The 115343-nt window shown below is 67.5% G+C and carries 107 protein-coding genes (1 of these 107 running past the window's edge); 73 read left to right on the forward strand and 34 right to left on the reverse strand.

What is annotated here, in order from left to right; translation table 11 throughout:
- Window positions 1-447 precede the first annotated feature (447 nt).
- The gene (locus tag P3L18_RS19860; protein ID WP_079928844.1) at window positions 448-1362 is read right to left on the reverse strand and encodes a hypothetical protein; all 915 of its coding nucleotides are present in this window, start codon (window positions 1360-1362) and stop codon (window positions 448-450) included.
- A gap of 171 nt (window positions 1363-1533) precedes the next feature.
- Here P3L18_RS19860 and P3L18_RS19865 point away from each other — a divergent pair, with 171 nt between their 5' ends.
- From P3L18_RS19865 to P3L18_RS19890, 6 genes are all read left to right on the forward strand, one after another.
- Entirely contained in the window at window positions 1534-3138 is a 1605-nt protein-coding gene (locus P3L18_RS19865) for an AMP-binding protein (protein WP_026920326.1), read from the forward strand.
- A gap of 33 nt (window positions 3139-3171) precedes the next feature.
- Complete coding sequence (locus tag P3L18_RS19870; RefSeq protein ID WP_014359001.1) at window positions 3172-3825, forward strand: DUF1361 domain-containing protein; 654 nt, start codon at window positions 3172-3174, stop codon at window positions 3823-3825.
- 32 nt (window positions 3826-3857) lie between these two features.
- Window positions 3858-4604 carry a phosphoglyceromutase gene (locus tag P3L18_RS19875; protein ID WP_079928846.1) on the forward strand — a complete coding sequence of 249 codons (747 nt, stop codon included), beginning with the start codon at window positions 3858-3860 and terminating at the stop codon, window positions 4602-4604.
- Window positions 4605-4671: 67 nt separating this feature from the next.
- Complete coding sequence (locus tag P3L18_RS19880) at window positions 4672-4992, forward strand: GNAT family N-acetyltransferase (RefSeq protein WP_014359003.1); 321 nt, start codon at window positions 4672-4674, stop codon at window positions 4990-4992.
- 187 nt (window positions 4993-5179) lie between these two features.
- On the forward strand, window positions 5180-6574 hold the full coding sequence (locus tag P3L18_RS19885) for an ATP-binding protein (RefSeq protein ID WP_020172283.1): 1395 nt from the start codon (window positions 5180-5182) through the stop codon (window positions 6572-6574).
- Between the two features lie 76 nt (window positions 6575-6650).
- The gene (locus P3L18_RS19890; protein WP_006372735.1) at window positions 6651-7337 is read left to right on the forward strand and encodes a response regulator transcription factor; all 687 of its coding nucleotides are present in this window, start codon (window positions 6651-6653) and stop codon (window positions 7335-7337) included.
- Here P3L18_RS19890 and P3L18_RS19895 read toward each other — a convergent pair whose 3' ends face one another.
- The gene (locus P3L18_RS19895) at window positions 7338-8210 is read right to left on the reverse strand and encodes a hypothetical protein (RefSeq protein WP_276115005.1); all 873 of its coding nucleotides are present in this window, start codon (window positions 8208-8210) and stop codon (window positions 7338-7340) included. It abuts the gene before it with no gap.
- 87 nt (window positions 8211-8297) lie between these two features.
- Between P3L18_RS19895 and P3L18_RS19900 the strand changes: the two genes are divergently transcribed.
- From P3L18_RS19900 to P3L18_RS19955, 12 genes are all read left to right on the forward strand, one after another.
- A complete protein-coding gene (locus P3L18_RS19900) occupies window positions 8298-9275 on the forward strand; it encodes a Ppx/GppA phosphatase family protein (protein WP_014359006.1) in 978 nt (325 codons plus the stop codon).
- A 77-nt stretch (window positions 9276-9352) separates the two neighbouring features.
- Window positions 9353-11242 carry a DoxX family protein gene (locus tag P3L18_RS19905; protein ID WP_276115006.1) on the forward strand — a complete coding sequence of 630 codons (1890 nt, stop codon included), beginning with the start codon at window positions 9353-9355 and terminating at the stop codon, window positions 11240-11242.
- Window positions 11239-12150 (forward strand): sugar phosphate isomerase/epimerase, encoded by a 912-nt coding sequence (locus P3L18_RS19910; RefSeq protein ID WP_014359008.1) that lies wholly within the window; start codon window positions 11239-11241, stop codon window positions 12148-12150. Before P3L18_RS19905 ends, P3L18_RS19910 begins: the two co-directional genes overlap by 4 nt.
- A gap of 1 nt (window position 12151) precedes the next feature.
- Window positions 12152-13042, forward strand: coding sequence for a thioesterase family protein (locus P3L18_RS19915; RefSeq protein WP_014359009.1), 891 nt, complete (start codon window positions 12152-12154; stop codon window positions 13040-13042).
- 59 nt (window positions 13043-13101) lie between these two features.
- On the forward strand, window positions 13102-13941 hold the full coding sequence (proC, locus tag P3L18_RS19920) for a pyrroline-5-carboxylate reductase (RefSeq protein WP_014359010.1): 840 nt from the start codon (window positions 13102-13104) through the stop codon (window positions 13939-13941).
- Window positions 13942-14152: 211 nt separating this feature from the next.
- Complete coding sequence (locus P3L18_RS19925; RefSeq protein ID WP_006372728.1) at window positions 14153-14386, forward strand: helix-turn-helix domain-containing protein; 234 nt, start codon at window positions 14153-14155, stop codon at window positions 14384-14386.
- Window positions 14387-14613: 227 nt separating this feature from the next.
- The gene (locus tag P3L18_RS19930; protein ID WP_003402602.1) at window positions 14614-14715 is read left to right on the forward strand and encodes an AURKAIP1/COX24 domain-containing protein; all 102 of its coding nucleotides are present in this window, start codon (window positions 14614-14616) and stop codon (window positions 14713-14715) included.
- 182 nt (window positions 14716-14897) lie between these two features.
- On the forward strand, window positions 14898-15950 hold the full coding sequence (locus tag P3L18_RS19935; protein ID WP_006372726.1) for an NAD-dependent epimerase/dehydratase family protein: 1053 nt from the start codon (window positions 14898-14900) through the stop codon (window positions 15948-15950).
- Between the two features lie 247 nt (window positions 15951-16197).
- Window positions 16198-17352, forward strand: a complete 1155-nt coding sequence (locus P3L18_RS19940) for a lysophospholipid acyltransferase family protein (RefSeq protein WP_276115007.1) — start codon at window positions 16198-16200, stop codon at window positions 17350-17352.
- Window positions 17353-17407: 55 nt separating this feature from the next.
- The gene (locus P3L18_RS19945) at window positions 17408-17899 is read left to right on the forward strand and encodes a DUF6325 family protein (protein ID WP_276115008.1); all 492 of its coding nucleotides are present in this window, start codon (window positions 17408-17410) and stop codon (window positions 17897-17899) included.
- Between the two features lies 1 nt (window position 17900).
- Entirely contained in the window at window positions 17901-18167 is a 267-nt protein-coding gene (locus P3L18_RS19950; protein ID WP_043456272.1) for a hypothetical protein, read from the forward strand.
- A complete protein-coding gene (locus P3L18_RS19955) occupies window positions 18167-19330 on the forward strand; it encodes a zinc-binding dehydrogenase (RefSeq protein WP_006372722.1) in 1164 nt (387 codons plus the stop codon). The genes P3L18_RS19950 and P3L18_RS19955 overlap by 1 nt, the downstream gene beginning before the upstream one ends.
- Before the next feature lie 52 nt (window positions 19331-19382).
- Here the strand turns inward: P3L18_RS19955 and P3L18_RS19960 are convergent, their stop codons facing one another.
- Window positions 19383-20534: an HAD-IB family hydrolase gene (locus P3L18_RS19960; protein ID WP_014359014.1), complete on the reverse strand. Its 1152-nt coding sequence runs from the start codon at window positions 20532-20534 to the stop codon at window positions 19383-19385.
- Between the two features lie 166 nt (window positions 20535-20700).
- Here P3L18_RS19960 and P3L18_RS19965 point away from each other — a divergent pair, with 166 nt between their 5' ends.
- From P3L18_RS19965 to hemB, 6 genes are all read left to right on the forward strand, one after another.
- A complete protein-coding gene (locus P3L18_RS19965; RefSeq protein ID WP_006372720.1) occupies window positions 20701-20952 on the forward strand; it encodes a glutaredoxin family protein in 252 nt (83 codons plus the stop codon).
- Window positions 20953-21079: 127 nt separating this feature from the next.
- The gene (locus tag P3L18_RS19970) at window positions 21080-21778 is read left to right on the forward strand and encodes a redox-sensing transcriptional repressor Rex (protein ID WP_276115009.1); all 699 of its coding nucleotides are present in this window, start codon (window positions 21080-21082) and stop codon (window positions 21776-21778) included.
- Window positions 21779-21800: 22 nt separating this feature from the next.
- On the forward strand, window positions 21801-23183 hold the full coding sequence (locus P3L18_RS19975; protein WP_014359015.1) for a glutamyl-tRNA reductase: 1383 nt from the start codon (window positions 21801-21803) through the stop codon (window positions 23181-23183).
- Window positions 23180-24127: a hydroxymethylbilane synthase gene (gene hemC, locus P3L18_RS19980; RefSeq protein ID WP_006372717.1), complete on the forward strand. Its 948-nt coding sequence runs from the start codon at window positions 23180-23182 to the stop codon at window positions 24125-24127. The genes P3L18_RS19975 and hemC overlap by 4 nt, the downstream gene beginning before the upstream one ends.
- 54 nt (window positions 24128-24181) lie before the next feature.
- Window positions 24182-25936, forward strand: a complete 1755-nt coding sequence (locus tag P3L18_RS19985; protein WP_276115010.1) for a bifunctional uroporphyrinogen-III C-methyltransferase/uroporphyrinogen-III synthase — start codon at window positions 24182-24184, stop codon at window positions 25934-25936.
- 10 nt (window positions 25937-25946) lie between these two features.
- On the forward strand, window positions 25947-26924 hold the full coding sequence (gene hemB, locus P3L18_RS19990) for a porphobilinogen synthase (protein ID WP_014359017.1): 978 nt from the start codon (window positions 25947-25949) through the stop codon (window positions 26922-26924).
- Between the two features lie 58 nt (window positions 26925-26982).
- On the opposite strand, the gene P3L18_RS19995 is transcribed toward hemB, so the two are convergent.
- From P3L18_RS19995 to P3L18_RS20015, 5 genes are read right to left on the reverse strand one after another with little or no spacing between them, the layout of a single operon-like run.
- Window positions 26983-27741 (reverse strand): aldolase/citrate lyase family protein, encoded by a 759-nt coding sequence (locus P3L18_RS19995; protein ID WP_006372714.1) that lies wholly within the window; start codon window positions 27739-27741, stop codon window positions 26983-26985.
- Window positions 27738-28529 carry an SDR family NAD(P)-dependent oxidoreductase gene (locus tag P3L18_RS20000; RefSeq protein ID WP_276115011.1) on the reverse strand — a complete coding sequence of 264 codons (792 nt, stop codon included), beginning with the start codon at window positions 28527-28529 and terminating at the stop codon, window positions 27738-27740. Before P3L18_RS20000 ends, P3L18_RS19995 begins: the two co-directional genes overlap by 4 nt.
- Window positions 28526-29845: a histidinol dehydrogenase gene (gene hisD / locus P3L18_RS20005; RefSeq protein ID WP_276115012.1), complete on the reverse strand. Its 1320-nt coding sequence runs from the start codon at window positions 29843-29845 to the stop codon at window positions 28526-28528. Before hisD (P3L18_RS20005) ends, P3L18_RS20000 begins: the two co-directional genes overlap by 4 nt.
- Complete coding sequence (locus tag P3L18_RS20010; RefSeq protein ID WP_276115013.1) at window positions 29845-30549, reverse strand: alpha/beta fold hydrolase; 705 nt, start codon at window positions 30547-30549, stop codon at window positions 29845-29847. The genes hisD (P3L18_RS20005) and P3L18_RS20010 overlap by 1 nt, the downstream gene beginning before the upstream one ends.
- Window positions 30546-31679, reverse strand: a complete 1134-nt coding sequence (locus P3L18_RS20015; protein WP_276115014.1) for a hypothetical protein — start codon at window positions 31677-31679, stop codon at window positions 30546-30548. Before P3L18_RS20015 ends, P3L18_RS20010 begins: the two co-directional genes overlap by 4 nt.
- 314 nt (window positions 31680-31993) lie before the next feature.
- Here P3L18_RS20015 and P3L18_RS20020 point away from each other — a divergent pair, with 314 nt between their 5' ends.
- The 11 genes from P3L18_RS20020 (at window position 31994) to P3L18_RS20070 (ending at window position 42313) form a co-directional block, all read left to right on the forward strand.
- Entirely contained in the window at window positions 31994-33001 is a 1008-nt protein-coding gene (locus P3L18_RS20020) for a LacI family DNA-binding transcriptional regulator (protein WP_276115015.1), read from the forward strand.
- A gap of 279 nt (window positions 33002-33280) precedes the next feature.
- Entirely contained in the window at window positions 33281-34090 is an 810-nt protein-coding gene (locus P3L18_RS20025; RefSeq protein ID WP_276115016.1) for an ATP-binding cassette domain-containing protein, read from the forward strand.
- Window positions 34090-35175 (forward strand): ABC transporter permease, encoded by a 1086-nt coding sequence (locus P3L18_RS20030; RefSeq protein ID WP_276115017.1) that lies wholly within the window; start codon window positions 34090-34092, stop codon window positions 35173-35175. Before P3L18_RS20025 ends, P3L18_RS20030 begins: the two co-directional genes overlap by 1 nt.
- A gap of 10 nt (window positions 35176-35185) precedes the next feature.
- Window positions 35186-36187: an ABC transporter substrate-binding protein gene (locus P3L18_RS20035; RefSeq protein ID WP_276115018.1), complete on the forward strand. Its 1002-nt coding sequence runs from the start codon at window positions 35186-35188 to the stop codon at window positions 36185-36187.
- A gap of 48 nt (window positions 36188-36235) precedes the next feature.
- Window positions 36236-37567, forward strand: coding sequence for a histidinol dehydrogenase (hisD, locus tag P3L18_RS20040; protein ID WP_006372705.1), 1332 nt, complete (start codon window positions 36236-36238; stop codon window positions 37565-37567).
- A 98-nt stretch (window positions 37568-37665) separates the two neighbouring features.
- Window positions 37666-38778: an ester cyclase gene (locus P3L18_RS20045; RefSeq protein WP_240524110.1), complete on the forward strand. Its 1113-nt coding sequence runs from the start codon at window positions 37666-37668 to the stop codon at window positions 38776-38778.
- 14 nt (window positions 38779-38792) lie between these two features.
- The gene (locus P3L18_RS20050) at window positions 38793-39575 is read left to right on the forward strand and encodes a nitrilase-related carbon-nitrogen hydrolase (protein WP_276115019.1); all 783 of its coding nucleotides are present in this window, start codon (window positions 38793-38795) and stop codon (window positions 39573-39575) included.
- Between the two features lie 72 nt (window positions 39576-39647).
- Window positions 39648-40565, forward strand: coding sequence for a hypothetical protein (locus tag P3L18_RS20055; protein ID WP_276115020.1), 918 nt, complete (start codon window positions 39648-39650; stop codon window positions 40563-40565).
- Window positions 40552-41028: a hypothetical protein gene (locus P3L18_RS20060; RefSeq protein WP_043456275.1), complete on the forward strand. Its 477-nt coding sequence runs from the start codon at window positions 40552-40554 to the stop codon at window positions 41026-41028. Before P3L18_RS20055 ends, P3L18_RS20060 begins: the two co-directional genes overlap by 14 nt.
- Window positions 41025-41705, forward strand: coding sequence for a hypothetical protein (locus tag P3L18_RS20065; protein ID WP_276115021.1), 681 nt, complete (start codon window positions 41025-41027; stop codon window positions 41703-41705). Before P3L18_RS20060 ends, P3L18_RS20065 begins: the two co-directional genes overlap by 4 nt.
- A gap of 83 nt (window positions 41706-41788) precedes the next feature.
- Window positions 41789-42313, forward strand: a complete 525-nt coding sequence (locus tag P3L18_RS20070) for a DUF6328 family protein (protein WP_276115022.1) — start codon at window positions 41789-41791, stop codon at window positions 42311-42313.
- A gap of 12 nt (window positions 42314-42325) precedes the next feature.
- On the opposite strand, the gene P3L18_RS20075 is transcribed toward P3L18_RS20070, so the two are convergent.
- The 3 genes from P3L18_RS20075 to P3L18_RS20085 all read right to left on the reverse strand — a co-directional run bounded on the left by P3L18_RS20075 (window position 42326) and on the right by P3L18_RS20085 (window position 46948).
- Complete coding sequence (locus P3L18_RS20075) at window positions 42326-44380, reverse strand: acyl-CoA dehydrogenase (RefSeq protein WP_079928878.1); 2055 nt, start codon at window positions 44378-44380, stop codon at window positions 42326-42328.
- A gap of 53 nt (window positions 44381-44433) precedes the next feature.
- Complete coding sequence (locus tag P3L18_RS20080; RefSeq protein ID WP_276115023.1) at window positions 44434-45906, reverse strand: hypothetical protein; 1473 nt, start codon at window positions 45904-45906, stop codon at window positions 44434-44436.
- Between the two features lie 193 nt (window positions 45907-46099).
- Window positions 46100-46948 carry a LuxR C-terminal-related transcriptional regulator gene (locus tag P3L18_RS20085; RefSeq protein ID WP_276115024.1) on the reverse strand — a complete coding sequence of 283 codons (849 nt, stop codon included), beginning with the start codon at window positions 46946-46948 and terminating at the stop codon, window positions 46100-46102.
- 189 nt (window positions 46949-47137) lie between these two features.
- On the opposite strand from P3L18_RS20085, the gene P3L18_RS20090 reads away from it, so the two are divergent.
- A complete protein-coding gene (locus tag P3L18_RS20090) occupies window positions 47138-48838 on the forward strand; it encodes an AMP-binding protein (protein WP_276115025.1) in 1701 nt (566 codons plus the stop codon).
- Here the strand turns inward: P3L18_RS20090 and P3L18_RS20095 are convergent.
- Both P3L18_RS20095 and P3L18_RS20100 read right to left on the reverse strand, forming a co-directional pair.
- On the reverse strand, window positions 48801-49436 hold the full coding sequence (locus P3L18_RS20095; RefSeq protein WP_253193872.1) for a hypothetical protein: 636 nt from the start codon (window positions 49434-49436) through the stop codon (window positions 48801-48803). The genes P3L18_RS20090 and P3L18_RS20095 overlap by 38 nt on opposite strands.
- Window positions 49437-49510: 74 nt before the next feature.
- Complete coding sequence (locus P3L18_RS20100) at window positions 49511-50059, reverse strand: hypothetical protein (RefSeq protein ID WP_276115026.1); 549 nt, start codon at window positions 50057-50059, stop codon at window positions 49511-49513.
- 80 nt (window positions 50060-50139) lie between these two features.
- On the opposite strand from P3L18_RS20100, the gene P3L18_RS20105 reads away from it, so the two are divergent.
- Window positions 50140-50868, forward strand: a complete 729-nt coding sequence (locus P3L18_RS20105; protein ID WP_276115027.1) for a TetR/AcrR family transcriptional regulator — start codon at window positions 50140-50142, stop codon at window positions 50866-50868.
- Between the two features lie 185 nt (window positions 50869-51053).
- Window positions 51054-52217, forward strand: coding sequence for an acyl-CoA dehydrogenase (locus tag P3L18_RS20110; protein WP_079928884.1), 1164 nt, complete (start codon window positions 51054-51056; stop codon window positions 52215-52217).
- A gap of 219 nt (window positions 52218-52436) precedes the next feature.
- On the opposite strand, the gene P3L18_RS20115 is transcribed toward P3L18_RS20110, so the two are convergent.
- The 4 genes from P3L18_RS20115 to gabT all read right to left on the reverse strand — a co-directional run bounded on the left by P3L18_RS20115 (window position 52437) and on the right by gabT (window position 58038).
- Entirely contained in the window at window positions 52437-53015 is a 579-nt protein-coding gene (locus P3L18_RS20115; RefSeq protein ID WP_276115028.1) for a YdcF family protein, read from the reverse strand.
- Between the two features lie 72 nt (window positions 53016-53087).
- Window positions 53088-54557, reverse strand: coding sequence for an NAD-dependent succinate-semialdehyde dehydrogenase (locus P3L18_RS20120; protein WP_035728838.1), 1470 nt, complete (start codon window positions 54555-54557; stop codon window positions 53088-53090).
- Between the two features lie 49 nt (window positions 54558-54606).
- Window positions 54607-56565 (reverse strand): primary-amine oxidase, encoded by a 1959-nt coding sequence (locus tag P3L18_RS20125; protein ID WP_006372687.1) that lies wholly within the window; start codon window positions 56563-56565, stop codon window positions 54607-54609.
- Window positions 56566-56634: 69 nt separating this feature from the next.
- Window positions 56635-58038, reverse strand: coding sequence for a 4-aminobutyrate--2-oxoglutarate transaminase (gene gabT / locus P3L18_RS20130; protein ID WP_276115029.1), 1404 nt, complete (start codon window positions 58036-58038; stop codon window positions 56635-56637).
- A gap of 183 nt (window positions 58039-58221) precedes the next feature.
- Between gabT and P3L18_RS20135 the strand changes: the two genes are divergently transcribed.
- The 8 genes from P3L18_RS20135 to ccsB all read left to right on the forward strand — a co-directional run bounded on the left by P3L18_RS20135 (window position 58222) and on the right by ccsB (window position 67046).
- Window positions 58222-59748, forward strand: a complete 1527-nt coding sequence (locus P3L18_RS20135) for a PucR family transcriptional regulator (protein ID WP_276115030.1) — start codon at window positions 58222-58224, stop codon at window positions 59746-59748.
- Window positions 59745-60641 (forward strand): SGNH/GDSL hydrolase family protein, encoded by an 897-nt coding sequence (locus P3L18_RS20140; protein WP_276115031.1) that lies wholly within the window; start codon window positions 59745-59747, stop codon window positions 60639-60641. Before P3L18_RS20135 ends, P3L18_RS20140 begins: the two co-directional genes overlap by 4 nt.
- A gap of 69 nt (window positions 60642-60710) precedes the next feature.
- A complete protein-coding gene (hemL, locus tag P3L18_RS20145) occupies window positions 60711-62048 on the forward strand; it encodes a glutamate-1-semialdehyde 2,1-aminomutase (protein ID WP_020172252.1) in 1338 nt (445 codons plus the stop codon).
- Window positions 62048-62674 carry a histidine phosphatase family protein gene (locus P3L18_RS20150; protein WP_006372682.1) on the forward strand — a complete coding sequence of 209 codons (627 nt, stop codon included), beginning with the start codon at window positions 62048-62050 and terminating at the stop codon, window positions 62672-62674. The genes hemL and P3L18_RS20150 overlap by 1 nt, the downstream gene beginning before the upstream one ends.
- 127 nt (window positions 62675-62801) lie before the next feature.
- Window positions 62802-63479 (forward strand): TlpA disulfide reductase family protein, encoded by a 678-nt coding sequence (locus P3L18_RS20155; protein ID WP_079928890.1) that lies wholly within the window; start codon window positions 62802-62804, stop codon window positions 63477-63479.
- Window positions 63476-64264 (forward strand): cytochrome c biogenesis CcdA family protein, encoded by a 789-nt coding sequence (locus P3L18_RS20160; RefSeq protein ID WP_020172251.1) that lies wholly within the window; start codon window positions 63476-63478, stop codon window positions 64262-64264. Before P3L18_RS20155 ends, P3L18_RS20160 begins: the two co-directional genes overlap by 4 nt.
- Window positions 64261-65970 carry a cytochrome c biogenesis protein ResB gene (locus tag P3L18_RS20165; RefSeq protein ID WP_276115032.1) on the forward strand — a complete coding sequence of 570 codons (1710 nt, stop codon included), beginning with the start codon at window positions 64261-64263 and terminating at the stop codon, window positions 65968-65970. Before P3L18_RS20160 ends, P3L18_RS20165 begins: the two co-directional genes overlap by 4 nt.
- Before the next feature lie 56 nt (window positions 65971-66026).
- On the forward strand, window positions 66027-67046 hold the full coding sequence (ccsB, locus tag P3L18_RS20170) for a c-type cytochrome biogenesis protein CcsB (protein WP_014359042.1): 1020 nt from the start codon (window positions 66027-66029) through the stop codon (window positions 67044-67046).
- A gap of 88 nt (window positions 67047-67134) precedes the next feature.
- Here the strand turns inward: ccsB and P3L18_RS20175 are convergent, their stop codons facing one another.
- Window positions 67135-67347, reverse strand: a complete 213-nt coding sequence (locus P3L18_RS20175; RefSeq protein WP_276115033.1) for a hypothetical protein — start codon at window positions 67345-67347, stop codon at window positions 67135-67137.
- 189 nt (window positions 67348-67536) lie between these two features.
- The gene (locus P3L18_RS20180) at window positions 67537-67758 is read right to left on the reverse strand and encodes a BldC family transcriptional regulator (protein ID WP_079928894.1); all 222 of its coding nucleotides are present in this window, start codon (window positions 67756-67758) and stop codon (window positions 67537-67539) included.
- Between the two features lie 391 nt (window positions 67759-68149).
- On the opposite strand from P3L18_RS20180, the gene P3L18_RS20185 reads away from it, so the two are divergent.
- From P3L18_RS20185 to P3L18_RS20230, 10 genes are all read left to right on the forward strand, one after another.
- Window positions 68150-68422 carry a DUF4229 domain-containing protein gene (locus P3L18_RS20185; RefSeq protein ID WP_210738916.1) on the forward strand — a complete coding sequence of 91 codons (273 nt, stop codon included), beginning with the start codon at window positions 68150-68152 and terminating at the stop codon, window positions 68420-68422.
- A gap of 19 nt (window positions 68423-68441) precedes the next feature.
- Window positions 68442-69572 carry a PLP-dependent cysteine synthase family protein gene (locus P3L18_RS20190; protein WP_014359044.1) on the forward strand — a complete coding sequence of 377 codons (1131 nt, stop codon included), beginning with the start codon at window positions 68442-68444 and terminating at the stop codon, window positions 69570-69572.
- A 66-nt stretch (window positions 69573-69638) separates the two neighbouring features.
- Complete coding sequence (locus tag P3L18_RS20195; RefSeq protein ID WP_208794487.1) at window positions 69639-70343, forward strand: ABC transporter ATP-binding protein; 705 nt, start codon at window positions 69639-69641, stop codon at window positions 70341-70343.
- The gene (locus P3L18_RS20200) at window positions 70340-72904 is read left to right on the forward strand and encodes an FtsX-like permease family protein (RefSeq protein WP_276115034.1); all 2565 of its coding nucleotides are present in this window, start codon (window positions 70340-70342) and stop codon (window positions 72902-72904) included. The genes P3L18_RS20195 and P3L18_RS20200 overlap by 4 nt, the downstream gene beginning before the upstream one ends.
- A gap of 151 nt (window positions 72905-73055) precedes the next feature.
- Complete coding sequence (locus P3L18_RS20205) at window positions 73056-73298, forward strand: helix-turn-helix domain-containing protein (RefSeq protein ID WP_006372671.1); 243 nt, start codon at window positions 73056-73058, stop codon at window positions 73296-73298.
- 31 nt (window positions 73299-73329) lie between these two features.
- On the forward strand, window positions 73330-74256 hold the full coding sequence (locus P3L18_RS20210) for a Clp protease N-terminal domain-containing protein (RefSeq protein ID WP_276115035.1): 927 nt from the start codon (window positions 73330-73332) through the stop codon (window positions 74254-74256).
- Window positions 74257-74442: 186 nt separating this feature from the next.
- Window positions 74443-76230 (forward strand): siderophore-interacting protein, encoded by a 1788-nt coding sequence (locus P3L18_RS20215; protein ID WP_276115036.1) that lies wholly within the window; start codon window positions 74443-74445, stop codon window positions 76228-76230.
- Between the two features lie 116 nt (window positions 76231-76346).
- Complete coding sequence (locus tag P3L18_RS20220; protein WP_208794495.1) at window positions 76347-76979, forward strand: helix-turn-helix domain-containing protein; 633 nt, start codon at window positions 76347-76349, stop codon at window positions 76977-76979.
- Window positions 76980-77155: 176 nt separating this feature from the next.
- The gene (locus P3L18_RS20225) at window positions 77156-78538 is read left to right on the forward strand and encodes an MFS transporter (RefSeq protein ID WP_276115037.1); all 1383 of its coding nucleotides are present in this window, start codon (window positions 77156-77158) and stop codon (window positions 78536-78538) included.
- 22 nt (window positions 78539-78560) lie between these two features.
- On the forward strand, window positions 78561-79445 hold the full coding sequence (locus P3L18_RS20230) for a 1,4-dihydroxy-2-naphthoate polyprenyltransferase (protein ID WP_079931838.1): 885 nt from the start codon (window positions 78561-78563) through the stop codon (window positions 79443-79445).
- A gap of 57 nt (window positions 79446-79502) precedes the next feature.
- Here the strand turns inward: P3L18_RS20230 and P3L18_RS20235 are convergent, their stop codons facing one another.
- The 5 genes from P3L18_RS20235 to P3L18_RS20255 all read right to left on the reverse strand — a co-directional run bounded on the left by P3L18_RS20235 (window position 79503) and on the right by P3L18_RS20255 (window position 84453).
- Entirely contained in the window at window positions 79503-80150 is a 648-nt protein-coding gene (locus tag P3L18_RS20235) for an excalibur calcium-binding domain-containing protein (RefSeq protein WP_276115038.1), read from the reverse strand.
- A 103-nt stretch (window positions 80151-80253) separates the two neighbouring features.
- On the reverse strand, window positions 80254-81006 hold the full coding sequence (locus P3L18_RS20240) for a potassium channel family protein (RefSeq protein ID WP_079931834.1): 753 nt from the start codon (window positions 81004-81006) through the stop codon (window positions 80254-80256).
- Between the two features lie 104 nt (window positions 81007-81110).
- Window positions 81111-82139, reverse strand: coding sequence for a cellulase family glycosylhydrolase (locus tag P3L18_RS20245; RefSeq protein WP_276115039.1), 1029 nt, complete (start codon window positions 82137-82139; stop codon window positions 81111-81113).
- 118 nt (window positions 82140-82257) lie between these two features.
- Entirely contained in the window at window positions 82258-83106 is an 849-nt protein-coding gene (locus P3L18_RS20250; RefSeq protein ID WP_079931836.1) for an SGNH/GDSL hydrolase family protein, read from the reverse strand.
- A 129-nt stretch (window positions 83107-83235) separates the two neighbouring features.
- Entirely contained in the window at window positions 83236-84453 is a 1218-nt protein-coding gene (locus P3L18_RS20255; RefSeq protein WP_276115040.1) for a lipase family protein, read from the reverse strand.
- Window positions 84454-84515: 62 nt separating this feature from the next.
- Here P3L18_RS20255 and P3L18_RS20260 point away from each other — a divergent pair, with 62 nt between their 5' ends.
- From P3L18_RS20260 to P3L18_RS20270, 3 genes are read left to right on the forward strand one after another with little or no spacing between them, the layout of a single operon-like run.
- Window positions 84516-86168: a cellulose synthase catalytic subunit gene (locus P3L18_RS20260; RefSeq protein ID WP_276115041.1), complete on the forward strand. Its 1653-nt coding sequence runs from the start codon at window positions 84516-84518 to the stop codon at window positions 86166-86168.
- The gene (locus tag P3L18_RS20265; RefSeq protein ID WP_276115042.1) at window positions 86165-86476 is read left to right on the forward strand and encodes a hypothetical protein; all 312 of its coding nucleotides are present in this window, start codon (window positions 86165-86167) and stop codon (window positions 86474-86476) included. The genes P3L18_RS20260 and P3L18_RS20265 overlap by 4 nt, the downstream gene beginning before the upstream one ends.
- The gene (locus tag P3L18_RS20270) at window positions 86473-88545 is read left to right on the forward strand and encodes an acyltransferase family protein (protein WP_276115043.1); all 2073 of its coding nucleotides are present in this window, start codon (window positions 86473-86475) and stop codon (window positions 88543-88545) included. Before P3L18_RS20265 ends, P3L18_RS20270 begins: the two co-directional genes overlap by 4 nt.
- A gap of 26 nt (window positions 88546-88571) precedes the next feature.
- Here P3L18_RS20270 and P3L18_RS20275 read toward each other — a convergent pair whose 3' ends face one another.
- The gene (locus tag P3L18_RS20275; protein ID WP_276115044.1) at window positions 88572-89561 is read right to left on the reverse strand and encodes a glycosyl hydrolase; all 990 of its coding nucleotides are present in this window, start codon (window positions 89559-89561) and stop codon (window positions 88572-88574) included.
- 128 nt (window positions 89562-89689) lie between these two features.
- On the opposite strand from P3L18_RS20275, the gene P3L18_RS20280 reads away from it, so the two are divergent.
- Complete coding sequence (locus P3L18_RS20280; RefSeq protein WP_276115045.1) at window positions 89690-90766, forward strand: hypothetical protein; 1077 nt, start codon at window positions 89690-89692, stop codon at window positions 90764-90766.
- On the opposite strand, the gene P3L18_RS20285 is transcribed toward P3L18_RS20280, so the two are convergent.
- Window positions 90749-91033, reverse strand: coding sequence for a hypothetical protein (locus P3L18_RS20285; RefSeq protein WP_026920320.1), 285 nt, complete (start codon window positions 91031-91033; stop codon window positions 90749-90751). The genes P3L18_RS20280 and P3L18_RS20285 overlap by 18 nt on opposite strands.
- Before the next feature lie 772 nt (window positions 91034-91805).
- Here P3L18_RS20285 and P3L18_RS20290 point away from each other — a divergent pair.
- On the forward strand, window positions 91806-92633 hold the full coding sequence (locus tag P3L18_RS20290; RefSeq protein WP_276115046.1) for a hypothetical protein: 828 nt from the start codon (window positions 91806-91808) through the stop codon (window positions 92631-92633).
- A 297-nt stretch (window positions 92634-92930) separates the two neighbouring features.
- On the opposite strand, the gene P3L18_RS20295 is transcribed toward P3L18_RS20290, so the two are convergent.
- The gene (locus tag P3L18_RS20295) at window positions 92931-94484 is read right to left on the reverse strand and encodes a sugar transferase (RefSeq protein ID WP_276115047.1); all 1554 of its coding nucleotides are present in this window, start codon (window positions 94482-94484) and stop codon (window positions 92931-92933) included.
- 563 nt (window positions 94485-95047) lie between these two features.
- Between P3L18_RS20295 and P3L18_RS20300 the strand changes: the two genes are divergently transcribed.
- Both P3L18_RS20300 and P3L18_RS20305 read left to right on the forward strand, forming a co-directional pair.
- The gene (locus P3L18_RS20300) at window positions 95048-96064 is read left to right on the forward strand and encodes a hypothetical protein (RefSeq protein WP_276115048.1); all 1017 of its coding nucleotides are present in this window, start codon (window positions 95048-95050) and stop codon (window positions 96062-96064) included.
- Between the two features lies 1 nt (window position 96065).
- Window positions 96066-96479 (forward strand): hypothetical protein, encoded by a 414-nt coding sequence (locus tag P3L18_RS20305; protein ID WP_276115049.1) that lies wholly within the window; start codon window positions 96066-96068, stop codon window positions 96477-96479.
- 14 nt (window positions 96480-96493) lie between these two features.
- Here P3L18_RS20305 and P3L18_RS20310 read toward each other — a convergent pair whose 3' ends face one another.
- The 5 genes from P3L18_RS20310 to P3L18_RS20330 form a co-directional block, all read right to left on the reverse strand.
- Entirely contained in the window at window positions 96494-98167 is a 1674-nt protein-coding gene (locus P3L18_RS20310) for a cellulase family glycosylhydrolase (RefSeq protein WP_276115050.1), read from the reverse strand.
- Window positions 98168-98374: 207 nt separating this feature from the next.
- Window positions 98375-99379, reverse strand: coding sequence for an alpha/beta hydrolase-fold protein (locus P3L18_RS20315; protein ID WP_276115051.1), 1005 nt, complete (start codon window positions 99377-99379; stop codon window positions 98375-98377).
- Window positions 99379-99735 (reverse strand): hypothetical protein, encoded by a 357-nt coding sequence (locus P3L18_RS20320; protein ID WP_276115052.1) that lies wholly within the window; start codon window positions 99733-99735, stop codon window positions 99379-99381. Before P3L18_RS20320 ends, P3L18_RS20315 begins: the two co-directional genes overlap by 1 nt.
- Window positions 99736-99788: 53 nt before the next feature.
- Window positions 99789-100385 (reverse strand): YdcF family protein, encoded by a 597-nt coding sequence (locus P3L18_RS20325; protein WP_276115053.1) that lies wholly within the window; start codon window positions 100383-100385, stop codon window positions 99789-99791.
- A 6-nt stretch (window positions 100386-100391) separates the two neighbouring features.
- A complete protein-coding gene (locus tag P3L18_RS20330; protein WP_276115054.1) occupies window positions 100392-101798 on the reverse strand; it encodes an O-antigen ligase domain-containing protein in 1407 nt (468 codons plus the stop codon).
- 258 nt (window positions 101799-102056) lie between these two features.
- On the opposite strand from P3L18_RS20330, the gene P3L18_RS20335 reads away from it, so the two are divergent.
- From P3L18_RS20335 to P3L18_RS20365, 7 genes are read left to right on the forward strand one after another with little or no spacing between them, the layout of a single operon-like run.
- Complete coding sequence (locus tag P3L18_RS20335) at window positions 102057-103538, forward strand: polysaccharide biosynthesis tyrosine autokinase (RefSeq protein WP_276115055.1); 1482 nt, start codon at window positions 102057-102059, stop codon at window positions 103536-103538.
- A 53-nt stretch (window positions 103539-103591) separates the two neighbouring features.
- Entirely contained in the window at window positions 103592-104842 is a 1251-nt protein-coding gene (locus P3L18_RS20340) for an alpha/beta hydrolase (protein ID WP_079932074.1), read from the forward strand.
- Window positions 104839-105531: a polysaccharide biosynthesis protein gene (locus P3L18_RS20345; RefSeq protein ID WP_276115056.1), complete on the forward strand. Its 693-nt coding sequence runs from the start codon at window positions 104839-104841 to the stop codon at window positions 105529-105531. The genes P3L18_RS20340 and P3L18_RS20345 overlap by 4 nt, the downstream gene beginning before the upstream one ends.
- On the forward strand, window positions 105528-106817 hold the full coding sequence (locus P3L18_RS20350) for a lipase family protein (RefSeq protein WP_276115057.1): 1290 nt from the start codon (window positions 105528-105530) through the stop codon (window positions 106815-106817). The genes P3L18_RS20345 and P3L18_RS20350 overlap by 4 nt, the downstream gene beginning before the upstream one ends.
- Entirely contained in the window at window positions 106814-108097 is a 1284-nt protein-coding gene (locus tag P3L18_RS20355; RefSeq protein WP_276115058.1) for an acyltransferase, read from the forward strand. Before P3L18_RS20350 ends, P3L18_RS20355 begins: the two co-directional genes overlap by 4 nt.
- Window positions 108094-109335, forward strand: coding sequence for a lipase family protein (locus P3L18_RS20360; protein ID WP_276115059.1), 1242 nt, complete (start codon window positions 108094-108096; stop codon window positions 109333-109335). The genes P3L18_RS20355 and P3L18_RS20360 overlap by 4 nt, the downstream gene beginning before the upstream one ends.
- 4 nt (window positions 109336-109339) lie before the next feature.
- A complete protein-coding gene (locus P3L18_RS20365) occupies window positions 109340-110239 on the forward strand; it encodes a sialate O-acetylesterase (RefSeq protein ID WP_276115060.1) in 900 nt (299 codons plus the stop codon).
- On the opposite strand, the gene P3L18_RS20370 is transcribed toward P3L18_RS20365, so the two are convergent.
- Together P3L18_RS20370 and P3L18_RS20375 are read right to left on the reverse strand one after the other, a co-directional pair.
- Window positions 110206-111219 (reverse strand): GDP-mannose 4,6-dehydratase, encoded by a 1014-nt coding sequence (locus tag P3L18_RS20370; protein ID WP_276115061.1) that lies wholly within the window; start codon window positions 111217-111219, stop codon window positions 110206-110208. The genes P3L18_RS20365 and P3L18_RS20370 overlap by 34 nt on opposite strands.
- Window positions 111216-112211, reverse strand: coding sequence for a GDP-mannose 4,6-dehydratase (locus P3L18_RS20375; protein ID WP_020172220.1), 996 nt, complete (start codon window positions 112209-112211; stop codon window positions 111216-111218). Before P3L18_RS20375 ends, P3L18_RS20370 begins: the two co-directional genes overlap by 4 nt.
- Before the next feature lie 213 nt (window positions 112212-112424).
- On the opposite strand from P3L18_RS20375, the gene P3L18_RS20380 reads away from it, so the two are divergent.
- The 3 genes from P3L18_RS20380 to P3L18_RS20390 form a co-directional block, all read left to right on the forward strand.
- Entirely contained in the window at window positions 112425-113486 is a 1062-nt protein-coding gene (locus P3L18_RS20380) for a beta-galactosidase (RefSeq protein WP_276115062.1), read from the forward strand.
- A 292-nt stretch (window positions 113487-113778) separates the two neighbouring features.
- A complete protein-coding gene (locus tag P3L18_RS20385) occupies window positions 113779-114975 on the forward strand; it encodes a glycosyltransferase (RefSeq protein ID WP_006372634.1) in 1197 nt (398 codons plus the stop codon).
- Window positions 114972-115343, forward strand: the 5' portion of a protein-coding gene (locus P3L18_RS20390) for an acyltransferase (protein ID WP_006372633.1). The gene runs 258 nt beyond the window's last position; only the first 372 of its 630 coding nucleotides appear in the window; the start codon lies at window positions 114972-114974; its stop codon lies beyond the right edge, outside the window. The genes P3L18_RS20385 and P3L18_RS20390 overlap by 4 nt, the downstream gene beginning before the upstream one ends.

A 115343-nucleotide genomic window follows, 5' to 3' on the forward strand; every position in this document is an offset into this window, starting at 1 on the left:
CGCATCTGTTGTTTGAGAACTCCATAGTGATAATCCCATCCCGATGGTCGAGGTGTCGTGCCGTCCGAGGCCCGGAATCCGTTCGGCACAAGGGGTCTCGAGGCCCGGCGCCTGGGGCGCCGTGCACCTCGACCATCGGAGTGGGACGGGCGGGGTGGGACGGCGATCCGGGAGGGACCGGTCCTCCCCGCTGGTCGAGGTGCGAGCCGCGTGCGGCGAGCCTCGAGACCGACTGCACCAGTGCTGGATTCGACCCATGGTGGCCCGGATAATCATCGGTGCAACAGGTCTCGAGGCCCGGCGCCTGGGGCGCCGTGCACCTCGACCATCGGATGGGGAACCGCCGAACGTCATATATCGCTGGTCGAGGTGCGAGCCGCGTGCTCGTCGCTGGCGCTCCTCGGCACCTCGACCACCGGATGGGAGGGTCGCCGGGCGGGAGAAGCGTCAGAAGGTCAGTGGTGTGGTGGCGCTGGGGCCCTGGCGATATCGGGCGAGGTCGACCGACTGCCAACGTCCGTTGAACTCCGGTATCGGCAGCGGGAACCAATAGCTCGAGTCGAGCCACATCTGGCCGAGGAGGGGGACCGGGCCACCGGAGATGTCGTGCCACGTACCGATCGGAGCATCCCGGAACGTACCGACATTGTGTCCATCGACGAAGAAGTTGACATACTCCTTGTCCAGCTTGATCGAGTAATCATGCGGATTGGCAAGTAGTTTCGGGTCGAGGAGGACGATCTGCGGGAGCAGGGTTCCGGCCTTCTTGACCATCATGAAGAAGCCGCGCGGCATGTCCTGCGCGAACGCGTGGAACAACGGCGTGGTGAGAAGCTGGCTGGCCTGGCCCATGAATCCGGCCGAACCGTTCCACATGAACCACGCGACCTCGAGGCCCAGTGGATCGATGGAGCGATTCGAGATCCCCCAACCGGTGGTGCCGTTCCACGTCGGGATCTGTTGTGTGCCGGTCACTCTCATCGCCATCGTCTGGCCCGGCTCGAAGACGGGTTTGGCGAGGAGTTCGGCGTTGTTGTAAGGGAACAGGCCTTGCACCGTCGGTGGGACGGAGAACGTGGCGCCTTTCGGGCCGAACGACAAGCGGCTGTACCCGACGTCGGTGTTGCACCAGTCGCGAGGCGGATGGGCGAAGTTCTCGTCCATAGGACGAGATGGTTGTGGCGCTCCGGTGCCGATGTAGCCGGCGGCGGCGCGTGCGTTGAGCACCGCGCAGTTCGGCACGCCGTCATCCACGCCGGGGGTCTGGATGTTGGGGTCCGCCGATGCCATGCCGGCACCGGCGATGATCGCGGCTGCCGCCGCCACCGCGACCGTGTTACGGATGGCTGATTCACGGTGCATGACGCCTCGATTCACGGAGTGATTCAAATGTGGAAACAGACGTTATCAGAAATGTCTTTTCGAATCTGTTCCAGCTTCGGCGAAAGCGACATACCGGACCGAGGTCTGCGTCACAACGTGGCAATGACTGTTGATACGATTGCGGTGATCATCCTGCCCAACGGAGGTGCCATGAGCTTCGCCAGTCCCTTTCCTGATGTCGAGATCCCCGATGTCAGCCTCTACGAGTTCTTGTTCGGCTCGATCGCTGATGCCGATCTCGAGCGGGTGGCGCTTGTTGATCCGAAGTCGGGCGCGGAGACCACCTACGGGCAGTTGATCGGTCAGATCAATGCGGCGGCGGGGGCGCTCGCGGCGCGCGGTATCGCGGTCGGTGACGTCGTGGGGGTGTTGTCACCGAACATCCCGGCGTTCGCCACCGTCTTCCACGGCATCCTGCGCGCCGGCGGCACTGCGACGACGATCAATGCGTTGTTCACGGCGTCCGAGATCGCGAAGCAGCTTCGGGATTCGGGCGCCAAGATGCTGGTCACGATCTCGCCGATGGCCGAGCAGGCGCTCGCGGCGGCGACCGAGGTCGGTATCGCCGGGGAGAACGTGATCGTTCTTGACGGTGAGGGGCAGGACGTGACCGGCCACCCCAACGCTGCTGATCTGCTCGCGCCGAATCTGGCTGCCCCCGAGGTCACCTTCGATCCGGCGACCCACGTCGCGGCGTTGCCTTACAGTTCGGGCACCACCGGGAACCCGAAAGGTGTTGCGCTGAGCCATCGCAACCTGGTGGCCAATGTGGCGCAGATCAAACCGTTGCAGGGGATGACGCCCGATGATGTGGTGATCGCGGTGCTGCCGTTCTTCCATATTTATGGGATGACCGTGCTGCTGAATGCGGCGTTGTACAACCGTGGTCGCCTGGTCATCATGCCGCGCTTCGATCTCGTCGAATTCCTCGACAACATCCAGAAGTATCAGGTGACCAGCGCTTATATCGCGCCGCCGGTCGCCGTGGCGTTGGCCAAGCACCCGATCGTCGACAACTACGATCTGTCGTCGCTGAAGGTGATGATGTCGGGGGCGGCCCCGCTCGATGACGAGTTGGGCAAGGCGGTGGCCAAGCGTCTGGATCTGCATATGTTGCAGGGCTACGGCATGAGTGAGCTTTCGCCGGTCAGCCACCTCATCCCGATCGACACGACTGCGGCGCTGGGTGTCGAGGAGCCGCCGTTGTCGTCGACGGGGTGGGCGATCCCGAATACCGAGAACAAGATCGTCGACCCGGGGACCGGCACGGAGATCGAGCTCCCTGCCGAAGGGTTGTCCGAACCCGGTGAGCTGTGGGTCAAGGGCCCCAACGTGATGTTGGGGTATCTCAACAACGAGCAGGCCACCGCCGACACCATCGACGCCGAGGGTTATCTGCACACCGGAGACATGGCGCAGGTCGACCCGACCGGGTGTGTCTACATCGTCGATCGGCTCAAGGAACTGATCAAGTACAAGGGCTATCAGGTGCCGCCGGCGGAGTTGGAGGCGTTGTTGTTGACGCATCCGAAGATCGCCGACACCGCGGTGATCGGGGTCAATGATGCCGACGGTGAGGAGATCCCGAAGGCGTTCGTGGTCACCCAGCCCGATGCCGACCTCGACGAGAACGAGGTGATCGAGTTCGTCGCCGCCAAGGTCGCGCCACACAAGAAGGTCCGCGCCGTCGAGTTCATCGACGCCATCCCGAAGTCGGCGTCGGGCAAGATCCTACGAAAGGACTTGCGCAAGTAGGTGACCGGCGGGTCATCGGGCACAATCGCTGCGGTGATCCCCATCCGCCACCTCGTGCTCGCCGCGTCGCTGATCGCCACCACCGCCCTGACCGTCGGTCTCGGCGTCACCGACCCGGCCACGCCGCTCTACTATCCGACGCGGTTTCTGGTGTGGAATCTGTTTCTTGCCTGGATTCCGATGATCTTCGCGGTCGGATTCGCCGTCGTCCGGCGGCGCGTGTGGCTGATCCCGCTCGGTGTCGGGTGGCTGGCGTTCCTGCCCAACGCGCCCTACCTCGTCACCGACCTCGTGCACCTCCGCGAGGGCTATGACCTGTGGCGGCACATCCTGCAGTACGGCTTCGCGGCGTGGACCGGCATCATCCTCGGCGTGGTGTCGTTGCTGCTGGTGCACCGGCGCCTCGGCCGGGAATTCGGCCCGATCTTCGGCTGGCTGGCCGTCGTGTGCTCGGTCGGGCTGTGCGCGATCGGCGTCGTCATCGGCCGCTTCCAACGCTGGAACTCCTGGGATCTGCTGACCCGGCCCGGATACGTCGTCCGATCGACCCTGGGATGGGTGGGTTCTCCGTTCTCCCACGTCGAATCGACCGGTGTCGCAGTGGCCGTCGCGCTGTTCTTCGGGCTGGCGTACCTGACGATCTGGGCGATCGACGGCCTCGACGCGGTGCGGCCCAGCAAGCGCTGACCCCGCCCGACCGGTGTGACAAACTATCGACCATGAGCAACGGCACCCTGATCCTGATGCGGCACGGCGAGAGCGAGTGGAACGCGTCCAACCAGTTCACCGGCTGGGTCGACGTCGCGCTCACCGACAAGGGCGAGGCCGAGGCGAAGCGGGCCGGCGAGCTCCTCGTCGAACATGATCTGCTGCCCGATGTCCTCTACACCTCACTACTGCGCCGGGCGATTGCGACCGCGCAGATCGCGTTGGACACCGCCGATCGGCACTGGATCCCGGTGGTCCGCGACTGGCGTCTCAACGAACGTCACTACGGTGCGCTGCAGGGCCTGAACAAGGCCGACACCCTTGAGAAGTACGGCAAGGAGCAGTTCATGCTCTGGCGTCGCAGCTACGACACCCCGCCGCCGCCGATCGATCCCGACGCCGAGTACAGCCAGACCCACGATCCGCGGTACGCCGATCTCGCCGAGGTGCCGCTGACCGAATGCCTCAAGGACGTCGTCGAGCGGCTGATCCCGTATTTCACCGAGACCATTGCCGCCGACATCACCGCCGGCAAGACCGTTCTCATTGCGGCGCACGGTAATTCGCTGCGCGCACTGGTCAAGTACCTCGACGGGATCTCCGACGCCGACATCGCCGGTCTCAACATCCCGACGGGCAATCCGCTGCGTTACGACCTCGACGAGAACCTCAAGCCGCTCAATCCAGGGGGCACTTATCTGGACCCTGAGGCCGCCGCGGCGGGTGCGGCAGCGGTCGCTGCGCAGGGACAGAAATAGCCACGTGGTGTGATCTGTAACACAATCGTCATGGCGGCGCTCGTGTGACAGGCGCTACATTGGGTGCATGGCAGATCCGGGGCACCTGCGCATCGCTCATTCGGCTGCGCGCGAGCGATACGAAGCAATCCTGACCACCGACTCCGACGGTGACGAGATCACGGTGGGATATGTCGATTACGTCTCCGAGCCGTACCAGGTGGTGTTGACCCATACCGTCATCCCGGAGGCCTACTCCGGGCGCGGATATGCCGGCCAGCTCGTGCAAGCGGTTCTCGATGACATCCGCAATGCGGGAAAGCAGGTCGTGCCGGTCTGTTCCTATGTGCGGCACTTCATCGACCGCCATCCGGAATACGCCGATATGGCGGTACCGGTTCCGCAGTGAGAATGCGCCTATGCCACCCCGGCTCAGCGCTGGTGAGCCCTGGTGGTGCCCTGACGATCCCGGTCGGGACCCGTTCGTAGGCCATTTCGGTGCCTCAGGTCACGTTTCGGTGGAACACCGCGTGAACGGAAGTCGAATTGTGCCGTCGGGAATGTTCGCGAAGTTTCCGGGACCGTAAGCTGCCAGTGTGACCGCTGCATTCATTGCCGGGGCCATCGTGGCAGTTGTGCTCGCGTTGTTGCTCGGGTACGAGCTCGGTCGTGGTGACGTGCGCGATCGGTGGTTTCGCCGATCCTCCCGCGACGCCGCCTCGTCCCATCTCGCCGCATCCGTCCACTCCGATCCCGTGCACTCCGATTCCGACGTGATCCCCAGCGGCGCACCCGTCGTCGCCGACCGTCCCCGCGAGGTCCCGGATTCGGCGGCCCTGCGCGAATCCGATCTCCCCGTGGTCACCCCGGACGGTCAGATGACCAAGGCCGGGCTGCTCAGCCTCATCGTCCGCAATTCCGAGGTCGCCGTCGCCGTCGTCGACGAGTTCCGCGACGTGGTGCTCTACAACCATCGGGCCGTCGAGCTCGGGCTCGTCTCCGAGCATCTGCTCGCCGAACCGGTGTGGGAGCAATCGCTGACCGTCCTCGAGACGGGCGAGCAGGCGCGCTTCGACTTCGTCCCGCCGACCTCCACGCTGGGATTCCTCTCCACCGGGCGCGCCACCAAGCGCAACGCCGAATCGGTGCGCTGTTTGGCCCGGCTCGGCTATCACGGCGACGAGCGCTACGCGATGATCTACGGCACCGACGACACCGAGAACCTGCGGGTGGAGGCCACCCGCCGTGACTTCGTCGCCAACGTGTCCCACGAGCTCAAGACCCCGGTCGGCGCGATCGGTCTGCTGGCCGAGGCACTGATCGAGTCCGCCGACGACGCCGAATCCGTCGAACACTTCGGGCACCGCGTCGTCGCCGAGGCCACCCGGATGGGCAACATGGTGTCCGAACTGATTGCGCTGTCCCGACTCGAGGGCGGCGAGAAACCGCATTTCGCGGCCGTCGACGTCGACGAGCTCATCGACTCCGCCATCGACGGGGCCGCGGTGAGCGCCGAGGCCGCCAACATCGTCCTGCGCGCCGACGAGCCCATCCACACCTGGGTGCGCGGCGATCGGATGCTGCTGCTGACCGCGTTGAGCAACCTGATCGTCAACGCCATCGCCTACTCGCCGGAGAACACGACCGTCTCGGTGAGCCGGCGCGTCACGACCTCGGCCGGGGTGCCGATGGTGTCGATCGCGGTCACCGACCGCGGCATCGGCATCAACCCGTCCGATCAACAGCGCGTCTTCGAACGTTTCTTCCGCGTCGACAAGGCGCGGTCGCGTCTGACCGGCGGCACCGGTCTGGGCCTGGCGATCGTCAAACACGTTGCGGCCACCCACGACGGCACCATCAACCTGTGGAGTCAACCCGGCACCGGGTCGACGTTCACCCTCTCGATTCCCCAGGACCTCGACGCCGAGAACGCGCATGCGTCCGGGGAATCCGAGAAGGAGTCCCACCGAGCCGACCCCCAGATCGCGTGACCTCCTCGGAGGAGGACGACGAGAGTCACGTGACCACGCAACTACGAGAACGTCTGAGAAATAAGGAGCTTCACGAGTGACGCATGTACTGATCGTCGAGGACGAGGAGTCGTTGGCCGATCCGCTGGCCTTCCTCCTGCGCAAGGAGGGGTTCGAGGCGAGCGTCGTCAACGATGGTGCACAGGCCATCTCGGTGTTCGAGCGCATCAGCCCCGACATCGTCCTGCTCGACCTCATGCTCCCCGGGGTGTCGGGGACCGAGATCTGCAAATCGCTGCGCGCCCGGTCGAGCGTGCCGGTGATCATGGTGACCGCCCGCGACAGCGAGATCGACAAGGTCGTCGGACTCGAACTCGGTGCCGACGACTATGTCACCAAACCGTATTCGGCGCGTGAGCTCATCGCACGCATCCGGGCGGTCCTGCGTCGTGGGGGAGACGTCGGCGACGACGACCTGGCCTTGGCGGTCCTGGAATCCGGACCGGTCCGGATGGACGTCGAACGCCACACCGTCGCGGTCAACGGCGAGTCGATCACGTTGCCGCTCAAGGAGTTCGATCTCCTCGAATACCTACTCCGCAACTCCGGACGGGTACTCACCCGCGGGCAGTTGATCGACCGCGTGTGGGGTGCGGACTACGTCGGGGACACCAAGACCCTCGACGTCCACGTCAAGCGGCTGCGCTCGAAGATCGAACCCGATCCGGCCTCGCCGAAACACCTTGTGACGGTGCGTGGATTGGGCTACAAGTTCGAGCCGTGATCAGCCTGCGGCGTCGGTGTCGGCGTCGAGTAGCTCGTACTTGATGTCGGTGTCGCGGCGGCTGGTCGCGGCCCGGGTCGCCGGGTGGATTGCGATGAGCCCGAGTCCGTTTCGGCGTCGGCACGCATCGGCGAGCGCCTCGTAGGCGGGGCGGCCGATCAGCTCGACCAGTTCGGGCTCGTAGGACTGCCACACCTGGGTCGCCCCGACGTGCGCGTCGGGGGACCCCGAGCAGTACCACTTCAGGTCGTGACCGCCCTCGCCCCAGCCGCGGCGGTCGTACTCGGTGATGGTGGTCTTGAGGATCTGGGTGCCGTCGGGCCGCTCCACCCAGTCCTGCTCGCGACGTACCGGAAGTTGCCAGCACACATCGGGTTTCACGGTCAGCGGTTCGAGACCGCGCCGCAGCGCCATTGCGTGTAGCGCACAGCCGGGACCCCGCTCGAAGTCCGGACGGTTCAAGAAGATGCACGCGCCCTTGTGTTGGCGGGTCTTCAGGGCGGGCTCGTCGTCGAGTTCGTCCTCGACGAGATACCCACGCGGGCCGAGCGGATCCTTGCCCGACCCCTTCTTGTGGAACTGCCAGTCGTCGGCGGTCAGCATCGCCACACCCTTGGCCAGCCGTTTGCGGTCGTCCTTGTCCGACAGATACGCGCCGTGCGTGCAACATCCGTCGGTCTCGCGGCCGTCGACGATGCCCTGGCAGGCGGGCGTGCCGAACACGCACGTCCAGTGCGAACACAACCAGGTGAGGTCGGCGTTGATGACGTGTTCGGGATCGGCCGGATCGGCGAATTCGTACCATTCCCGGGGGAAATCGAGATCGACCTCGGGAGCGGGCGTCGTCCGCGGGGCTGCGCTGGGCTTGGGCACATCCCAACGGTAACCGTCACCGCCCGATCGCCGCACCACAGCGACCCGCCGCAGACAACCGAACCCGCGACGCACTACCGTGTATCCGTGCGTTTAGGAGTCCTCGACGTGGGCAGCAACACAGTTCATCTCCTGGTGGTCGATGCCCACCGCGGAGGACATCCGACCCCGATGAGTTCGACGAAGGCGGTGCTGCGGCTCGCCGAGCACATCGATGCCGACGGGCGTCTCACCGCCGGTGCCGCCGAACGGCTCGTCGACTCGATCGAGGAGTTCACCCTCATCGCCAAGAGTTCCGGCTGCGAGCAGATGATGGCGTTCGCGACCTCCGCGGTCCGCGACGCCACCAACTCCGACGGCGTCCTCGCGCGGGTCGCGGCCAAGACCGGCGTCCAGGTGGAGGTTCTGACCGGTCGCGACGAGGCCCGGCTGACGTCGTTGGCCGTGCGCCGCTGGTACGGCTGGAGCGCCGGACGCATCCTGGCGCTCGACATCGGCGGGGGCTCGCTGGAGATGTCGAACGGCGTCGACGAGGAACCCGACGTCGCGCTGTCGCTGCCACTGGGTGCCGGCCGCGTCACCCGCGACTGGTTACCCGACGATCCGCCGGACCGGCGCCGTGTCGGGGTCCTGCGTGATTGGCTCGACGCCGAGATGCGGCCGGCCGCGAAGGAACTCCTCGGACCGGGTAAGCCGGACATCGCGGTCGGCACGTCGAAGACCTTCCGCAGCCTGGCCCGCCTGACCGGCGCCGCCCCGTCGGGGGCCGGTCCCCGCGTCAAGCGGACCCTCACCGCCGGTGGACTGCGGCAGCTCATCGCCTTCATCTCGCGCATGACCCGAGACGACCGGGCCGAACTCGAGGGCGTCAGCGCCGATCGGGCCGGACAGCTCGTCGCCGGGGCACTTGTGGCCGAGGCGGCAATGCGCGGACTCGGGGTCGATACACTGGAAATCTGCCCGTGGGCGTTGCGGGAGGGGGTCATCCTTCGTCGCCTCGATGCGGAGCCGGCCGACACCTCGGATCCGGCTGCATCAGGCATCGGTGCACGCGACGTCCACTGACACGCGAACGACGCGAGTCGCCGTACCGCCACTCCCGGCGGCGCGGCGAGATTGGTGAGGACGGAGAGCGCACTTCGATGGCGAACACACCCGGCGGTAACGAGCCCGGCGGCCGCAACCCCGGTGGCAGCGACCCCGACGGGGCGACCGACTCCCGGCCCATCTCGGTGTCGGAGCTGCTCGCCCGCACGCAGGCCGCCGATGCGGCGGACGCGACAACCGGCTCGCGCCGGGACCGGGGACGTCGGCGCGCGGGGCGTGCCGGTGCCGTCTCGGTGTCCGAGCTGACCGGTGAGATCCCCCGGGTCGAGGGGCCTGCCGCTTCTGACACCCCCGGTACGACTCCCGACACCGCCGGCACCCCAGCTCCGACCACTGCTACCCCGAGCCCTGCTACCCCGGCCACCCCCGCCGCGGGTGCGCCCGCACCGAGCGCCCCCACGCCGGACGGCCCGGAGACAGCACCCTGGTCACCGTCACCGACGTCGGGCGCGTTCCCCCGGTCGCAGAATCCCCTCGCCGCACGGGGCCCGGCGACCGGGCCGGTCACCGAGCCCGGCCCGCGGGTCAGTCGTGGCGCGAGTTCGGGAGCGGCGAGTGGCATGCCGAGCTTTGCTCCGCCCCCGACCCGGGACTTCACTTCCGGTGACGTATCGCGTCGATTGCGGGACCAGCCGGCCGATCCCGCCTCGGCCGCCGCCGGTTCGGACGCCGGTGGCCCCGATCCGACCAGCCACGACCCGGCCACTGCGAACGCGGTCACCGGCATCATCCCGCTCGTCGACGATGCCGACGCGGCCGCCGATGCCGACGCAGCCGCCGACACCGAGGACGCAGCGCCCCGCAGCGGCCGGTTCGAGGAGGTCTTCGACGAGGACTTCGAGGCCTATCGATCGTTCGCCGACGTCGAGCACGCCGAGGAGGAGCCGAAGAAGAAGCGCCGCTGGTTCGGCCGCGGCAAGAAACAGGACACCGCAGCAGCAAGCGCTGCCGCAGCGGGTGCGGCTACCGCGGGTGCGGCCGCGGCAGGTATGGCAGCCGCCGCCGACACCGACGAGTCCGCCGGCACCGGGACTCGCGCAGGTATCACCCACCAGCCCGACGACGTCGCCGCCGACGCCGTCACCGGCATCATCCCGATCGTCGACGACAGCGAGGTCGGCGACGATGTGCACATTCTCGACGCCGACGACGTCGAGGGCGCCGACCTGGCCGCGCCCAGCGGGTCATTCGGCGCCGAGCACGGGCCGTTCGATCAGGCCGATCGTGAGCCCGCCCCGACCGTCGCCGCGAACGTCCTCGACCCGGCCGACGAGCCCGAACCGCACCGCGACGAGTCGCACCGCGATGAGGCGCACCGCGACGACTCCGCCGCCGGCACCGCAGGCACGGTGGCCGCAGCCGCCGGACTCGGTGGATTGGTCGCCGCGAGCCGCCAGGCCGGGCGCGAAACCGACTCCACCGACGAGCCTGCCGAGACCGTTGCCGCGAACGTCCTCGCCGATCATGCCGACGCCGACCATGGCAACGCCGACCATGCCGACGCCGACCATGGCAACGCCCACCCCACCGACGCCGACCCCGCCGAGCGTGGACCCGTCGCCGACGCGACCGCCGACCCGGAGACCCGAGATCGCGCCTCGAAGGCGCGCAAGGCGCGAAAAGCCAAGCCCGCCAAGGCTGATGGGCGTGAGTCGTGGGCCGATCGCAAGCCGGTGTTGGCGTGGCTCGCGGTGATCGCCGAGGTCATCGCCGGGCTGGCCATCGGCGTGGGTCTGTTCTGGGGCTTCACCGAGCTGTGGAAGTGGAATCCGTACTTCGCGTTGGTGCTCGCGGTGCTGGTGATCTTCGGCATCGTCACGTTCACCCATCTGGTGCGCCGGACGTCGGATCTGATCACCACCTTGCTCGCGCTCGCCGTCGGGCTGATCGTCACGATCGGCCCGCTCGTGCTGTTGTCGACGTGAGCGAGTCGCGCGAAGCCCTCGGTCCCTCGACGGTGGCCGGGGAGATCCCGATCGGACTCTCCACGGCATCGGTCTACCCGCAGAACACCGAGGCGGCCTTCGCCTACGCCGCCGACCTGGGCTTCGACGGGGTGGAGCTGATGGTGTGGGGTGATCCGGTCAGCCAGGACATCCGGCATGTCGAGCACCTCTCCGAGCGGTATCAGGTGCCCGTGCTGTCGATCCACGCGCCGTGCCTGCTCATCACCCAGCGGGTGTGGGGACGCGATCCGCTCAAGAAGCTCGCGCGCGCCGCGCACGCTGCCGAGGCGCTCGGTGCCGCCACCGTCGTCGTCCATCCGCCGTTCCGCTGGCAGCGCGCCTACGTCGAGGGCTTCGACGATCTGGTGGGGGAGTTGTCGGAATCGGACGTCTCGATCGCGGTCGAGAACATGTTCCCGATGCGCGCCGACCGCGTCTTCGGGGCCGGTGAACGCTCCGCGCGCCGGCTCACCCGCCGCGGCGGCACACCCGGCCCAGCGGTGTCGGCGTTCGGCAAGTCCATCGACCCCACCGACGACGGTTACGACCACTACACCCTGGACCTCTCGCACACCGCGACCGCGGGCACCGACGCCGTCGCCCTGTACGAGCGGATGGGCGCCCATCTGACGCACCTGCATCTCGCCGACGGATCCGGGGCGGCCACCGACGAGCACCTGATCCCCGGCGACGGGACCCAGCCGTGTGCACAGGTGTGTCACCGGATCGCCCGCAGTGATTTCTCCGGCGCGGTGATCCTCGAGGTCACCACCTCCTCGGCGCGGACCAAACCCGAACGGCAGGCGATGCTCGCGCGTTCGCTAGATTTTGCCCGGCAGCACCTCAAGCGTGAGACGAGCCGGACCCGGTGGCTGCCGGAAAGGTGACATGAGCCCGAAGCTGACCGAACTGCTGGACCTCGCCGTGACCGGCGGTCCGGCCGCGGCGCCGACGGCACCAGCGGAACAACCGTCGATCACCTACACCACCTCGATCGATCCGGCGTTCACCATCGGCCCCAAGGTGCACGGCGGCACCATGCAGATGATCATCGCGCGGGCGGCCTCACGCGCCTTCGACGATCTCGCTCCCGGCAGCCCGGACACCTCGCTGCACGCGGCCGACCTCGTGCCGGTCGCCATCGCCAGCGACTATCTCGCCGCGCCCGATCCGGCGCCGGTGCAGGTCACCGCGACCGTCCGCAAACGCGGGCGCACCGTGACCCTGCTGCACGTCGATCTCGCCCAGAACGGTCGGACCATGGTGTCGTCGTCGGTGACGCTGGCCCGCCCGGACAGCGGTCCCTCGCGGCATTCGTCGCCCCACGTGCTCGACGGCCTCGCCCCGACGCCGGCCGCCGACGCCCTCCGCATCGCGGACTCGCCGATGGCCGACGTCATCCATCTCGGGGCGGCCCTCGACACCGCTCTCGACACGCACAGTTTCCCGGCGGCACGCGGGCAGACCGGCGATCCGGTGGTGCGCGGCTGGTGCCGCCCCAAGGGCGCCGAACCCGACGCGGACTTCGCGGTTCTGGTGTGCGACATCTCGCCGCCGGTCGTGATGAACCTCGCGGTGTTCGGATGGGCGCCGACCGTGCAGCTGACCACCTACATCCGTCGCGAGCCGGCCCCGGGCTGGCTGCGATTCGCCGCGACGAGCCTGGAGGTGGGCCCCGGGATGTTCGAGGAGGACCACCTCGTGGTGGACTCGACGGGTGCGGTCGTGGCCCAGTCACGTCAGCTCGCGCTGATCCCGGCCGGGGTGAGTGCCCGGTAGTTCTGTCACAGCAGGCCCGACCCCAGCAGACCCGTGAACGAGAAAGGCACACCCCACCAGTGACCGAGCGCATCGCGATCGTCGGCGGCGGCAAGATCGGCGAGGCCCTGCTCGCCGGGCTGATCGCCGCCGGCAAACAGGCAAAGAACCTCGTCGTCGTCGAACGTGTCCCCGAGCGGGCCACCGAGATCGCCGACGAGTACGGGGTCCTCGTCACCGACGACGTCACCACCGCGGTCAGTTCGGCGCAGTTCGTCTTCCTGGCGGTGAAACCCGACGACGTCGAGGGTGTCCTGCGCAAACTCGCCGCCGCCGACGACGACGCCGAGTCCGAACGCGTGACGGTGACCCTCGCCGCGGGCATTCCGCTGGCCCGCTACGAGAAGATGTTGCAGGCGGGTTCGCCGGTCGTGCGCGTCATGCCCAACACCCCGATGCTGGTCAACGAGGCCATGTCGGCGGTCGCGGCCGGACGCCACGTCGACGACGAGCAACTGCGGGCGGTCGTCGCACTCCTCGAGTCGGTGGGCCGCGTCGCGGTGGTACCCGAGAAGCAGATGGATGCGGTCACCGCGATCTCCGGATCCGGGCCCGCCTACGTCTTCCTGATGGCCGAGGCGATGATCGATTCCGCGGTCTCGCTGGGCCTGACCCGTGCACAGGCCACCACCCTGGTCGTGCAGACCATCCGCGGCGCCGGCGTACTGCTCAGTGACTCCGGACTCTCCCCGGTCGATCTCCGTGCGGCGGTCACCTCGCCGGGCGGAACCACCGCCGCCGCCGTGCGCACCCTGGAGACGCAGGGGCTGCGTGGGGCGTTCTACGAGGCGACCGAAGCCGCCGCCGACGCCAGCGCACGCGCTGGACGTCGAGCTGACGTTGAGGGTTCACAGCCCTGACACGCCGACCCGTTGGCCCCACGATTAGTGGTTATTCCTCGAGAAACCCCAGTATGTTGTGGTTGGGCACGGCAAAACGGTAATTTCCTGGCCACTCACGTCGCTTTTTTCACATCAGCCACGCTAAGCTCCTTTAAGCACGTGCGTGTCTGGTGTCCGCCGGAGGGGAAGCCGGCGGCCGCGACGCGTGCTCCGGAGGTATGAGAATTTCATGGCACCTGCAGAGACTCCAGGAGACAGGTCGGCATCGGTCGGCAACGCGGCTTCCGGGTCGCAGTTCCTGACCGTCGCCGAGGTCGCATCACTGATGCGGGTCTCGAAGATGACCGTCTACCGCCTGGTCCACAACGGTGAGCTGCCTGCCGTGCGCGTGGGCCGGTCGTTCCGTGTGCACGCCAAGGCCGTGCACGACTACCTGGAGACGTCCTACTTCGACGCGGGCTAGGCCCTCGGGCGTGCGGCCCGCTCCCCGCCGCGATGGTCGGACTCCGGTGATTTCGGTTTGACGGGGTCCGGCCGGTAAGGTGGGACTTCGGCTACGCCGCACCGGCTCGCCCGTCCGCGTCGGATATCCGTCGGAGATTCATCCCGACGGCGGTCATGACGCACGGCGACCGTCCCGCAGCACTTGCGGGCTCGATGAACATTGCACGTGAAGTGAGGAAGCACCCCATGGGTTCAGTGATCAAGAAGCGCCGCAAGCGCATGTCGAAGAAGAAGCACCGCAAGCTGCTGCGTCGTACCCGGGTGCAGCGTCGCAAGCTCGGTAAGTGAGCTGACCGCCGGGCCCTCTCGAGGGCTTCGGCGCCGCAACATCCGGTGTGGCCCGGCCACGCCCCACAAGAACCCGCCGCCGCGCGGGTTCTTGTCGTTCCGCGACCGTGGCGTATGTCAAACCCCTGCCGGGTGACCTGCTCGCCCGGTGGGCCACTGTGCACTCGGGTTAGCCTGATGCCATGACCGACGCGACCGACTCGACGCCGCGGACCGTTCTGGTCACCGGAGCGTCGACCTTCCTCGGGGGCTATCTGGTGGCCCGGCTGGCCGCCAACCCCGACATCCGCCGGGTGATCGCCGTCGATTCGCGCGTGCCGCGCAAGGATCTGATGCGACGGATGGGCCGTGCGGAGTTCCTGCGGCTCGACATCCGCAGGCCGGCGATCGCCAAGGCCATCGCCAACTACGACGTCGACACCGTGGTCCATGCCGCGACGTCGATCATGGACACCGCGCCGCACTCCGCGGCGATCAAGGAGTTCAACGTCGTCGGCGCCATGCAGGTGTGCGCGGCGTGTCAGCGCAGCCCGTCGGTCAAGCGCGTGATCCTGCGGTCCACGGCGATGGTCTACGGCGCGAGTGCGAGCGATCCGTCGCACTTCTCCGAGGAGATCCCCGCCAAGCGCGAACCCACCCGCAGCTACGGCCGCGATCTGCTCGACGTCGAGGGGTACTTCCGCGGACTCGGGCGCAGGCGCCAGGACATCGAGGTCACCATCATGCGGCTGCAGGCGATGCTGGGACCGCGGATCAACACCCGGATCAGCTCGTACCTCTCGTTGCCGGTGGTGCCGACGGTGTTCGGGTTCCAGCCGCGGTTGCAGTTCCTGCACGAGGAGGATGCGCTCGCGGCGATGGAACACGCGACCTTGGCGAGCCGGCCGGGCACGTTCAACGTCGCCGGCGACGGCGTGGTCACCCTGACGCAGGCGGTGCGGCGCACCGGACACCTCGAACTGCCCGTCCCCGGGCGTCTACTCGCGCCGATCACCGGGGTGCTGCAGGATCTCCGGTCGGCCAAACTCCGTAGCTCACAAACCGAGTTCCTCACCTACGGGCGGGTGCTCGACACCACCCGGATGCGATCGGAACTGGGATTCGCACCGCGCTACACGACCCTGGAGACACTCGACGACTACATCGCGCGCAGCGGGGTCACCCCGGTCATCAGCGCCGACCGTTGGCGCGGACTCGAACGCAGCGTCGTGCGGACCGCCCTGCAGTTGCGCTGACGCTCGGGTCGGGTTCGCGGCGGACGTGATGAATGTGACGCCGAAAGTCCGGTGTGGCAAGCGATGTCCCGGTTCCGTGCGACCGCACCGCATACGGCATGCAACCCCTCTGCAACCCGAGTAGCATGGGTCCTCAGCAGTTCGTCCGGTGTCGAACACGCCGCCCGTGGCAGGGCTATCGTTGACGCGTAGACAGTGAAGACAATTTCCGATTGGCACATCGACATCAGGGTTGTGGGGTGAGAGCGTGGCGGGTGGTCCGGTACCTGATACGCGCACCGCGAAGGTCATCCAGCTCTACGCGAGTTCGGCGCCCTCGTCCGACCGACAGTCCGGCCTCGACGCAGGCAAGGGCCGTCATCCCAGCCAGCAACCGGGTCCGGTCCGTCCGACCGTGTCGCCCCGTCATGAGCCGCTGGGCCATCCCAACACCGACGGGTTCGGTCGGGAGCCCGCGTCGGTGACACCCATCAGTGACGAGATCACCGTCGACGACAGTCTCGGCGTCGAGCACGGGCGCGTGCGGCCCTCGCCGCTGTTCAGTCTCGGCGGTATCCGCAACGCCGTCGCCGATTCCCTCACCGCCACAGCGGGTTTCATCCGTGAGCGGATGACCGGGGATTACGAGGTCGACGATTTCGGTTTCGATCCGCACTTCACCGAGTCGGTGTGGTTCCCCGCGATCCGGCAGGTCTACGAGAAGTGGTTCCGGGTCGAGGTCACCGGGGTGGAGAACCTGCCCGTCGACGGCGGGGCGTTGCTCGTGGCCAACCACGCCGGGTCGATCCCGATCGACGCGATCATGACCTCGCTGGCCGTTCGCGACAATCATCCGACCGGCCGTTATCTGCGAATCCTGGCCGCCGACATGGCATTCGATTCGCCGGGCGTCAGTGAGGTGGCACGCCGGATCGGCGCCACCCTGGCATGCACCGCCGACGCCGACCGCCTGCTGCGCCAGGGCGAGCTCACCGCGGTGTGGCCGGAGGGGTACAAGGGCATCGGCAAGCTCTACAAGGATCGCTACAAGTTGCAGCGGTTCGGTCGTGGCGGTTTCGTCACCACCGCGCTGCGCAATGCCGCCCCGATCGTCCCGGTGTCCATCGTCGGCTCCGAGGAGATCTACCCGATGATCAGCGACCTCAAGCCGCTCGCACGGGTGCTCGGGTTGCCCTATGTGCCGATCACACCGACCTTTCCGTGGCTCGGCCCGCTGGGCCTGATCCCGCTTCCGTCCAAGTGGCACATCCATTTCGGTCGACCCATCGAGACCGACAGCTACGACGCCTCCTCCGCCGACGACCCGATGGTGGTCTTCGACCTCACCGACCACGTCCGCGAGGAGATCCAGCAGACTCTGTTCCGTATGCTCTCGCGGCGCGGCAGCGTCTACTTCGGCTGACGCGGTCCCTCGACGCCCACATCCGGGCGTATGTGGGCCGGTATAGATTGGGCGCATGTCCTTCGATGCGGAACTGGGTCCGCTCAACTACGTCGTCGTCACCTTCGAATCGCTTCCGCTTCCGGCCTCCGGATTCACCTCCCTCGCCGGTCTCGCCGACGCCGGGCGTATCCGAATCCTCGACGTGGAGTTCGTCCGGCGCGCCGCCGACGGTGCGGTCGCGGTGATCGATGCCGCCGAGGCCGGAATGCCCGACTTCACCGGTGCCACAACCGGACTCATCGATGCCGACGACGTCGCGACCGCGGCGCAGACCCTGCGACCGGGGGGTGTGGCCGTGGTCGTGGTCTACGAGGACCTGTCCATCGTCGAGCCGGTGCGCCGATGGGAGGCCGACGGCGGGATCGTCGTCGCCGAGGGTCCCATCGTCGTCGACGAACTCCTCGATGCACTCGACGCCACCGATGCACTCGACGCCACCGATGCACTCGAGCCCACCGAATCGCTCGAGCCCACCGAATCGCTCGACGCCACCGAAGGGAAATGACATGAGTTTGCTCAGGACCGCCGGCCGGGCGGCCGTCGCCAGTTCGGTGCACGGCCGCGTGCAGCGCCGCCAGCAGCAGCGTTGGGCTGCCCAGGGTGCCGCAGCCCCGGCCGCACCCCCGGCACCCGCACCGGCCGCGCCACCAGCGCCCGCGGCACCGGCCGGCGATGCGCGGTCGGAACTCATGGTGTCGCTGACCGCTCTGCGCAACGCCGGGGTCGTCACCGACGCCGAGTTCGCCGCGATCTCCGGAAGGATCTTCGCCTGATGCGCGCCGTCGTCTGTCACCAGGGGCAATTGAGTGTTCAGGATGTGAGTGCGCCCGAACCGGGCGTGGGAGAGGTGTTGCTGCGGGTCCGCCGGGCCGGCATCTGCGGGTCGGATCTCCACGCTCGGCTGCATGGCGACGAGACCGCCGATGTCGCCGCCGCCGTCGGTTACGACGCATTCATGCGGTCCGAGCAGTCGGTGATCATGGGTCACGAGTTCGTCGGCGAGGTCGTCGCCTACGGACCCAAATGCCGCAAGAAGTGGGAGCCGGGTACCGCCGTGGTCTCGTTGCCGATGGTGCGCCACGGCTCCGATCCGCATCTGACGGGCCTGTCCGAACACGCCCCCGGTGCGTACGCCGACTTCGTCATCGTGTCCGAGGACATGACGATGGAGGTCCCCGACAATGTCTCCCTCGACGAGGCGGCCCTGACCGAACCGATGGCCGTCGCCTATCACGCGGTGCGCCGCGGTGAGGTCGGTCGCCGCGACGTCGCGGTTGTGATCGGTTGCGGCCCCATCGGTTTGGCCGTTATCTTGATGCTCAAGGCCACCGGGGTGCGGACCGTCATCGCCAGCGACCTGTCGGCGGGCCGGCGTGATCTCGCGCGACAGGTCGGTGCCGACGTCGTCGTCGACCCGACCGTGGACTCGCCGTGGGACGCCGTCGTCGACAAGGGCCGGTACATGTCGCGGGCGTCGGATCTGTTCGGTGCCGCCTTCGACGGGATGCGCACCCTGCGCCGAATCCCGGTGGTGCCGTGGGCCTCGGTCTTTCATCTCGCCGACAAACTCGGGGCCACCCCGAAGGGGCCGGTCGTCTTCGAATGTGTCGGTGTGCCCGGCATGATCGAGCACGTGATGACCGGCGCGCCGCTGCGCTCGCGGATCGTGGTGGTCGGGGTCTGCATGGAATCCGACGCCATCCGCCCGGCGATGGGCATCAACAAGGAACTCGAGCTACGGTTCGTCTTCGGTTACGACCCGGCCGAGTTCCACGACACGTTGCAGATGATCGCCGGCGGCGACGTCGACGTCACCCCGCTCGTCACCGCGACCATCGGATTGGACGGTGTCGCAGCGGCTTTCGATGCCCTCGGCTCGGCCGAACACCATGCGAAGGTGCTCATCGACCCGGCCAGCGAGGTCGTCACACTCTGACCGCGGGATCGGTGGGCCGGTGATCGGTCGGTGGGCGCGGGGCCGGGCGAGATCAGCGCCGTCGCCACAGCCGGGTGGCCGCGGCCACCCCACCGCCCGCCGCGCCGAGAGCCAACGCCGTTCCGGCGCCGTACTTCGCGGCCTTGCGGGCGGTGCGGAAGTCGTACATCTCCCAGCCGCGGACCTTGGCGACGTCACGCAGATCGGCATCGGGATTGATGGCGACCGCGGTGCCGACCAGCGAGAGCATCGGGACATCGTTGTGTGAGTCGGAGTAGGCGGTGCACCGTTTGAGATTCAGGCCCTCGCGAATGGCCAACGCGCGCACCGCATGCGCCTTGCCGGGTCCGTGCAGGATGTCGCCGACGAGGCGTCCGGTGAACACCCCGTTGTGGCTCTCGGCGACGGTACCGAGCGCGCCGGTCAGTCCGAGTCGGGTGGCGATGGTCTGGGCGAGTTCGACGGGGGTGGCCGTCACCAGCCACACCTGTTGGCCGGCGTCGAGGTGGCGTTGTGCCAAAGCCTTTGTGCCGGGCCAGATCTTGTCGGCGATGTACTCGTCGTAGATTTCCTCGCCGAGTTCGACGAGTTCGGAGGTGGGGCGCCCGGCGATGAAGCTCAACGCCTTCTCGCGCCCCTCGGCGACGTCGTTGGCGTTCTCCTTGCCGGTGATCCGGAATTTCGCCTGGGTCCAGGCGAAATCGAGGATGTCGCTGTAGGAGAAGTACTTTCGGGCCGCCAGACCGCGTGCGAAATGCACGATGGAGGCGCCCTGTACCAGCGTGTTGTCCACGTCGAAGAATGCGGCCGCGGTGAGATCGCGGGGTGCCTCCGGGCTGCCGTCGGCCGGTGGGCGTGCGCGCAATGAGTCCACGGCGGCCTTCGCGCTGGCCTCGCCGGCGAGTGACTGCCGCAACTCCTGTGCGGTCTGCCGGAAGCGCCCGCCGGCCGCGCTGGCGCGTTCGGTGAGCCACGCGGTGACCCGATGGCTCTCGTCGTCGGCGTCGTGGTCGTCGGGGTCATCGCCGTGATCGTCGTCCTCGGAGTGCACGCCACCGTCGACGAGGTCGGCGTGGGCTTCCCAATCGTCGCCGGAGGGCTCCGCAGGATTCCCCCCGGTACCGGGTACCTCGGCTGGGTTCGTGTCACCGGCCGGGTTCGTGTCACCGGTTGAATTCGTGTCACCGTCAGAGGTCACACCCACAGTTCACACCTCCGCGACGGCCCGTACGGGCGGTTGGGGCTCGACGGGTACAGCCTAGCGGGGGGTCGAAGTGACCAGACGGCAGACTGGTCCTCATCGACCTCGTCGGGTCGACGAGATGAGGCCGGTCGCCCCTGCGCGGGGCCGGTGTCGAGAGGAGCCCATCATGACGGTCACCCTGCTCAGCCGCGACGGGTGTGCGGCGTGTGCGCGCGCCGCCGACGAACTGGCGCGGATCTGTGCGGAGGAGGGCGTCGATCTCGAGGTCGTCGACGTCGATGCCGCCGCGGCGGACGGCGATGTCGGGTTGCGTGCGGAGTTCGGCGATCGGCTGCCGGTGATCCTGCTCGACGGAGAGGAACACGGCTACTGGGAGGTCGACGAGGCCCGGCTGCGTGCCGATCTCGCCCGGCGCTGATCGTGGCCCGGGCGCGGAGATCGGCGGGGTCGTGCCCGGCCACGACGTGACCCGGGTATACGCTGATCGGCATCGACGCGGGCGACGACGGCCGCCCGCCCGGGTGTGTGGGAGTGGGTGTGCGGCAGTGAGCGTCAGTTCGGAGTCCGGCGACATTCCCGACCCCACCGTCGCCCGTCTCGCGAGTTATCTCTACGTCCTGCGGTCCTTTTCCCGGCGCGGCGTTCTCGTCGCCTCCAGTGGCCAGCTGGCCACCGCTGCGGGCGTGAATCCTGCGATCCTGCGCAAGGACCTGTCGTATGTCGGGGCCAATGGCGTGCGTGGCGTCGGATACGACGTCGGCAAGCTCACCGCCCGCATCTCCATCGCGCTGCACACCGACACCATCGCCACCGTGGTCCTCGCCGGCGCAGGCCGTCTCGGGCGCGCGCTGCTCGCCCACACCGGTGTCGGACGCGGCTTCGTCGTCGCCGCACTGTTCGACGACGACCCCGACACCATCGGACGGCGACTGACCCCCGACACGCCGGTGGTCTCCGCGCTCGACGACATCGAGACCGTGTGCGCCGATCCGTCGCTCGGATCGGTCGACATCGGCGTGGTCGCCACCGCCGATGAGCACGCACAACGCGTCGCCGACGCGTTCGCCGCGGTCGGCGTGCGGCAGCTTCTCAACGTGACGCCGGTCGGGCTCGTCGTCGACTCCGATGTCGTCGTCCGGCAGGTTGATCTAGCCTTGGAATTGCAGGTATTGGCCTTCACGGCGTCGCGCGGCCCGCTCGGTGCCCGCAACGCCGATCAGTTGCGCGCAGTGGCGGACCGGTAGGGGATATGAAAACGGTGACGGCGTGAGTGTCTTGTTGTTCGGTGTTTCGCATCGGAGCGCACCCGTTGAGGTGCTCGAGCGGATCGCGGTCTCCGACCACGACCGGCCCAAACTGGTCGACGAACTGCTCGGTTCGCTGGCCATCTCCGAGGCGATGCTCGTCTCCACCTGCAACCGCGTCGAGATCTACGCCGTCGTCGACGCCTTCCACCCCGCGCTCGAGGCCGTCGGCAAGGTCATCGGCGACCACTCGGGCATGAGCGTCAACGACCTCACCCGCCACGCCTACGTCCGCTATTCCGAGGCCGCGGTCGAGCACCTGTTCACCGTCGCGGCCGGCCTCGACTCGCTCGTCGTCGGCGAACAGCAGATCCTCGGTCAGATCCGTAACGCCTACCTCGACGCCGACGCCAACCGCAGCACCGGCCGCGTGCTGCACGAACTGGCCCAGCAGGCGCTGCGGGTGGGCAAGCGCGTGCACACCGAAACCGGTATCGACCGGGCCGGTGCGTCGGTGGTGTCGGTGGCCCTGCACCGTGCCCAGTCGTTGCTCAACAGCCCCATGACCTCGGCGGTCGTCGTCGGCGCCGGGGCGATGGGCGGACTCGCGACCGCGCAACTCGCCCGCGAGGGCGTCACCCACCTGACCGTGGTGAACCGCACCGTGGCCAATGCCGAGCACCTGGCCGGCAATGTCACCGCCAACCACGGCATCGAGGTGGACGGCGTCGGCTTCGACGATCTGCCCGCGGTGATGGCCGACGCCGATGTCGTCGTCGCCTGTACCGGTTCGGTCGGCTCGGTGATCGGGGTCGGTGACGTGCATTCGGCGCTCGCCGCGCGCGGAGCCGCCGCCGACAACCCGCTGGTCATCTGCGATCTGGGACTGCCGCGCAATGTCGATCCGGCCGCCGCGCGTCTGCCCGGCGTGCACGTCGTCGACATCGCCGGGCTCCGCGGGCACGCCGAGGCCAAGGCCGCCGAGGACGACACCCTCGCCGCCCGCTCGATCGTCGCGGGCGAACTCGCCGACTACCTCACTGCACAGCGTCAGGCCGAGGTCACCCCGACCGTTGCGGCGCTGCGGCAGCGGGCCGCCGACGTGGTGGAGGCCGAGATCCTGCGTCTGGAGACCAAACTCCCCGGGCTCGACGATCCGCAGCGCGACGAGGTCGCCAAGGCGGTGCGCCGGGTCGTCGACAAGCTGCTGCACGCGCCGACGGTGCGGGTCAAGCAACTCGCCTCGACGCCCGGTGGCGATCACTACGCCGAGGCGCTGCGTGAGCTGTTCGAGCTCAAACCGGGCTCGGCCGAGGCCGTCAGTGCTCCCGAGACCGGGCTGGGCCAGGCCGGGAGTGCACGTCACACCGGTCTCGATTCCACCCCCGATCAGGGAGAACGTTGAGCGATACGCAGAACCGGGCCGTCATCCGCGTCGGCACCCGGGGGTCGTTGCTGGCCCGCACCCAGACCCAGACCATCATCGACGCCCTCATCGCAGCCGGCCACCCGGCCGAATCGGTGATCATCAAGACCGCCGGCGACGCATCGGCGGCCCCGGTCGCCGAGATCGGCGTCGGCGTGTTCACCACCGCGCTGCGCAACGCCCTGCACGACGGGCGGATCGACGTCGCCGTGCACTCCTACAAGGATCTGCCCACCGCTCCCGATCCGGGGCTGGTCATCGCGGCCGTCCCGCCCCGCGAGGATCCGCGAGATGCCCTGGTCAGCAAGGGTGGACAGGTGCTCGGGGAGCTGCCGCCGGGATCCACGATCGGTACCTCGGCTCCGCGGCGGGCGGCACAGCTTAAAGCATTGGGTCTCGGTTTGGAAATCCGCCCCCTACGAGGCAACCTTGATTCTCGGTTGGGCAAAGTCGCCAGCGGCGAGCTCGATGCGGTCGTCGTCGCGCGTGCCGGACTCGTTCGAATCGGAAGGGCCGATGAGGTCACCGAGGCGTTCGACCCGGTGGTCCTGTTGCCGGCACCGGCGCAGGGGGCGCTGGCCGTCGAGTGTCGCTCCGACGATGCCCAACTGGTGAGAACTCTCGCCGAGTTGGACGACGAGTCCACCCGTGCGTCGGTCGACGCCGAACGCGCGGTGCTCGCGGCGCTGGAAGCCGGGTGCACCGCTCCGGTCGGGGCGATCGCCGAGGTGGTCGAGTCGCTCGATGACGACGGGCGCATCTTCGTCGAACTGTCGCTACGGGCGGCGGTGGCGGCCGAGGACGGATCCGATGTGATCCGCGCTTCGGTGGTGGGTCCGGTGGATCGTGCCGACCAACTGGGTAGGGATCTCGCGGCCGAACTGCTGGAACTGGGAGCGGGCGAGCTCGTCGACTCTTCCTAGTTCCGGTGAGGAACACACAGCTCTCAGCGGATGAGGGCAGGAGAGTGCGAACGCATGAGCCGTACGACCAAGAAGGCCAATCCGGGGCGGATCTTTTTCGTGGGATCGGGGCCCGGGGACCCAGACCTGCTGACCGTCCGGGCGCGGAGCGTCATCACCTCCGCGACCACTGCCTACGTCGACCCCGACGTACCGGCCACGGTGGTCGCCATGATCGGTGCCGCGCACCGCGAGGAGCCCGCCGACGACCGGCGTAAACCGGCGAAGCAGACCGCAGAGAAAGCGGGCGCAGAGAAGTCGGGCGCAGAGAAGTCGGGCGCCGAGAAGTCGGGGTCCGACGTGGCCGCCGACGGCGCTGCGACCGAGACCAAGCCCGCCGACTCCGAGTCGGCCGCCGACCAGCGCGTCGAGGCCGACCACGCCGATACCGATGCCGACCAGGTGGTTCGCCCGGCGCTCGGCGATCCCGGTGAGGTCGCCAAGACCCTCGTCGCGGCCGCCAAGGCCGGTGACGACGTGGTGCGCGTGGTCTCCGGGGACCCACTGACCACCGACTCGGTGCTCACCGAGGTCCATGCCGTGGCGCGCACCTCGGTCACCTTCGAGGTGCTGCCGGGCCTGCCCGCGGCTTCGGTGGTGCCCAGCTACGCCGGTATGCCGCTCGGCTCCAGTCACACCGTGGCCGACGTCCGCGCCGAGGGCGTCGACTGGGCGGCGCTGGCCGCGTCACCGGGACCGCTGGTGCTGCACGCGACGTCGGGGCACCTGGCCGAGACCGCCAGTGCACTGACCGAGCACGGGCTGGCCCCGCAGACACCGGTCGCGATCACCATCAACGGCACCACCTGCGCGCAGCGGACCATCGAGGCCACGCTGGCCACGCTCAACGAGCAGGGCAACGCGCTGACCGGTCCGTTGATCCTCACCGTGGGCAAGGTCGTCAGCCAGCGCGGCAAGCTCTCCTGGTGGGAGTCGCGCGCGCTCTACGGCTGGACGGTTCTGGTGCCGCGCACCAAGGATCAGGCCGCCGACATGAGTGAGCGCCTCGTCGGGCACGGCGCGATCCCGAAGGAAGTACCGACCATCGCGGTCGAGCCGCCGCGCAGTCCGGCTCAGATGGAAAGGGCCGTCAAGGGTTTGGTGGACGGACGCTACCAGTGGGTGGTGTTCACCTCCACCAACGCGGTGCGCGCGGTCTGGGAGAAGTTCGCCGAGTTCGGACTGGATGCGCGAGCGTTCTCCGGGGTCAAGATCGCCTGTGTCGGAGAGGCCACGGCCGAGCGGGTGCGGGCCTTCGGGATCAATCCCGAGCTCGTGCCGTCGGGGGAGCAGTCCTCACTCGGTCTGCTCGAGGACTTCCCGCCGTATGACGACGTGTTCGATCCGGTGGACCGAATCCTGTTGCCGCGGGCCGATATCGCCACCGAGACCCTCTCGGAGGGACTGCGTGAGCGTGGCTGGGAGATCGACGACGTCACCGCCTATCGCACGGTGCGTGCGGCCCCGCCGCCCGCCGAGACCCGCGAGATGATCAAGACCGGCGGTTTCGATGCGGTCTGCTTCACCTCGAGCTCGACGGTCCGCAATCTCGTCGGTATCGCCGGAAAGCCGCACGCGCGCACCATCGTTGCGTGTATCGGTCCCAAGACCGCGGAAACGGCAACGGAATTCGGGCTTCGCGTCGACGTGCAGCCGGAGAACGCGTCCATTCCGGACCTCGTGGATGCACTCGCCGAGCACGCCGCCCGACTGCGGGCCGAGGGGGCGTTGCCCCCGCCGCGCAAGAAGTCGCGGCGGTCGCGGTCCTAGGAGGGTGACGATGGCCCCGGTGATCCGTCCCCGCCGACTGCGCACCAGTGCCGCGATGCGTCGTCTCGTCGCCGAGACCACGCTCGCGCCAAGCGATCTCGTGCTGCCGATGTTCGTCGCCGACGGCATTGACGCCCCGCGTGAGATCACGTCCATGCCGGGCGTGGTCCAACACACCCTCGACTCGCTGCGCAAGGCGGCCGACGAGGCGGTGCGCGCCGGCGTCGGTGGGTTGATGCTGTTCGGGGTGCCCGCGGCCGGTGACAAGGATGCCGTGGGTTCGGGTGCCGACGACCCCGACGGTGTGCTCAACCGCGCGCTGTCGGAGCTGCGGTCGGATCTCGGTGATCGCACCGTGCTGATGGCCGACACGTGTCTCGACGAGTTCACCGACCACGGCCACTGCGGCGTCCTGGACGAGTCGGGTCGGGTCGACAACGACGCCACGCTCGAGCGGTACGTGTCGATGTCGTTGGCGCAGGCCCGATCCGGTGCTCATCTGCTCGGGCCGAGCGGGATGATGGACGGTCAGGTCGCGGCCATCCGTGAGGCGCTCGACGCGGAGGGCTTCACCGACACCGGCATTCTCGCCTACGCCGCCAAGTACGCGTCGGCGTTCTACGGGCCGTTCCGTGAGGCGGTGGGGTCGTCACTGCAGGGTGATCGGCGAACCTATCAGCAGGACGGTGCCAACCGGATCGAGGCGTTGCGCGAGGTGCGACTCGACCTCGACGAGGGCGCCGACATCGTCATGGTGAAGCCGGCGATGAGCTACCTCGACATCGTCCGCGACGTCGCCGAGATATCCGACGTTCCCGTTGCCGCCTACCAGATCTCGGGTGAGTATTCGATGATCACCGCCGCCGCCGAACGCGGCTGGATCGACCGCGATGCCGCGATTCTGGAGTCGCTCACCTCGATCCGACGTGCGGGCGCCAAGATCATCCTGACCTATTGGGCGGCGGAGGTTGCCGCGCGGTTGGGTTGAGCGCGCTCTCCGGTCCTGCCGTGAGTACGCCACGGCAGGACCTGCGGTTCACCCGTGGTTACCGGTCGCGTGGTGCGACGAGGTCGCCGAGTAGAGCCATCAGTGCGTGCGTCAGATTCACCACCACCATGCTTGCGCCTGCTTCCAGTGACGTCCGTACCTGCTCGGCACCGCCGACGATGTCCATGCGCAGACGACCTGCGTCGGCAACCGACCGATGGATCCGGTCGAGTTCAGCGGCGAGCGCCGGATCAGCGCTGGATTCGAGGCCCATCGAGATCGCGAGATCCGCGGGCCCGCAGAGCACACCGTCGATTCCTGCCACCGCCAGGATCTCCGGGGCGCTCGCGCAGCCCGCACGGGATTCGATCATCACGATCGTCAACGTCGTGTCGGCGTCGGCGTGCAGATGCTCGCCTGCGCTGACCGTGCCGAATCGCCCGGCCCGACCGTAGGTGGCGAATCCACGATCACCGACCGGTGGATACCGGGTGGCGGTGACCACCGCGCGCGCGTGCTCCGCCGTGTCGACGTGCGGCACCACCACTCCGGAAGCCCCCAGATCGAGGACGCGTTGGATGAGTGCGGTCTCGTGCTGACCCACCCGGACCAGCACATCGACCCCGTGCACCTGCGCCGCGGTGATGTGGGCTCGCAGCTGTACCTGGTCGGCGGGACCGTGTTCACAATCGATGAGGATGTAATCCATCCCGGCGACAGCAGCCATCTCGACGAGTTCCTCCGAAGGCATGCGGGTGAGCACACCGACGACCTGCTCACCTGCCTGCAGACGACTCTTGAGTGTCGGCCGGCTCATCGGGCCACCATCCCTGCCGACAAATCGATGTCGGCGCCACACAGCCCCGACATCGTGAGCATCGCAATCACCGAAGCGGCGACCTCGTCTTCGGTCACCATGCGCCCCAACGCGGCTCGCGAGACGAAGTTTGCCTGCGCCTCGGCGTAACTCATGCCGGTGCGCTCCGCTTCCCTCGAGAAGTTCCGGTGCATGCGCGGGCCGTCGACGGGACCCGGGGACAGTGAGTTGACGCGGACACCGTAGGGCCCCACCTCCGTGGCCAATGTGCTCGTCAGTCCGATGACCGCCATCTTCGACGCACAGTAGGGGGTGCGTCCGGTCAGGGGTCGCTTCCCCGACACGGATGCGAGATTGATGACGTCCCCATGAGCCCTGGCGATCATCCCCGGCAGGAATTCACGGCACACGAGGTAGGTGCCGCGCACATTCACCGCGAACACCTCATCCCAGTCGGCGACGGCGACGTCGACGAGATCGGCGACGGGTCCTGCGACGCCGGCGTTGTTGATCAGGATCGACACCTCGGTGTCGGCGAGCTCGGCACCGAGCCGGGTGACCTGCAGTGGATCGGAGACATCGCAGGTCGTGGTGCGCCGGATCAGCGGATGGCGCGTGGTGACCGCATCGAGTGCAGCCGGGTCCCGTCCGGTCACGACGACCTGCGCCCCGTAGGCGGCGAGGGCGCATGCGATGGCCGCTCCGAGGCCGCTCCCGCCGCCGGTGACCAATGCGGTCCGGCCGGCCACCGCGGTCTGCGCCGGCCGATTCTCGGAGGCGACCGTCATCGGGTCGCCGCGCTCAGGGCGTTCGACCAGGGCAGTTCCGCGCCGGTGTACTTGGCGGCGCGGACGTCGCCCGAACGAGCATGGCCCTCGAACAGCTCGACGCGCGCCGCGCGCCCGCAGACCTCACCGAGGTGCGCACTCGAGTCGGTGTTGCGCACCTCTGAGTACGTGACGGTCTTGAGGTACTTACCCACCCACAGGCCGCCGGTGTAGCGGGCAGCACCGCGCGTGGGCAGTACGTGATTCGTGCCGATGACTTTGTCGCCGTAAGAGACACACGTCCCCTCGCCGAGGAACAACCCGCCGTAGTTGCGCATGGTTGTCAGGGCCTCGCGCGGTTCGGCGGTGAGTACTTCGACGTGCTCGCTCGCGCGGGCGTCGGCAACGGTGTACGCCTCCGCGAGATCGTCGACGATGATGACCTCGCCGTGGTTGCGCCAGGCGGGTTCGGCGAAGTCCTTGGTGGGCATGTCGACCAGTAGCTTGTCGATGTGGTCGACGACCCGGGCACCGAGGTCTGCCGACGTGGTGACGAGTACCGCGGGCGAATCCGGCCCGTGCTCGGCCTGCGACAGCAGATCGACCGCCACGACAAAGGGGTCAGCGGTCTCGTCGGCGATGACGAGGATCTCGGTGGGACCGGCGAACAGGTCGATGCCGATCTCGCCGAACAGCTGGCGCTTTGCCTCGGCCACATAGGCATTGCCCGGTCCGGCGATCAGATCGACCCGCTCGATCGTCTCGGTTCCGGCGGCCAGGGCCCCGACCGCCTGAACTCCACCGAGAAGGTAGATCTCGTCCGCGCCCGCGAGGTGCATCGCTGCTACGGTCGCGGCTGGGATCTCACCACGGATCGGAGGGGTGCATGCGGCGACGCTGGGCACCCCGGCGACCTTGGCGGTGACGATGGTCATGTGCGCCGACGCAGTAAGCGGGTACCGACCGCCGGGAACGTAGGCGCCGACGCGGCCGATGGGGATATGTCGTTGCCCGAGAAACACTCCCGGCAGTGTCTCCATCTCGAACTCGGACATCGACTCGAGCTGCCGCTGGGCAAAGCCGCGGACCTGCGACTGCACGAAACGGATGTCCTCGATCACCTGATCGGGCACCGAGGCGACGATGCGGTCGATATCGGCGGGCGAGAGCAGAAAGTTCTCCGGCGTCCAGTGATCGAAGGTTGCCGACCATTCACGAACGGCGGCGTCGCCGCGATCACGGATGTCGTCGAGGATCGCGGTGACGCGGCTGCTCACCTCGGTGCGGTCCGCTCGCGGGTTGGGCTGGGCTGTCGGGGATTTCACTATGGTAGGCATCAGATCTCCTGTAGTTCTGGGGAATCGGTGAGGTGACTGCGGATGAGTTGTGCCAGTCGGTCGGGGCGGTCCCAGGTGCACAGATGTCCGGCATCGACGGACGCCAGCCGGGCGCCGGGGATGGCATCGGCGATCCGCTGGTGATACCGCGGAGGGCAGAGCACGTCGTGGGAGGCAGAGATCACCAGGGTGGGACGGTGCACCCTCGTCAGATGTGCGAGTGCGTCGGATCGAGTCGACTGGGCGGCCAGTTGCGCGCGGAACGTTGTCGGTCCGACCCGACGTGCCATCTCGACGAACCGCTCGACCTGTGCACGGCTCGGACGGGCGTCGGCGAACATGGTGGGCGCGATGTCCTCGCGCACGATTGTCTCGAAATCACCTGCGACGGTGCGAGCGGCGTGCGAGCGCCACGCGGACAGTTGGTGAGGTGTCGGTGCGGAGGCGTTGGTGGAGATGGCGCAGAATCCGGTGACTCGGTGTGGGGCTCGCCGGAGTATCTCGAATCCGACGATCGCACCGAGGCTCAGCCCAGCGAGGACGAAGGTATTCGGTGCGGTGTCGAGAACCTCGTCTGCCATGCCGGCGATCGTTGGGCGGGTCAGTGGTGGGAGGGAGTGCGCTCCGAGGGCCGGGGCGATGTCGATCCACGTCTCTTCGTCGCACAGCATGCCGGGGATGAGGATGACGGGGGGACCGGTCATGGGGAGGGCACCAGATCTGCCGGAGCCACATACCCATTGGGATCGATGGCCAGTCCCGCGTCCCCGGCGGCCTTGACGACCTCGTCGTCCCACTCGATGCGGACGCGGCCGTCGCCGCTGGTCACCATCAACAACATGCCGGTGTCCGCACCGACGCTGCGGATCTCCCGAAACGCATTGGGCGGCATCGAGAGCATGTCCCACTCGGCGAGACGAACCGATCGGGTGTCCGGTCCGCGATTGACGGTGACCTCCCATTCGCCGCTGTACACCATCAGGACCGTGCTCTGCGAGTGCCGATGCATCGAGATACCCTGCCCGCGAACAGCTCTGAGCCATGAAACCGAATGACCGTGAGGATGGACTATTCGCGGAAGCTGATCGCGGTCCTCGGTCATGCCGAATCCGATCACCGATCCCAGTTCGGCGCTGCCACCCGGCAGAGCCGAGTCCAGGAATGCCCGGTTCGACCAGGTGATGTTTTCGGGCGTGGCGATCCGAGCGGCCATCTGATCCACCGAATACTTTGGCAGGGAATCGATCTGGTGCGGGGTCAGCGGGGTGACGAGTTCACTGTCGTCGGGGAGCGGATCGCCTGCGACGGTGTCGACGAGGCGGCCGTCCGCGGTGAGATACAGGCCATGGCCCTTGGCCTCCTCGAGAACCGAGGGGCCCCAGATGATCCCACCGGTGCGGTCCATGCCGAGGACGGTGAACAGAATGCCGTCGTCGGGGCCGATGTTGGTGAAACCCCGGAAGATCCACGTGGGAATCGACGCGATCTGACCTTCGCGGAGGACGAGCTCGCCCTCCGAGCCATCAGCGCCCCATCTCAGGAGGTACTCCCCCCGGAAGCACAGGAAGACCTCGGCGGTGAAGTGCAGGTGCAGATTGTTGGTAACCCCCCGGGGCATGGCGGCCGCGCCGATCTGGAATCCGTGCGGCTCGGTCAGATTCACCACCTGGCCGGCATTCTGGCTCACGCCGCGCCCGATCATCGAGTAGTTGCGCTTCTGGTCGGAGCCGGGAGTGCGGCAGTCGATGAATGCCTGGTTGCAGGAGACGAAATCGGTGCGCAGGATCGTGCGCCGACGCAGCTCCTCGTCACTGACGACGAGTTCGGTGGACATGGTGTGGCTCCCATTCGATCGTGATCGGTTGTGCCCGGAGGTGGACGGAGGCGTCTTGTCGAGCCGGGGGTGAGATTACTCGGCAAGCGATGATTTATACGTATGCATTGTTGCGCTGAGATGGTGCCTGCGTCAACCCCCAAGCCCGGAATCGGTGCGGGGGCGGCTCAAAGAAACTGATGTGCACGAGTTTTGGCTTCGGTCGGAGAAGGGACGGGTCGTAGGCCTGTTGTCGCCGAAGGTGTGGGTAGGCTTGCACGGCATAAGCAATTCATTCGCGTGCACCGACGACAGAGATTGTTTCGAGGAGTGTCATGGCCATCACGAGTCGCGACGTGGCGAGGCTCGCCGGCGTGTCCCAGCCGACGGTGTCACGTGCCCTGCGCGGTGACCCGCGAGTGGCCGAGGCGACCAAGAAGCGGGTGGCCGAGGCGGTCGCGGCCCTGGGATATGTACCCAGTGAAGCGGGTCGGAGTTTGGTCACGCGGACCACGCGACGGATCGGCATCGTCGTCACGGATCTGACCAACCCGTTTTATCCGCAGCTCATCGGACCTCTTCACGACGAACTCGGCGCACTCGGTTATCGCGTCATGGCATTCACCGAGCGGTCCGACAGCTTGTCGGCGGTCGAGCACCTGGTGGATGGGTCGGTCGATGGGGTCGTGTTGCTGACGACGACGATCGGATCACCACTACCGGCCGAGTTGGCCCGACGGGGGGTGCCGTTCGTGTGTTTGAACCGCGAGTCGGGAACGGGTCTCGGCGATGCTGCGGTCGTCGACAATGCCGCAGGTGGCAGGTCTGCCGCGGAGCATCTCGTCACGCTCGGACATCGTCGTATCGCGGGGATCTTCGGGCCGGAGGACACGAGTACCGGTCGCGATCGCGAGCAGGGATTTCGGCTTGCGCTTGCCGATGCAGGCATCGGGATTCCCGCCGGACTCAGTAGTCACGGACCCTTCGATTTCGACACCGGCCATCGGGAGATGCTGCGTCTGCTGTCGATGGAATCGCGGCCCACAGCGGTCTTCTGCGGCAATGATGTGGTCGCCATCGGCGCTCTCAACGCCGCGATCGCGGCGGGGGTCGACGTGCCGGGCGAGATCAGCGTGATCGGCTTCGATGACATCCCGATGGCCTCGTGGGAGGTCTTCGGACTCACGACAATCGGTCATGATCTGGCCGAGATGGCGGCCTCGGCCGCTCGATTGCTCGTCGATCGGCTCACCGCCGACGGACAAGCCGGTCCGCCGCGACGGATTGTGTCGGTGCCAAGTCTCGTCGCGCGTCGGACCACCGGGCCTGCTACGCAGCGCTGAGAAGGCAATCTGACACATGCGTATGTGCCTGGCGCACCGCCTGTGAAGGCAAGCCTCTTTCGTTGAGAAGTACAGGTAGATCGCTATTGCTTCGATGTTCGGGGAATTCGTGATCAGCCCTTGCGTGCGTTCGATTCATACGTATACACTGTCTCGTTGAGGCGCTCGTCACACCGGCCGTCCGCACTGTGTCCACCGCGGTGCCCGCCGGTTCGCCCACAGTCATCCGGACGTCGGCCGCCGCCTCACGAGGCGCGGCACACTTCGAAAGGTGAGTCCATGATCTCCACACCGCCACCCGCCACACCCCCACCCTCCCCGAGTCCGATCACGAGAACCCCGCTGCTCGAGGCCAAGGCCCTCTGCAAGAGCTACGGCCATGTCGAGGTTCTTCGTGGCGTTGACTTCACGGTCTATCCCGGTGAGGTCACCGCGCTGATCGGCGACAACGGCGCCGGTAAGAGCACTCTGGTCAAGACGCTGTCGGGGGTCGTTGCACCCGACAGTGGCGAATTGTTGCTCAACGGTAGGCCGACCACCATCGACTCCCCTTTGCACGCACGGGAACTCGGGATCGAGACGGTTTATCAGGACCTTGCCCTGGCTCCTGAACTCAGTGCCGCGGACAACGCCTTCATCGGACGGGAACTCCTCAAGCCCGGTGTGCTCGGTCGGCTCGGTGTCCTCGACAAGGCCACGATGCGAACGCGTGCCAGGGATGCATTCCGTTCTCTCGGAACCGAACTCAAAGACCTCGACGCACCGATCGCCGCACTGTCGGGTGGGCAGCGTCAATCGGTCGCAATCTGCCGGTCGGCAATGTGGGCGCGGCACTTGGTCTTCATGGACGAACCCACGGCAGCACTGGGCGTTGTGCAGACCCGGAAAGTCTTGCAACTGATCCGACGGGTCGCCGACACCGGGATCGCGGTGGTGTTCATCAGTCACAACATGCCCGAAGTCCTCGAGGTCGCCGACCGCGTACAGGTTCTCCGGCTGGGGCGGCGTGTCGCCGACCTCACCGCGAACGAGTGCGACGTCGATGATCTCGTGGGGGCCATGACCGGCGCACTGGACGGAGTTGCGTGATGAGCATCCAGAACACTGCACCCGCCACGTCGAAGGCCACCACTCCCGCCGGAGTGGGTGAGGCCGTGGTCACCACCGACATCCCGGAGCTCAACGGGACGAACGGCCTTCGCGCACAACGGATTCTCCGGAAACTGAAGACCTCGACGCCCGCGTACATGTTTGGCGTGATGGTACTGCTGTTCATCGCCTTCAGCCTCCTCGCGCCCGATGCCTTCCCGACGTTCATCAACGTGCGCAACATCCTCACCGATGGCTCGACGCTGCTCGTCCTCGCGGTCGGCGTCACCTTCGTCATGGTTGCCGGCGGTATCGACCTGTCCATCGGGTCGGTGTTGGTCTTCGCCAACGTCGCCGCGGCCAAGGTCATGACGGCGATGGGCACCGACAACGCCTTCACGGTGGTCGTGGGAACCGTGGTCGCCCTGGCGTGCGGAATCGGTTGGGGAATCTTCAACGGGTTGTGTATCACCAAACTCCGTGTGCCCGCACTGATCACCACGCTGGGCACCCTCGGGGCCGTCCTGGGGTTGGCCAATCTCCTCGTCGACGGCAACGACATCAGTGATCTTCCGACCTCGATGATCTCGCTGACCACCAGTCGAGTGCTCGGTCTGAGTCCCCTGATCTGGGTTGCGGTCATCGTCGTCGTCCTCGGCGCTGCGGTTCTCGCCTTCACCCGTTTCGGGCGGCACACCTACGTTGTCGGTTCCAATGAGGAGGCTGCTCGCCGCGCCGGTATCCACGTCGATCGGCACCTGATCAAGCTCTATGCGATGAGCGGGTTGCTCGCCGGTCTCGCCGGGATGCTGTCGCTGATTCGGTTCGACACCACCACCCTGTCCGGCCACACCACCGACTTCCTGGCGGTCATCACCGGTGTCGTCCTCGGCGGTATCAGTCTCTTCGGCGGTATCGGAACGGTCGGCGGCGCAGTCATCGGCATCTTCATCTCGACGATGCTCATCAACGGTTTCACGATCATCAACGTCCAGCCGTTCTGGCAACAGGTCGCGATCGGATTCATCCTCATCGTCGCGGTATACATCGACCAGCTCAAGCGGCGCAGCCGTGAGCGCGGGTAGGGCGATCGGCATGACTCGGCAGACAGCCATGCGGCGCACGCAGGTCGCCGCTGCGATGATCCTGGCCGGCGCGCTCACCGTTCTGCTCGCCGCCTGCGGGGGTCAGTCCTCGGCAACACCCACCGGTCAGCCCGCAGGCAAACGTGTGGTCTACATCCCCGGCCTGACCGGCAACCCGTTCTACACCAGCGTGTCCTGCGGAGCCGCCCAGCGTGCACAGCAGGTCGGGATCGACTACGCGACCCAAGGGGCAGCAGAATTCTCGGTACCTCTGCAAACCCAGATCGTGGAAGCGGTCTCCGCGAGCAAACCCGCGGCCATCATGATCGCGGTCACGAGTCCGAAGGCCATGATCGCTCCTCTGCTCCAGGCCAAACGCGACGGCATCGAGGTCATCACCATCGACGGAGACCTCACCGACAAGTCGATCGCACTGACCAACATCGAGTCCGACAACTACAAGGGCGGGCAGATGGCCGGCGAGAAGATGGCACAGCTGATCGGCGGTAAGGGCGACGTCGTCGACATCGACAGTGCGTCGGGCTCGGTGGTGGCGGAGGCGCGACGTCAGGGATTCGTCGATGCGATCGCCAAGTATCCGGGAATTCACTTCATCGGAGTCCAGTACAGCGAGAACTCACAGGCGAATGCTGCGCAGATCGCAGCGACCCTCGCCAGCTCGAATCCGAATCTCGCAGGCATCTATGCACAATCGACCAACAACACCGCCGGTGCCATCACAGGGCTCCGAGAGGTCGGCAAGACGAACAAGGTCAAGCTCGTCGGATTCGACGTCTCCGATCCCATCATCGACGCCCTGAAAGCCGGTCAGATCGAGGCCACCATCCTGCAGGACCCGATATCGGCCGGACGTCTCGGCATCGATTCGGCTGTGGCCGCGATCGAAGGGCGGCCGGTCCCGCGTGACCAGCGACCGACGTTCGCTGTCGCCACGCCGGACAACCTCACCACGCCGGCCGTCGCCTCCCATTTGTACAAAACCCACTGCTGATCGCCGATCGGCGCTCCCGACCCGACCACCAACGAAGGAACACACCTCATGAAGTTCACTCCGGCCCGCCTCGCCGAACTCGACGGCCGGTTCCGGTTCATCAAGCAACCTGAGCTGGATCGTCCTGCCGCACAGCGTGACCCGAAGGTCATCGAGACCGTCTCGACGATGCTGTCCAGCATCGAGAAGGGAGGAATCGACGCGGTCCGCCGATACGCGGCAGACCTCGACGGTTACGACGCACCCGACTTTCTCGTGTCCGCCGCCGACCTCGCCGCGGCCGGCGAGAGCCTACCGACGGAATTGCGCACCGCGCTCGAGCTGGGCTCGGAACGCACCAAGGCCTTTGCTCGCGAAAGCCGGTCGCATCTGGTCGATTTCGAGATCCAGTTGGCGGAGGGGCTCGTCACCGGGCAGCGATACGTACCGATCTCCCGGGTCGGCGCCTACGTTCCGGCGGGCCGATTCCCGTTGCTGGCCGGCGCCTTCATGACCGTCGGGGTGGCCAAGGTCGCAGACGTGCCGACCGTCGTGGCCTGCACCCCACCACGTCGTGACGGTACCGCCGATCCGGCCGTGCTGTACTCGGCGTATCTGTCCGGTGCCGATCAGGTCTTCGTTCTCGGCGGCGTGCAAGCCCTCGCGGCCATGGCGTTCGGTCTCCTCGGTGATCATCCCGTCGACATGATCGTCGGTGCGGGCAATGCCTATGTCGCCGAGGCAAAGCGACAGTTGTTCGGCACGGTCGCGATCGATCTACTGGCCGGTCCGTCGGAGGTGGCGGTGATCGCCGACGAGACCGCAGACGCGGCGACGGTGGCCGCAGACCTGCTCGGGCAGGCCGAGCACGGCACGGAATCGCCTGCGGCCCTGGTCACCACCTCCGAAGAACTCGCCCACGAGGTGATCGCGCAGGTGCAGGCGCAGCTCGCCGAACTCAAGACAGCCGAGATCGCCGGACCCGCCTGGCGCGATCACGGATCGGTCACCTGGGCGCAGGACCGGGAGACCGCGATTGCGCTGATGGACGATCTTGCCCCCGAACACCTCGAGATCCAGACCGCAGACGACGACTACTACCACGACAATCTACGCAATTACGGGTCGATCTTCCTCGGCCCGTGGAGCACGGTTGCCTACTCCGACAAAGGCATGGCCGGCACCAACCACGTGTTGCCGACCGCGGGCGGAGCTCGTCACAGCGCAGGACTGTCGGTGTCGCGATACCTGAAACCGCTTACTTATCAACGTGTTTCCCGGGAGGCGACCCCGTCCGCTGCAGGTGCTGTGGAGACGATCGCGCACTACGAGGGGATGGCCGCCCACGAGGCCACGGCGACCATCCGACTCAATGCCTGGCGCGGATCGGCGGCCAAGTGAGAATGTCGAAGAACGGAACGAACCCTCTGTCCGACACCGAACAGGACGGCACCACCCTCGTCGAGTCGGCCACGCGACACCTCCCGAAAGGGGACATCATGACCTCGCCGGTCGCCCGGAAGATGCCCGGAGACTTCACCATTGCGCTTCGCCCGGCCAACGGAGCCGACATCGACGGCCATCCGCGCGGAGAGCGCCGACAACCCATGCGGGGTTTCGAGGACACCTATGTCGACATCGTCGACTACATCGTCCGGATCACCCATCGCATCTGGGAGGACCAAGACGTCGGCTACATCTATGACACCTACGCGCCGGGCTGTCGACTGCACACCGACAGCGGCCTGCAGTACGGCGTCGAGGCGCTCGTCGAGGGCACTCTGCACTCGATCAACGCTTTTCCCGATACCCGCCACTACGCCGACGACGTCATCTGGGCCGGAGATGAAGATCAGGGTTTCGTGACCAGCCACCGCGCGATCAACATCGGTCACCACACCGGACCATGGCGGTGGGGCCCGCCGACCGGTCGCAAGGTGCAGACTTGGGTGATTGCGAACTGCTTGGTGCGGGAGAACGAGATCGTCGAGGAGTGGGTGCTCTACAACACGGCCGCACGGTTGGCGGCTTTGGGAATCGACGTCGTGGAAGCCGCCCGGACCTATGCCAACGAGGGCGGACTCGCGCCCCTGAGCGAGCGCGACATCACCGAGGTGGACCGCCTGCGTGGTGGACGTAAGCCGGTGCCCTACCCGAAGCCGAGTGACGATCGTGGCTTCGACGTGGAGCACATGGTCAGGGCACTCTGGCACGACATGTACAACCGGCGTGACCTCAGCGCCGTCGACCGGGCCTACGCGCCAACCGTCTTGTGGAACGGCACAACCAACCGCGTGGGTCGCGGTCGCGGTGATGTCCGCGCCTTCGCGCGCAGCTTGCTGTCGACCTTTCCCGACCTCGGGGTAGCTGTCGACGAGGTGTACTGGATGGGTAACGACGCCGACGGGTACCGGGTGATGCTCCGGTGGGTCGGGGCGGGCACCCATCGCGGGTACGCGTTGTACGGCACGCCGACGGGGCGACGTGCACACCTCTGGGGGATCACACAGCTCTACATCAAGGATCGTCAGATCGTCGAGGAGTGGAACCTCTTCAACGAATTCGACGTTCTGGCCCAACTGGTGCGTGACGATCAGCACGCGGATCTGTGACCCGGATCGTCTGCGTGCCCTTGGCGCCGGACGTCGGGCGGTTCGAGCAGAACTGCGTGCTGATCGAGGACGGGATCGCGACGGCGGTGTCGGCTGGTGCCGACATCGCCGTGCTCCCCGAACTGGCCACATCCGGGTATGTGTTCGAGTCGGGGGACGAGGCCCGAGGCGTTGCCTTGCACGCCGACGCCGACATCCTCACGCGCTGGGCGCTGATGGCCGGCGACACCACCGTGGTGGTCGGGTTCGCCGAAGTGGGAGGCGACGGCTCGCTGCACAACTCGGTCGCGATTCTCGACGGCGGTGAGGTTCGCCGTGTGTACCGCAAGGTGCATCTGTGGAACACCGAGAAGCGGTTTTTCATTGCCGGATCGCTGGCGCCCCCGGTACTCGACACCCGGCACGGCCGGATCGGTGTGATGATCTGCTATGACCTCGAGTTCCCGGAACTGACCCGGAAGACCGTTCTGGCCGGGGCCGATGTGCTGCTGGCTCCGGTGAACTGGCCCTTGGTAGAGAGGCCGGTCGGGGAGCGACCGCCCGAGCAGGTGATCGCCATGGCGACCGCCCGCATCAACCGGGTGTTCGTCGCGTGCTGCGATCGGTCGGGTGCCGAGCGCGGCCAGGAGTGGACCGAGGGGACGGTGATCGTGGGCCACGAGGGATGGCCGCTGGCCGGTGGGCGGGGCAGCGAGTTGGTGATCGCCGATGTCGATCTCCGGGAAGCGAGAGACAAGAGGCTGGCCGGTCTGGCGGATGCGCTCGGCGATCGCCGGCCCGACGTCTACGCGACATGATCGGACCCGGCTCTTCTCGGAGTTGATCCTGCGCCACCGCACGGCCCCGAACGGTTAACTACCCTGGTACCCATGTCAGCATCCATCGACCCGGGCCACGGCACCGGGCCGCAGCCCGACTCCCCGGAGGGTGCGAAACCGAAGCTCGTCGAGTCGATCGTGATCGCCTCCGAGCTGTGGCTCGTGGTGATCGTTGCGCACGTCGTCACCGTCATCGCCACCTTCGGGGCCACCCGCGACATGTATCACCAGGTCGCAAAGCAGAGCTACACCCCGGGTTCCGCCGAGTACGACATGATCACCTCCGGCGGTGTGATCGTCGGCGTCGTCGTGGTCACCACGATCATCGAGATCGGCGTCGCGGTGGCGCTGCTGATCCTCACGCGCAAGGGCTACAACTGGGCGCGCTTCATCCTCGGCGCGATCAGCCTGTATCTGGTGATCAGCACGTTCTTCACCCTGTTCGGCGATGTTGCGCCGCGCTGGGCGATGATCCCCAACGTGATCGGTGGCGTGGCCGCCCTGGGTGCTGTGGTGCTGTTGCTGCGTCGCGAGTCCGACACCTACTGCAAGAAGATGGCGCAGTACCGCCGTGCACCCCGGATGGTCGGCACGCCGTATCCACCGGTGCCGGGGTTCGGTCCGTACCCACCGACGCCTGGTTATCCACCCCAGCCGGGCTACCCCCAGCAGGGCTATCCACCGACGCAGGGCTACCCACCGACGCAGGGCTACCCGCCGGGCTATCCGCCCCCTCAGGGATATGCGCCTCCGGGTTATCCGACGCCGGGCCAGTACCCGCCGTCGAACGGTTACCCGCCGAACCCCTCGACCCCAAATCCCTCGACCCCGAATCCCTCGCTGCCCGACTCCGCCAAGCGTGGCGTCGATACGCCCGACAACACATCCGACAACCACCGCAACAACGACAACCACCCCGACGACACCGTCTCGCTCGACAAAGGACAGCGCCACCGTGACGAAACCTGATCCCGCCCAACGCCCTCGCGTCGTGGTCTGGGCGTATCGCTGCTGGCTGCTGGCCGGTGCGCTGTTGGTGATCCTGGGCGTCGTCTACGCCGTGCTGGCGGTGATCGTGCCCGGTCCGACTCTGCTGCCGGTCGGTATCGGTGTCCTGATCGCGGCGATCGGCGCCGCCGAGGCATTCATCGGCACCAAGGCCTACACCGGTGACGAGCGCTGGCGCTCGTCGCTGGCCGCGCTGACCCTGGTGGCGGTCATCATGCTGCTCATCCTGAGCTTCCTGGAGTCCCTCCTCGCGTTTGCGCTGCTGGCAGCGGTCATCGGTCTGTTCGGCTCTCTGCTGGCCTACCGCCCCGAAGGCGACGCCTGGTTCACGGGCAAGAACCCGGCCGACATCAAGAAGGGGCAGGCACAGAAAGCTCAGACGTCGAAGTCCGCGGGCAAGAAACGTGGACGGTCGGGACGGTGACCGATCGTTCGCCCGCTCCCGACGACGACCGCGCCGAGACCGAGACCGACGTGCCCGACGCGGGCGCCGATGCACCGGTGGCCGACGCGACCGAGTCGTCCGATGAAGCAGAGTCTCCCGAGCCCGCCACCCCCGAGTCCGCCGAACCCGAGTCCGCCGAACCCGATCCCCACCCCATCCCCGAGGATCGCGGCGAGGTGCTCTTCTACGAGCCCGGCGGAAGCTGGTGGGTGGTGGCCATCGGTCCGGTGCTGATCGGGGCGGTCCTCGCGATGGAGATCAGCGGCCCCGGGCAGGTGCACTGGCCGGTGCTGATCATCTTCGGGTTGATCATCATCGGCTTCTCGGTCGTGCAGGTGATCGCCGCGCGCAGGCATGTGTCCGTCGAACTCACCGAACTGACTCTGCGACAAGGTGTTCGGATCATCGCACTCGACGAGATCGATACCATCTACCCCGAGAACAACGGCCCCGACGCCAAGGATTGGGAGAGCGCTCGTGCCCTGGGCGAACTTCACGGTGTCCCTCGTCGTCGGCGCGGTATCGGACTCAAACTCGCCGACGGTTCGCTCGCCCAGGCGTGGGCGCGGGACGTGCAGAGGTTCCGGCGTGAGCTCACCGAGGCTCACACCGCGGTCGCGCTCGGCCTGCCACCGCGGGGCTCCGCCACGGACTGACCGGCCGCAGGCCCCAATGCACCGCCCGGCCGCAGGCCGCAATGCAACGCCCGGCCGCAGGCCCCCAATGCGACCATGGATCGGTGAGCCCGCACCCAACCGACGACGAATGGAACCGCGAGCAGCGTTCGGAGACGACGACCGAACGTCTCGATCGCAACTGGTCGGCGCTGCTGCAGGAGTTGCGCGTGGTGCAAACCGGTGTGCAGATCCTCACCGGTTTCCTGCTGACGCTGCCGTTTCAGAGCCGGTTTTCCGAACTCGACGACGGTATGCGGGTTACCTATCTGATCACCGTGTCACTGGCGATGGCGGCCGCGATCGCGTTGGCGGCCCCCGTCGCACTGCACCGGGCGCTGTTCCGCCGCCATCGGCTCGACGTCATCGTCACCAGCGCACATCGCCTGGCCCTGGTCGGTCTCGTCCTGCTCGGACTGGCGTTGGCCGGCGCGATGGTCGTCGTCTTCGGGGCGACCGCCGGTACGGCTCCCGGCATCCTGGCCGGTGCTGCCACCCTGGTGATGTTCGCGTGCCTCTGGCTGGTGTTCCCGTTCGCGCTGCGCGTGCGCGCAGATGACCCCCCATCGGACGCGCGCCACCGACCGTAATGCGCTGCGGTACTACCCGTTCTCGATCATCGGCGCCACCAGGAGGTTCTCCGGGATGCCGAAGGCATCGACGAGAACGTCTGCGTAGGGCCGCAATTCAAGACACAGTTCGTTGACGCCGCGCCGGATCGCCTTGGCGCGCTCCACCGACACGTGCCGGTGCATCAGGAACCATGCCAGGTCGTCCTCGAGCGCCGAGTAGACGAACAGATCGCAGACCTTGCCGAGCAGTTCGGCGGCGGCTTTCGAGTCGCAGTCGTTGATCGCCTCGATGAACGATTCGAGCACCACTCGCTCGGTGTGTACCCGGCCGACCTTCAGCAGATGATCCTGGGCGTTGTTGAACACCTCGAAGGCGTCGTTGTCGTCGTCGGTGGCCCGCCGTAACCGCTGCGCACAGGTGCGGACGAGGTGGTCTTCACGGTTGCGGAACAAGCGGATCTGCGTGCCGCGATCGGTCAGCGTCGACTTCTCGGTGTCCTCGTCGGAGCTCTCCAACAGGGTTTGGATCACCTGTCGCGCAGCGGTTTTCTCGACGACGACATCGCGCGCCATACCGGCGATGAATCGCACCCACCCGCCGGCCGAGAGACCCTGCACGTCGTCGGCGTAGGCGGAGAGCAACTCCTTGGCGACCAGCTGGGTGAGGACGGTGTTGTCACCCTCGAAGGTGGTGAACACGTCGATGTCACCACGCATGATCGAGAGCTGGTTCTCGTCGAGATAGCCTGCGCCGCCGCAGGCTTCGCGGCTGACGTTGATCGCGTGCGATGCGTGCCAGGTGCCGTAGGCCTTCAACCCGGCCGCCGAACTCTCGAGCTGGCGCTGACGTCCGGCATCGGAATCGTCGGGTGCGGCCGATTGCACCTCGTGCAGCTCGGCGACCAGCTCGTTCTGTGTGCACGTGATGGCATACGATTTCGCGATGAGCGGCAACAGTTTTCGCTGATGGCCCAGATAGTCGAGCACGGTGATCTCGTCGTCGGCGCCGGGTGCCTCGAACTGTTTGCGGACCGTCCCGTACTTCGTGGCGAGCGCCAGCGCCTTGCGTCCGGCCGCACCTGCGGTCGCCGCCACCGAGACCCGACCCCGGATCAGGGTGCCGAGCATGGTGAAGAACCGCCGATTCGGGTTCTCGATGGGGGAGCGGTAGGTGCCGTCGGCCTCGACGTCGGCATAGCGGTTGAGGAGGTTCTCCGCAGGAATCCGGACGTGGTCGAACAGGATTCGGCCGTTGTCGACGCCGGCCAGTCCGCCCTTGTAACCGCAGTCGCTGGTCGTCACACCCGGCAGGTCGTCACCGTTGTCGTCGCGGATCGGCACCACAAAGCAGTGCACCCCGTGGCTTTCCGGCTCCTGGCCCGGCCCGGCGGTGATCAGCTGGGCGAAGACCGCGGCCACCCGCGCGTGCTGCGCGGCACCGCCGATGTAGTCCTTGCGCGCCGACGGGGTGGGGGAGTCGATGACGAACTCCTGCGTCTGCGGGTCGTAGGTGGCGGTCGTCTCCAACGCCTGCACGTTCGAGCCGTGGCCGGTCTCGGTCATCGCGAAGCAGCCGAGCAGATCGAGGCTGATGATGTCGGAGACGTACTTGTCGTGGTGGCGTTTGGTGCCGAGGTTCTCCACGGCCCCGCCGAACAGTCCCCATTGCACGCCGGCCTTCACCATCAGCGACAGATCGGCGTAGCCGAGCATCTCGATGGCGGTGATCGACGCGCCCACGTCACCGGTGCCGCCGTGATCGCTCGCGAAACCGGCCGCCGCGAATCCCTGCGAGGACAGTTCGCGCATCTCCTCGAGCACGCGGGCGCGTGCCTCGTCGAGGGTGTGCGACGGGTCGGGTAGCAGGTCGGAACGGTTGGCGCGTTCGCGCACACTGTCGCGGGTGGCGCGCCAACGGCCGTCGAGCGTGCGTCGCAGGCCATCGACGAGCAACTCGCGGGTCGCCTGATCGAGTTCGGTCGATTCCTCACGGCCCGTGACGTCGACGTCCGTCGACGCCGCGGTGCTGCGACTGCTTGTGGTGTCGTCGGGGTTCGCGGTCGGCGATTGCGTGGGTGTGGACATGGCTCCACGGTACGGACCCCGCGCGGCCGAGATGGGTGGTTTGGTGTGCGATCTCACGCGCCGACGGCGTGCGCCGGTCGCGCGACCGGTTCCGGCATCCGATGCCTGCCGCCTGCGCCACCGGGTGTGGCAGGCGGGCGCAACGCCGCGCGGACGCCGTCGACGACGGTGGTCACCGCCGCCGCGGGTGTCCCGCGGGCGAGGTCGGCGGCCACCTGCCCGGGAATGGTGGCCGGGTCGCTCGCCGCAGGAGTCGGGACAGCCGAAGGCCGGGCGGCGGCCCGGGCGGGTGTGGTCGGGGCACCGGTACCGTGCAGTGCCCGGTCGGCGCTCACCGTGACCTGTGTGGCCGACGTGCGCGCAGGTGGCTGTGGCGCAAACGAATCGGCGATCGAGTCGAGCAGTTGCCGTCCCGACCCCGCGGCCACCGGAAGGGCCTGCTCGAGTCCCTTGATGTTGGCGGCGATGTTCTCCCCGAGCTGGACGCGCACCGCCTGCAGGGTCGCGTCGAACTGCGCGACACTGGCCCGCAACGCCTGCGGAGTGGTGGCCGCGGCGAGGTCGGCACCGATCTGTTGCTGGGACTGTTTGGTCCAGATGTTGTAGGTGACCGCATGATCCGGGCGCGTCGCCTCGTCGTAGTCGGGGCGATTGGTCACCCAGTCGTGCGCGGTGAGCGGCTGCCCGAAGTCGAACAACGTGTAGTACCTGCCGAACAGGTAGATCTTCGGAAGCGAGTCCGGCGCGCCGATCGCGGCGCCGCCGATCTGGCAGGGCAGGCAGTAGGTGCCCGGCACCATCGGGTCGAGCGACTCCCAGGTTGCCGCGCCCAGCGCGGTCAACGCCGTGGCCCATTGGCTACCCGACGGCGCCGCGACGTAGCCGGTCGGGGTCTGGGTGAGGGTCTGCCAGATGGCCTTCCACGGCCCGAACGGATCGAGGCGGTACGTTTTGCCCGACCAGTCCGGTTGGATGTCGACGACCCGGCCGTCTGCGGTCGTGTATGTCTGATCCGTCGGGTCGATGGTGTTGCGGATCGTGGGAAAGGTGTACCCGAGAACCAGCCGCCACGTCGGAACCTGCCCATATTGGGTGAAATAGAAGACGTTCGAGCAGGGGCCCGGAATGCCCGTACAGTCCGGGGTCATCGGCGCGAACGCCGCCAGCGACAGCCACCATTGATCGTAATTCGCCTGTGCCACCAACGGAATCGGCACCATCATCAGGGTCATACCCCTGAGCTTCTCTTTGTCCTGCTCGTCGAATCCGACGACGTTGGTGGGGATGTAGAGCCACCAGTTGCCCGAATCCTCCAGTGCCGCAGTGGTCAGGTTCACGCCCTGATACTCGTAGGCCGCCATGTTGGCGATCGTCTGCGCCAGGTTCGCCGGAATGTTCGCCACCGAGTCCGCGGTCAGTCGAATCGCGACGGTCGACGCCTCGGGAGTCGCTTCGGCGGTCGGTGTGGGCGGCGGAACATACGTTGCCGCGGAAGCGATTCCCGCTCCGATCAGTGCCGTTGACACCGCCGCCAGTATGCGCCCGGCCGCCCGCCCCGATCGATCCTCGGCCGCGGATGTGTACCCCACGTGTGCCCCCTCGTGCCTTCCCCGGCCTCCTCGCACCGTAGGCACATACAGCCGGTTCCGGCCACCCCCGGGGCCACATTGCCAGGAAACCGACAGTCGTCGCCGATGCCGAAGTGCGTCGACGGCTGCCTCAGGGCAGCAAGCCGATTCGCCGCGCCCGCACCACCGCTTCGCGACGATTGTGTACTTCGAGTTTGCGCATCAGATTGCCCACGTACCCCTTGATCGTCTCCGGCCGCAACGACAACCGATCGGCGATCTCGGCATTGCTGCAGCCGAGTGCGAGGTGCGCCAACACGTCGGTCTCGCGGGTCGACAACGAGACCGCCCTGCTCGATTCGGCCCCTGATCCCAGCCCGCGTAGACGCCTCTCGACGCCACGCAACCGTTCGGCCAGTGCGGGATCGGTGGTGGTGTCCGCGATCTCCCGCAGCGCCAGATAACTTTCGATGATCCCATCGGCCACCGACGCCGGCACCGTCGTCGGATCGCACTGTGTCTCAATCTGTTTCACGCGACGATCGACGTCGTCACGGACCTCGATCTCGTGTGCGAGTCGGCGAGCGCCCACCGCGACCCGTGCGACGATCCGATCCCCGATGCGCTCGGGTGCGCGCAGCCCGCCGTAGAGCACCGCCCGGGTGCGCCCGCCGACCACCGCGGGAGCGGCCACCAGGGATTCGATGCCCTCCCCGGACACCTCGCGGTCGTAGTCGTGGGTGATCTCGGTGGAGTGGAAGTAGTCGGCGACGGCGCCGGGGCGGCGCTCGACGATGGTCCGTCCGCCGAGCCCACGGTCGGAACCGATCAGGAGATCACGCAGCAGCGCGGTGCGGGTCCCGACGAAACCCGACAGCAGCGCGCCCGGACCGTCCACGAGCCCGCCGAACAGCACCGGCAGGCCCGTCGTCCGATGCACCCCGCGCAACTCGGCGCGCACCGCATCGGCGTCGTCGGGACGCCGCGGATCGGTGACCATGGTCCTCTCCTCCTCGCCCCTTGTCTTTGCCACCGGTACGTGTCGGCCCGACATCGCCATCGGGGCCGAAACCACCTACTTTCGGGGGTGGTACCGGCACTAGTGTGATCCATACGCTCGGAGGACGACAAACGTCGCGGCCCTCACCCGTGTTCGCATCGGCCGCGGCACGACGATCTGGAGGAGACGATGTCTGTCTCGGACACCGATACGACCCTTGCCGAGGCCCTGGCGCTCGACGCCGACTTCGGCCGGATCGATTGTGGCAGCGCCAACCGGTCCGAACTGAGTCCGCTGCGATTCCTTGAACGCAGCGCAACGGTGTTCGGCGACCGCACCGCGATCATCTACGGGGATCGTCGCGCGAGTTACGCGGAGTTCGCCGACGAGGTGCAGCGCCTCGCCCGGGTTCTCAAGAGCCGGATCGCGCGCGGTGAGCGGATCGCCTATCTCGCACCCAACATCCCGGAGATGCTCGTCGCGCACTACGCGGTCCCGCTGGCCGGCGGTGTGCTCGTCGCGCTCAACTCCCGCCTGGCCGGACCCGAACTGGTCTACATCCTCAATCACGCGGGCGTCACCACGCTGTTCTTCGACGCCGAATTCCGGCACACCGTTTCGCTCATCGCCGACGAGGTCCCCGAGGTGGCCACCACCGTCGAGATCACCGACCCCGAATTCGGTCCGACGATGGGCGATGTAGGCGCGTCGGGGATCACCGGCCTGCAGACCTATGCCGATTTCCTGGCCCTCGCCGACGGTCCCGACGTCGAGCAGGACCCCATCCCGTGGACCGTCGACGACGAGGACACCGTCATCACCATCAACTACACCTCGGGGACCACCGGAAAGCCCAAGGGCGTCATGTACACCCACCGCGGGGCATACCTGAACTCCTTCGGCGAGACCTTCCACAACCAGTTCACCGGCCACAGCCGCTATCTGTGGACGCTGCCGATGTTCCACTGCAACGGCTGGTGCACCCCGTGGGCGGTCACCCAGGCATCGGCGACCCACGTGTGTCTGCGTGCGGTCCGTGCCGACGCCGTGTGGGACGCGATCGACGATCTCGGCATCACCCACCTGTGCGGGGCACCCACGGTGTGTACGACGATCGCGGGATCGCCTCGCGCACATCGCCTCGACCGGCCCCTGCACATCACCACCGCGGGTGCGCCACCGAGCCCGACCGTCATCGGTCAGCTCGAGGCGCTCGGTATCACCGTGGTCCACGTCTACGGCCTCACCGAGGTCTACGGCCCGTACACGATCTGCGAATTCCAGGACGCCTGGGCCGAATTGCCCGCCGATGCGCGCGCGGCCAAACTCTCCCGACAAGGCGTCGGCATGGTGCAGGCCGAGGCGGCGCGCGTCGTCAAACGTGATGTCCTGCCGCTCGTCGACGTACCCGCCGACGGAGAAACCATGGGCGAGATCGTGTTACGCGGCAACAACGTGATGGCCGGCTACTTCCGGGATCCGGCCGCAACCCGAGAGGCGTTCGCCGGCGGCTGGTTTCACACCGGCGATCTCGGGGTGATGCATCCCGACGGGTACATCCAGCTGCGCGATCGAGCCAAGGACATCATCATCTCCGGCGGCGAGAACATCTCCACCATCGAGGTCGAACAGGCTCTGGTGAGCCATGATTCGGTCCTCGACGTCGCCGTCATCGGCGTCCCCGACGAGAAGTGGGGTGAGCGCCCGCGCGCCTACGTCCTGCTCACTCCCGGGGCGCAACTGAGCGCCGAGGAGCTCATCGAGCACGCCCGGACCCTGCTGGCCGGCTACAAGGTGCCGCGCGACATCGTCTTCGCCGACGAGCTACCGCGCACCTCCACCGGCAAGGTCCTCAAGTTCGAGTTGCGTCAGGACGCCCAGCACGACTGAGCATCGCGGTCATCGGCGCCGGAATCCACGTCGCAGGTAACGGGCCCGGTAATCGGCGATCACCTGCGGTGGCACCAGTTCCCGCGGTAACAGCACGACGGTGCGCCGGCCCGTGCAGAGCAGCACCACCCGCGAGTTGACCACGACCCGATCGAACCGTTCGAGCTGAATCTGCGAGTAGGTCGCTCCCACCCGGTGCCCGATCCACAACGGGGGTGAACTCCGCGCCGACCGGTGTCCCGGCGGGCATGATCCGACGCATCCGGCGTTGGCCCAGCGCGATGCCCAGCGTGAGCATCGTGGCCTGGGCGAGCAGGAACAGGCCGAGGACCACGACCACCGTGACCACCGCCGGCGGCCGGGAGTCGGTGGAGGATGCGGCGACTGCGGCGACGAGCGCGCCGACGGCGGCGGGCAATGATTGCCGCAGCATCCATCCCGGCGTGAGCAGGGCGCCCCGGCACAGTCGGGGACCGAGTGCGTCGTCGGCGATCAGTTCTGCGCGCAGCACCCCGTCGGGTCCGGCCCCCACGTACGGCGGGGGTGCGGTCGGTGAGAGCGGCGGCGAGGACGACGACGGTGAGAACTGGTAGGCCACATCACGATTGGACCGCATTCCGCCCCGAAAAGCCGCCCCGGTCGGCGGTCCGAATGACCCTGCCGCGCCCGACCTCACCGGGCGCCGGAAGCCCACTGCGTAGCCAGATGCGGTGGCAGCAACTCCGCCGGCACGGTCAACCGAAGTCCGCGGCCGGTGCGCAGCACGACGATGCCGCAGCGATAGGTGACGTCGCTGATCTGTGTCATGTCCACGCCGTTGATCAGGCCCGCATAGTCCACGAGTATCCGGCTGTGCGTGATCTCCGACGACAGCGCGGAACCATCGGGGAGCACTCGCCGCCACCTCGCCCCCGGCCCCAGGAGCACGATGACGATGGCCACGACGAGTATGGGTGCAAATCCCAGCGGGTTCGACGAAGGCGGGAGTGCGAGGGCGAGGGCGAGGCCGATCAGCACGATCAGCATCGCGAACGCCAGGCCCGCCAGGAGGTTGCAGCGGGTCCGGGTCAGCAACGTCGCCCGTGTCAAGCGCCGGCGCACCTGGGAGTCCACTGGAATCGTCGCGTGAAAGGTGGGCGGCGCCATGGTCGACGGGTGGGCCGGGGTCGTCGGCGTACCCCAGTGCCCGGGATTCTTTACGACGAACTCAGGATTCGACATGGGAAAGATTGTACCGGTGGCTTCCGCTGCCGCAAGCCGTCGACTGTCGCGCGGGCGGCATCGCGCGCCATACTGGACCGATGGCACCGAGTGACACCACGGTCGATCCGGTCGATCTGCGCACCCAGGTCGTCGCGGCATCGATCCGGCTCTTTAGCGAGTACGGGTACGAGTCGACGACCGTCGATCAGATCGCCGCGGACGCCGGGGTCTCGCGACGCACGCTGTTCCGCCAGTTCCGCTCCAAGGAAGACATGATCTTCGCCGATCACGAGGCTCTGATCGCCCAGGTTGCCGAGCGTCTCGGCGCCGACGAGTTCGCGCTGGACGAATCGGTGGACGGCCCGGACCCGTGGACGGACGTCTGCGACGCCGCCGAGATCGTCTTCACGCACTTCCTCGCCACCCGGGACCTTGCCGTCCGACGGCTCCGCGTGGTCACCCGGGTACCGGCACTGCGCGACCGCGAGCTCGTCACCACCTATCGCTACCAGCGCGTCTTCGAGGAGTTCCTGCGCCGACGCCTTCCCGACGAGTCGCCCGAGCGCATCGTCGCCTTCGCCGCCGCGGTGACCTCGGTGCACAACTACCTGCTGCGGTCGATGATCCGCGGCGACGCCGACGCCACGGTGAGCACGCTTCGTACCGAACTCCGACGCATCCGGCTGGCACTGGGTGCCGACGATGGCGGCGACGACGGTGCCGGTACCGCGATCACCGTCGTCACCCACCCGATCGACGCGGGCGCCGATCAGATCGCCCGTGCCGTCGCCGAGGAGATCCGGGCCCAGCGATCTCGCCGGACCTGACGGCGCGCTACCGACGCCGGTGTGCCCACACGGGTGGCACGTAGTGTCGACATTTCCATCACCGAAGGGGTATCCTGGCACTCAGTGTCGTCGTCTGTGGTGCCCGCATCCGTCGCGCGACCGGTACCCCGACGAGCATCGATCACCGCCGCGCAGCACTCCGCGCGCATCGAGGAGGAGCCCCCATGGCCTTTGGAAACCCCGGATTCAACGTCTTCGAATTGCCCGAGGAGCACGTCGCGCTCCGCGAGGCGATCCGTGCGCTCGCCGAGAAGGAGATCGAACCGCACGCCGCCGACGTCGACGAGAACGCGCGCTTCCCGCAGGAAGCCCTCGACGCGCTCGTCGCCAGCGGATTCAACGCGATCCACGTTCCCGAGGAGTACGACGGACAGGGTGCCGACTCGGTCGCCGCCTGCATCGTGATCGAAGAGGTTGCGCGCGTGTGTGCGTCGTCGTCGCTGATCCCGGCCGTCAACAAGCTCGGCACCATGGGTCTGATCCTCAACGGTTCCGACGAACTCAAGGCAAAGGTGTTGCCGTCGATCGCCTCCGGTGAGGCGATGGCGTCCTACGCCCTCTCCGAGCGTGAGGCCGGTTCGGATGCGGCGTCGATGAAGACCCGCGCCCGCAAGGACGGCAGCAACTGGGTGCTCAACGGCTCCAAGTGCTGGATCACCAACGGCGGCAAGTCATCCTGGTACACCGTCATGGCGGTCACCGACCCCGAGAAGAAGGCCAACGGCATCTCGGCGTTCATGGTCCACGAGGACGACCCGGGCTTCACCGTCGGCCCGCTGGAGAAGAAGCTCGGCATCAAGGGATCACCCACTGCCGAACTGTATTTCGAGGACTGCACCATTCCCGAGGATCGGATCATCGGTGACGAGGGCACCGGCTTCAAGACCGCGCTGCAGACCCTCGACCACACCCGCCCGACCATCGGTGCGCAGGCCGTCGGCATCGCGCAGGGTGCGCTCGACAAGGCCATCGCCTACGTCAAGGACCGCAAGCAGTTCGGCAAGCCGATCAGCTCGTTCCAGGGTGTGGAGTTCATGATCGCCGACATGGCGATGAAGGTCGAGGCCGCCCGGCTGATGGTTTACACCTCCGCCGCTCGCGCCGAGCGTGGCGAGAAGAACCTCGGCTTCATCAGCTCGGCGTCGAAGTGCTTCGCCTCCGACGTCGCCATGGAGGTCACCACCGACGCCGTGCAGCTCTTCGGAGGTGCCGGCTACACCCGTGACTTCCCGGTCGAGCGGATGATGCGCGACGCCAAGATCACCCAGATCTACGAGGGCACCAACCAGATTCAGCGCGTCGTGATGAGTCGCGCACTGCTGCGCTGAGCCCGTCCCAGCCCGCCGGACCGTCGACAGCGCCCGCCAGAAACGCCGACAGCGCCCATCTGCGCTGTGATAGCGCTTTGCCGGGCGCTGTCGGCGTGTGGGCGGACGCTGTCTCCTGGTTGAGCTCGAAGTCGCCGCAGGAGAGTTCGAGCGGACTGTTCTTCGACGACGCCGGAGCGCCCAATCGACGGGTGTGAGCGCCCGGTCGGCGAAAGACGATCAGGCGTAGCTCGGCCGGAATTGTAGAGCGGCGTGCTGTTTGGCCGCGGCCGCCCGGAAATCGCCCATGGCCCTGGGCATGTGGAACGCGTTGGTGACGATGAGAGCCCCGGTGGCGCCCATGGCCTTGAGCATGGCGACGGTGTAGGTGGCGTTCTCCACGGTGTCGGTGGAACGGCCCTCGTTGACCATCTGCCACATCGGCACACCCCGCCTCATCAGCCCGAGATTCATGAACTGCGCCTCCGACACCGGCAGCCACCAGGTATCGCCGCCGGAGACGATGACCCGATTGAACGGATGCGACCGGGCCAAGGCCGCGCCGGTGTCGAGGCGCTCGTTCAGGATCGTCGGCGTCTGACCGAAGGTTCCCATCTTGGCGCCCAGGACGACGATGTAGCGCGTCGGCGGACTCTGCCACAAGAACAGGCTGGTGGGGGAGAGCAGATCCGAGCTGCCCAGACCCGAGCTGCCCCAATCCGACGAACCGTTGTCCGCGCGGGCCGGCGACGACACCAGGCCGCCGACGGTCACCGCGAGAACCACTACCACGATTGATGCCACCACCCGAAGCCGCATGCGATGTAGCATAGCGCAGACTATTAGCTGTACTAATTGTCTCGTTGGCCTCGAATGGTCACTTCGCGCGGATCAGGTGAAGGCGATGTACTTGACCGTCAGGTACTCCTCGATGCCCTCCGAGCCGCCTTCGCGGCCGATACCGGACTCCTTGACGCCGCCGAACGGTGCGGCGACGTCGGAGATCACACCGCGATTCACACCCACCATCCCGGAGTCCAGCGCCGTCGACACGCGCAGCGCCCGATCCAGGTCTCGGGTGAAGAAGTATGCGGCCAAACCGAATTCGGTGGAGTTGGCGGCCTTGATCGCCTCGTCCTCGGAGTCGAAGGAACTGATCACGGCCACCGGGCCGAAGATCTCGCCGCGGGTGACCGGTGCGTACGCGTCGACGTTGTCGATGACGGTGGCCGGGTAGAAGAAGCCCTTTCCGCCGGGGGCCTTGCCGCCCAGGCGAACCCGGCCGCCGTGCGCGACGGCGGTCTCCACGGCCTCGGCGACCTTGTCGCGCTGCGCCGCGCTGACCAGCGGACCGAGGGTCACGCCGTCGTCGTACCCCGGTCCGATCCGAACCGCCGACATCTTCTCGACGAGCTTCTCGGTGAACTCCTCGACCACACCGGACTGCACCAGAAAGCGATTGGCCGCGGTGCACGCTTCGCCACCGTTGCGCATCTTGGCCAGGAAGGCGCCCTCGACGGCCTTGTCGACGTCGGCGTCATCGAATACGACGAACGGCGCGTTGCCGCCGAGTTCCATCGACGTGCGCTGCACCCGCTCGGCGGCCTGGCCGAGCAGGTTCTTGCCGACCGGGGTCGAGCCGGTGAAGCTGATCTTGCGAATCCGGTCGTCGCCGATGATCGCCGATGCCACCTCCCGCGCCCGCATCGTCGGGAGCACCGACAGCACGCCCGCGGGAAGTCCGGCCTCGGCGAAGATCTCGGCGAGCGCCAGCATCGTCAACGGCGTCTCGTGGGCCGGCTTGACCAGCATCACGTTGCCCGCGGCCAGCGCGGGACCGATCTTGCGCGTGCCCATGGCCAGCGGGAAATTCCACGGTGTGATCGCCAGGCACGGGCCGACCGGGGCGTGGGTCACGACGATCCGGCCGGTCCCCGCCGGAGACTGGGTGAACCTGCCGTCGATGCGTACCGCCTCCTCGGCGAACCACCGCAGGAACTCGTTGCCGTAGCGCGCCTCGGCCAGGCTGTCGGGCAGGGCGCGTCCGAGTTCGAGGGTCATCAGCATCGCGAGATCGTCGGTGCGGTCGGCGACGAGACCGAAAGCGCGACGCAGGATCTCACCGCGCTCGCGGGCCGGGGTCGCCGCCCAGTCATCGGCGACCGAGGTTGCGACGTCCAGGGCGCGACGCGCGTCCTCGACGGTGGCGTCGGCAACCTGGGTCAACGGTTGCTCCGTTGCCGGATCGTAGACGGTGAACGTACCCGCGTCCGACGCGTCGACCGACTCGCCGCCGATCCACAAACCGGTGGGTACGCCGTCGAGAACGGCCTGGGTGTCGATGATCTCGGTGGTGCTCATGAAAGGTCCTCTCGCTGCGATGCTCGGTGGTTCGGTGTTGTTCGCCGATTCAGTGGTGCTCGGCGTTCGATGCGTGACAGTGCGCCGACGGTGACGGTTCGACGTCGAGTGCCGGGTTGCGGTCGAAGAATCCGAAAGGCTTGAGCCAGAACGAGACCACGTCGGCAGGCATGACCGGCCAGTCCTCGGGACGGGTGATGTGGTGGATGCCGAACACATACCACAGGACGACGTCGGTGTTCTCGATCGACCGGTTGTTCTTGGTCCACTCCGCCAAACCCGTGTCGCGCTCGGACTGGTTGACGAATTCACCTGCAGGCCAACGCTCGTCGGCATTGTTCGGTGTCACCCAGAGGGTGTGGCCGATGACGGTGGCGCGCTGGAAGACCGGCGAGGCGGGGTCGAACATCGCCGGGAACGCGCCGGTCGGGGACAGCTTGTAGGCCGGATGGTGACCGAGCTCGGTGGTGCGGTTGGTGTTGACGATCTTCCAGCTCTTCTGCGTCGCGAAGTCCGGGTCCTGCATGCCCTCGCTCTCGGTGCGCAGTGCCGTATTGCGTTGCGTCAGCGACAGTCCGAGCGGATTTCCCGGACCCATCGGCTCGGCGACGGTCTCCGAGGCGAACACGGTGTTGTCGGGGCCATCGATGTCGAGGTCGAGCCGCGCGACGAGGAAGTGCTGGTGGAATGGTGCATACGTGCGATCGTCGATGACGGTGCCGTGCGGATTGCTGGTCACCCCGGGCGGCATCGGTGTGGTCACCATGATGCCGGTGGCGCGGACCTCGCACTCGATGTTGCCGTCCTGATAGAACCGCCAGTACACCAGGTATTCGTAATTGGCCACGGTCACATGGAAACTGACCGTGAGTCGCCGCATACGCCGGACCTCGGCCCCGGCATCGTGATCGACATGCTTCCAGAGGACGGCGTTGTCCTCCTCGTGGATGCAGATGGCGTTGGTGATGGTGTAGGGCTCACCGGCGCTGTTGTGCAGCACCGCATCGAGGTAACGGATCTCGCCGAGGCAGTCGCAGCCGAGTTCCAGCGAGGTCGTCATGAAGCCCAGACCCCACTCGCCGATGTCGAAAGCGGTACGGCGGTAATGGTCCTCGCAGTGGTCGCGGTAGGGCACCACCATCTCGGCGAACGACATGCGATGCGCCACCGACCGCTCGCGCCCGGCATCGTTGTAGGTCACCGAATGCAGGGTCATGCCCTCCCGGTAGTTGAAACCCACTCGCAGCGACCAGTTCTGCCACGTCAGCCGGTTGCCCTCGAGAGTGAACGACGGACCCTCGGGCTGGGTGATCTCCAGAGGCTTGAGTGGCGGGCGCTTGAAGGTGTCGCGGATGCGTTGCGGGATATGGCGCGGCACATACTCGCCCATCACCTGCGGACGCTCGAAGCCACCCGAGCCATCTGCCCCACTCCCGGCGGCCGTATCTTCTATGCGCAGCAACTCCATCGTGTTCACGTCGATCACACAGTGCAGCCCCGACACGGGATTCGCGTACGGATTGGCGCCCTCGGCGTTCTTCACCCAGGTGTCCGACCAGCCCAGACGCCGCCCCTTGAACTCCTCGGGGATCAGCGCGCCGCCGTAGGTCCAGGTGTCCATGAAGACCAGGTCGAGATCGGTGATCCCGCGTCGCGCGAGAGCCGCCTGCACCTCCGGGTGTGCCCGCAACACCCGATCGCATTCCTCGAACTCGTCGACGGTGAAGTTCGCCTGCACGTCCGGGACCAGATCGAACGATTCGACGGTCTCATCGGTGAGGCGTACCACCGACTTGTATGTCAGGTTCTCGGAACTGTTGAGACAGATGACGATCGCCCGTCGTGCGGGGACGGTGCCGTCGGCCTCGTACGCGGCGAGCTCGGCCTTACCCGGCTCGGCGAGTTCGATGGAGGCGTACCGCCATCCGTCGCCGACGCCCTGCTCGCGCGAGAGAACCGCGGAGACGGCCCGGAATTCGTCGGCGGAGAGTGGATCGAGCGGGTGCATACGGTGTCCTTTGTCTCGCAGCGGTTTTCGGAAGTGGACGGTTGGGGCGGGGTCGATCAGGCGGGGCGATCAGACGAGGGACTTGATGGCGTCGCTCAGTACGCCGAGGCCCTCACGGAGCAGGTCGTCGCCGATCACCAGCGGCGGCAGAAGCCGGATCACGTTGCCGTAGGTGCCGCAGGTCAGGACGATGACGCCCTGGGCGTGACATGCCGCGGCGACCGCCTTGGTGAGGGCCGGGTCTGCTTCCGGGCCGCCGGGAGCGGAGCGAGCGGGGCCCATGTTGCCGCCGCCGGGCCGTACTATTTCGATCGCCATCATGGCGCCCCGCCCGCGGATCTCGCCGATCACCGGCTTGCCCTGTGCGGCAAGTTCATCGGCCGTTTCGGAGAGGACGGAGGTGATGACCTCGCCGATGTGGCGGGCGCGCCCGGCCAGATCGAGGGTCTCCATCTGTTCGATCGCGGCGAGAGCCGCGGCGCACGCGACCGGGTTTCCGCCGTAGGTGCCGCCGAGTCCGCTGGCGTGTACGGCGTCGAGCAGTTCGGCGCGGCCGGTCACCGCCGAGAGCGGCATGCCGCCGGCGATGCCCTTGGCCATGGTGATCAGATCGGGGACGACGCCCTCCTCCTCACACGCGAACCACGTTCCGGTGCGGGCGAATCCGGCCTGCACCTCGTCGGCGATGAAGACGACGCCGTTCTCGCGGCACCACTGCGCCAGGGTGGTCAGGAATCCCGGTGCGGGGACGATGAATCCGCCCTCACCCTGGATGGGTTCGATGATGATGGCGGCGAGCGAGTCGGCGCCGATCTGTGTCGTCATCGCCGAGATCGCATGTTCGGCTGCGGCTTTGCCGTCCACGCCGAACTGGTCCCGGAACGGGTAGCTCATCGGCATCCGGTACACCTCGGGGGTGAACGGACCGAAGTGCGTCTTGTACGGCATGTTCTTCGCGGTCAACGCCATCGTCAGATTGGTGCGGCCGTGATAGGCGTGGTCGAAGGCGACCACCGCGTCCCGCCCGGTCGCCAGCCGCGCGATCTTCACCGCATTCTCGACGGCCTCGGCGCCCGAGTTGAACAGGGCGGTGCGCTTGTCGTGATCACCGGGGGTGAGCGCGTTGAGCTTCTCGGCCACCGCGACGTAGCTGTCGTAGGGCGCGACCATGAAGCAGGTGTGGATGAGATGGGCGGCCTGGTCACCGACGGCCGCGGCCACCGCGGGGTTGGCCGATCCGACCGAGGTCACCGCGATACCCGAGCCGAGGTCGATCAGCGAGTTCCCGTCGACGTCGACGAGGACGCCGCCGTCACCGTCGGCGGCGTAGGACGGCAGGATCGAACTGACCCCGGCGGCCACCGCGGCGGATCGGCGAGCACCCAGCTCGATCGACCGCGGGCCCGGCAGGTCGGTCACCAGCCGTCGCTCCTGGGGCAGGCGGTAGACGATTTCGGTGGCGGAAGCGGTCATCGGGTGTCACCTCGTGCTCGATGTGTGGGGGCCTGTTGTTGTGTGGGGCCTGGAGTGCGCGGCCGCACTGGGCGCTGCTGGTCATCAGTGTTCGCCCAGTGACCCGGTTCACGCGCCTGACAATGTGTCCACCGATTTCTCGGTGACACTCCACGATGTCCAGTCCGGGCGTACGGTGAACGGGTGTCGACGTCCGTTCGCTGGCTGATCGCCCAACGCAGCCTCGAATTGGTGCTGCATGCCGGCGGTGCGGGCCTCGAACGCCCCATCGACAGTGCGGTCAGTTCCGAGCTGCTCACTGCTGCCGAGTGGATGGTGGGCGGCGAGGTGTTGCTCACCACCGGACTCCGACTCACCGACGACCCCGCCGAGCAGCAACGCTACGTCCGCTCCCTCGATGAGGTCGGGGTCGCCGCCCTCGGTTTCGGGGTGGGCCTGGGCTTCGACGCCATACCGCAGGCGATGATCAGTGCCGCCGACGACGTGGGCCTTCCGTTGTTCGAGGTTCCGCTGCACATCCCGTTCTCGGCGATCACCCGCGCCCTGCTCGACCAGATCGCCGCCGGCCGCTCGGCCCGCCTGGTGTCGGCGACCCGCGCGCAACCCCGCATGACACGTGCCGCGGTGGCCCGTGGTCCGGCCGCGGTGGTCGGCGAACTCGCCGACGCGATCGAGCGTCGCGTGCTGCTCCTCGACGCCAACCATGCCGAGGTGGCGTCCTCGCCCGCCCCGCCCGACCCCAACGATCTCGCCCGGGTCCGCGCCCTCGTCGCCCGCGATCCGGCGTCGGCGGGCGCGGTGTTCGTCGCCGACGACGTCACCTTCATGGTCACCCGGATCGGCTCGGCCACAAGGACATTCGGATTCCTCGGCGTTGTCGGGGCACCTCTCGACGAGGTCAACCGGATGCTCGTCGGCCACGCCACCTCGCTGCTGGCCATCGAATACGCCAAACCGCAGGAGGTGCGTCGGGAGATGGCCCTGCTGCAAACCGACGTGCTCGGATCGGCACTCGACGGAGTAGTCGGGCCCACCGCGCTGCGGGTGTTGCGGCGCGCCGCCAGCCCCGACGACGCGGTGCGGGCGGTGGTGTTCACCTTCGCCGGCGACGCCGATGCCGAGCGGGGGCAGGCACGCCTGACCGACGAACTCGAACGCCGGTGGCGCCCGGTGTTCGTGCACCGGGCCGGAACCGAGGTGGCGACCCTGCTACGCGGCGACGACCCCGTCGACGTGGCGATCGGCCTGCTGAGCGTGCTCGCGACCGCTGCGACGGTGCGCGGCGGGATCGGCCCGCCGATCCGCCTGGCCGACGCGGCGGAGACGCCCGACGCCGCGGCCGTCGCCACATCGGTGACGCAGGCCCGCCTGGCCTGTCGCTCGGCCGCGGTGGGGCAACTCGTCGACCTCGACGACGCACAGTCGCTGCTGGCGGTCGACCCGGTGCGACAAGCGTTGGCCGACAACCACGATCGGCGTCTCGCGCCGATCCTCGACCATGATCGCCTCCAGGGCACCGCGCTGCACCGGAGTCTGCTGGCGTATCTGGAGGCCAATGGCAACTGGGGGAGTGCGGCCACCGCACTCGGCGTGCACCGGCACACCCTGCGCAGCCGGATCGAGAGGGTCGAGGACATGCTCGCCATCGACCTCGCCGATGCCCGCACCCGCGCCGAACTGCTGCTGATGATGCTCGGGGCCGACGCATGAGGCGCGGGGCGCTCGCCACGGTGCTCGCGGCGCTGCTGATCCTCGTGGTCGGCTGCGGCGCCGACGACGGATCTCCTGCGCCATCGTCGTCGGCCCCGAGTTCGACCGGCACCGCTCCGGCCGCGACGGCATATGTCAATCTCGGCGACAGTTACGCCGCGGGCGCCGGAGTCCTTCCGGTGCAATCGGATTCGCCGTTCCTGTGTCAGCGGTCGGCGATCAACTTCGCCCACCTCGTCGCCGCGCAACGTCGGCTGCCGCTCACCGACGTGAGTTGCTCGGGCGCCGACACCGCCGACCTCACCACCAGCCAATACTTCGGCATACCACCACAACTCGACGCGCTCGGACCACAGACACGGCTGGTGACGCTGATGCTCGGCGGCAACGACGAGAACACCTTCGGCGGGGCGATCAGCAAATGCGGCGACGCGATCGCCGACAGCCCCGGAGTCCCCACCGGTTCGCCGTGCCGGGATCGTTACGGCTCGGAGTTGACCGCACCCATCGACGCCGAGATCTATCCGGCCCTCGTCGACGGCCTCACCCGGATTCGCGCCCACGCCCCGAATGCCCGCGTCGTCATCGTGGGCTATCCGTGGATTCTGCCCGCCACGCAGGGCTGCTACCCGGCGATGCGCGTCGCGCCCGGTGACGTGCCGTATCTGCGTGGACTGCAGGCCGACCTCAACGACGCCGTGCGCCGCGCCGCCGAGAAGACCGGCGTCACCTTCGTCGACATGTCGCAGGTGTCGCAGGGCCACGACGCGTGCGCGGGTGCGGCGCGCTGGATCGAACCGCAGCAGGGCACCACGGCGCGGATCACGGTGCATCCCAACGCCCGCGGCCACGAGGCCATCGCGGCGCAGATCGAGGCTGCGCTGGGGCGGTGAGCACGCCCCGGCAGTGCCCTGACCAGGCCGAATTTCTCTCACTCGGTGCCATTTGGAACACTGGAGGCCGTGAGCAGATCCGCCGACGTCGCCGTGAAGTCCAGTGAGCTGTTCGAACGGGCGCAACATGCGATCCCCGGTGGGGTCAACTCACCGGTGCGTGCGTTCTCCGCCGTCGGCGGCGATCCCCGATTCATCGCCTCGGCCACCGGCTGCACTCTGACCGACGTCGACGGCAACACCTACGTCGACCTGGTGTCGTCGTGGGGGCCGATGATCCTCGGTCACGCCCATCCCGCCGTCGTCGAGGCCGTGCAGCGTGCCGCCGCGGGCGGACTGTCGTTCGGCGCGCCCACCGAATCCGAGGTCGAGCTGGCCGAGGAGATCATCGACCGCGTCGACCCGGTGCAGCGGGTGCGGTTGGTCAACTCCGGCACCGAGGCGACCATGTCGGCGATCCGGCTGGCCCGCGGCTTCACCGGCCGCCCCAAGATCATCAAGTTCTCCGGCTGCTACCACGGCCACGTCGACGCACTGCTCGCCGACGCCGGCTCTGGTGTGGCCACCCTCGGCCTGCCGACCAGCCCCGGTGTCACCGGCGCCGCCGCCCACGACACCCTCGTGTTGCCCTACAACGACCTCGATGCCGTCGCGAAGGCCTTCGAGGAATTCGGTGACGACATCGCCGCGGTGATCACCGAGGCCGCCGCGGGCAACATGGGTGCGATCGCGCCCATCGACGGTTTCAATGCCGGTCTGCGTGACCTCACCCGCCGGCACGGCGCCCTGCTGATCATCGACGAGGTGATGACCGGATTCCGGGTCAGCCCGGCCGGCTGGTTCGGGCTCGAGGGTGTCGGCGCCGACCTCTACACCTTCGGCAAGGTGATGAGCGGCGGCCTGCCCGCCGCGGCCTTCGGCGGTCGCGCCGACGTCATGGAGCGCCTCGCGCCGACCGGTCCCGTCTATCAGGCGGGCACGTTGTCGGGTAATCCGGTGGCCGTCGCCGCCGGCCTGGCGACGCTGCGGACCGCCGACGCGGCGGTCTACTCGGCCCTCGACGCCAACGCCGACCGCCTCGCCGGCCTGCTCACCGACGCCCTGCACACCGCCGGGGTGGCACACCGCGTGCAGAAGGCCGGCAACCTGCTCAGTGTGTTCTTCACCACAGACGGCGCCGCCGACACCCGCATCGTCGACTACGCGGGCGTGAAGGCAACCCAGACCTGGCGTTTCGCGCCGTTCTTCCACGCGCTACTGGACGCCGGTGTGTACCCGCCGCCCAGCGCGTTCGAGGCCTGGTTTGTCTCGGCGGCGCTCGACGAGGATGCTTTCACTCGAATTGCCGACGCGTTGCCGGCCGCTGCGCGGGCCGCGGCAACCGCGCCCACTCCCGGGGAGAGCTGATGCACACGATCGTTCACATGATGCGCCATGGTGAGGTGCACAATCCCGACGCCATCCTCTACGGACGGCTGCCCGGCTTCCATCTCTCCGACACCGGTCGCGCTCAGGCCCGCAAGGTCGCCGACGCGCTGGCCGACCACGACATCACCGCCGTGTTCGCCTCCCCGCTGCAGCGCGCACAGGAGACCGCCGGACCGATTGCCGCCGCGCACGACCTGCCGATCCTCACCAACGACGAGCTCATCGAGGCCGACAACATCTTCGAGGGACTCAAGGTCTCGGTCGGCGACGGCGCGCTGCGCAAGCCGCGGCACTGGCCCAAGCTGCGCGACCCGTTCACCCCGTCCTGGGGCGAGCCGTACATCCAGCTCGCGCACCGGATGCTGGCCGCGGCCAACAAGGCCCGCGACGCCGCCCGCGGCCACGAGGCCGTCTGCGTGAGTCATCAGCTGCCGGTGTACACGTTGCGCCGCTTCCTCGAGGGCCAGCGGCTCTGGCACGACCCGCGTCGTCGCCAGTGCTCGCTCGCGTCGTTGACCAGCCTCATCTACGACGACGACGCCCTCGTCGACATCATCTATTCCGAGCCGGCCGGTGCGTCGGATCCACTCGTGACCGGGGCTTGAGCAGGAGAGTGTTGAACGCGTGAGGGTGCGAGATCGTGGTGGTCGTGACGTGTGTCCGACGCCGTCGGAACGAGGCCACCGGCACCCCTCGCGACCCCGCGTCCGACTTGTCGTAAACGCACGAGTGATGAGAATCGTTGCCGCACTGCTGGTCTCGCTCGCGCTCGGCGTGGCGTTGACCGCGTGCGGTACCGGTGACGACGCGGTCTCGCAGGGCGACACCTTCCAGTTCGTCTCGCCCGGTGGGCAGACCGTCATCACCTACGACCAGGCCGACCGCAAACACATCGCCGATGTCTCCGGCGAGAACCTGACGACCGGAAAACCGTTGTCGCTCAGTGATCCCGAGTTCGCCGACAAAGCCGTCGTGATCAATGTGTGGGGCTCGTGGTGCGGCCCCTGCCGCGGTGAGGCCGCCGCCCTCGAGCAGGTCTACGAGCAATACCAGGGCCAGGGCGTCAACTTCCTCGGCATCAATCTGCGTGACAATCGGCAATCGGCACAGGATTTCGTGGACGACCGCCACGTCGGGTATCCGTCGATCTACGACTTCGCCGGGGCCTCGCTGGCCGCGCTGACCACCCCGACGTCGGTGGTGCCGACGACGATCGTGCTCGACCGGCAGCATCGTCCGGCCGCGGTGTTCCTGCGCGCGGTCAGCGCCGACGAACTCGGCGCGATGGTCGGCAAGGTGATCGCCGAGGACCCGGCACCCGGTGGTTCCGCGGCGTCAAGCACTTCCACGGCGCCCGCGTCGTCCACCCCTGCGTCTGCCGCTCCGTCGTCTGCCGAGGTGCCCCAGTGAGCGGTATCGGACAGACCTTCGCCGACACGGTGTCCTCCGGGCCGCTGCTGCTCGGGGTGGCCGCGGCGGCGGTCGCCGGGATGGTGTCGTTCGCCTCACCGTGTGTGGTGCCGCTGGTCCCGGGTTATCTGTCGTATCTCGCCGGACTCGTCGGTGCCGAGGCCCCCGCGGTCACCGTCGGCGAACCCGCCAAACGCGGTCGCTCTCGCGTGGCGATGGCCGCCCTGCTGTTCGTCCTCGGGTTCACCGTCGTCTTCGTCGCCGCCACCGCGACGGTGATCGGTTTCACCAGCACCGTCATCGTCAATCACGAACTGCTGCAACGCATCGGCGGGGTGGTCACCATCGTGATGGGGTTGGTCTTCATCGGCCTGATCCCGATGATGCAGCACGAGGTGCGGATGGCCCCGCGGATGGTGTCCAACATCGTCGGTGCCCCGTTGCTCGGTGCGGTCTTCGCGCTCGGCTGGACGCCGTGTCTCGGGCCGACGCTGGCCGCGGTCATCGCCACCGCGTCGGGCACCGAGGGGGCGACCGCCGCCAAGGGCGTCACCCTGATCATCGCGTACTGCCTGGGTCTGGGTATCCCGTTCGTGGTGCTCGCGTTCTCCTCGGCGTGGGCGTTGCGCAGCCTCGCCTGGCTGCGCAATCATGCCCGCGCCATCCAGGTCTTCGGAGGTGTCATGTTGATCCTCGTCGGTATCGCGCTGGTCACCGGACTGTGGGATCAGTTCATCGTCTGGGTGCGCGACGCCTTCATCACCGATCAGGTGTTGCCGGTATGACCCGCGCCGACACCGCGCTCGCCGACCGCCCGGCCCAGCCCAGCCCGCCCCGCCGCCCGCATTGGGTGCTGCGTCGGGTGCTGTGGCCGCTGCGCAACCTGTGGCGGTCGCTGACCTCGATGCGCACCGCGCTGGTGCTGCTGTTCCTGCTCGCGCTCGCCGCGATCCCCGGCGCTCTGCTCCCACAGCGCGAGCTCAACGAGCAGAAGACGCTCAAGTACATCTCCGACCACGGCACCCTGGGCACGTGGATGGACAAGCTGCAGCTGTTCGACGTGTTCTCCAGCGCCTGGTTTACCGCGATCTATGTGCTGCTGTTCGTCTCGCTGGTGGGATGCCTGACCCCGCGGCTGATCGAGCACGCCAAGAGTCTGCGCGCCAAACCGGTTGCCGCGCCCCGCAATCTGAGTCGCCTGCCGCGCCACTTCACCACCACCGTCGACGGTGATCCCGAGGAGATCGCCGAGCAGGTCTCGACGAACCTGCGGGGTTGGCGACGCAACATCGTCGTCCGTGACGACGCAGCAACACGCGACGACGCGGCAACAGGCAAGGTCGTCGAGGTCTCCGCGGAGAAGGGGTATCTGCGCGAATTCGGCAACCTGGTCTTCCATTTCGCCCTACTCGCCCTGTTGGTGTCGATCGCGCTCGGCAAGCTCTACGGCTACGAGGGCACCCGCAGTCTCGTCGCCGACGGTGAGGGCCTGTGCAACACCTCGACCGCGGTGTACGACTCGTTCCGGGCCGGCGCGATGGTCGACGGCACCGACCTCAATCACTTCTGTTTCAAGGTCGACGCGTTCTCGGCGACCTTCCTGCCCAACGGTCAGCCCGACATGTACGACGCGACGATGTCCTACACCGAGGGTGCCGGCACCTCCGCCGGTGACTGGCATCAGACGTCGGTGAAGGTCAACGACCCGCTGCGGGTCGCCGGCGACCGCGTCTACGTCCTCGGCAACGGATTCGCCCCCACGTTCACCGTCACCTTCCCCAACGGGGAGAAGCGCACCCAGACCGCCCTGTTCATCCCCGACGAGTTGCAGACGATGCTCTCCTCCGGCGCGGTGCGGTTCGACACCCCGGCGGGGCTCTACCCCGACGAGGACGTGCGCCGCAAGAACCAGATCGCCATCGAGGGACTGTTCGCCCCGACCGCGGATTACCAAGGGACCCTGCTGAGTTCGTCGTCGCCCGTGCCGCACGACCCGCAGGTCGCGATCCGGATCTACAAGGGCGACACCGGACTCGACACCGGCCTCCCGCAGAACGCCTATTCGCTCGATCAGAGCCTCATCAACCAGGGCAGGCTGCAACGACAGGCCCAGGTGAACCTCGCCAAGGGCGCCAGCACGACCCTGGCCGACGGCACCGTCGTCAGCTTCGACGGCTACCAGCGTTGGGTGTCGGTGCAGGTCTCGCACGACCCGGCCCAGGACTGGGTGCTGGTGTCGGCGGTGGCGATGCTGATCGGTCTGCTGGTGTCGCTGCTGGTGCGCCGACGCCGGATCTGGGTGCGGCTGGTGCCGGCCGATCCGGACCGGACGGGCATCGCCGACGGCAAACGACGTACGGTAGTAGAAATCGGCGGCCTCGCCCGGACCGATCAGGCCGGTTGGGGCGAGGGTTTCGAGGAGCAGGCGGCCGGGTTGGTGGAGCCCGGCGGTGGCTCGGCGAAACGCATGTCGAGGTGGCGCAAACTCTGAGATGGGCGCACCCACGGCGGCCGCACGTTCTTCCGCAGGACTGATGAGGTGAATCGATGAACACTGGTACAGAGCACGTCGACGAGACGCTCGCCCGGTACTCCGACCTGCTGTTCGGAACCGCCATCACCGTCTACGTACTGGCGATGCTGCTGTTCCTCGCGGCCCTCGCCGGCGCGCGGACCAGGCGTCTGGCGTCCAAAGAACTCGTCGGGGCGGGCGTCGGATCGGGTGCCGGCGCAACCGGGGACCGCACCCCCGGCAAAATCGCCGATACCGCGCGCCGCCGGACCTTCTCCGAGACCCTTGGCGCCATGGCCTATCCGGTGGTCTTCGTCGGCCTGGCCGCGCATATCGCGTCCATCATCTGCCGCGGGATGGCCGTCGATCGTGCGCCCTGGGGCAACATGTACGAGTTCATCTCGCTGACCTGTGCGGCCGGTGTCGTCGCCGGTGTCGTCGTGCTCCGCAAACCCGCGAACCGGCCGCTGCTGTCGTTCGTGCTGGTCCCGGTCGCGCTGCTGATGTTCATCGCCGGCACCGAGCTCTACACCCAGGCCGCCCCGGTGGTGCCCGCGCTCAAGTCGTACTGGCTGGCCATCCACGTGTCGATCATCTCGGTGAGCTCCGGCGTCCTGCTGGTGTCGGGGGTGTCGAGCATGCTCTACCTCGTCAAGATGCAGTGGGGCGAGAAGGCCGAGTCTCTCGAACGCACCGAGACCGGCGCCAAGGGTGCGGTGATGCGGCTGGTCGCGCACATCCCGGGCGCCGACGCCCTCGACCGCCTCGCCTACAAATGCGTCGTCTTCGGCTTCCCGCTGTTCGGTCTGGGCGTCATCTGCGGCGCCATCTGGGCCGAGTCCGCGTGGGGACGCTTCTGGGGCTGGGACCCCAAGGAGACCGTCTCGTTCATCGCCTGGGTGATCTACGCGGCCTACCTGCACGCGCGGGCCACGGCCGGCTGGCGCAACACCGCGGCCGCCTGGATCAACGTCGCAGGCTTCGTCGCGATGCTCTTCAACCTGTTCATCATCAACCTGGTGGTCTCCGGCCTGCACTCCTACGCAGGCCTCTGAGCAGCCCGCACGCACACGAATGCGCCCCCGGAGGAAGACTCCGGGGGCGCATTCGTGTCGGTATCGGGGTGAGGCCGATCAGTGATCGTCAGTGCTGGTGATCGTCTGGGTCGGACCCGTTGGTACCGCGGCTGCGACGGTCGAGATCCATCAGGAACTCGGGATCGTCGTCGGGGCCGACCGGACCGCGTTTGGCGGCCGGTTCGCGTGTGCCGTCGTCATCGATCAGGCTGGAACCGAAAACGCGCCACAACAGAAAACCGACGGCCATGATGCCGACCAACGTGAGTAGAAATGCCATGGCAACCTCCCACTCACCACATTACGCGACGGTAGACGCGAGATGCGTCGTCCGACCGACGTCAAAAGTGCAGGTGTCGGGCGGCACTCAGGTGGTACGGCGTGTGCGCACGTGTGCGCCGATGGCGTGGCCCGGTCGGCGTCGTGTGGACGGCGACACCGACCGAGCCTGCCGAGGCTGTGGTGACTCTCAGGGCACGCGACGGTTCAGCAGGGCGACGACGTCTTCCTCGCGGAAGCGACGATGCCCGCCCGGGGTACGGATCGAGCCGAGGATTCCGGAGCTGGCCCACCGCGCGACGGTCTTGGGGTTCACGTTGAACATCGACGCCACCTGTCCGGGGGTCAGCGTGTGCTGGCTCGCCATGCCCGGGGTGATCATCGACAGCGGGTTGGAGTGAATTGCGGTCATGGGAGGACTCCCTCGTGTGTCCGTGCCGAGAACCTGACGCTCTCGGACCCTTCGCGCGCAGTCGCACGCTGACTCAATGAATACACGCAAAACGCCCAGGTACTCGAACCGTCAGCGGTAGGTAAAGAGAGTGCAAAGAAGCCTGTGACCTGCGCACACGTCCGACCAGTGCCTTTTACGTCCCCTTTGCCGACCCCGGTGACACCCTTGGTACAAAGTGGGCCCTCGACCGCTCCTCGACGTGCACGCCGACCGGGCGCACTTTTGCGTCGATCGGGCGCTCGCTCTCACCGCTCGCCCCTCACCGACCGGGCAGACCGCGGCGGGCCGCCGGGCCGCGCCACAACGTACGCTGGTCGCCGTGAGTGAAGAGCGTAAACCGCAGGTCGGTATGGGCAGCCTCCTGGCGTCCATCGGCCTGTACACCCTGGCCCGTCTCGTGTTGGTGGTCGTGGTCGCCGCGATCATCATCGGCATCGGCAAGCTCGCGGGCGTCAACGTGCCGCTGCTGGTGGCCGCGGTGTTCGGGGTCCTGATCGCGCTGCCGCTGGGCATGGTCGTGTTCAAATCGCTGCGCACCCGCGTCAACACCCAGATCTCCGCCGTCGACGAGCAGCGCCGCAAGCGCCACGACGAGCTGCAGTCGAAGCTGCGTGGCAGCTGACCCGAGCCGACCCGAGACGATGAGCCCCGCACGCACCATCGACATCGATCGCCGCGCCGACCGCTCCTGGGCCGACAACGCGGTCCGGCTGATCGAGGCCGACGCGCGCCGCAGCGCCGACACCCATCTGCTGCGGGTGGAGCTACCCGACTGGTCGCGCTGGACCGACGCCGACGGCACGCCGGGCGGCGTCGACCTGTACCTCAAGGACGAGAGCACCCACCCGACCGGCTCGCTCAAGCATCGATTGGCGCGATCGCTGTTCCTGTATGCGATCTGCAACGGCTGGATCACCGAGGGCACCACCGTCATCGAGGCGTCGTCGGGATCGACCGCGGTCAGCGAAGCCTATTTCGCGCACCTGATCGGCGTGCCGTTCCTCGCGGTGATGACGTCGTCGACCTCGCCCGCCAAGACCTCCCTGATCGAACGAGAGGGCGGCCGTTGCCATTTCGTCGAACGGCCGGCGCAGGTGTACGCCGAGGCATTGCGTCTCGAGGCCGAACTCGGCGGCCACTTCATCGACCAGTTCACGATGGCCGAGCGCGCCACCGACTGGCGTGGCAACAACAACATCGCCGAGTCGATCTTCGCGCAGATGGCCGACGAGGAGTACCCGATCCCGACGTGGATTGTGGTCGGCGCGGGCACCGGCGGCACGTCGGCGACCCTGGGCCGCTACCTGCGCTACCGCCGTCACCCCACCTGGCTGGCCGTCGTCGACCCGGAGAACTCGGTGTTCCTGCCCGCCTACGAGAGCGGCGACGGCACCCTGACCTCCGAGATCGGTTCGCGCATCGAGGGAATCGGCCGCCCGCGTGTCGAGCCCTCCTTCGTCTCCCAGGTCATCGACCGCATGATCGGCGTCCCCGACACCGCCTCCATCGCCACCGCCCGCTGCGTCAGCGAACGACTGGGCCGCCGCGTGGGCGGGTCCACCGGCACCAACATGTGGGGCGCACTGAAACTGGTCTCGGAGATGGTCGGCGGACGACAGTCCGGCAGCGTCGTGACCCTGCTGTGCGACCCCGGAGAGCGGTACAGCACAACATATTTCGACGATGACTGGCTTGCCGCCCAACAGCTCGACCTCACCGCGCCGACGAGCGTCCTCGACGAGTTCTTCGCCACCGGTCGGTTCACCGGCTGATCCGGGAACGCCGGCCGCCGCGACGTACACCGACGCCCGCGCCACCGCGCTCGCTACCATCGACCCATGGCCGTGGGGGAGCGCAACCTCGTCGAGGCAGTCGACGTCGTCCGTGAATACCAGTTGGGACAGGAGCGGGTACGCGCCCTCGACGGGGTGAACCTGACGCTGCCCGGCGGGCAGTTCGTGTCGATCGTCGGCCCCTCGGGCGCCGGCAAATCGACGCTGCTGCACGTGATGGGCGCACTCGACACCCCCACCTCGGGGTCCATCCGCGTCGACGGCGTCGATCTCGGTGCCCTCGACGACAACGCCGCCTCCGAGTTCCGGCGGCATCGCGTCGGCTTCATCTTCCAATTCTTCAATCTCGTCCCGACGATGTCGGCGTGGGAAAACGTTGCGCTGCCCCAACTTCTCGACTCCAAGTCGCTGCGCCGGGCCAAACCCCGCGCGGTCGAGCTGTTGGAGCGGGTCGGTCTCGGTGACCGCATCAACCACCGGCCGTCGGAGCTGTCGGGCGGGCAGATGCAGCGCGTGGCGATTGCCCGCTCGCTCATCATGGAGCCGGCGATCCTGCTCGCCGACGAGCCGACCGGCAATCTCGACTCCACTACCGGTCAGTCTGTGCTGCAACTGCTCTCCGACGTCGCCCACGGTTCCGGCGCCCATGATGAGCACAGTGGCCGGCTGGTCGTCATGGTGACCCACGACGAGCACGCCGCGGCGGTCGCCGACACCACGATCACCGTTCGGGACGGAAAGATCGCGTGAGCGCAGGCGCCGGTGGTCTCGTCGCCGGGTTCCTCGCCGGCTTCACCCGCATCCGGGTGCTCAATCTGCGCGAGATCCGGACCCACCGGATGCGGGTGTTCACCTCGCTCAGTGTGGTCGTGGTGTCCTCGGCGTTGCTGGTCGCGGTATTGGGCACCTACGGTTCGTTCACCGCGTCGGTGCGGGCCTTCAACTCGGCGATCTCCGGTGCCGCCGACCTCGAGGTCGCCGCCATCGCCGATTCCGGTGTCGACGCGGGCCTGGCCGCCGAACTGCGTCGTGACCTGCCCGACGCCAAGGCCGTGGTCCCGCTGATCCGCGGGTCGATCACCGTGGGCGGCACGCAGATCCCGTTGCTGGGCTCCGACTTTCGGGTCACGGCGTTGTCGGGGGATCTCGCCGCCGCGCAGGGCGGGGTGTCGATCTCACCGGCCGACCTGGAGGACGGGATCATCGCCGGACCCGCCACGGGACTACGTGAGGGACAACAACTCACGATCGGTGACGACGAGGTACGCGTCGCCCGGGTGGTCACCGGTCCCGACGCCGACAAGCTCAACGAGGGTAGGTACGCGTTCGCGTATCTGCCGCTGGCGCAACGTCTCACCGACCTGGCCGGCCCGGCGGGCACCGCGGGCCGGGTGACGTCGATCCTCCTCGTCGCCAAGCCGGGAGCCGACGTCGGACATCTGCGCGCGGAGGCCACTCGCGTCGTCGACGGTCGAGCTGTCGTGGTGAACCCCGACTTCCGGGCCAAGCAAGCGGAATTGGCGAGCTCGGTGACCCGCGACTCGACGCTGCTGGTGGCGTTGGTGTCGCTGGTGATTGCTGCCTTCCTGGTGTTCAACACGATGAACATGGCGGTGGCCGCCCGGCGCCGATCCCTGGCGATGGTGCGCGCGTTGGGTGCCCGCCGCACCCACCTCGTCGGTGACATGCTCGGCGAGGCAGCGTTGTTCGGCATCGTCGGCGGTGCGATCGGGGTACCCGTCGGAGTTCTCGCCGGACGCTGGGCGGTCTCCCAAGTCCCGGAGACCACCCGCGACGGGGTGACCATCGCGATCACGTACCACTTGCCTGCGTATGTACCGGTCGTCGCGATCCTCGCCTGCGTCGTCTCCTGCGTCGGTGCGACGAGTCTGGCTGCGCGATCGGTGTTCTCGGTGTCCCCGGTGGAGGCGATGAGTCCCGGCGAGGTCGCCGACGGCGTGCCCCGTCGTGGTGTGGCGGTGTGGGTGGCGGGACTCGTCGGCGTCGCCGCGGTGATCGGCGCCTGGATCATCGTGTTCACCGTCCCCGGTAGGCCGGCCATCGTTGCCGGCGCCGTCTACGCCATCGGTGCGTTGCTGATCTGCTTCGCGTTCACCCGACCACTGGTCACCGCAGTGGTGCTGTTGGCCAGGGCATTCCGCGGCCCGGGCCGCCTGGCGTCGGTGAACACCGGGCGCGCCCCGCGTCGTGCGTGGGCCACCCTGATGACGGTGGCCGTGGCGATCGCCGTCGGTATGGGAACCTCCGGTGCCCTGGACAATCTCGTCTCGTCGATCTCCACATCCCTCGACGGTCTCGGCGATCCGGACTTCTACGTGTCGTCCTCCACCTCGGACGAGGTGCCACTGGGCCCTGTCCTGGCGCCGCAGATCGCCACCGAGGTCGCCGCCGTGCCCGGGGTGAGTGCGGTGATCGGCGGCCAGTGGGCCAACGTCAACATCGGTGAGGACCGTGCCCTCGTCCAGGGCCTGGTGCCCGGCTCACGCGCCCCGTTCATGCGCAAGGCGAGTCCCGACGCGGTCCGTCAGGTCCTCGCCGGCAACGGGATCATCCTGTCGAATGTGCTCGCCCGTGCCCTCGGCGTCCACACCGGCGACGTCCTGCGCATCGCCACGCCGACGGGCTACCAGCAGACGGTGGTCCGCGACACCGTCGACTACGTCGCCATCGACTCCGGCACCGCCGCGGTCTCGAGCGCCCTGCTCGGCCGCTGGTTCAACCGGCCCGGCGACACCTATCTGCAGGTGATCACCGCGCCCGGCGCCGACAAGACCCAGGTGCGCGCGGCCCTCGACCGCATCGCTGCGCAGATCCCGCTCGACGGCGGACTGCACGCCCACGTCTACACCGGGGCCGAGGCGCTGGCCGCCACCCAACGCCAAGCCCAGCAGGCAGGCGGCTTCACCGTCGCCATCCAGTGGATCGTGTCGGTGGCGGCCGCCGTGGCGCTGCTCAACACCCTGTTGTTGTCGGTGATCGAACGCCGACGCGAACTCGGCGTCCTGCGCGCCATGGGCGCCTCCCGACGATTCCTGTCCCAGATGGTGCTCGCCGAAGCCGGGGCGGTCGCCGTCGTCGGCGCACTCCTCGGACTCGTCATCGGCATTGTCCTGCACCTGCTGAGCGACGAGATACTCAGTGCCACCACCTCATTGGACATCGCGTACTCGCCCCGGCCGATCACGCTGGTGTTCGTCGGGGTGTCGGTGGTGCTCTGTCTCGTCGGCGCGCTCGTGCCCGCCCGCCGGGCCGCGCGCATGAACATCACCGAGTCCATCGCCAACGAGTAGCGCCCCCCTTTCGCGACAGCGCCCTCCCCACTCTCGCGACAGCGCCCTCCCCACCGTCGACGACGCTCTCCCCATCGCCGACGGCGCCCACCCGTCAAGCTTCTCGTCAATAATTCTTGACAACCACTCCGCGTCAACATAACCTGACACCATGCACGACGAACAGACCAACGAACCCACCGAGGCCGACCGCCTCGCCGGGGCCGCCGCGAGCGACGACCCTTCTCGAGGTCTGGCCGCGGTACGCGCCCTGCGCACCCTGGCCGACCGCCTCGAGGAAGTTCAGGTCGCCAACGCCCGTGACCAGGGCTGGAGCTGGCAGGCGATTGCAGATGTTCTGCAGATCAGCCGGCAGGCCGTGCACCAGAAGCACTCACAACGCGATGCCCAGTGATGGGCCGCACGACTTCGTAAGGAGAACCATCATGTTCGGTCGATTCACTCGAGACGACAAGATGCTGCTGGCATTCGCCACGCAAGAAGCCGCCGACCTGGAACACCACCGGCTCGGCAACGACCACCTCATCCTCGGGATGCTGTGCAACGCACGGACGCCGCTGTACGGCGTGCTCACCGAGGCGGGGTTGAACCTGATCGACGCGCGAGACGCCTCCCGCGCCTATCACGACGAGAACGACACCGACGACGACGCTGCCGAGCAGAGCGCCGCCGACCGCTACGAGGAAGACCGAGAAGCGTTGCGCTCCATCGGAATCGACCTCGACAAGGTGCGTGCCGCGGTGCGCGACCGCTTCGGCGACGACCTCGCCGACGGCTGGGCCGAGCGCCCGCACCGCGGACGAGGACGCGGGGACTGCGGCCCCCGAGGCGGACGGGGCCGCGGACATGGCCACGGTCGTGGTCGCGGACGCGGCGGCTACGGACCGCAGGCCTGGGGCCCTCAACCGTGGGGACCGCAAGCCTGGGGACCCCAGGGTTACGGGCCACAGGGTTACGGACCCCAGGGCTGGGGCCCGGCGCCCTGGGCACCGCAGGATGCCGACGCCGAGGACGGACAGTCCGAGGGCTGGGGCCCCGACCGCCGCGGACGCGGCTGGGACGGACCCGGATTCGGCCCCGGCGGACCCTTCGAACCCGGACGCGGCCGACGCGGGCCGCGCGGTCGTGGCATGCGTCCGCGTTTCGCCCCCGAGACGCGTCAGGCGCTCGAGGCTGCGGTCCGCATCGCCCGTGAACGCAACGACCGCGGGCTCCGCGCCGAGTACCTGCTGCTCGGCATCATCGAGGTCGCCGACCCCGCGTCGGTGGCCGTGATCAACTCGGCGACCACGCCGGACGATCTCAAGGCCGCGATCCTCGCGAGCCTGCCGGAGGCGCCGGCCGGGGTCTGACACCTCGCCGCGCCGACGAGAAAGCCGGTCGTACGCACCACGCGTACGGCCGGCTTTCGGTGTCCGCTGAGCCGGAACCGGGCGTATCGGACGCCCGCACGCGCGGGTACGGTGATGGGCGCACGGACCCGTCGGTCACGCCGACGCCCGATCCGACGACCCCACACCAGGAGATGAGCACCACCGATGAGCCGGTCCCGATATCGCGCCCACCCGCTCGTCCTGCGATGCGTCCAGGTGCGCGCGGTCACCGACGTCACGCCGCGCATGCGGCGCGTCACCGTCGGCGGTGAGCAACTCGGCGCCTTCACCCGCGACGGAATGTCGTTCCCCGCCTTCGCCGCTCCCGCGTTCGACGACCACATCAAGCTCATCTTCGCCCCCGGTGCCGAAATCACCGACGCGTTGCCCCGCCAACAGGAGAACGGCATCGACTGGTTGCCCTCGGAGCACCGGGTGACGCGCGATTACACTCCGCACCACCACGATCCGCAGGTGCTCGAGATGCAACTGGACTTCGTCGTCCACACCGACGGCGACGCGTCGGGCCCGGCCGAACAGTGGGTGCGTTCGGCGCAACCGGGCGACGACCTCTGGTTCGCCGGACCCAAGGCCTCCACCGTGATCCCCGACGACGTCGCCGAGTTGCTGCTCGTCGGCGACGAGACGGCGATTCCCGCGATCGCCCGCTTCTTCGCCGAGCGTCCGCTCGATGTGCCGACCCGGGCGATCCTCGTCGTCGCCTCGCAGAATGCGATGCAGGACATCGCGATCGGTGACGGCGACCGACTCGACTGGGTCATCGGTACACCCGGCGACCGTGACGAGTTGCTGGCTGCGGTTACCGATGCTGCGCCTGTCCGTCGTCCCGCCTATGTGTGGGCGTCGGCGGAGAGCCGGGCGCTGCTCCCGCTGCGCCGACTCGTGACACGCGACTGGGGTATTCCCAAGTCCCACACCGACATCACCGGATACTGGCACATTCGTGACGAACCCGCGGATGTTGCAGCAGACGGCGAATCACCCACTGCGGGTGTACCCGTCATGCCGATCGGGTCGCCGGTGGCGTGGATGGCCACCCGCGCGGCCCTGCGGCTCGGGGTGATCGACGCACTCGCCGGCGGAGGTCGCTCCCGCGGAGAGGTCGCCACGGCCACCGCAATCTCTGTGGCAAGCCTGGATTCGCTGCTGGGTGTTCTTGTTCCCTGCGGTGTGCTCGGTGTTCGCGGCGACGAGATCGTCCTCGGCCCGGTGGGGGAGCGGTTCCTCGACGACGAGCACGCGCGTGAGGAATTCGACGGTCTCTACGCCGAGCAGGTGCTCGCCCTTGGTGGACTCGCCGACGCGTTGCAGGCCGGGCGACCGGCCTGGTCGGAGCGCACGGGTGACACCTTGCGGACACATGTGGCCACGTCGGCGGAGAACTATGCCGAACTGGTCGAGGAGGCCGAGGGGCTCGTCTTCCTGATGCCCGCGCTTGCCGCACTTCCCCTGTGGTCCAGGTACTCTCGAATCGCCATCGGCGGCCCGGCCGCGCTCGTCGTCGCCGACGGACTGCGCACCGGCGGGGTGCGCGCGGCACTGACCGTGGTAGAGGAGCCGGCCCCGCTGGCCGCGTTGCGCAGCGACGACCCGCCGCCCGGCGTCGACTTCGCCGAAGACTGGGGCACCCCGGATGCCGTCGTGCTCGCGGGTGCGGTCGAGCATCGCACCGACGACGAGATCATCGAGTATCTCGACCGGGTCCATGCCGCCACCGACATCGTGTTGCTGGTCGAGTCGACCGAAGCCGACGCCCTGAACGCCCGGGCCGCCGAGATGGCGGTGGTCGCGCTCGGAGCCGTCGGGGCGCCGCCGCGCACCGGTGCCGACCTCAAACGCCTCGCACACGCCGCCGGCTGGTCCGTCGCCTCGGCCACTGCCCTCGGCTGGGGGGTCGAGTGCCTGGAGTTGTCGCCGACCCAGCCCGGCTGACACCACCTTGCCGACAGCGCCCTCCCTGACGCCGACAGCGCCCTCCCAGACGCCGACGGCGCCCTTCACCTCGCCGACAGCGCCCGGTTCGGCGGAGGCTGGTAGAACTGGTCATCATGCCGCCCGCACCATCCCTGCAGCTCGACGACATCGTCGACGCCGCGATCCGACTCATCGAACGTGATGGAGTCGAGGGCCTGAGCATGCGGCGGCTCGCGAGTGAACTCGGGTCCAAACCGATGACGCTCTACAACTACGTCGACAACAAATCCGAACTGCTGCAGCTCGTTCTCACCGAGGTCGCCGCGCGCATCCCGTGGTCCCGTCCCGAGGGGCCACCACGCGAGCGGATGATCGCCGTCGCCGTCGACATGTACAACGAGCTCGCCGCGATTTCCTGGATCGTCCCCATCCTGCGTGAGGGCACCACAGTCGGTGCGCCTGCACTCGTCCTTGCCGACACCTTCGTCTCTGCCGCAATCGAACTCGGCGTCGACGAGGTGACCGCGATGTCGACGTGGCGCTCGGTCTGGTACATCGTCGCCTCCGAGTTGCAGTGGCAGGACACTCTGGCCCGACGCCGGCCGGGTGAGAAGTCGTGGCATCAAACGATCGACCCCGACCTCCTCACCGACGTGCCCACCATCGCGCGGCTGCTGCCGCATCTGATCGAGTACTCGCGCGAGTTCCGGGTTCGCGACGCGGTGGCGGCGCAGATCGACGGCGTGCTGTCCCATCTGAACGACTGACCCGACCGGCCGGATCTCCGGGCGCTGTCGGCACCTACCAGGGCGCTGTCGGCACCTACCAGGGCGCTGTCGACGCCAACCAGAGCGCTCTCGACATCCACGGGTACCCAGGCTACCTTCAGTACGCGTACGTAAACGTACGCGTACCGAAACCTAGTCGAGAGGCCTCACCGTCAATGACCCTCACGCCGACGACGACACCCACCCATCACCGCGCCCTGATCGGGACCATCTTCACCCTGCAGTTCCTGGTCGCGCTCGACATGTCGCTGGTCAACATCGCCCTGCCGGCCATGCGCGCCGCCCTCGGGTTCACCGCCTCGGGGCTGCAGTGGGTCGTCAACGCCTACCTGCTGACCTTCGCCGGGTTCATGCTCCTCGGCGGCCGGCTCGGCGATCTCTGGGGCCGCCGGACCGTCATCCTCGCCGGACTCACGGTGTTCGCCGTCGCGAGCATCGTTGGCGGATTCGCCACCAACCCAGCCATTCTCGTGGCTGCCAGAGCGATCCAGGGAGTCGCGGCCGCCCTGCTCGCGCCCGCATCACTGGCGCTCGCCTCGAGCGCCGACTCGGCCGTCCGCAAGACCGCGATGGCATTCTGGGGCGGTGCCGGAGCCGCCGGCGGTGCCGTCGGTGTGGTTCTCAGCGGGTTGCTCACCGACTGGTGGTCGTGGCGCGCAGTGCTTTTCGTCAACGTGCCGATCGTCGTCATCGCACTCCTCGCCGCTCTGCGCGGTGTCGACGCCGGGCATCGGCGCAGCGTCGGGCGTCTCGACGTGCCCGGTGCGGTCCTCGTCACCGCCGGAGTTGCCTGTCTGGTGTTCGCGGTCGCCGCCGCCGGCGACCACGGGTGGTCCTCGGCGCGCGCCCTGATCGGCTTCGCCGCTGCGGCACTACTGCTCGTGGGGTTCGCCATCGTGGAGCGCACCGCCGACCATCCGCTCATGCCGCCTCGGCTTCTCACGACCCGAAGCATCGTGGGCGCGAACATCTTCGGGTTCATGCTCGCCGCCGGTCAGCTCGCCGCCTTCTACTTCGCCTCGCTCTACGTGCAGACCGTGTGGAACGTCGACTCCGACATCGCCGGACTGCTGTTCCTCCCGTTCTGCGGCGGAGTCGTTGTCGGAATTGTCCTTTCGGGAAAGCTGTCGCCGAAGATCGGTGCCCGCAACAGCATCGGTGTCCTGGGCCTCCTCGGCGCCGCCGGACTCGGGTTGTTCGCAGTGATGCCCGACGAGTTCGATTTCTGGCGTGGAATCCTGGCGCCGTCGCTCGTCGCGGCGATCGGCATCGGCGGATCGATGGTCCTCGTCGGCGCGGTGGGCACGAGCGGCGTCGACTCCGCAGAGGTCGGTGTCCCCTCCGGCGTGCTCAACAGTTCGCGGCAACTCGGCGGCACGATCGGGCTGGCGGTGCTCGTGACGATCGCGGCGAGTCAGGCCGTCCCGGCCGACGGCTATCACCTCGGATTCGCCGTCGGGGCCGCCTTCCTGCTCGCCGGCAGCGTCGTCGCCTGGGCGGTCTTGCCGCGGCATGAGGTCGCAAGTACCGCGCCGTGATCCGCATGGCACGATCGAGTGCGTGGCAACCGCAACGCAGTGGATAGCAGGCGCCCGTCCGCGCACCCTCCCCAACGCGATCGCCCCGGTGGTCGCGGGGGTCGGCGCCGCGCTCTACGCCGACGGCGACTCGTCGGCCGATGTCGTCTGGTGGAAGGCCGCGTTGGCGCTCGTCGTCGCGATCGCGCTCATCATCGGCGTGAACTTCGCCAACGACTATTCCGACGGTATCCGGGGCACCGACGACGAGCGGGTCGGCCCCATGCGGCTCGTCGGGTCGGGGGCCGCCCAGCCGTCGGCGGTCAAGGCCGCCGCCTTCGTGTGCTTCGGGATCGGCGCGATCGCGGGACTGGTCCTCGCGGTGACGACGGCCTGGTGGCTGGTCGTCCTCGGCGCGATCTGTATCGCCGGGGCGTGGTTCTACACCGGCGGGTCCAAACCGTACGGCTACTACGGCCTCGGTGAGATCGCCGTGTTCACCTTCTTCGGTCTGGTTGCGGTGCTCGGCACGCAGTACGTCACCTCGGGCCGGGTCGACTGGGTGGGTCTGGTGTGCGCGATCGCGGTGGGCTCGATCTCCACGGCGGTGCTCGTCGTCAACAATCTGCGCGACATCCCCAGCGACACCGAGTCGGGCAAGATCACCCTCGCCGTGCGTCTCGGCGATCGGCGTACCCGTGGCCTCTACGTCGGCCTGCTGGCGGTACCCCTCCTCGCGAGTTGCGTTCTCGCCCTGGCAACCCCGTGGTCACTGATCGGTCTCGCGGTCGCGCCCGTCATCTGGCTCGCCGCCCGCCCGGTTCTGCGAAAAGCGGTGGGCCCGGGTCTCATTCCCTCCCTGGGTGCCACCGGTATCGCGATGCTCGTGTGGTCGATCCTCGCTGCGATCGCGTTGGCCGTCGGCTGAATCAGATATGCCTCAGCGGCATCTCGTGCTGATCGTCCCGACCCGAGGATCTCGGCGTCAGTACGGCTGCAACGAGTATCGGCTTCCGCCGCGCGCGGCGTTGCAGAACAGGGTCCGAGCCCTCGAGTCGCGCGCCATCGCGTCGGTGTTGACGCACGATTGACCGGACGATGCGAGCACGACATTCGGGTTCTGGGGTGTCACACGGCGTTCCGGTGCCCACACATATGTTCCGGTACCACGGACCTGGACACAGAACGCCCGCTTGTTGGTGATCGTGTGGCCCTCTTGCCATTTGAACGAGCTGCAATAGTCACCGAAGCGGACGTCGGGGACCGGGATGAACGGCGGCCACCAGTCCACCGACGCGAACGGTGAGGTTCGGGGAGCGGGCTGCGGCGGCAACTGCGGTGGTGTCTGACGCGGAGCCGACGGGGCCGGCGGTGCTGGTGGCGCCGGCGGCGTGGTCTGCGGACGCGATCCCGATCCGGAGCCGGTCTCGCAGGCGATGCCGTCGTTGTCCCGATCGAGTGCCGAGCGATATCCCGGGTCACCGCGATAGAGCGGCGCGGCGCCGGCAGCGCGCGCTTCGGAACAATTCGAGTAATACGGCGCACTCTGGGCGGGGCCGGCGGCCAGTGCCGACCCTGCGATTCCGGCACCGATGAGACTCGCACCGATGATCATTCGACGGATCCTGCTCATGTTTTCACTCCCGAGAAAGGCGATGTCGTCGTCATTGTGCCGTGCCGTGGCCGGTTTGTCGGCATTGTTCGTGTCCGTCGATCAGGGGAAATCCGGTCGTCGCTTAGCCGTGGTCGGTAGCCACCCCGCCGTCGGTGAGAGCATCTCGCAGCGAACGGATCTCGTCCCGCAGCTCCCGGATCTCGGCGGCGGTCGCCGCGCGTTCGGCGTCGTCCTCCTCGGCGACCCGCTGCACGATCCAGGAGGCGATGGTGGCGGTGATGACGCCGATGAGGCTGATCCCGCCGAGCATCAACAGCACGGCCACGATGCGGCCGGTGATGCTCACCGGCGCGAAATCGCCATAGCCGACGGTCGTGACAGTGACGAACGACCACCACACCGCATCGCCGAACGAGGTGATCGTCGCACCGGCGTGCCCCCGCTCGGCGTCGTAAACCGCAAGGGAGGCAACATAGATCAGCAACACCGAGCTCGCCGCGGTGTAGACGATCACCTTCCCGCGGATGGCGCCGCCGATCGCCTTCTGCAACGCGCCGACCAGAACGACGAGACTTATCAGTCGCAGCGGCCGCAGCATCGGCAGGACGACCACCGCGAGGTCGAACAGGTGCCGGACAAACCAGCGCCCTCGTTCAGGAGCGATCACCAGACGCACCGCGTAGTCCACGGCGAAGGCCACCCACGACACCACCAGCACGACGCGCAACACCGCGATCCAGACGCTGTCGGGGTGCCCGAGGATCTGAAAGGAATACGCAACCAAGAAGATCGTCGCAATGATCGCCAGGGGCCACTGGGCGCGGTGCTCCCATCCGGCGAGCAGGTCGACGCGGTGGTCTCGGGATGTGGTCATCTCGCCTCATTCGTTCTCGGTACGCTCACGGTTCGCGCCGTGTCTGCCGAGAATCATCACCCGAGCACATCGCCGAACGCAGCAATTGGCCGACGCGCGTGCCCCTAGTGCGCGGCCGCCACCTCGGGGGTCGGACCGTCGACGACGGTGCCGTGGGGTGCTGCGGTGTCGCCCGGATCGTCGCCGGGCTGGCCGTCGGGTGGATCGCTGTCGGGTGTAACGGTTTGTGTCGCAGGGGAATTCGTCGCCGGTGACGTCGCCGTCGGCGTCTGTGAGGTCTCACTCGGCGTCGCGGTGGCCGTCGTGCTTGTCGCGCCACCACCGGCATCGCCACCACCGGCATCGCCACCACCACCGCCCGGAGTTTGCGTGGCATCGGTGTCCGGTGTGGTCTCCGGGGCGGGCGCCGCGGGGGCAGCCGACGGCACCACGGGCGCGCTCGACGGCATCGGCACGACCGTTTGCACGACGTCGGGAACCGGCGCCGACGGCGTCGGTAACAGCAGACTGAGCACCTGCTGGGTTCGGACCAGCGCACCTGGGTCGGCGGCCTGGATCGCGGCGCTGGCCGCGTCGAGCAGATCCTGCAGGACGTCGGCCGGCACGAACGCGCTGATTGTCGTGCCCACTTCGTTCCAGACCTCGTACCCGGCGACCTTGCCTCGATATCGGCTGGCCAGCAGCTTCGCGAAGTCGGCGAATTCGGCGGGCGACGACGCCGCCGGTCCGGACGACGGCGTCCACGGGGAGTTCAGCGACGCCACGATCACCACGGTCATCCCACGCGCGCGTGCCCCGTCGACGATGGCATCGAGCCGCGCCCACCCGTCGCCGTCCTGATGGAGGAAACTCAGCGGGGCCCCGACCCTCAGGTCGGTGACGCCGAGGGCCTGCAGATCGTCGAGCGTGGCGTTGAGCTGGGCGTCGGACATGCGATAGATCTGGTCGTCGGTGACGCCCAGTTGGGTCGGTTCCTCGGCCACCGAGGACAGCGCGACCTGCAGGTTGGTGGTGGTCGCCGGTTCGGCACTGGGCAGTGACCACATCGTCGCCCCGACCATCGTCCCGGCGATGCCGACCGCCAACACACCCGCGCCGATCCGGCGCGCAAGAGGTGTGGCGAGCGCGTGCATGACAGGACTTTCTCAGGTTCGATATGGACGTTCCTCAGAATTGTTCCGTAAAAGCGCGCGACACGGAAGTGACAGGGTGTCCTTCGGCCGGGTGAAAAGCGTGTGCCGGGAGATTTCCTCAGGTGGGGGTGGGGAGACCAAACGCCGCGAGTACCGACTTGGCCCACAATTTCTGGCCCGCCGCGTTGGGGGTGACCCCGTCGGACATCAGCGACGCCCGAGCAGCCGGATCGGCGGGAAACGCCGAATACACGTCGATCACCTGAATACCCTGCGCATCCATCGCCGACGCATACCCCGACACCTGATCGCTGTTGTCGGAGTCGCGCGGCGGGTTCTGTTTGACGACGGCGATGCCGGCGTCGGGGAACTTCTTCTGCAACGCCGCGATCAGCGGCTGCACCTTCGTGGCCAACGGCGCGTTCGCGTCCTCGGTGAGCCCGAAGTTCACCAGGATCAGGTCCGGCGTGATCGCCGCACCGCTCGGCGAGGTGGTCAGCGCGGTCAGGTTGTCGACCGCATACTGCACGTTCTTGCCCGCGGCCGAGCCGTTCCAGTATCCGACGGCCCCGTTGGGGCCCGAGCCGAGTCCGACGGGAGCTCCGTATTTGGCCGTCTGGGTGTTCCAGTAGGCGGTCGCCACGGGACGGTCGAGCGATGTGCTGATCGCCTGCCCGAGCTGGGGTGCCCATCCGTTGGGCGAGGCGCCCGTCGAATCACCGAGGAGCAGCAGTGTCTTCGGTTGCTTCTGGTCGGCCTTGGCGGAGTCGATGAACTCGACGGTCGCCGGGGTGCCGGCCGGTTCGGTGGCACTCGGGACCGCCGGGGTACTCGCAGCGTTCGACGCCGGTGCCGTGCGATTCGACGAGATCACCAGGCCGACCACCAACACGATCACGCATACGATCATCACGATCCACGCCCACAACGGTGCAGAGTCGTAAATTCGCTTCACCAGGTTTTTCATCCGCGCATTGACTCCACTCACACCCACAACTCCCGATAAGTGGTCATCACGATAGCGGCCACCGCGGCCGCTCGCGCGTCGCGCATCGGTGCTCCGGCCACATTGTCGTCCGGTCGGACGAATTCGTTCTCAGCAATTCCCCGCCGCCGGACGATTCGCAAAGCGGTCGGCGATCCACTCGCCCAGCAGTGGACCGGGGTCCAGGGAATGGCCGGCGCCCTCGCGCCGGACGCGCCGCACGGAGTCGCCGAGTGTGCAGCCTTTCCGCAACGTCGCCTCCATGCGGTCGACCGGGATGATCTCGTCGACGCTGCCGTACATCGCCAGGATGGGCACGTCAGTGTGGCTGTGGGGCAACGACATCGACTCGAGGACGCCACGCAGATCCGCGGCCGCCGTGGTGCTCGCGGTGAAGACGGAGGTGTCGGCGGCCTGGATTTGCGCGGTCAACGATGACGTGTTCGCCGTACACGACACCAGCGTGGCCTCTCGCTCGGCGGCCACGCCGTGCAGGTAGTCGTCGGGGTCGATCCGCGAATTCGCCTGTGCCACACCCTCGATGAGGATCGGATACAGCCAGCGCTGTGCCGGGGTCAGCTCACCCGATTGGGCACGGTCGACGAGGTAGCCCGCGTCGAGCAGCGGGACCGAGGCCACCGCGCCCAGCATCGAACCGCTGCCCCGGCCGTACCCGGCGAACTGTTCGGCGCTCGCCCACGCCGCCGCGCCGCCCTGCGACGCGCCGACGGCAACCCAGCGCGCACCGATCGTCGGTTCCTTGGACCGGGCTGCGCGGACCGCGTCGATCACGTTGTAGGCCGCGGTCCGCGGTTCGAGGTAGGGATGCGGTGCCGTGGTGGTCCGCAGCCCGAGTCCCTGGTAGTCGGTGGTCGCCACCGCGTAGCCCGAGTCGAGGAATGCCGCAACCGCTTTCAGATCACCGAGCATGTCCGGCCGGTCGGAGGGCCCGCAGTCGCGGGTGACCCCGGTCGTGCCGTGCGCGTAGGCGATCAACGGCCAGCCGCCGGCCGGGCGGGTCCCGCCGGGTACGAACACCGCCCCGGAGACCGTCGTGGTCGTCCCGTCGACACCCGACACCGACCGATAGACGATACGGCTTGCCCGCGTTCCCGACGGAAGACTCGTCGCCCATTCGGCCGGCGCCTCGGTGGTGCTCACGACCTGCCCGCGGACGGCGAGCGCGTCGGCGCTCGGTGCGGGCGAGGAGTACGCGGCCGACGAGACGGTCGTCGCGGTGGGCTTGCACGCTCCGAGCGTCGGAGCGCACAGCACGGCGACGACGCCGAGGATCGCTCGGCGTCGAATCGGGGGAACGGGCCACACCACACGAGAACGGTAGCGCCCGGAGGTGGCCCGGATTGCATTGGTGTTGCCGGTAACCGATTCTGTTGGGCGTGGGACTCACGCTCGGGGGCACAGACATCGACGCCGCGACACTCGATGCCGCCGCGAGCGCGCCCACGCGTCGCCGCGCCGGCACGCCACCCGACCCCGCGCCGGCGCACGTGGTGACCCCGCCCGCCGACAACGAGGTCTATGAGTATCTCGGCCCGCAGATGCGCTGGATTCACCTCGTCATGCTCGTCGCGTTCGGTTTGGCGGCGTGGTCGCTGACCGCGTTCGCCACCGCCCACCCCGTGCTGTGGCCGGCGCTGATCGTCCTCGCCGTCAACGTCGTCGGCACCGTGGCGTCCCTGGTCACCGGACTCGGCACCCGACGTGTGACCTGGCGCACACACCAACGGCTCGCTGCCACATGGGTTCCCGACGTCGGACGGTTCGTCTCGGTCGATGTGTTCCTGCCGACCTGCGGCGAGAGCCTCGACATCCTGCGCAACACCTACACCCACGTCTGTCGACTCGGATGGCCGGGCACTCTCGCGGTCCACGTCCTCGACGACGCCGATCGTCCGCAGGTCGCCGGTCTCGCGGCCGAATTCGGTTTCGGCTACCACGTGCGCGGTGATCGCGGGCATCTCCGCAAGGCGGGCAATCTGCGGCACGCGTTCGACCGCACCGACGGTGACGTCGTGGTCATCTTCGACGCCGACTTCTGTCCGCGCCGAGACTTTCTCGCACATCTGATGCCGTACCTCGACGACCCGGAGGTCGCGGTCGTGCAGAGCCCGCAGAGCTTCGCCACCACCGGACAGATGGGGTGGATCCAACGGACCGCCGGCGCCACCCAGGAGTTCTTCTACCGGTGGGTGCTGCCGTCGCGTGATCGTCTCGACGCCGCCAACTGCGTGGGCACCTCGGCGCTCTATCGACGCTCGGCGCTGCAGCGTATCGGCGGCTTCGCGCCCATCGAACACAGCGAGGACCTGCACACCGGCCGGCACCTGCAACAGGCGGGATTCCGGATTCGCTATGTGCCGGTGGTGCTTTCGCGCGGGCTCTGTCCCACCGATCTCGCCGGCTTCCTGAACCAGCAGTATCGCTGGTGTATGGGATCGCTGTCGCGGATCGCCAATCCCGCTCTGGCGCAGGATCGCCGGCGAATGACGTTCGGTCAGTTGATCGCCCACTGGGCCGGTGTCTTCTACTATCTGACGACGGCGCTGAACGTCTTCTTGTTCTTCGTGCCGGGCATCATCATGCTGGCGGCATTCCCCGAGGACATCCGGCCGGCCCAACTCGTTCCGTTCCTCGCCGGCTTCTGGGTGTATGTGGTGGTGTTCCCGCTGGTGTCGCGGACACACTGGCGTCTGGAGGTGCTGCGCATCCAGATGGCCTACAGTTTCGCGCACGCGGTGGCCATCGTGCACAAGCTCATCGGACGCGAAATCGGTTGGGTACCCACCGGTGCCGTCGGTGTGAGCAACACCCTCGCTCGCACCATCAGTGCGCTCGGCGCGGTGTCGTTGAGCGCCTCACTCGTCGGGTTCTGGGTGTTCGCGATCATCGACGTCGCCGACCGCGGACTGCCGATGTTCTGGATGATGATCGGATTCGCCGGCGTCTACAGCTATCTGGCGGTCCCGCTGCTCGTCGAATTCCTGCGGGTGCTCATCGCGCGTGACCGAAGGACCCTCGCATGACAGGGGAGTGGACGGCTCCGGAAGACGTGGCCGCACCGGAGCCCGGCCCACCGGACCCCGGCGATCACGTATCCGTCCACCCGCATTCCGGCCCTGCGGATCCCGGCCCTGCGAACGATCCCACCACCGGCCGCCTGCCCGTTCCGGACGGCCTGCCGCGGCCGCCGATCACCGAACGCCGTCCGAGCGCACCCAATTGGAACCGGATCACCGCGTGGGAGGTCATCGGTTACACCGTGGCCATCGTCTTCCTCGCCGCCGTGGCGCTCGGGGTCTTCGACATCATGCTGCCGTGGACCGCCTCGTGACCCGACCCCAGACCTCGGCGTTCTTCACCGACATCGCCGGATTGCGGGGCGTGGCGGTACTTCTCGTCGTCGTCTTCCACTCCCGGGTACCCGGCTTCGGCGGGGGCTTCGTCGGCGTCGACGTGTTCTTCGTCATCTCGGGTTTCCTCATCACCGGCCTGCTCATCCGCGAGTTCGAGCGGTCGGGGACCTTGTCGTTCAAGGGGTTCTACGCACGCCGCGCCCGACGGATCATTCCCGCCGCAGCGCTCGTGATCGTGGTGTCGTTGATCGGTGCGGCGCTGACGATGCCGCTGCTTCGGGTGTTCAAACAGTCCATCGATCTGCTTGCCGCGGCCGCGAATCTGGCCAATTGGCACTTCATCGCCCAGAATGCCGACTATCTCGCCGGCGCGATCGACGGCAGCCTGGCGACCCACTTCTGGTCTCTGGCGATCGAGGAGCAACTCTACTTCGTCTGGCCGCTGACGATCTTCGGTGCTGCGGTCCTCATTGCGAGAACCCCACTGCGCAAACATGTCTCGATCCGCTGGTCGATCATGCTGGTGGTCGGGGCGGTCACCGTCGACTCACTCGTCTGGGCCATCCGGCTCACCCCGATCGACCCGGCGACCGCCTACATGGCCACCTACACCCGCGCCTGGCAATTCGGGGTCGGCGGCCTACTCGCCGTGGCCGAGCCGTTGCTGATCGGTGCGGCCCGACGTATCCGGCCCACGAGATGGCTGGCGGCAGCGCTGGGCTGGGCGGGGCTCGCGGGCATCGTCGCCTCGGTGGTGACGATCAGCGCGAGCACCCCGTACCCGGGCACCGCCGCTCTGCTCCCGACCGTGTCGACGGCACTGATCATCGCGTCCGGGCAGGTGATTCCGGCCGACATCGGCACCCGCGCAGGCAACGTGTTCACCCCGGGATTCCTGCTGTCGTTGGCGCCGATCCGGTTCCTCGGACGCGTCTCCTATGCGTGGTATCTGTGGCATTGGCCGGCGTTGGTGTTGTTCGAGACACAGACCGGCATCACGTCGTGGCCGGCGCTGCTGGCCGTCGGCGGGGTGTCACTGGCGATCGCCACCGCCTCGACGTTGTTCTTCGAGGAACCGATCATCGCCAACACCGAACTGCGACGCAATCATTCGGCGTCGCTGTCGGTCGGGCTCACCGGGCTCGTCGTCGGCCTCGCGGTCGCGATGACCGCTGGCGTGATCACCGTGAAGGTGGCCAGTCGCGACACCGTCAGCAACGCCGCGCTGAGCTATCAGTCGGTGTTTGGGCAGGAGAATGCCGCCACATCCGGACCCGTGGTGCCCAATCCGTTCCAGGCCTACGACGATCGACCCGAGCCCAACGACTGTCTCGTGCGTGTCGGTGAGTACGGCCCCGGCCGCGAATGTGCCTTCGGTCCCGGCGACGGTATCCCCGTCGTCCTCTTCGGCGATTCACACGCCGAACAATGGTCGGAAACCGTGCGCGACATCGGCAATGCGCACGGCTGGCGGATCTACCAGTTCACCAAGGCGGCGTGTCCGGCGCAGAACCTCCGGCCCCGACCCGGCCGCCCCGACCCGTTCAACGCCGAGGACCGTGTTCGTTGGCGAGACGATGCCTTGCACCAGATCGCCGCGCTCGCACCGAAGATCATCATCTTCTCGTCACTGTCGACCTACGTTCCCGACTACGACGAATCGGCACGAGCCTGGGACGACACCCTCGCCGCATTGCGCGCCACCGGCGCCCGACTGGTCTACATCGCCGACACCCCGTACCCGAACTTCCAGATCGCCGACTGCATGTCCGGTGCCCTCGACGACTGGGCGCGTTGCGATTTCCGCCTCGACGACGTCACCCGCCACGAACCGATCCTCACCGAACAAGCCCGCGGCCGCGACAAGGACATCATCACCCTGTCGGTCAACAACCTGCTCTGCGAGAACGACACCTGCGTCCCGGCCCGCAACAAGATCCTGCTGTACCGTGACGAATCCCATCTGACCGCCACCGCCGCACACGTTCTCGAACCCGCCCTCACCCGTCAGCTGGACAAACGCCGCTTCGACTACAACGCCCGCTGAGCGGCTCCCGCGGATGAGCAGGCCCCTCACCACCCCGCAACCCCCGCCCGAAACGCCGCCGTACTCGCGGTGGTGGAGTTGAACCGCCAGTCCCGCTCCTTGTCCATCTGAAACCAGACGAAACCCTCGACGCGCGATTGGTTGTCGACGATGGAGAAGAAGTCCCGGATCCACGACGCCTTGTCCTGCGCGGTGAGTCCGTCGGCACATCCGACCTCGGTGAGCAGGATGGGGTGTGTCGCATCGAGCGCCCGTAACGTTTCGAGACTCGGCACGAACAGGTCGGCGGCCGGCTGCCAGTGATGGCCGGGTGCCTCACCCCAGTTGTAGCCGTCCAGACCCAGCACGTCGATCTGGTCGCGGCCGGGATAGCATTCCCGAAAAGGGTTGGTGCCCAGCGTGAGTGCGTTCGGTGCCCACACGAAACGTACGTTGTCGGGATGTCGGTCGGCGATCACCGAGCGCATCCTCGCCCACGCAGCGCGATAGTCGGCGGCGGTGTTGCCGTTCACCCCGACCGCCCACGGGTACCAGGTGCCGTTCATCTCCTGCGCGAACCGCACCAGCACCGGCTTTCCCCACGACGCGAGTTGTGTTCCCCATCGCGCGAATTCGGTGTCGAAGTCACCGGAGGCGATGCGCGACAACGCGAACTCGGGTTGTCCGGTTCCGCCGTCGGGCTTCCATGGCTCCAGTGTCAGCAGGGGGGTGGCGCCGAAGGCGACGACGGCGTCGAGGTCGCCGACAGGCACCGGATCACCGAGCGCACAGAAGCGGTGGACGTACCTCGGTGCCGTGCCCGCGAGATTTGTCAGTTGTTGCAGCGGAGTTCGTGTCGCGCCCTGCGCCGACATCACCGACGGGATGAACGCGCCCCACCGCCGCTCATCCGGCGACACCGACGACGGGGACGGCATCGTCACAGGTCCGGTCGACGCGCACGCGCTCATCGCGCCGGCCGACCCGAGCAGCGCCAGCCGCATCACGTCGCGTCGCGAGAGCGCCGGAAGGGTCACCCGGTCATGCTAAGCCGAACCCGCCGATCCTCACGGCGTGTGCCGGACCGGCGAACCCGCCATGAGGCGGCCGCCGCCTCGATAGACTCCTCCGGTACTGCACCACCTGGCGTCATCGGGAGACACTCATGGCTTCGAGAAGGTCATTTCGCACGCTGGTCGTGCTCTCGTCGATCGTGGCGATCATCATCGCGGCGCTCGGTGCGGCCGGACCGGCCAGAGCCGCCGTCGTCGCCCCCTCCGCCGGATATGGTTTCGCCCAAGGCGGCGCCACCCTGTTCCTCAGTGCCGCCGACCTCAACCGTGAGCTCGACGCCGTCGCGAAGACCGACGCCCGCTGGCTGCGTGTGGGTATCGACTGGTCGAGCATCGAGCCGACGAAGGGCACCTACAACTGGTCCAACCCCGACCAGGTCATCAATGCTGCCCGCGCCCATCACCTGCAGATCCTGTCGCTGGTCACCACCACCCCGACCTGGGCGCGGCGTGCCGCGGCGCCCGGCGCGCTCGGCATGTACGCGCCACCTTCCGACCCGGCGACGCTGGGTGCGTTCATGAAGAAGTTCGTCGAGCGCTATCCCGACATCACCCACCACGAGATCTGGAACGAACCGAATCTCCCTGCCTTCTGGGGTTTTGCCCCGGCCAACCCCTCCGAGTACACCAACGTGCTGAAGGCCGCCTACACCGCGATCAAGCAGGTTCAGCCCGACTCGACGGTCGTCGCCGCCGGGATGAGCCCGCAGGCCGGTGCCGCCGACTTCTACATCAAGATGTATGCGGCCGGTGCCAAGAACTACTTCGACGCCACGGCCATGCACGCCTACGTGTTTCCCGGTGGGATCGGCAAGACCCCCAACGGATGGACCGAAACCCAACAGATCCGGGCGGTCATGGTCGCGCACGGTGACGCCGCGAAGAAGATCTGGCTCACCGAGATGGGTGCCCCGACAATTCCGGAAGGGGCGTGGGCGTCGACGGGCTCCGTCGGTTTCGGCGTCAACGAGATGGTGACCCAGCAACAGCAGGCCACACAGATCGTCGACGTGTTGCGCGCCGCCGCCGACTCCGGCTACTGCGGTCCCGCATTCATCTACTCGGTGCGCGACTGGGGGACCTCGGCCACCAACCGCGAGGACAACTTCGGCGCACTGCTCACCCACGACTGGAAACCCAAGATCACCGCCTCAATCCTCGCCAGATAGCGGTGCTCGCTTGCGCGAACGCACGAGAGCCCAGACCGCGATCCCGACCGCGACGAATGACAACAGATCCGATTCGGTGATGCCGTGCCTGCCGGTGAGGCTGATCAGCGTGGCCCCCTCCAGGGGCTTGTTCCAGTAGAGCCAGGCCGCGCCGACCACCACCAACGCCACCGCCGCCCGCACGGTCGGGCGCAGCAGAGTCCACAGCCCGCAGGCGAAAAGCAGGTTGAGCAGGACGAGGGCGTGGAAAAGATCGGGTGAACGCATCGTGAACAAGTATGTCGATTCACTTCCATGAACGCACCATTCGGCCATCTGACGTGTCGTGACGACCGGCGGTCGTCATGCTTACGGTGTGGAGATGGGCAGGGAACGGAGCACATGAGACGGGTCGTCGTCGCGCTATGTTTCGCGATCATGCTGGCGGCGTCGTCCGGCTGTGCGACACCGACAGAGTCGACGCCGTCCTCACCACGCAAGACGGTCACGGTGTATGCCTCTGCCTCCACAACGCCGAGCAGTTCGGTCCCGGCCACCGCCGCGGCTCCGCCGACACGGACGAGACGGGTACCACCGCTGTGTCCCCGAATCCCGCTCCACCCCAGACGCAGACGCCGACGACGACCGCGGCGCCGACCATCGGCCAGTCATGCATCGGCGCCGACATCGGCCGCACCGCCACCGACCCCAACGGCACAGCGATCGTGTGTGACGACTACCAATGGGTGCCCAACACCGGTCAGACACCTCAACATCCGTGGGCTGACGATCAACGCGAGTGGACCGAGTGCATTCAGACGCACACCACTGATGAGTGCCGCGAAATACTCGGTACCGGTTAGTGCGAATTCTGCTCCCACCCCGTCATTTCTTAGGTGTGCGAACGAGATTCGTTGTCGCCGAGGCAGGGCGCCAGGGTCTGCCAACTGTGGCGCATTCTTGATTATTTCGTCATGGGCATTTCTCGTCGATGCCATTGCTTTCTCGCCGGGCCCGTGTCACTGTCGCTGACAGTCACTGATCAAACGCGAGGAGTGTCATGACCAGTACGCCAGGCGGACCCGACCAGCCCCCGTACCCGGGGGAGGACCCGCAGAATCAGGGCTACACACCTCCTCCGGGTGGATACGAAGCGCCGCAAGGCGGCTCCTATCCGCCACCCGGGCCAGGGGCATACCCGCCGCCGGCCGGTCAGTACCCGCCAGGTGGCGTACCCGGTTACGCGCCGACGCCTGCCCAGCTCGACCTCGGCGCCGCTCTGAGCTACGGCTGGAACAAGTACAAGGCCAACGCGCTCAACTGGATTCTGTTCGCCATCGTCACATTCGTGGTCGTCGGCCTGATCGACAGCGCGGCGCGCGGATTTCACTACGACACGTCGGTGCTCAACGCGCAGGGGATCATCGGGTCGCTCGTGTCCGGCATCCTCAGCGTCCTCGTGCAGGCGGCGTTCACCCGAGGTGCGCTCAACGAACTCGATGGAAACAAGCCGTCCTTCGCGGACTTCTTCACCTGGAACAATCTGGCTCAGGTGTTCATCGCCGCGATTCTCGTCTGGGTCATCACGACCATCGGCTTCATCCTCATCATCATCCCGGGGCTCATTGCCACGTTCTTGCTCTGGTACACCCTGGCTTTCGCGATCGACCGCAATCTGTCGGCGACCGACGCGATCAAGGGCAGTTTCGAACTGACGTCGAAGAACGTCGGCAGTCTGCTGTTGTTGGCCATCGTGGTGATCGTCCTGAACCTCGTCGGCGCCCTCCTGTGCCTCGTCGGGCTCCTGGTGACCGGTCCGGTCACCCTCATCGCCTCGACCTATGCCTACCGCGTGCTGTCCGGCGGGCAGGTGAGCCCGGCGCAGTGACCATTCGCCTGTTTTCAGTCATTTCCCGAGTAGCCTGACGGAAAAACGCCAGGTCGCGGGTCGGGTGCTACATCGCGAATGACTGAAAACAGGCGAGGCATGAGCCGCGGGCCTCGGCGCCTGGCGAGTACGAATACAGCTTCCACCGAATCAGGCTGAAAACCGCGATTTTCGGGGTCTGGGGCCCGCTCCGGTGTCATCTGTATTCGTAGTCGGCGGTTCCTTCCCGATCGTCGAGGTGCGAACGAGCCGCCAGGCGAGAAGTCATGGCGCGCCGGTGCTGGTTTCGGTGCCCGGTCAGTACGCCCCGTCCTTGCGGGCCACCGCCCAGACGGTGCGCCACAGGATGGTGAGATCCTGCATGATGGACCAGTTCTCGACGTAGGAGAGGTCCAGCCGCACCGACTCTTCCCACGACAGGTCCGAGCGCCCCGACACCTGCCACAGTCCGGTGATCCCCGGCTTGACGAGCATTCGCCGCGCAACGCGGCCGTCGTAGCGCTCCACCTCGTCGGGAAGTGGGGGTCGGGGGCCGACCAGGCTCATCGACCCGCCGACCACATTGAACAGCTGCGGGAGTTCGTCGAGACTGTAGCGCCGAATGAACTTGCCGACGCGAGTGACCCGCGGATCATCACGCACCTTGAACAACACACCGGCGCCCTCGTTCAAGGCGGCGATCTGCGGTCGCAAGGTGTCGGCGTCGGTGACCATCGATCGGAACTTCCACATCTGGAACGGCGCGTTGTTCAGTCCGATTCGGGTGGCGCGATAGAAGATCGGCCCACGCGAATCCAGCTTCACGGCAATCGCGATCACCACCATCACGGGCAGCAACATCAGCAGCGCCGACAACGCCCCGAACCGGTCGAGAGCTGCCTTCCGAAAGCGGTTCGCCCCTTCATATCTCGGCTTGTCGATATGGAGCAGGGGAAGTCCGGCAACCGGTCGCACCATCATCCGCGGCCCGGCCACGTCGGTGACGCCGGGCGCGACCAGCATCTCGACGTCACGTCCCTCGAGATCCCACGACAACTCCTGCATCGCCTCGTGTCCGAGAGCTTCCGCGGAGGTCACCGCGACCGCGGTCGCGCCACATTCGTCCACGGCGGCGGCCACGTCGTCGAAGTCACCCCACCGGGGAACCTCGTAGTCGTCCACACGCACCGATGTCCCGACGCCCGGCTGTCCCAGCCGACTGCTGTCCGGGGAGCACACTCCGACGACCGTGTACCCCAACGCGGGATTGCGCATCAGGCGGGCGATGAGTGCTGTCGCCGAGGGGATCTCACCGATCACCAGGAGCCGGTCGAGGTAGGCGCGCGCTGCGTCGGGGTCGGCTTTGCGTGCCGAGACCAGGCGCCGTCGCCACAACCAGCGGGACAGCACCAGGGCGGCCGTCCCGACGGGCAGGGCGACGGCCACATATCCGCGGGCGACGCTGAGGCGAAACAGGAGATCGACGATCGCGAGTGTGCCGAACACCGTCAGGCATGCGGTGACCACCCGGCTGTACTCCTGCGCCCCCGCACCCAGAATCCGACGGTCCAGGGTCTGGAACACTCGCAGCGCCACGACCCACGCCACGATGAGAAGCAATGACACGGCGTCGGCGGTGAGTTTGACCCCGTTGAGTACCGGGCCGCTGCCCCAACCGAATCGGGCTGCCTGGGCTCCGACCACCGTGGCGCAGACGATGAGAACGTCGGAGACGGTGAGCAGTCGCTGGTAACGATGAACCCACGACCGTGAGGTCTCACGCTTGCGCATGCCGAACCGAATCCGACGAGCCACGTCCTCGCGCGAGGACCGGTCGCGTGCCGGCCACTCGAGAGCGGGATCACCAGCCATGACGACCTCCGGAAGTGAGTCATTTCCCGACATGTCGCCACCAGGCGCCTCGGTGCAGGTGGAGTCGTGCGGGAGAAACGGATGCGGCGTCACCCCGCGACGTCCGCCGTACGAGTGAAGATTACGAGGGCAACGTCGTTTCCTCAACCGCTGGGAGACCGGTTGGGAAAAGCCGACAATGAATTCTCGGTAATGCGGCCTCGGTGCCGCCGAATATGATGTTCGATTGCCGATCGGCGAGCCCTGTGAAATGGAAACATGGTCGGACGCCGAACCCGCAATGCGCTCTCTGCACAGGAGAAACCGGCCATACCGGAGAAGCGGGGCGGCCACCGACCGTCCTCGCGCGGGCCATTCGTCGGCGGGCGTCCGAACGTTACGATAATGGCCGCGGAAATCCAGTGAGATAGGTCTCGGCGATATCGGTCTGGTACCACCGTCTCGACGCGCCGAAACACCCCATCGCCGATACACTGTCCGGCGTGCCACACCTCAGAGGATCGTGTCGACCGCGTCATGCGTCGAGAACCCGGAGAATCGCTGCCCCGTTCATGGTCTGTGCCATGGTCCTGGCGATCGTGGCCGGCATGGTCTCCGGAGCACCACGCGCGCAGGCCTCGGTGCTCGCCCCGGCCGCCGGATACGGCTTCGCGCAGGGCAGTTCGCCGCTGACCCAGTCTGCAGCGACCATCAACCGGGAGTTGGACGCGGTGTCGCGGACCGGTGCGGGTTGGCTGAGGGTGATGGTCGATTGGTCCACCATCGAACGCGTTCGAGGACAGTATGACTGGAGCGTCCCCGACCGCGTCATCGGCGCCGCCCGCCGACATCATCTACGGGTGCTCTCCAACGTGCTGACCACCCCGCAGTGGGCACGTGGTTCCGCTCCGCTCGGTATCTATGCCCCGCCCGCCGATCCGGCCGCCCTGGGCAGGTTCATGAAGGCATTCATCGCCCGATACCCCGGCGTCACCGACCATGAGATCTGGAACGAGCCGAACCTGCCGTTGTTCTGGGGTGCACAGGCACCCGATCCCGCGCGGTACACCGCGCTCCTGCGGGCAGCGTATGTGGCCATCAGAGCGGTGCAACCCAATTCGACGGTCGTCGCGGCCGGGCTGAGCCCCGGTGCCGGCGCGTCGGGATTCGTTGCGTCCATGTATGCCGCCGGTGCACAACGCTTCTTCGACGCGCTCGCCATGCACCCGTATGTGTTCCCGGGCGGCATCACCGCCACCCCCAACGGCTGGACCGAGGTCGGCGGAATCCGCGCGGTCATGGTGCGCCACGGCGACGCACGCAAGAAGATCTGGCTCACCGAGATCGGCGCGCCCACCCTGCCCGCCGGGGGCACCGCACCGATCGGATTCGGCGTCACCGACATGGTGACCCAGCGTGCGCAGGCCCGTCAGATCACCGACGTCCTGGCTGCCGCTGCCCGAACCGGTTACTGCGGACCGGCTTTCATCTACTCGGTGCGCGATGCGGGCACCTCTCCGGCCAATCGTGAAGACCACTTCGGTGCCCTGCTGACGGTCGACTGGAAGCCCAAGTATGCCGCGACGGTGCTGCGGCGCTGATATGCCGCGACACGCCGTGCGCGGCACCGCAGCGTGGGCCGTCACCGCACTGACCGCGGCGGCCGTGACGCTGGCCGTGGCGTCGTGTGGCGCACCGACCAGGGCCGACAATGCCTCCGACACAGCGATATCCACGATCGCGGTCGGGACGCCGACGACCTGCAACCCGCTCCACGGCGATCCCGCAGGACATGTGGTCGTCGCCGACGGTGTCACGTGCGACGAAGCCAATCGAGTGATGGACGAGGTTTTTGCGGCCGCACTTCGCGGCGACGGTGATCATCGACACAAGTCGGGGTCATGGCTGTGTTTCAGCGGCCCGATCCACGGCACCGCGAATCAGCGGACGATGACCTCGGCACTGTGCACCAACAACGAACCGTCGGCGATCGTCACCGTCACCTCCGCGCGCTGACCTGGTCTCGCCGACTACGACGCACTCGTCGCCATGGGCACGGTCGCCGAACCCCCTGCGGAGGAAGTCGTTTCGCTTGTGGCCGAGGACTTGTCGTCGACCGAGGGAACTGCGCCGGCAGCAGGGGTCGAGGTTGCGCTCGCTGCCGACGAGGTAGCCGGTGCCGCGCTGTCCGGCACCGAGGTCTCGGGAGCGGTCGTCTCGGGAACAGTGGTCACCGGAGCAGCTGCCTCAGTCGTCGTTGCCGACGAAGAACTCGATGCGGTCGGCGCCGCCGACGTCGTGGGCGACTCAGCCGTCGTGGTGGGCACAGAACTCTTCGATGTCGTCGAGGTCGCCGGCGCAGCAGCAGGCGGCACCGCAGCAGATGTCGCAGCAGCCGACGTCGTCGCAGTGGACCCGGCCGCGGTGCTCAGCGCGGCGGCCGTGGCCACCGTCTGGGTCGTGGTCGTCGCGGAGACGCCGAACATCGATTGCAGTGCACTGGCCAGGTCCTGCCAGAGCTGCTGGATCGCGGCGAGCTGCGACTGCGCGAGCTGGGTGACCCATTGTTGCAGCGCGGTCGCCAGTGCTTGACCGAGATCGTGAGTGGCCGAGTCGCTTCCGGAGTACTGGGCGATCAGATCGGCGAGGACCTGGGCGGCGGGTTTGGGGGTCCAGTCGGTCTCGTACAAACCGAAGTTGTCCTCGACGTTCGACGAGCCGGTATCCGTGTCACGCGTGGTGTAGATGTAGATCGGTCCCGCACCGGTCTGGTTCTGCCAGGCCTCGATGAAGTCCTGGATGAACGCCGCCTGCTGCGCTTGGGTGTAGCTCCCGGTGGTCGGCTCGCCGTACTCGGTGATCCAGATCTTCTTCGCCGCATCCCCGTACTGGGCCATCAGTGCCTGGATGGCGCTCACCTGGCTGGCCGGGGAGTCCGCGTGATCGTTCTCGCTGTACTCCTCGGAGAACTGGTACGGGTGAAACGACAACGCGTCGAAGTAGCCCGCGGCCCCGGCCGCATACATCTCCTGGACGAATGTCACGGGATCGAGGGCGGCGCCCGTCGTGGTCGTCGCTCCGAGGACTCCCGCGATCACGAGGGCGTTCGGGTCGGCGGCTTTGATCGCGGTGTAGGCGTCTTTGAGGAATGCGGTATACGACGTCGGGTCGGTCGGGTTGTAGAACAGTGCGGCATTCGGTTCGTTCCAGATCTCGTAGCCGCTGATCTCATTCTTGTACCGAGTGGCCACAGCGCTGGCGAAATCGGCGTACTCGTCGGGATCGAAATGACCATTGATGATATTTCCGGCCCACGCCGGCGTTCCGGTCAGGGTGGCGACGATGCTGATTCCGCGCGATTGTGCCGCCGATACGAGCGCATCGAGTTGCGTCCAGTCGTAGGTACCTTCCCTGGCCTCCACGCTCATCCACGGGATCGCCACCCGGACACTGGTCACCCCGAGTGACGCGATGTGGTCAAGCGTGGTGTCCAGCGTGGCCGAGTCGAGGCCGTACAGCGAGGAATCGGCGATCCCGATGGTCGTCGAACTCTGATCGATCACGGCCACCAGGCGAATCGGCACTGGCGAAGCCTGACTGATCACCGACGCGACGGGCGGGATGGTGAGGAAGGGCGCGCTCGACACCGTCCCGAATCCGAGAATCGCGGTGGCGCACAATGCGGCGACCCGTGTGGACGACATGACTGGACTACGATTCCGCATGGACTGTCCTCAAATGAATGGACCGTACGTGGACTGCCGGTCCGCCTCTGATGTCAATTGATATCAAATGGCGTGAGAATGCGCCACACGGAATGCTGTGAATTGGCGCGCGCTATCGAGCGCCGCCCATTTCCGTTGTTTTTCGTGAACAGAGAATGAATGCCGGTGTGAAGGACCCGGCGAGGTTCAGTGAGCCGTCGAAGCGGTGGGCACCGACGCGGAGTCGGTACCGGGCGCGAGGATCGGGTCAGCGGACGGTACCGAGGGCGCCGTCGATGTCTGCCTCGCCGTGCTCGATACGGCCGAACCCGAGGACGCCACATCCGGACCGGCGTCGCCGGACGGACTGCTCCCCGTGGTTGTTGTCCCCGCAGAACTCACCGCCGCACTGGTCTGCACGGTGGTCGTGGCCGTGGTACTCGCGATCGCCGTGGTACTCACGATCGCTGCGGTACCGGCGGTCGACGTCCGGGGGGCCGTGCTCGATGTCGTCGGTGAATTCGCCGTCGCGAGAGCGGACTCCACCGCCGCCGCGTCGGCCCCGGCGTTCGCCGACCACTGCGTCCAGCTGTGCACGCCGACGGTGTAGGAGAAGTCGACGGGCAATCCGTAGAGGACGGCCTGGGCGTTGAGGGCCAGCGTCGAGGCGAGCGACCCGAGTTCGATCGCCATGCCACTGACGAAGGCCACGGGGTTGCCGGTGATGGCCATGATCAGAAAGTCCTGCGGCAGCGGCACTCCGATACCGGTGGTGATGAGAATGCGTTGACCCGAGGCCGTGATCTCGCCGATTCGGGCGGAGACGTCGTGCGCCGACCACGTGCTCGTCGGGCCGAGCGGATCACCCCACATCGCGGTGTTGCCGTTGGCGATGCCGGTGACGTAACTCTGGATGGCCGGGATCACGAACCACCCGATGGGATTATTGGTTTGGTAGAAACCGGAAAGTGACTGCGCGACAGTGAAGATCTCGGGGTGATCGAGTGCGATGGTGAGTGCGGGCCCACCCGACATCGACAGGCCGACGATCGCGTTCCCGCCGGGCTCGACGGAGAAGTTGTTGGCGAGGTAGGCGGGTAACTCGGTCGACAGGAAGGTTTCCCACTCGGCCGACGCCCCCGGGGTGCCGCCCGCCCCGGCCGGTGTGGCCTGCCAGTCGGTCATCCACGTCCCGGCCCCACCCGCGGGCATCACCAGGTTGTACGAGTTGCTGTAGGCGGCCAGGGCGCCGCTGTCGGCGTCGGCCCAGGTTCGGGGGCGCTGATGCCGTCGAGCAGGTAGACGGCGTGCTCGGCGGACCCGGCCGCCAGCGCCGAGGGCCGGATCTGCACCAGGACGATCCGGTTCATCGCTGCCGAGTACACCGCACACGTCTGCACGGCGGCGGCCTCGTCGGCCACGCTCGCCCAGGTGCAGTTGGGGCGCAGCTGATCCGAGCTGACCGCCGCGGCGGGCGGTGCGGCCACGAACGCCGCGGCACCGCACACCGCGACGGCGGTCGCGGCCTGGACCGCTCGGCGGGACACGCTGGAAATGCGTCGTCGCATGACTGATCCCCTTGCTCGTGATCTCACTGCTCGTGATCTCGCTGCTCGTGATCTCACCGATCGCACCCGACGACCGCGGCCTTCGCCAGACCCGCGTACTGATACGCGAAGTTGGCGCCCCAATACAGGACCGACGACGGATAGTCGCGGGGCACCGCCCGCATCACCACCCCGCCGGCACCGCATTGGTCAAAGATCATCCGGGCACGCACGAGGTGGAAGCGCCAGCTGATGACGATCATCGACTGCCACCGGTGTTCGCGCGCCATCCTGGTCGCGAACATCGCCTCACCGACCGTGGTGCCCGGCTCCGGGACGAAGCAGATCACCTGCACCGCAGCGGTACTCGCGGCACACGCGCGATCCATCACCGGGTCGGGAACCTTCCCCTCGAAGCGGTTGTACGGGTCCGAGAGCAGCACCACCGGCGCGTAGCCGCGTCGGGCGAGGTCGATCCCGTACTGTTCCCGCCCGTCGTGTTCGCCGCCGAGGACCACGATGGCGTCCGCGCGGCGCAGGGTGTCCTCGTGGGACCGGTAGAACAGGAAATACCCGACGACCCAGAACGCCGAACCGAGCAGGAGCGCGGTCACCACACCGACGATCAACGCCCGACGCAGGGTGCGATGCCGCCGTAGGTACGCGCGCATCCGGCCCTAACCGACGCCGACCGATGTCGCCCGGGCCGTCGCGCGGGCCGAGACGGACTCGTCGGACGTCGAAAACCGCTGGGCGAACGCGAGAAACGCGATCATCACCGACAGATCGGTCACCGACACGGGGATGGTGACGGTACTGAAGTCCAGTTGCATGCCCAGGACGAAGAACCCGATGAAACACCCGCCGAAGAAAGCCGGCTCCCAGCGGGCGTTTCGCAGGCATCGATACGCCAGCCGGCAGCAGTACAGCATGACCACGGTGAACGCGACCCCGACGAACAGACCACCACGATAAATCGCGAGCAATGGTGCGTTGGCGACGTAGTTGATGGTGAACGCCAGCGAGGGATCCTTGAACTCCGGTATGCCCCAGCCATGCCCGAGAAGCCAGTGGCCGGCCATGTTCGCCGGATAGTCGCGTAACGCGTCACCGCGCGCCGACGAGCCGGTGTCGCCGGAACCGAACGACGAGAAGATCCGGTGTCGCGACGCCGGGACCGCGGCGAGGATCACCATTCCGGCGACCATCGATCCGGCGATGTATCCGCGGGCGCGTCCGGACATGGTGTGGAACAACAGCATCAGGAGGACGCCGAGGACCACCGAGAACAACGCCGCACGGCTGAGGGTGCCGGCGATGCACACGAGTAGGAACAGTCCCAGCAGCCAGCGGGTGCGTCCGCGGAACACCAGTGGGCAGATCATCAGTGCTGCGAGCAGGCCGATGCCTGCGGCGTTCGGGTCGATGAAAGTTCCCGACAGACGCGGGATCGCAGTGGCGCCGGTGTAGACGAATCGTCCCGCCGATGCCGGGGTGTACCCGAACGGCGAGAGCAGGCTGAAGGTCTTGCCACCGGTGTCGACGGTCAGCATGATGAGGCCGATCAGGCCGGACACCGCGGTGGCACCGACGAACACCCGCCCGAAGGTGGCCAGCTGCGATCCGGGGAGGCGTCTCAGGGCGACGATCAACAACACCGCCGTCGCCCATTTCGCGTACTCGACGATGTCGGCGAGTCCGGTCATCGTCAACACCACCGACGGAATCGCGATCAGCGCGAACAGGATCAGCAATCGGTCCAACGGCTGCAACTCGATGCGAGACCCTGCAGTGGGGGACCCGGCAGTGAACGACCGTGTTGGGGGATGAATGACGGTGGCGAGCAACACCGCCGAGGTCATCGCGAAGATGAGCGGCAGATGCACGCCGGGCACATATCCGGCGGGCAAGCAGGCGAGCACGGCGGCCAGCGCCCACAACAACCAGGTGGGATGCGCCAGTCCGATGTAGGTACCCACGATGACGATGGCAAGCAGCATCACCAGTTGGGTCGGCGTCGGCCCGGCGATGACGGCGGCAAAAGTGATCGCCGACACCGCGCCCACGATTGTCGCTGCGCGCACTGTTCCCACGGTGAGCATCCTTACATGATCGAGCCGCGATCACATGCCGAAGAATGCCGGACCAATGGCGCCCGACGTATTGGTGAGGGTGTTTTCTTGGGCGTTCAACTCTCCGAGTGCGTTGTCGGCGGTTGTGGACTATGGTCTGCGAAAGTGCCATCCGGGTCGGCGAATGTCTGAATTCGCCGGTTGGACCCGAAAAGGTCACTGCGGCTGAGGCTTAGAGGTGGGTCTGGCCGACTGAAAGGAGCTTGCCCGGTGGCTGTTCGGGAATACGTTCACATTCTCGTGAAGTTCTGGTGGGTGCTGATTGCCGGAATGGTGATTCTCGCCACTGCCGGATTTGTTTACGGAATGTTCATCCAGCCTGTCAAATATGTGTCGACGGCAAAGCTCTTCGTCTCCGCGGAGGGTGGCACATCGGTTGGGGAGTCGTACCAGAACAACCTTTTCGCCGAGGCGCGGGTCAATTCCTACGCCCAGGTCGCCACCAGCGACCAGGTCGCCGAACGTGCCTCACGTGCCCTCAACGGCCAGGTGAGTGCCGCCGACCTGAAGGCGTCGACGACGGCCACCCCGATCGACAAGACCGTCATCCTCGACATCTCGGTGAGCGCCGGTTCGGCCGCCCGCGCCCAGTCGGAGGCCGCGGCGGTCACCCGGGAGACGGTCGCCGTCGTCCAGGAACTCGAGACCTCCCGGCGTGGTGGTGAACCCGCGGCCACCGCCATCGTCTACGACGAGGCATCGCTGCCCGGTGCGCCCGCCGGGCCGGCGTGGTGGTTGCTGACCGCCCTCGGCGCCGTGGTGGGTCTACTCCTCGGTCTCGTCGTCGCGCTCGGGCTCGGTCTGCGGGCCCGCCGACGCGTCAACGACCCACTCGCACTTGCCGATACCGCAGACCTTCCGGTCCTCGCGGTGATCGCCGATGAACCGGCCCGCGCCGAGGCCCCGCTCATCACCGACCTCGCGCACGATCCCCAGGGCGACGCCTACCGCGACCTGCGCACCAACGTCAGGTTCATCGGCGCAAAACGCACTCCCGACGGTGCGGCACCACGAGTTCTCGCGGTCGTCGGCTCCGGCGCCGGCGTCGGCACGTCGAGTGTCGCGGCCAACCTCGCCGCCGAGATCGGTGGGTCGGGTCAATCGGTGGTGCTCATCGACGGCGATCTGCGTGACCCGTCCCTCACGATGCACCTCGCCGCCGGGGCGACCTCCGGCCTGTCGACCATCCTGACCGGAGAGTCCGACCTTCTCGGGCAGGTCCTCACCACCTCCATGCCGGCCTTCCTGCCGGCCGGTCCCGTGCCGCCCTCGCCCGGTGAACTCCTGGGCTCGCACCGGCTGGAAACGGTTCTCGCACAAGCGCGTCAGCACTTCGACGTGGTGGTCCTCGACGCCGGGGCGCTCGGTCCGGACGCACGCGCCATCGCAGGTCTGGCCGACGGTGTCGTCGTCGTCGCCCGCCGTGGGCGCACCACGCGGTCGGCGCTGCGCGCCGCGGTGGAGTCCCTCGGCACCGTCGGCACGGTGATCGGCACGGTACTGACCTTCGGCGCACCGGCTCGCCGTGCATCATCGGCCGACGCCGCCACCCCGGCGAGGACCGACGCCGACCGCTCGTCCGCGGACTCCCCGGAGCCGACGCCCGAACCCACGGCCACCGGAACTGCGGCCACCGGATCGACGGCCACCGGGTCGGCAGTGCCCGAGCCCGCACTGCGTGAGTCGCGGTGAACCAGAACCGGATTCACAGCACCCCGGGTGGGCCGCGTCGGCGATGGAGGACGATGATCGTGTTGGCGGCCACCATGATTCTCGGTGCGTCGGCGTGTGCCGCCCGCGACGACCAACCCGGGGCGATCGCCTTGGCCCCCGATGTCCCCGGGTCACCGCTGGTGACGCCGGAGCCCGCGCCGAGTGTCGATCGTGCCGCCGGCGGATCGGCAACGGGCTCGGTGCTGACCGTGGGCATGGCGGGCACCGAGGACATTGCGCCGATCACCGAACTCGGTGCCGTCGTGCATCGCGTCGAATACCGGTCCACCTCCGGGATCACCGGTCAACCGACCGTGGTGTCCGGGGTCGTCGCGGTCCCCGGCGGCCGGCCCCCCGCCGGTGGATGGGTGACTGTCGCACTGGGCCACGGTAACTCCGGCGTCCGGTCCAAATGCGGTCCCTCGCGCTACACCAATCTCTTGGGCAATGACGTCATCATCGCGGCGCTGTTGTACAACGGGTTCGCCGTTGCCATGCCCGACTATCAGGGCCTCGGCATGAACAACGCCGACAACCCGTTCCTCGACGCACGCACCTATGGCTACAACATGATCGATGCGGTGCGCGCGGCCCGCGCCACCTATCCGTCACTGTCGGACAAGTGGATCTCCTACGGGGTGTCGCTCGGTGGAATGGCGGCGTGGGCTGCAGGTGATCTCGCCGACTCCTACGGCGGCGGTCTTGACCTGCTCGGTACGGTCGGGCTGGTCCCGGTGTCGAACATGCGGGATCTGGTCACCAAGGCCGAGGCGGGAACCCTCACCCGCGACCAGTACCCGCTGTTCGCCTATCTCATCGACTCGTTGTCGCGGGTGCTACCCGATCAGTTCAACGCCGACGACTACCGATCGCCGTATGCGAAGTCGGTGTGGGAGGACGTGCTCAACTGCATCCCCGCGGAGAACCTCGAGACAACGTTGCGTGCCACCGCGTCACTGGGACCGCAGGACCTGCGGCCCAGGACGGCAGCGGCCGCCAAACGCCTCTTCACGTGGCTCGATCGCACCGGTCTCCCGCTGGGTACCGGGAACTTCGGTGGCAAACCGTTTTTCATCATGTACGGCTCCGACGACCCGCTGATCGACTGGCCGTGGACCGCCCGCGTGATCGCGCAGTCGTGTCGGCAGGGCGGTCACATACAGGCCATCAAACGTATCGGTGAAACCCACGCCACACTCGATTCCAGCCAGTCGGTCGCCTGGATGCGCAGCCTCGTCAACGGCGGACCCACCCCACCGGCGAATTGTGGTGACCTGCCATGAGATCCCCCAGCGACCGCACACCCGCCGACTACGCCGCACTGTGGGTCCGCGGTCTGCCGGTGATCGCCGCCGCGACCCTCGGGGCGGTGGTGGCCGGACTCGTGGCCTTCGTCTTCCTGCCGCACTCCTACGAGTCGCAGGCACGGCTGCTGGTCACCGCGACCGGGCCGGCGACGGTGTCAGCGGCACAGGCCTCCGATCTGGCCGGGCGACTGCGTATCTCGAGCTACAGCGACCTCGCCGTCTCCGATCAGGTCCTCGGTCGCACGCGCCTCGCCGACGCCACCGGCGCCCTCGGCGGCGCCGACATCGCCACACTGCGCAGCCGGATCACGGTGCTGCCCTACGGCGACGGCGCCGTGCTCACCGTCGTCGCGAAGGGCCCGACCGCCGACGCCGCGCAGACGCTGGCCCGCGGGGTCGGCACGAACCTTGCCGGGTTGGTCACCGAACTCGAATGGAGCCGCACCGACGGCATGCCGCAATACGACGCCGAGGTGATCGACGCCGGCTCGTCCGCGACGTCGATGTCACCCGGGATGTCGACGACGCTGCTGACCGCGCTCGTCCTCGGTGTGGTGCTCTCGAGTGTGTGCGTCCTGGGCGTCGGGATCTCCCGCGACGTCATCGAGGCACCGCGGGAAGCAGTTGTCCGCGTGCGTGAACCGGCGATGGGGGCCGACCGATGACAGTCATTCGCGAGCCGGCCGGCCACGCAGCGGCCGGCGCCGCACCCTCGCGCCGTCTCGCGGGATGGTGGCTGGCGATCCTGGTGATCGTCGCCGTCGTCGTCACCGGATGTTCGTCGAACCCCGACCCCGCTCCGACCGACACCGGGGACCCCGGCGTGGCCTACGACGTCAACACCAGTGGCACCGGACCGGGTGCGCTGCGCGCCGCGCAGACCATGCCGTACCTCGACCGCCGCGTGACCGCGCAGGCGAGCACCGCGCTGCGAATCCGGTACGCGTCCACCGACGGTCGCACCGGAGCTCCGACGACCGTGTGGGGTGCGGTGTTCGTCCCGTCCTCGGCGCGTCCCGCCGACGGGTGGGACACCGTCGTCCTCGCCCATGGCACCTCCGGACTTCTCGGCGAATGCGGCGTGACCCTCGACCCGACGCTCGGTGATCTCGCCGCCACCGCCGCGGCATGGCTCGAGCAGGGGTACGTGGTGGTCGTGCCGGAGTATCAGGGCCTCGGCTACCCCGGCAGCAGCGATCCCACCCACCCCTACCTCGACGCGCGCACCGAGGGGATGAACGTCATCGACGGTGTCCGGGCCGCCCGGGCGCTGGTGCCCGGGGTCTCCACCCGCTGGGCCGCGCTCGGCGGTTCCCAAGGCGGACAGGCGGTGTGGGCGGCCAACACGCTGGCCGGCACCTACGGAGCGGGACTCGATCTGCGGGGGACGGCGAGTCTGTCACCGGCCGCGCAGTTCTCCGGTCTGGTCGATCTGGCCACCCGACGACAACTGACCCTCGACCAGTACGGCCTCTACACCTGGCTGATCCTCGCCGTGCAACAGGAGAACCCCGGATTCGACCTCGGCAAGTACGTGCGCGGTGCGGCCCAGAGCCATTGGGACGAACTCGCCCAATGCCTTCCGGTGCACGCACAGGCACGGGCGAGCATCCTGCGATCGTTGAGTCCTGACGATCTGACGCCGGACTCACCGGTCGACGCCGCCGCCCTCACCGCATTGCTGGCCCGGCGCGCGGTACCCGACCAACGCCCGGCCGCACCGATGCTGGTGCTCTACGGCGGGCGCGACCAGTTGATCGACTCGCGATGGACCGCCGCCGCGATCGGGTCGGCATGCGCCAACGGCGCCACGCTGCAATCGCAATTCCAACCGGACGCCGACCACGGCGGCGTCGCCGGCGACAGCGTTGTCGGCTGGATTCTCAACAGGTTCGACGACGAGCCGGCCTTCTCCACATGCGGCACCGCCCCCGGGAGTGAGCAACGATGACCGAAGAACTCGCCGACCGCCGGCAGCCGCACGTCACGCCTGCCGCGTCGCCCGCGGACCCCGTGAGCCCCCCGGCCTACAAGGCCGGCCGCATCCGCGGACTCGACGGACCACGCGGTGTGGCGTGCTGGGCGGTCCTCATCGTGCACGTGGCCAATCAGTGCTCCCCGGACACGATGGCCAAGGGCGGTCTGGCGATGCTCGGGCAGGCGCTGATCTTCTTCTTCGCGCTGTCGGGTTTCCTGCTGTATCTGCCGTATGTGCGAGCCCTGCTGCAGCACAAGCAGACCCAGCCCGACACCCGCGCCTACGTCATTCATCGGTTGCTGCGGGTGTTCCCGGGCTATCTCGTCATCTTCCTCATCGTGAACTTCGCGCTGCAGGCTTCGTTCCTGCACAACGAGTGGGCGTCGAGCCACACCGGCACCGACGCGGGTACCGGCATGATCACCGACCCCGGACTGCTCGCCACCAACCTGACCCTGCTGCAGTCCTACTTCCCGCACTATCTGCAGACCGGCATCAGCCCGTCCTGGTCGCTGACCCTCGAACTCGTCTTCTACGCCTGCCTTCCGGTGTTCGGCGCGGCAATGTGGTTCCTGCGGCGACGATTCGGCACCAACCTCGCCGCCCTCGTCCTCGCGCCACCGGCGATCCTCATCGTGCTCGGGATCGCCGGGAAGATCCTGGCCGCCTGGCTCACCGACCGCGCGGGCATCACCACCACCATCGAGGCCAACTGGGGACCCAACTGGGCGGCCGTCGTACTGCGCAGTTTCGTGGCCTCCAGCGACAACTTCGCCTTCGGGATGCTGGCGACGGTGGTGTTCGTGGCTGTCGGCGTCGGGATGATCGACGCCCGCCGAGTGCGTCCGATCCGGATCGCGGCGATCGTCGCCATCGTGCCGAGCCTGCTGATCATGCTGATACTCATCGCCGCCGGCTCCAACTTCCAGTCCACCTTCACCGCCCTCGCCTCCGGTCTGCTCATCCTGATCATCGTGTTGCCGATGGCGGCCGGCGGCGACAGCGTCTTCGCCCGCGCCCTGGACTGGCGGCCCCTGGAATATCTGGGGCGGATCTCGCTGAGTATCTATCTGTGGCATTTCCCGGTGATCATCGTGCTGATCAGGCTCGGTGTGCTGCAGGGGGATTCCTGGGCTGGGTTGGCGGTCAACATCGTGCTGTGCAGCGCGGTGAGCTTCGCGCTGGCCAGTGTGACCTTCCATTGCGTGGAGAAGCCGGCCATGACTTATGCGCGCCGGTTCAAGGTGCGATGACGGGAGTCATCCGTGGTCGCCGCACGGGAGTCGTCCGTCGACACCGGGTGCTGTTCGGTCTGCTCGCAGTCGCGGTGATCGTGCTCCTCGTGCTGGTGGTGGTGATCTCGGTGCGACTCGCCTCGATCCTCGTCGTCGGCAAGGAGTCGGTGGGATTCCGGCCCGGCCAGGGCCCGGGATCGGTGGTGACGGCGGAGACGTTCAACGGGCTGCCGATCTCGACGAAACTCGCCGGGGTCAAAGCCTTTCGCGTGACCTATCGGTCCACCGACGCCACCACGAACACACCCACGGTGGTCAGCGCCGTCGTCGTGGCCGGTACCGGTGACCCACCGCGCGGTGGCCGGCCGGTGATCGCCTTCGCCCACGGCACCACCGGGATCAACACGCCGTGTGCGCCGTCGGTCGCCAAGGGCATGTACGGTCTCGGGGCGCTCGCCGGCAACCTCGCCCGACAGGGATATGTGGTGACGCTGCCCGACTATCAGGGACTCGGCGCACCTGGGATACACCCGTATCTCGACGCCCCCACCGCCGGATTCAACGTCATCGACAGTGTGCGTGCCGCGCGTGCGGTGCTCGCCGACACCTCACCGCGGTTCGTCGCCTACGGCGGCTCCCAGGGCGGCGGGGCGGTGGTCGCCGCCGCCACCGAATTCCCCACCTACGGTGCGGGACTCGAGATGCTCGGTGCCGCCGCACTCGCCCCGGCCGCCGACGTCGTCGGTGTGGCCGCGAAGGCACGCGCCGGCATCGCCACCCCCGATCAGCGACTGATGCTGCAATGGGTGATCGAATCGTGGGCACGTGGCGATCACACCGTTGCCCTCGACGATTACCGCGCCGGCGCCGCCGTGGCGGGCTGGGATGCGTTGTCGCAGTGCGCACCGTCGGCCGGTGCCCGACGCGAGGCCGTCGCCACACAACTGCGCCCCACCGACATCGGGCCACGCACCATCGACGCACAGAACCGACTGACGGCCCGACTGATGCGATCCCGCGCGCCCGTCACCCACACACCGGTGCCGCTGCTCATCGCCTACGGCGGCAAGGACACCTTCATCGATCCGGACTGGACTCGCGCCTACATCGGTGAACTGTGTGCGGCCGGCACCGTCGTCGACGCCGACTTCCAGCCGGACAAGGGACACGGCGACCTCAACGGCGATGCGGTCCTCGGATGGATCGGCCAGAGATTCACGGGCGCAACCGCTCCCGACACCTGCGCAGGAGGATGACCCCATGACCGATCAGACCGATCAGACCGATCAGACCCCGACGGCCGCCGACCTGCGGCTTCACGGCGACGCCGCGAAGGCTGCACAGTGGCGTACCCGCGCGAAGGACACCGTCAAACGGGCACTGGCCTCGGGCACACCGGTCAGCCCGACACCGCCCTATCAGGTCGTTGCCGTCCTCGGCCAGTCCAACGCCCATGGCGCGGGCCGGCTCACCGATCCCTCGGCCGCACCAGTCACCGATCCGCGGGTGCATCAATGGCCCGGGTGCGGACGCCGCCGCGGACGGATCCTGCTCGCCGAGGATCCATTGCTGCACGGAACCCCCGGTGCGGGTGTCGGATTCGGGACCACCTTCGGTCGGCTGCTCGCCGAGGACATCGACGGCTCCGTGTTGCTCGTTCCCGCGGCCCGCGGCGACACCAGTTTCCACCCGAAGAACGGATTCAGCTGGGACCCCGACCAGAGATCGGTGCGCGTCAATCTGTTCGACCGGGCCGTCGCCCAGATCGCCGGCGCGCTCCGGGCCGCCGGTCCCGAGTCCGAACTCGTTGCGATGCTGTGGCATCAGGGGGAGAGCGACGTACCGCTGACGGCACCGGAGGCCTATCGGGACCGGCTCGACACACTCATCCGGCGGCTGCGTGACCGCTTCGGCACCGTGCCGTTCGTCCTCGGGCAGATGGTGCCCGAGGAGATCACCACCGGCCACGACCGTTACCCCGGAATCGATGCCGTACACCGAGATACACCGTCGCGTCATGCGATGTGTGTCTTCGTCGAGGGCCCCGAGGGGATGCACAACCCCGGTGAGGCCATCCACTACAACGCGGCCGGAGCGCAGGTGTTGGGGGAGCGGATGTTCCGTGCCTACGCCACGGTCCGGCCCGACCCGGCGGGCTGAGCCGCGGCGTCGGCATGCTCGACCGACGCCATGTCATGCTCGACCATCGCCGCCACCACCTCGCTGAAGGTCTTGGTGGGGCGCCAGCCCAGCGTGGTCCGCAGCCGGGTGCTGTCGCCCACCAGGTCGATGCTGTCGGCGGGCCGGAACAACGACTTGTCGGTGCGGACGTGATGATGCCAGTCGGCGATGCCCGCGGCCGCGAACGCCGCCCCGGCGAAGTCGGCGACGCTGTGGGAGACGCCGGTGGCGACCACGAAGTCGTCGTCGGCCCGCTCGGTGGCCATCGAGATCATCGCCTCGACATAGTCCGGCGCCCAACCCCAGTCCCGTCGGGCGGCGAGATTTCCCAGCGCGAGTTCGGATCTCGTTCCGGCCGCGATCTCGGCGACCGCCCGGGTGATCTTGCGGGTGACGAAGTGCGGAGCCCGTAGCGGCGACTCGTGCGGATAGAGAATCGCGTTTGACACGCCCACCCCCTGCGCGCGGAACGCCGCGGCAAGCAGATGGCCATAGGCCTTGGACACCCCGTACGGCGACGTCGGGCAGATCGGGGTCGACTCGTTCTGCGGCGCACTGTCTGTGCCGGCGAAGATCTCTCCGCTGGAGGCGTTGACCACGTGCACCGGATGGCCGTCACGCACCAGATCCCGGGCCGCGGTGAGCAATGCGGCCGTCGCCTGGGCGTTGACCTGACCGGTGTGTACCGGGTCCTGCCAGCTCTGACCGACCGACGACACCGCGGCGAGATGGAAGATGACGTCGGGCCGCACCATCTCGACCACCGACGCGCATGCGTCGACGTCGCCGAGATCGACCGCCACGCACTCGGCGTCTCCGGGCGGGGCGATGTCGAGTTCCCGATGACGGCTCGGACCGACCACTCCGGTGGTCGTCCATCCGCGTTCGGTGAGTGCCGCGAGGAGCAGCCGGCCGTCCTGGCCACTCGCGCCGGTGATCAGCGCGCGGTGGGGAATCACGCCACTTCGCGTGTCACGGAGCCGGATTCGGCCGCGACGTCCGAACGCACCATCATCCGGACGAGAGCGTCGAAGTCGACCTCCGGCTTCCAGCCGAGTTGCGCACGCGCCTTGCTGGAGTCACCGATCAGCAGGTCCACCTCGGCCGGACGGAAGAAGCGCGGATCGATGTGCACATAGCGCTCCCAGTCGCTGATGCCCACCTCGTCGAAGGCCACGTCGAGGAGTTCGCGGATGGAGTGGGTCTCGCCGGTGGAGATCACATAGTCGTCGGCCTCGGGTTGCTGCAGCATCAGCCACATCGCTCGCACGTAGTCGCCGGCGAAACCCCAATCGCGTTTGGCGTCGAGGTTGCCCAGCGCCAGCGACTCCTGGAGGCCGAGGTGGATGCGTGCGACCGCACGGCTGACCTTGCGTGTCACGAATTCCGGTCCGCGACGCGGAGACTCGTGATTGAACAGAACACCCGAACTGGCATGCATGCCGTAGGACTCGCGGTAGTTGATGGTCATGTAGTGACCGAAGACCTTGGCCACCCCGTATGGCGAGCGCGGCCACAGCAGCGTCGATTCGCGTTGCGGAACTTCCTGCACCTTGCCGAACATTTCCGAGCTGGAGGCCTGGTAGAAACGGATCTGCTTGCCGGTGGTGTCCTGGTGCAGGCGCACGGCTTCGAGCACATTGAGTACGCCCGTACCGGTCACGTCGCTGGTCAGGCGGGCGTTCTGCCACGAGTACGCGACAAACGAGACCGCACCGAGGTTGTAGACCTCGTCGGGATCGGCGAAGGCCATCGCCCGCATCAGGCTCGACAGGTCGAGCAGATTCCCGGAGACGATCTCCACGAAGGGATGGGACGCGGCCAGGGCGTCGGCCTTCGGATTGTTCTGCCCCCGAACCAGTCCCACGACCCGGTAACCCTTGGAATGCAGCAATTCGGACAGATAGAGGCCGTCCTGACCGGTGATTCCGGTGATGAGCGCGGTTTTCATGCCAACCCCGTTTTCTGAAGTGAGTGGATGCCGTGGACGCAGCATCGTCGGCGAGCCCGTGCCTCGGGTCCGACAAAGAGATGTTCGCATGCGGCGCATGTATTGGCGCGCCGAGTTACCGGAATTGGACAGCATTGGGGCGATTGTCACGCAATTCACATGTATTTCATCTCCCATGAAGAATGTGTCAGAAGCTCTGGTTACGATGCGTGCATGAAACATGTCATGCCGCGTGTGGTGCACCGTTTGCGGTTTTCCTCAATCGTTCTCGTCGTGATCGCCGTCCTCGGTGCGGGAATGGTCGGCGCCGAGCCGGGCCGCGCGAGCGCCGAGGTGTCCATCCCGGCGGACGGTTACGGGTTCGCCGGCGGTAGCGACATGTTGTGGTTGTCGCAGGCCGATCTGAACCGCGAACTCGACGGCGTCACCAAGACCAAGGCGAGCTGGCTGCGAGTGGTCATCGATTGGAACACCATCGAGCCGACCCGGGGCACCTACAACTGGTCGACGCCCGACCGACTGATCAACTCGGCCCGCGCGCACGGACTGAAAGTGCTGGCCACGGTGGTGTCGTCGCCGGCCTGGTCGCGGCCGGCGGGCAGTTTCTTCACCGCTCCGCCCACCGACAACGGTGACCTCTCGACCTTCCTGCGTGCACTGATCGCACGGTACAAGGCCAACGTGTCGAACTATCAGATCTGGAACGAGGTGAACCTGCCGCTGTTCTTCGGTGGCAGCGTCGACGCCGCCCGGTACACCTCGCTGCTGAAGTCCGCATACACGGCGGTCAAGGCGGCCCAACCGGGCGCGACAGTCATCAGTGCCGGCCTCGCGCGCTCGGTCGGTCCGTACTCTCCGCTCTCGTACTACACCGCGATGTACAACAACGGTGCGCAAGGCTACTTCGACGCGGCTGCGATGCATCCGTACGTCTTTCCCGGCGGCATCACGACCAATCCGGAGAATGTCATCAGCGACACCGTCGGCCTGCGCAATCTGATGATCGCACGGGGTGACGGCGCCAAGAAGATCTGGTTCACCGAGATCGGTGCACCCACCGCCGCCGATTCGCCCGACGGGGTGAGCCAGGTCGAGCAGGCCAAACAGATCACCGACATGCTCTGGTATGCCGCCAACTGCGGGTTTGCCGGTCCGACGCTGATCTACACGATCCGCGACTCGGGGACTTCCACCACCGACCGCGAGCAGAACTTCGGGGCGCTGTTCACCAACGATTGGACGCCGAAATACGCCGCGTCCGTTCTCGCGGGGTGATCGCCGGATTCTTCGGAATCCGAATGTGAAACAAAGAATGGTTTTCGTACCGCGTGTAAGTGGCGTTACAGAATGCGCGAGAGATGCCGGTCACAATGCATTCGAGATGCCGATCACCCGCAGCGGTGTTAGCGTTTCCCCTGTCCCAGGGATGCGGTGGCATTCCCAGCACGCACTGACCGATTCCGTGGTTCGAATTGTGCATGCGCCCGTAGGTGGCGGTCGTGTGCATCTGCCTTGGCCTGCCACGGTGATCGGTGTTGCTGCGTACTCACAGAGAATGGATGGACCCGTGGTTACTGATGACGCTCCTCGTCCAAGGATCGCCATAGCGCACGACTATCTGACCCAGCGCGGTGGAGCGGAAAAGGTGGTGCTGTCGTTGAGCCGGGCCTTCCCGGACGCGGTGATCCACACGCTGCTCTTCGAACCCGATCAGACCTATCCGGAGTTCGCCGACAAGACCGTCGTGACCTCGCCGGTGAACCGGATCGGATTCCTCCGGAAGAATCACCGGGCTGCGTTGCCACTCTTACCATTTGCCGCCTCGCGGATGGTCATCGACGCCGACATCGTGCTCACCAGCACCAGCGGGTGGGCGCATGGCTTCTCCACCACCGGAACCAAGATCGTCTACTGCTATTCGCCTGCGCGCTGGCTGTATCAGACCGACGTGTACCTCGGGGAGACGCCGAGCACACTCAAACGGTTCGCCATGTCGGCGATGGGACCGGGACTCAAACGGTGGGACCGTCGCGCCGCCTACAGCTGCGATCGCTACCTGGCGATCTCCAATGCGGTCCGTGACCGCATCCGCACCACCTATGGACTCAGCTCGACCGTGGTCTCCGCGCCGGTCACCGCGCCCGCCCCGGTCGAGGGTGCGGTATCGCCCGACGCGTCGCTGACCGACGCCCCCTTCTTCCTGTGTATCTCGCGGTTGCTGTCCTACAAGAACGTCGACAAGGTCATCGAGGCCTTCCGGGGCAGCGGGCGTCGCCTCGTCGTCGTTGGGCGCGGTCCGGAAAAAGATGCACTGCAAGCGATCTGCCCCGACAATGTGACCATGCTGCAAGACCTCACCGACGCCGAGATGGCGTGGCTGTATCAGCACTGCGCCGCGGTCGTCGCGGCGAGTTACGAGGATTACGGGCTGACCCCGCTCGAGGGTGGGATGTACGGCAAGCCGTGTGTGGTGTTGCGATGGGGTGGATTCCTCGACACCGTCGTCGAGGGCATCAACGGTGAATTCTTCGACGAGCCCGAACCAGAGCAGATCCGTGACGCGGTGGACCGGGTGGTGGCGATGGACTGGGATACCGACGTCATCCGCCATCACGTGCACAAGTTCGACGAGAGCGCGTTCATCAGTGAGATCCGACGGGTGATCGACGAGAGCACTCCCGGCCCCAAACCTGCAGAGCCCGGAGCGACAGAACTCCGCCCGACCGACCTCGGACCGGCAGCATCGGCAAAGGAGATGGTGTGAGCGACAACGAGACCGTGGCAGCCCCGGCGAGCGTCACCGTCCCCGAACGGGACGATTTCACGCCGAGATACTCGTTCAACGACATCTCCACGATCGCCAAGGCGCGCAATCGCGTCGGAATCCTGCTGTACAACAACCTCATCACCTTCATCCCGTCGCACACCATCCGGCAGGCCTTCCTGCGGCTGTTCGGCGCCAAGATCGGCAAGGACACCTCGATCCTGCGTGGCTGCCAGGTCTTCGACATCGATCAGATCCGGATCGGCGAGGCCTGCTCCATCGGATTCCGGGTGCTCTTCGACGCCCGGTCGGGGATCTGCATCGGCGACAACGTGGTGATCGCCAGCGACACCCAGATCATCGCCGGC

Origin of the sequence: Gordonia sp. N1V (assembly GCF_029269935.1) — a bacterium.
Classification (GTDB): Bacteria; Actinomycetota; Actinomycetes; order Mycobacteriales; family Mycobacteriaceae; genus Gordonia; species Gordonia polyisoprenivorans.

Excerpts from the sequence above, each read along its gene's own strand:
- hisD (WP_006372705.1), top strand. The coding sequence starts at position 36,236 with ATGAAGTTCACTCCGGCCCGCCTCGCCGAACTCGACGGCCGGTTCCGG.
- P3L18_RS20225 (WP_276115037.1), top strand. The coding sequence starts at position 77,156 with ATGACCCTCACGCCGACGACGACACCCACCCATCACCGCGCCCTGATC.
- P3L18_RS20075 (WP_079928878.1), bottom strand. The coding sequence starts at position 44,380 with ATGTCCACACCCACGCAATCGCCGACCGCGAACCCCGACGACACCACA.
- P3L18_RS20355 (WP_276115058.1), top strand. The coding sequence starts at position 106,814 with ATGACCGAAGAACTCGCCGACCGCCGGCAGCCGCACGTCACGCCTGCC.
- P3L18_RS20015 (WP_276115014.1), bottom strand. The coding sequence starts at position 31,679 with ATGTCCACCGAACTCGTCGTCAGTGACGAGGAGCTGCGTCGGCGCACG.
- P3L18_RS20365 (WP_276115060.1), top strand. The coding sequence starts at position 109,340 with ATGACCGATCAGACCGATCAGACCGATCAGACCCCGACGGCCGCCGAC.
- P3L18_RS20295 (WP_276115047.1), bottom strand. The coding sequence starts at position 94,484 with ATGGCTGGTGATCCCGCTCTCGAGTGGCCGGCACGCGACCGGTCCTCG.
- P3L18_RS19995 (WP_006372714.1), bottom strand. The coding sequence starts at position 27,741 with ATGAGCCGGCCGACACTCAAGAGTCGTCTGCAGGCAGGTGAGCAGGTC.
- P3L18_RS20165 (WP_276115032.1), top strand. The coding sequence starts at position 64,261 with ATGACCCGCGCCGACACCGCGCTCGCCGACCGCCCGGCCCAGCCCAGC.
- P3L18_RS20310 (WP_276115050.1), bottom strand. The coding sequence starts at position 98,167 with ATGTCGTCCACACGGGTCGCCGCATTGTGCGCCACCGCGATTCTCGGA.
- hisD (WP_276115012.1), bottom strand. The coding sequence starts at position 29,845 with ATGCCTACCATAGTGAAATCCCCGACAGCCCAGCCCAACCCGCGAGCG.
- P3L18_RS20035 (WP_276115018.1), top strand. The coding sequence starts at position 35,186 with ATGACTCGGCAGACAGCCATGCGGCGCACGCAGGTCGCCGCTGCGATG.
- P3L18_RS19950 (WP_043456272.1), top strand. The coding sequence starts at position 17,901 with ATGAGTTTGCTCAGGACCGCCGGCCGGGCGGCCGTCGCCAGTTCGGTG.
- P3L18_RS19965 (WP_006372720.1), top strand. The coding sequence starts at position 20,701 with ATGACGGTCACCCTGCTCAGCCGCGACGGGTGTGCGGCGTGTGCGCGC.
- P3L18_RS20055 (WP_276115020.1), top strand. The coding sequence starts at position 39,648 with ATGTCAGCATCCATCGACCCGGGCCACGGCACCGGGCCGCAGCCCGAC.
- P3L18_RS20020 (WP_276115015.1), top strand. The coding sequence starts at position 31,994 with ATGGCCATCACGAGTCGCGACGTGGCGAGGCTCGCCGGCGTGTCCCAG.
- P3L18_RS20140 (WP_276115031.1), top strand. The coding sequence starts at position 59,745 with ATGAGGCGCGGGGCGCTCGCCACGGTGCTCGCGGCGCTGCTGATCCTC.
- P3L18_RS20315 (WP_276115051.1), bottom strand. The coding sequence starts at position 99,379 with ATGCCCGCGGGTGGGGCCGGGACGTGGATGACCGACTGGCAGGCCACA.
- P3L18_RS20360 (WP_276115059.1), top strand. The coding sequence starts at position 108,094 with ATGACGGGAGTCATCCGTGGTCGCCGCACGGGAGTCGTCCGTCGACAC.
- P3L18_RS20250 (WP_079931836.1), bottom strand. The coding sequence starts at position 83,106 with ATGAAAAACCTGGTGAAGCGAATTTACGACTCTGCACCGTTGTGGGCG.
- P3L18_RS20025 (WP_276115016.1), top strand. The coding sequence starts at position 33,281 with ATGATCTCCACACCGCCACCCGCCACACCCCCACCCTCCCCGAGTCCG.
- P3L18_RS20380 (WP_276115062.1), top strand. The coding sequence starts at position 112,425 with ATGAAACATGTCATGCCGCGTGTGGTGCACCGTTTGCGGTTTTCCTCA.
- P3L18_RS20210 (WP_276115035.1), top strand. The coding sequence starts at position 73,330 with ATGTTCGGTCGATTCACTCGAGACGACAAGATGCTGCTGGCATTCGCC.
- P3L18_RS20265 (WP_276115042.1), top strand. The coding sequence starts at position 86,165 with ATGACAGGGGAGTGGACGGCTCCGGAAGACGTGGCCGCACCGGAGCCC.
- P3L18_RS20340 (WP_079932074.1), top strand. The coding sequence starts at position 103,592 with ATGATCGTGTTGGCGGCCACCATGATTCTCGGTGCGTCGGCGTGTGCC.
- P3L18_RS19915 (WP_014359009.1), top strand. The coding sequence starts at position 12,152 with ATGAGCCCGAAGCTGACCGAACTGCTGGACCTCGCCGTGACCGGCGGT.
- P3L18_RS20320 (WP_276115052.1), bottom strand. The coding sequence starts at position 99,735 with ATGCGACGACGCATTTCCAGCGTGTCCCGCCGAGCGGTCCAGGCCGCG.
- P3L18_RS19905 (WP_276115006.1), top strand. The coding sequence starts at position 9,353 with ATGGCGAACACACCCGGCGGTAACGAGCCCGGCGGCCGCAACCCCGGT.
- P3L18_RS19925 (WP_006372728.1), top strand. The coding sequence starts at position 14,153 with ATGGCACCTGCAGAGACTCCAGGAGACAGGTCGGCATCGGTCGGCAAC.
- P3L18_RS20125 (WP_006372687.1), bottom strand. The coding sequence starts at position 56,565 with ATGCACCCGCTCGATCCACTCTCCGCCGACGAATTCCGGGCCGTCTCC.
- P3L18_RS20175 (WP_276115033.1), bottom strand. The coding sequence starts at position 67,347 with ATGGCATTTCTACTCACGTTGGTCGGCATCATGGCCGTCGGTTTTCTG.
- P3L18_RS20090 (WP_276115025.1), top strand. The coding sequence starts at position 47,138 with ATGTCTGTCTCGGACACCGATACGACCCTTGCCGAGGCCCTGGCGCTC.
- P3L18_RS20345 (WP_276115056.1), top strand. The coding sequence starts at position 104,839 with ATGAGATCCCCCAGCGACCGCACACCCGCCGACTACGCCGCACTGTGG.
- P3L18_RS20045 (WP_240524110.1), top strand. The coding sequence starts at position 37,666 with ATGACCTCGCCGGTCGCCCGGAAGATGCCCGGAGACTTCACCATTGCG.
- P3L18_RS19860 (WP_079928844.1), bottom strand. The coding sequence starts at position 1,362 with ATGCACCGTGAATCAGCCATCCGTAACACGGTCGCGGTGGCGGCGGCA.
- P3L18_RS19880 (WP_014359003.1), top strand. The coding sequence starts at position 4,672 with ATGGCAGATCCGGGGCACCTGCGCATCGCTCATTCGGCTGCGCGCGAG.
- P3L18_RS20240 (WP_079931834.1), bottom strand. The coding sequence starts at position 81,006 with ATGACCACATCCCGAGACCACCGCGTCGACCTGCTCGCCGGATGGGAG.
- P3L18_RS20190 (WP_014359044.1), top strand. The coding sequence starts at position 68,442 with ATGAGCCCCGCACGCACCATCGACATCGATCGCCGCGCCGACCGCTCC.
- P3L18_RS20375 (WP_020172220.1), bottom strand. The coding sequence starts at position 112,211 with ATGAAAACCGCGCTCATCACCGGAATCACCGGTCAGGACGGCCTCTAT.
- ccsB (WP_014359042.1), top strand. The coding sequence starts at position 66,027 with ATGAACACTGGTACAGAGCACGTCGACGAGACGCTCGCCCGGTACTCC.
- P3L18_RS20115 (WP_276115028.1), bottom strand. The coding sequence starts at position 53,015 with ATGCGGCTTCGGGTGGTGGCATCAATCGTGGTAGTGGTTCTCGCGGTG.
- P3L18_RS19945 (WP_276115008.1), top strand. The coding sequence starts at position 17,408 with ATGTCCTTCGATGCGGAACTGGGTCCGCTCAACTACGTCGTCGTCACC.
- P3L18_RS20155 (WP_079928890.1), top strand. The coding sequence starts at position 62,802 with ATGAGAATCGTTGCCGCACTGCTGGTCTCGCTCGCGCTCGGCGTGGCG.
- P3L18_RS19875 (WP_079928846.1), top strand. The coding sequence starts at position 3,858 with ATGAGCAACGGCACCCTGATCCTGATGCGGCACGGCGAGAGCGAGTGG.
- P3L18_RS20280 (WP_276115045.1), top strand. The coding sequence starts at position 89,690 with ATGGCTTCGAGAAGGTCATTTCGCACGCTGGTCGTGCTCTCGTCGATC.
- P3L18_RS19955 (WP_006372722.1), top strand. The coding sequence starts at position 18,167 with ATGCGCGCCGTCGTCTGTCACCAGGGGCAATTGAGTGTTCAGGATGTG.
- P3L18_RS20245 (WP_276115039.1), bottom strand. The coding sequence starts at position 82,139 with ATGCACGCGCTCGCCACACCTCTTGCGCGCCGGATCGGCGCGGGTGTG.
- P3L18_RS20150 (WP_006372682.1), top strand. The coding sequence starts at position 62,048 with ATGCACACGATCGTTCACATGATGCGCCATGGTGAGGTGCACAATCCC.
- P3L18_RS20110 (WP_079928884.1), top strand. The coding sequence starts at position 51,054 with ATGGCCTTTGGAAACCCCGGATTCAACGTCTTCGAATTGCCCGAGGAG.
- P3L18_RS20350 (WP_276115057.1), top strand. The coding sequence starts at position 105,528 with ATGACAGTCATTCGCGAGCCGGCCGGCCACGCAGCGGCCGGCGCCGCA.
- gabT (WP_276115029.1), bottom strand. The coding sequence starts at position 58,038 with ATGACCGCTTCCGCCACCGAAATCGTCTACCGCCTGCCCCAGGAGCGA.
- hemB (WP_014359017.1), top strand. The coding sequence starts at position 25,947 with ATGGCCCCGGTGATCCGTCCCCGCCGACTGCGCACCAGTGCCGCGATG.
- P3L18_RS20100 (WP_276115026.1), bottom strand. The coding sequence starts at position 50,059 with ATGTCGAATCCTGAGTTCGTCGTAAAGAATCCCGGGCACTGGGGTACG.
- P3L18_RS20010 (WP_276115013.1), bottom strand. The coding sequence starts at position 30,549 with ATGACCGGTCCCCCCGTCATCCTCATCCCCGGCATGCTGTGCGACGAA.
- P3L18_RS20030 (WP_276115017.1), top strand. The coding sequence starts at position 34,090 with ATGAGCATCCAGAACACTGCACCCGCCACGTCGAAGGCCACCACTCCC.
- P3L18_RS19985 (WP_276115010.1), top strand. The coding sequence starts at position 24,182 with ATGAGCCGTACGACCAAGAAGGCCAATCCGGGGCGGATCTTTTTCGTG.
- P3L18_RS20105 (WP_276115027.1), top strand. The coding sequence starts at position 50,140 with ATGGCACCGAGTGACACCACGGTCGATCCGGTCGATCTGCGCACCCAG.
- P3L18_RS20215 (WP_276115036.1), top strand. The coding sequence starts at position 74,443 with ATGAGCCGGTCCCGATATCGCGCCCACCCGCTCGTCCTGCGATGCGTC.
- P3L18_RS20235 (WP_276115038.1), bottom strand. The coding sequence starts at position 80,150 with ATGAGCAGGATCCGTCGAATGATCATCGGTGCGAGTCTCATCGGTGCC.
- P3L18_RS20085 (WP_276115024.1), bottom strand. The coding sequence starts at position 46,948 with ATGGTCACCGATCCGCGGCGTCCCGACGACGCCGATGCGGTGCGCGCC.
- P3L18_RS20305 (WP_276115049.1), top strand. The coding sequence starts at position 96,066 with ATGCCGCGACACGCCGTGCGCGGCACCGCAGCGTGGGCCGTCACCGCA.
- P3L18_RS20205 (WP_006372671.1), top strand. The coding sequence starts at position 73,056 with ATGCACGACGAACAGACCAACGAACCCACCGAGGCCGACCGCCTCGCC.
- P3L18_RS20120 (WP_035728838.1), bottom strand. The coding sequence starts at position 54,557 with ATGAGCACCACCGAGATCATCGACACCCAGGCCGTTCTCGACGGCGTA.
- P3L18_RS19935 (WP_006372726.1), top strand. The coding sequence starts at position 14,898 with ATGACCGACGCGACCGACTCGACGCCGCGGACCGTTCTGGTCACCGGA.
- P3L18_RS20195 (WP_208794487.1), top strand. The coding sequence starts at position 69,639 with ATGGCCGTGGGGGAGCGCAACCTCGTCGAGGCAGTCGACGTCGTCCGT.
- P3L18_RS19930 (WP_003402602.1), top strand. The coding sequence starts at position 14,614 with ATGGGTTCAGTGATCAAGAAGCGCCGCAAGCGCATGTCGAAGAAGAAG.
- P3L18_RS20000 (WP_276115011.1), bottom strand. The coding sequence starts at position 28,529 with ATGACGGTCGCCTCCGAGAATCGGCCGGCGCAGACCGCGGTGGCCGGC.
- P3L18_RS19865 (WP_026920326.1), top strand. The coding sequence starts at position 1,534 with ATGAGCTTCGCCAGTCCCTTTCCTGATGTCGAGATCCCCGATGTCAGC.
- P3L18_RS20220 (WP_208794495.1), top strand. The coding sequence starts at position 76,347 with ATGCCGCCCGCACCATCCCTGCAGCTCGACGACATCGTCGACGCCGCG.
- P3L18_RS20285 (WP_026920320.1), bottom strand. The coding sequence starts at position 91,033 with ATGCGTTCACCCGATCTTTTCCACGCCCTCGTCCTGCTCAACCTGCTT.
- P3L18_RS20185 (WP_210738916.1), top strand. The coding sequence starts at position 68,150 with ATGGGCAGCCTCCTGGCGTCCATCGGCCTGTACACCCTGGCCCGTCTC.
- P3L18_RS20325 (WP_276115053.1), bottom strand. The coding sequence starts at position 100,385 with ATGCGCGCGTACCTACGGCGGCATCGCACCCTGCGTCGGGCGTTGATC.
- P3L18_RS20290 (WP_276115046.1), top strand. The coding sequence starts at position 91,806 with ATGACCAGTACGCCAGGCGGACCCGACCAGCCCCCGTACCCGGGGGAG.
- P3L18_RS20180 (WP_079928894.1), bottom strand. The coding sequence starts at position 67,758 with ATGACCGCAATTCACTCCAACCCGCTGTCGATGATCACCCCGGGCATG.
- P3L18_RS20300 (WP_276115048.1), top strand. The coding sequence starts at position 95,048 with ATGGTCCTGGCGATCGTGGCCGGCATGGTCTCCGGAGCACCACGCGCG.